Annotated in this window: 124 protein-coding genes, 1 tRNA gene and 3 pseudogenes (2 of these 128 running past the window's edge); 42 read left to right on the forward strand and 86 right to left on the reverse strand. The window is 67.6% G+C overall.

Features of this window, described 5'->3' with window-relative positions; all coding sequences use genetic code 11:
* The 4 genes from INQ48_20185 to INQ48_20200 all read right to left on the reverse strand — a co-directional run.
* Positions 1-170, reverse strand: the 5' portion of a protein-coding gene (locus INQ48_20185; GenBank protein QRF55697.1) for an electron transfer flavoprotein subunit alpha/FixB family protein. The gene continues 763 nt to the left of window position 1, outside the view; only the first 170 of its 933 coding nucleotides appear in the window; the start codon lies at positions 168-170; the stop codon falls past the left edge of the window.
* Between the two features lie 14 nt (positions 171-184).
* Positions 185-934 (reverse strand): electron transfer flavoprotein subunit beta/FixA family protein, encoded by a 750-nt coding sequence (locus INQ48_20190; protein QRF55698.1) that lies wholly within the window; start codon positions 932-934, stop codon positions 185-187.
* Between the two features lie 136 nt (positions 935-1,070).
* Positions 1,071-2,351, reverse strand: coding sequence for a mechanosensitive ion channel (locus INQ48_20195; protein QRF55699.1), 1,281 nt, complete (start codon positions 2,349-2,351; stop codon positions 1,071-1,073).
* Between the two features lie 162 nt (positions 2,352-2,513).
* Positions 2,514-3,467 (reverse strand): histone deacetylase family protein, encoded by a 954-nt coding sequence (locus tag INQ48_20200; protein ID QRF55700.1) that lies wholly within the window; start codon positions 3,465-3,467, stop codon positions 2,514-2,516.
* A gap of 77 nt (positions 3,468-3,544) precedes the next feature.
* Between INQ48_20200 and INQ48_20205 the strand changes: the two genes are divergently transcribed.
* From INQ48_20205 to INQ48_20230, 6 genes and pseudogenes are all read left to right on the forward strand, one after another.
* A complete protein-coding gene (locus tag INQ48_20205; GenBank protein QRF55701.1) occupies positions 3,545-4,465 on the forward strand; it encodes a MoxR family ATPase in 921 nt (306 codons plus the stop codon).
* Entirely contained in the window at positions 4,462-5,439 is a 978-nt protein-coding gene (locus INQ48_20210) for a DUF58 domain-containing protein (GenBank protein ID QRF55702.1), read from the forward strand. Before INQ48_20205 ends, INQ48_20210 begins: the two co-directional genes overlap by 4 nt.
* Positions 5,440-6,179: 740 nt before the next feature.
* Positions 6,180-7,254, forward strand: a pseudogene (locus INQ48_20215) (IS30 family transposase).
* A gap of 92 nt (positions 7,255-7,346) precedes the next feature.
* On the forward strand, positions 7,347-9,377 hold the full coding sequence (locus tag INQ48_20220; GenBank protein ID QRF55703.1) for a DUF3488 domain-containing transglutaminase family protein: 2,031 nt from the start codon (positions 7,347-7,349) through the stop codon (positions 9,375-9,377).
* Between the two features lie 57 nt (positions 9,378-9,434).
* Positions 9,435-10,529 (forward strand): annotated as a pseudogene (gene mltB, locus INQ48_20225) (lytic murein transglycosylase B).
* A gap of 205 nt (positions 10,530-10,734) precedes the next feature.
* Positions 10,735-11,376, forward strand: coding sequence for an N-methyl-D-aspartate receptor NMDAR2C subunit (locus tag INQ48_20230; protein QRF55704.1), 642 nt, complete (start codon positions 10,735-10,737; stop codon positions 11,374-11,376).
* A gap of 16 nt (positions 11,377-11,392) precedes the next feature.
* On the opposite strand, the gene INQ48_20235 is transcribed toward INQ48_20230, so the two are convergent.
* The 16 genes from INQ48_20235 to glpD all read right to left on the reverse strand — a co-directional run bounded on the left by INQ48_20235 (position 11,393) and on the right by glpD (position 26,928).
* A complete protein-coding gene (locus INQ48_20235) occupies positions 11,393-11,881 on the reverse strand; it encodes a hypothetical protein (protein ID QRF60817.1) in 489 nt (162 codons plus the stop codon).
* Positions 11,881-12,969: a beta-ketoacyl synthase gene (locus INQ48_20240; protein QRF55705.1), complete on the reverse strand. Its 1,089-nt coding sequence runs from the start codon at positions 12,967-12,969 to the stop codon at positions 11,881-11,883. The genes INQ48_20235 and INQ48_20240 overlap by 1 nt, the downstream gene beginning before the upstream one ends.
* Positions 12,970-12,976: 7 nt before the next feature.
* Positions 12,977-13,249 carry an acyl carrier protein gene (locus INQ48_20245; GenBank protein QRF55706.1) on the reverse strand — a complete coding sequence of 91 codons (273 nt, stop codon included), beginning with the start codon at positions 13,247-13,249 and terminating at the stop codon, positions 12,977-12,979.
* Complete coding sequence (locus tag INQ48_20250) at positions 13,246-14,403, reverse strand: ABC transporter permease (protein QRF55707.1); 1,158 nt, start codon at positions 14,401-14,403, stop codon at positions 13,246-13,248. Before INQ48_20250 ends, INQ48_20245 begins: the two co-directional genes overlap by 4 nt.
* A 6-nt stretch (positions 14,404-14,409) precedes the next feature.
* Entirely contained in the window at positions 14,410-15,318 is a 909-nt protein-coding gene (locus INQ48_20255; GenBank protein ID QRF55708.1) for an ABC transporter ATP-binding protein, read from the reverse strand.
* On the reverse strand, positions 15,318-16,331 hold the full coding sequence (locus tag INQ48_20260) for a BtrH N-terminal domain-containing protein (GenBank protein QRF55709.1): 1,014 nt from the start codon (positions 16,329-16,331) through the stop codon (positions 15,318-15,320). The genes INQ48_20255 and INQ48_20260 overlap by 1 nt, the downstream gene beginning before the upstream one ends.
* Positions 16,328-16,723, reverse strand: coding sequence for a hypothetical protein (locus INQ48_20265; protein QRF55710.1), 396 nt, complete (start codon positions 16,721-16,723; stop codon positions 16,328-16,330). Before INQ48_20265 ends, INQ48_20260 begins: the two co-directional genes overlap by 4 nt.
* 32 nt (positions 16,724-16,755) lie before the next feature.
* Positions 16,756-17,898, reverse strand: coding sequence for a beta-ketoacyl-ACP synthase III (locus INQ48_20270; GenBank protein QRF55711.1), 1,143 nt, complete (start codon positions 17,896-17,898; stop codon positions 16,756-16,758).
* Entirely contained in the window at positions 17,888-18,883 is a 996-nt protein-coding gene (locus tag INQ48_20275) for a dialkylresorcinol condensing enzyme (protein ID QRF55712.1), read from the reverse strand. Before INQ48_20275 ends, INQ48_20270 begins: the two co-directional genes overlap by 11 nt.
* Before the next feature lie 210 nt (positions 18,884-19,093).
* Positions 19,094-20,824, reverse strand: coding sequence for a carbohydrate ABC transporter substrate-binding protein (locus INQ48_20280; protein QRF55713.1), 1,731 nt, complete (start codon positions 20,822-20,824; stop codon positions 19,094-19,096).
* Positions 20,825-20,924: 100 nt separating this feature from the next.
* Positions 20,925-21,233, reverse strand: coding sequence for a DUF2160 domain-containing protein (locus INQ48_20285; protein ID QRF55714.1), 309 nt, complete (start codon positions 21,231-21,233; stop codon positions 20,925-20,927).
* A gap of 150 nt (positions 21,234-21,383) precedes the next feature.
* Entirely contained in the window at positions 21,384-22,196 is an 813-nt protein-coding gene (locus INQ48_20290; protein ID QRF55715.1) for a carbohydrate ABC transporter permease, read from the reverse strand.
* Positions 22,193-23,083: a sugar ABC transporter permease gene (locus INQ48_20295; protein ID QRF55716.1), complete on the reverse strand. Its 891-nt coding sequence runs from the start codon at positions 23,081-23,083 to the stop codon at positions 22,193-22,195. Before INQ48_20295 ends, INQ48_20290 begins: the two co-directional genes overlap by 4 nt.
* Complete coding sequence (locus INQ48_20300; GenBank protein QRF55717.1) at positions 23,080-24,159, reverse strand: ABC transporter ATP-binding protein; 1,080 nt, start codon at positions 24,157-24,159, stop codon at positions 23,080-23,082. The genes INQ48_20295 and INQ48_20300 overlap by 4 nt, the downstream gene beginning before the upstream one ends.
* A 1-nt stretch (position 24,160) precedes the next feature.
* Positions 24,161-25,234: an ABC transporter ATP-binding protein gene (locus tag INQ48_20305; protein QRF55718.1), complete on the reverse strand. Its 1,074-nt coding sequence runs from the start codon at positions 25,232-25,234 to the stop codon at positions 24,161-24,163.
* Positions 25,234-26,928, reverse strand: coding sequence for a glycerol-3-phosphate dehydrogenase (glpD, locus tag INQ48_20310; GenBank protein QRF55719.1), 1,695 nt, complete (start codon positions 26,926-26,928; stop codon positions 25,234-25,236). Before glpD ends, INQ48_20305 begins: the two co-directional genes overlap by 1 nt.
* A gap of 157 nt (positions 26,929-27,085) precedes the next feature.
* Here glpD and INQ48_20315 point away from each other — a divergent pair, with 157 nt between their 5' ends.
* Positions 27,086-27,871 (forward strand): DeoR/GlpR transcriptional regulator, encoded by a 786-nt coding sequence (locus INQ48_20315; GenBank protein QRF55720.1) that lies wholly within the window; start codon positions 27,086-27,088, stop codon positions 27,869-27,871.
* 7 nt (positions 27,872-27,878) lie between these two features.
* The gene (gene glpK, locus INQ48_20320; GenBank protein ID QRF55721.1) at positions 27,879-29,378 is read left to right on the forward strand and encodes a glycerol kinase GlpK; all 1,500 of its coding nucleotides are present in this window, start codon (positions 27,879-27,881) and stop codon (positions 29,376-29,378) included.
* A gap of 16 nt (positions 29,379-29,394) precedes the next feature.
* Here the strand turns inward: glpK and INQ48_20325 are convergent, their stop codons facing one another.
* On the reverse strand, positions 29,395-29,850 hold the full coding sequence (locus tag INQ48_20325; protein QRF55722.1) for an SH3 domain-containing protein: 456 nt from the start codon (positions 29,848-29,850) through the stop codon (positions 29,395-29,397).
* A gap of 174 nt (positions 29,851-30,024) precedes the next feature.
* On the opposite strand from INQ48_20325, the gene INQ48_20330 reads away from it, so the two are divergent.
* Positions 30,025-30,501: a hypothetical protein gene (locus INQ48_20330; GenBank protein ID QRF55723.1), complete on the forward strand. Its 477-nt coding sequence runs from the start codon at positions 30,025-30,027 to the stop codon at positions 30,499-30,501.
* 230 nt (positions 30,502-30,731) lie between these two features.
* Entirely contained in the window at positions 30,732-32,300 is a 1,569-nt protein-coding gene (locus INQ48_20335; GenBank protein ID QRF60818.1) for a phosphoethanolamine transferase, read from the forward strand.
* A 66-nt stretch (positions 32,301-32,366) separates the two neighbouring features.
* On the opposite strand, the gene INQ48_20340 is transcribed toward INQ48_20335, so the two are convergent.
* From INQ48_20340 to INQ48_20355, 4 genes and pseudogenes are all read right to left on the reverse strand, one after another.
* Positions 32,367-33,323: an alpha-E domain-containing protein gene (locus INQ48_20340; protein ID QRF55724.1), complete on the reverse strand. Its 957-nt coding sequence runs from the start codon at positions 33,321-33,323 to the stop codon at positions 32,367-32,369.
* A gap of 23 nt (positions 33,324-33,346) precedes the next feature.
* Complete coding sequence (locus INQ48_20345) at positions 33,347-34,855, reverse strand: circularly permuted type 2 ATP-grasp protein (protein ID QRF55725.1); 1,509 nt, start codon at positions 34,853-34,855, stop codon at positions 33,347-33,349.
* 88 nt (positions 34,856-34,943) lie between these two features.
* Complete coding sequence (locus INQ48_20350) at positions 34,944-35,801, reverse strand: enoyl-CoA hydratase/isomerase family protein (protein QRF55726.1); 858 nt, start codon at positions 35,799-35,801, stop codon at positions 34,944-34,946.
* A gap of 146 nt (positions 35,802-35,947) precedes the next feature.
* Positions 35,948-36,238 (reverse strand): annotated as a pseudogene (locus INQ48_20355) (hypothetical protein).
* Positions 36,239-36,352: 114 nt separating this feature from the next.
* On the opposite strand from INQ48_20355, the gene INQ48_20360 reads away from it, so the two are divergent.
* On the forward strand, positions 36,353-37,297 hold the full coding sequence (locus INQ48_20360; GenBank protein ID QRF55727.1) for a hypothetical protein: 945 nt from the start codon (positions 36,353-36,355) through the stop codon (positions 37,295-37,297).
* On the opposite strand, the gene INQ48_20365 is transcribed toward INQ48_20360, so the two are convergent.
* The 44 genes from INQ48_20365 to INQ48_20580 form a co-directional block, all read right to left on the reverse strand.
* A complete protein-coding gene (locus INQ48_20365; protein QRF55728.1) occupies positions 37,294-37,782 on the reverse strand; it encodes a DUF2514 family protein in 489 nt (162 codons plus the stop codon). The two genes, INQ48_20360 and INQ48_20365, sit on opposite strands and share 4 nt — an antisense overlap.
* Positions 37,783-37,831: 49 nt before the next feature.
* Positions 37,832-38,410, reverse strand: a complete 579-nt coding sequence (locus tag INQ48_20370; GenBank protein QRF55729.1) for a glycoside hydrolase family 19 protein — start codon at positions 38,408-38,410, stop codon at positions 37,832-37,834.
* On the reverse strand, positions 38,407-38,904 hold the full coding sequence (locus tag INQ48_20375; GenBank protein QRF55730.1) for a hypothetical protein: 498 nt from the start codon (positions 38,902-38,904) through the stop codon (positions 38,407-38,409). Before INQ48_20375 ends, INQ48_20370 begins: the two co-directional genes overlap by 4 nt.
* Entirely contained in the window at positions 38,888-39,448 is a 561-nt protein-coding gene (locus tag INQ48_20380; GenBank protein QRF55731.1) for a hypothetical protein, read from the reverse strand. The genes INQ48_20375 and INQ48_20380 overlap by 17 nt, the downstream gene beginning before the upstream one ends.
* 77 nt (positions 39,449-39,525) lie before the next feature.
* A complete protein-coding gene (locus INQ48_20385) occupies positions 39,526-41,964 on the reverse strand; it encodes a hypothetical protein (GenBank protein ID QRF55732.1) in 2,439 nt (812 codons plus the stop codon).
* A gap of 63 nt (positions 41,965-42,027) precedes the next feature.
* Positions 42,028-44,850, reverse strand: coding sequence for a hypothetical protein (locus INQ48_20390; protein ID QRF55733.1), 2,823 nt, complete (start codon positions 44,848-44,850; stop codon positions 42,028-42,030).
* Entirely contained in the window at positions 44,847-45,215 is a 369-nt protein-coding gene (locus tag INQ48_20395; protein QRF55734.1) for a hypothetical protein, read from the reverse strand. The genes INQ48_20390 and INQ48_20395 overlap by 4 nt, the downstream gene beginning before the upstream one ends.
* A complete protein-coding gene (locus tag INQ48_20400) occupies positions 45,212-45,715 on the reverse strand; it encodes a hypothetical protein (GenBank protein ID QRF55735.1) in 504 nt (167 codons plus the stop codon). Before INQ48_20400 ends, INQ48_20395 begins: the two co-directional genes overlap by 4 nt.
* 2 nt (positions 45,716-45,717) lie before the next feature.
* Positions 45,718-46,212, reverse strand: coding sequence for a hypothetical protein (locus INQ48_20405; protein QRF55736.1), 495 nt, complete (start codon positions 46,210-46,212; stop codon positions 45,718-45,720).
* A complete protein-coding gene (locus INQ48_20410) occupies positions 46,212-48,821 on the reverse strand; it encodes a hypothetical protein (protein QRF55737.1) in 2,610 nt (869 codons plus the stop codon). Before INQ48_20410 ends, INQ48_20405 begins: the two co-directional genes overlap by 1 nt.
* Positions 48,821-49,093, reverse strand: coding sequence for a hypothetical protein (locus INQ48_20415; protein QRF60819.1), 273 nt, complete (start codon positions 49,091-49,093; stop codon positions 48,821-48,823). The genes INQ48_20410 and INQ48_20415 overlap by 1 nt, the downstream gene beginning before the upstream one ends.
* A 38-nt stretch (positions 49,094-49,131) precedes the next feature.
* The gene (locus tag INQ48_20420) at positions 49,132-49,470 is read right to left on the reverse strand and encodes a hypothetical protein (GenBank protein QRF55738.1); all 339 of its coding nucleotides are present in this window, start codon (positions 49,468-49,470) and stop codon (positions 49,132-49,134) included.
* Entirely contained in the window at positions 49,470-49,691 is a 222-nt protein-coding gene (locus INQ48_20425; GenBank protein QRF55739.1) for a hypothetical protein, read from the reverse strand. Before INQ48_20425 ends, INQ48_20420 begins: the two co-directional genes overlap by 1 nt.
* A 1-nt stretch (position 49,692) precedes the next feature.
* A complete protein-coding gene (locus INQ48_20430; protein ID QRF55740.1) occupies positions 49,693-50,343 on the reverse strand; it encodes a phage tail protein in 651 nt (216 codons plus the stop codon).
* Positions 50,344-50,425: 82 nt separating this feature from the next.
* On the reverse strand, positions 50,426-50,791 hold the full coding sequence (locus tag INQ48_20435; GenBank protein ID QRF55741.1) for a DUF3168 domain-containing protein: 366 nt from the start codon (positions 50,789-50,791) through the stop codon (positions 50,426-50,428).
* Complete coding sequence (locus tag INQ48_20440; protein ID QRF55742.1) at positions 50,788-51,225, reverse strand: HK97 gp10 family phage protein; 438 nt, start codon at positions 51,223-51,225, stop codon at positions 50,788-50,790. Before INQ48_20440 ends, INQ48_20435 begins: the two co-directional genes overlap by 4 nt.
* Positions 51,226-51,228: 3 nt before the next feature.
* Positions 51,229-51,627, reverse strand: a complete 399-nt coding sequence (locus INQ48_20445) for a head-tail adaptor protein (GenBank protein ID QRF55743.1) — start codon at positions 51,625-51,627, stop codon at positions 51,229-51,231.
* 2 nt (positions 51,628-51,629) lie between these two features.
* A complete protein-coding gene (locus INQ48_20450) occupies positions 51,630-52,298 on the reverse strand; it encodes a hypothetical protein (protein QRF55744.1) in 669 nt (222 codons plus the stop codon).
* A gap of 4 nt (positions 52,299-52,302) precedes the next feature.
* Complete coding sequence (locus INQ48_20455) at positions 52,303-52,581, reverse strand: hypothetical protein (protein ID QRF55745.1); 279 nt, start codon at positions 52,579-52,581, stop codon at positions 52,303-52,305.
* 17 nt (positions 52,582-52,598) lie between these two features.
* Positions 52,599-53,048 (reverse strand): hypothetical protein, encoded by a 450-nt coding sequence (locus INQ48_20460; GenBank protein ID QRF55746.1) that lies wholly within the window; start codon positions 53,046-53,048, stop codon positions 52,599-52,601.
* Positions 53,049-53,099: 51 nt separating this feature from the next.
* Positions 53,100-54,551 carry a phage major capsid protein gene (locus INQ48_20465; GenBank protein ID QRF55747.1) on the reverse strand — a complete coding sequence of 484 codons (1,452 nt, stop codon included), beginning with the start codon at positions 54,549-54,551 and terminating at the stop codon, positions 53,100-53,102.
* 75 nt (positions 54,552-54,626) lie between these two features.
* Positions 54,627-55,310 carry a Clp protease ClpP gene (locus INQ48_20470; GenBank protein QRF55748.1) on the reverse strand — a complete coding sequence of 228 codons (684 nt, stop codon included), beginning with the start codon at positions 55,308-55,310 and terminating at the stop codon, positions 54,627-54,629.
* The gene (locus INQ48_20475) at positions 55,307-56,905 is read right to left on the reverse strand and encodes a phage portal protein (protein ID QRF55749.1); all 1,599 of its coding nucleotides are present in this window, start codon (positions 56,903-56,905) and stop codon (positions 55,307-55,309) included. The genes INQ48_20470 and INQ48_20475 overlap by 4 nt, the downstream gene beginning before the upstream one ends.
* 17 nt (positions 56,906-56,922) lie before the next feature.
* Complete coding sequence (locus INQ48_20480) at positions 56,923-58,575, reverse strand: terminase large subunit (protein QRF60820.1); 1,653 nt, start codon at positions 58,573-58,575, stop codon at positions 56,923-56,925.
* A 25-nt stretch (positions 58,576-58,600) separates the two neighbouring features.
* Entirely contained in the window at positions 58,601-59,062 is a 462-nt protein-coding gene (locus INQ48_20485; GenBank protein ID QRF55750.1) for a phage terminase small subunit P27 family, read from the reverse strand.
* Positions 59,063-59,211: 149 nt separating this feature from the next.
* Positions 59,212-59,535 carry an HNH endonuclease gene (locus tag INQ48_20490; GenBank protein ID QRF55751.1) on the reverse strand — a complete coding sequence of 108 codons (324 nt, stop codon included), beginning with the start codon at positions 59,533-59,535 and terminating at the stop codon, positions 59,212-59,214.
* Positions 59,536-59,557: 22 nt separating this feature from the next.
* Positions 59,558-59,770 carry a hypothetical protein gene (locus INQ48_20495; protein ID QRF55752.1) on the reverse strand — a complete coding sequence of 71 codons (213 nt, stop codon included), beginning with the start codon at positions 59,768-59,770 and terminating at the stop codon, positions 59,558-59,560.
* A gap of 75 nt (positions 59,771-59,845) precedes the next feature.
* Positions 59,846-59,922, reverse strand: a tRNA-Met gene (locus INQ48_20500).
* Positions 59,923-60,076: 154 nt separating this feature from the next.
* Positions 60,077-60,712: a hypothetical protein gene (locus tag INQ48_20505; protein ID QRF55753.1), complete on the reverse strand. Its 636-nt coding sequence runs from the start codon at positions 60,710-60,712 to the stop codon at positions 60,077-60,079.
* Between the two features lie 9 nt (positions 60,713-60,721).
* Positions 60,722-61,195, reverse strand: coding sequence for a hypothetical protein (locus INQ48_20510; protein ID QRF55754.1), 474 nt, complete (start codon positions 61,193-61,195; stop codon positions 60,722-60,724).
* A gap of 172 nt (positions 61,196-61,367) precedes the next feature.
* Positions 61,368-61,739, reverse strand: coding sequence for a hypothetical protein (locus INQ48_20515; GenBank protein ID QRF55755.1), 372 nt, complete (start codon positions 61,737-61,739; stop codon positions 61,368-61,370).
* 11 nt (positions 61,740-61,750) lie between these two features.
* Positions 61,751-61,957 (reverse strand): hypothetical protein, encoded by a 207-nt coding sequence (locus INQ48_20520; GenBank protein QRF55756.1) that lies wholly within the window; start codon positions 61,955-61,957, stop codon positions 61,751-61,753.
* Positions 61,957-62,166, reverse strand: a complete 210-nt coding sequence (locus INQ48_20525; GenBank protein ID QRF55757.1) for a hypothetical protein — start codon at positions 62,164-62,166, stop codon at positions 61,957-61,959. The genes INQ48_20520 and INQ48_20525 overlap by 1 nt, the downstream gene beginning before the upstream one ends.
* Positions 62,167-62,185: 19 nt before the next feature.
* The gene (locus INQ48_20530) at positions 62,186-62,599 is read right to left on the reverse strand and encodes a DUF1064 domain-containing protein (GenBank protein QRF55758.1); all 414 of its coding nucleotides are present in this window, start codon (positions 62,597-62,599) and stop codon (positions 62,186-62,188) included.
* Positions 62,524-62,721 (reverse strand): hypothetical protein, encoded by a 198-nt coding sequence (locus tag INQ48_20535; protein ID QRF60974.1) that lies wholly within the window; start codon positions 62,719-62,721, stop codon positions 62,524-62,526. Before INQ48_20535 ends, INQ48_20530 begins: the two co-directional genes overlap by 76 nt.
* Complete coding sequence (locus INQ48_20540; GenBank protein ID QRF55759.1) at positions 62,718-63,329, reverse strand: hypothetical protein; 612 nt, start codon at positions 63,327-63,329, stop codon at positions 62,718-62,720. Before INQ48_20540 ends, INQ48_20535 begins: the two co-directional genes overlap by 4 nt.
* A complete protein-coding gene (locus INQ48_20545; GenBank protein QRF55760.1) occupies positions 63,326-63,703 on the reverse strand; it encodes a hypothetical protein in 378 nt (125 codons plus the stop codon). Before INQ48_20545 ends, INQ48_20540 begins: the two co-directional genes overlap by 4 nt.
* Positions 63,703-64,545 carry a hypothetical protein gene (locus INQ48_20550; GenBank protein QRF55761.1) on the reverse strand — a complete coding sequence of 281 codons (843 nt, stop codon included), beginning with the start codon at positions 64,543-64,545 and terminating at the stop codon, positions 63,703-63,705. The genes INQ48_20545 and INQ48_20550 overlap by 1 nt, the downstream gene beginning before the upstream one ends.
* Complete coding sequence (locus INQ48_20555) at positions 64,545-65,408, reverse strand: ParB/RepB/Spo0J family partition protein (GenBank protein ID QRF55762.1); 864 nt, start codon at positions 65,406-65,408, stop codon at positions 64,545-64,547. Before INQ48_20555 ends, INQ48_20550 begins: the two co-directional genes overlap by 1 nt.
* A 21-nt stretch (positions 65,409-65,429) precedes the next feature.
* Entirely contained in the window at positions 65,430-65,801 is a 372-nt protein-coding gene (locus tag INQ48_20560; GenBank protein ID QRF55763.1) for a hypothetical protein, read from the reverse strand.
* A gap of 1 nt (position 65,802) precedes the next feature.
* A complete protein-coding gene (locus tag INQ48_20565; GenBank protein QRF55764.1) occupies positions 65,803-65,985 on the reverse strand; it encodes a hypothetical protein in 183 nt (60 codons plus the stop codon).
* Positions 65,982-66,641: a site-specific DNA-methyltransferase gene (locus INQ48_20570; GenBank protein ID QRF55765.1), complete on the reverse strand. Its 660-nt coding sequence runs from the start codon at positions 66,639-66,641 to the stop codon at positions 65,982-65,984. The genes INQ48_20565 and INQ48_20570 overlap by 4 nt, the downstream gene beginning before the upstream one ends.
* Positions 66,641-67,126, reverse strand: a complete 486-nt coding sequence (locus tag INQ48_20575) for a hypothetical protein (GenBank protein ID QRF55766.1) — start codon at positions 67,124-67,126, stop codon at positions 66,641-66,643. The genes INQ48_20570 and INQ48_20575 overlap by 1 nt, the downstream gene beginning before the upstream one ends.
* Positions 67,127-67,209: 83 nt before the next feature.
* On the reverse strand, positions 67,210-67,419 hold the full coding sequence (locus tag INQ48_20580) for a hypothetical protein (protein QRF55767.1): 210 nt from the start codon (positions 67,417-67,419) through the stop codon (positions 67,210-67,212).
* Between the two features lie 91 nt (positions 67,420-67,510).
* Here INQ48_20580 and INQ48_20585 point away from each other — a divergent pair, with 91 nt between their 5' ends.
* Positions 67,511-67,870, forward strand: coding sequence for a hypothetical protein (locus INQ48_20585; protein QRF55768.1), 360 nt, complete (start codon positions 67,511-67,513; stop codon positions 67,868-67,870).
* A gap of 350 nt (positions 67,871-68,220) precedes the next feature.
* Here INQ48_20585 and INQ48_20590 read toward each other — a convergent pair whose 3' ends face one another.
* Positions 68,221-68,508 carry a hypothetical protein gene (locus INQ48_20590; GenBank protein QRF55769.1) on the reverse strand — a complete coding sequence of 96 codons (288 nt, stop codon included), beginning with the start codon at positions 68,506-68,508 and terminating at the stop codon, positions 68,221-68,223.
* Positions 68,509-68,579: 71 nt separating this feature from the next.
* Here INQ48_20590 and INQ48_20595 point away from each other — a divergent pair, with 71 nt between their 5' ends.
* From INQ48_20595 to INQ48_20690, 20 genes are all read left to right on the forward strand, one after another.
* A complete protein-coding gene (locus INQ48_20595) occupies positions 68,580-69,242 on the forward strand; it encodes a helix-turn-helix transcriptional regulator (protein QRF55770.1) in 663 nt (220 codons plus the stop codon).
* Positions 69,243-69,251: 9 nt separating this feature from the next.
* Entirely contained in the window at positions 69,252-69,602 is a 351-nt protein-coding gene (locus INQ48_20600; protein QRF55771.1) for a hypothetical protein, read from the forward strand.
* 72 nt (positions 69,603-69,674) lie between these two features.
* Positions 69,675-70,049: a hypothetical protein gene (locus INQ48_20605; GenBank protein ID QRF55772.1), complete on the forward strand. Its 375-nt coding sequence runs from the start codon at positions 69,675-69,677 to the stop codon at positions 70,047-70,049.
* A 3-nt stretch (positions 70,050-70,052) separates the two neighbouring features.
* Complete coding sequence (locus INQ48_20610; protein ID QRF55773.1) at positions 70,053-70,676, forward strand: BRCT domain-containing protein; 624 nt, start codon at positions 70,053-70,055, stop codon at positions 70,674-70,676.
* A gap of 294 nt (positions 70,677-70,970) precedes the next feature.
* The gene (locus tag INQ48_20615) at positions 70,971-71,924 is read left to right on the forward strand and encodes a hypothetical protein (protein ID QRF55774.1); all 954 of its coding nucleotides are present in this window, start codon (positions 70,971-70,973) and stop codon (positions 71,922-71,924) included.
* Positions 71,924-72,175 (forward strand): hypothetical protein, encoded by a 252-nt coding sequence (locus tag INQ48_20620; GenBank protein QRF55775.1) that lies wholly within the window; start codon positions 71,924-71,926, stop codon positions 72,173-72,175. The genes INQ48_20615 and INQ48_20620 overlap by 1 nt, the downstream gene beginning before the upstream one ends.
* A 199-nt stretch (positions 72,176-72,374) precedes the next feature.
* On the forward strand, positions 72,375-72,536 hold the full coding sequence (locus INQ48_20625; protein ID QRF55776.1) for a hypothetical protein: 162 nt from the start codon (positions 72,375-72,377) through the stop codon (positions 72,534-72,536).
* Positions 72,533-72,841, forward strand: coding sequence for a hypothetical protein (locus INQ48_20630; protein ID QRF55777.1), 309 nt, complete (start codon positions 72,533-72,535; stop codon positions 72,839-72,841). The genes INQ48_20625 and INQ48_20630 overlap by 4 nt, the downstream gene beginning before the upstream one ends.
* Positions 72,842-73,114, forward strand: coding sequence for a hypothetical protein (locus INQ48_20635; GenBank protein QRF55778.1), 273 nt, complete (start codon positions 72,842-72,844; stop codon positions 73,112-73,114).
* Positions 73,115-73,125: 11 nt separating this feature from the next.
* Positions 73,126-73,479 carry a hypothetical protein gene (locus INQ48_20640; protein QRF55779.1) on the forward strand — a complete coding sequence of 118 codons (354 nt, stop codon included), beginning with the start codon at positions 73,126-73,128 and terminating at the stop codon, positions 73,477-73,479.
* Between the two features lie 139 nt (positions 73,480-73,618).
* Positions 73,619-74,263, forward strand: a complete 645-nt coding sequence (locus tag INQ48_20645; GenBank protein QRF55780.1) for a hypothetical protein — start codon at positions 73,619-73,621, stop codon at positions 74,261-74,263.
* Positions 74,263-74,811, forward strand: coding sequence for a DUF1364 family protein (locus tag INQ48_20650; GenBank protein QRF55781.1), 549 nt, complete (start codon positions 74,263-74,265; stop codon positions 74,809-74,811). Before INQ48_20645 ends, INQ48_20650 begins: the two co-directional genes overlap by 1 nt.
* Positions 74,808-75,326: a hypothetical protein gene (locus INQ48_20655; protein QRF55782.1), complete on the forward strand. Its 519-nt coding sequence runs from the start codon at positions 74,808-74,810 to the stop codon at positions 75,324-75,326. Before INQ48_20650 ends, INQ48_20655 begins: the two co-directional genes overlap by 4 nt.
* Positions 75,323-75,562 carry a hypothetical protein gene (locus INQ48_20660; GenBank protein ID QRF55783.1) on the forward strand — a complete coding sequence of 80 codons (240 nt, stop codon included), beginning with the start codon at positions 75,323-75,325 and terminating at the stop codon, positions 75,560-75,562. The genes INQ48_20655 and INQ48_20660 overlap by 4 nt, the downstream gene beginning before the upstream one ends.
* A complete protein-coding gene (locus tag INQ48_20665) occupies positions 75,555-75,977 on the forward strand; it encodes a hypothetical protein (GenBank protein ID QRF55784.1) in 423 nt (140 codons plus the stop codon). Before INQ48_20660 ends, INQ48_20665 begins: the two co-directional genes overlap by 8 nt.
* Positions 75,970-76,773, forward strand: coding sequence for a hypothetical protein (locus INQ48_20670; protein ID QRF55785.1), 804 nt, complete (start codon positions 75,970-75,972; stop codon positions 76,771-76,773). Before INQ48_20665 ends, INQ48_20670 begins: the two co-directional genes overlap by 8 nt.
* Complete coding sequence (locus INQ48_20675) at positions 76,773-77,171, forward strand: hypothetical protein (GenBank protein ID QRF55786.1); 399 nt, start codon at positions 76,773-76,775, stop codon at positions 77,169-77,171. Before INQ48_20670 ends, INQ48_20675 begins: the two co-directional genes overlap by 1 nt.
* Positions 77,168-77,437, forward strand: a complete 270-nt coding sequence (locus tag INQ48_20680; protein QRF55787.1) for a hypothetical protein — start codon at positions 77,168-77,170, stop codon at positions 77,435-77,437. Before INQ48_20675 ends, INQ48_20680 begins: the two co-directional genes overlap by 4 nt.
* Positions 77,424-77,768: a hypothetical protein gene (locus INQ48_20685; protein ID QRF55788.1), complete on the forward strand. Its 345-nt coding sequence runs from the start codon at positions 77,424-77,426 to the stop codon at positions 77,766-77,768. Before INQ48_20680 ends, INQ48_20685 begins: the two co-directional genes overlap by 14 nt.
* Entirely contained in the window at positions 77,758-78,291 is a 534-nt protein-coding gene (locus INQ48_20690; protein QRF55789.1) for an ead/Ea22-like family protein, read from the forward strand. Before INQ48_20685 ends, INQ48_20690 begins: the two co-directional genes overlap by 11 nt.
* Here the strand turns inward: INQ48_20690 and INQ48_20695 are convergent.
* Positions 78,219-80,732 carry a DNA internalization-related competence protein ComEC/Rec2 gene (locus INQ48_20695; GenBank protein ID QRF55790.1) on the reverse strand — a complete coding sequence of 838 codons (2,514 nt, stop codon included), beginning with the start codon at positions 80,730-80,732 and terminating at the stop codon, positions 78,219-78,221. The genes INQ48_20690 and INQ48_20695 overlap by 73 nt on opposite strands.
* Positions 80,733-80,853: 121 nt before the next feature.
* Between INQ48_20695 and INQ48_20700 the strand changes: the two genes are divergently transcribed.
* The 7 genes from INQ48_20700 to INQ48_20730 all read left to right on the forward strand — a co-directional run bounded on the left by INQ48_20700 (position 80,854) and on the right by INQ48_20730 (position 90,409).
* Complete coding sequence (locus INQ48_20700; GenBank protein QRF55791.1) at positions 80,854-84,381, forward strand: transglutaminase family protein; 3,528 nt, start codon at positions 80,854-80,856, stop codon at positions 84,379-84,381.
* Positions 84,382-84,525: 144 nt separating this feature from the next.
* Positions 84,526-87,321, forward strand: coding sequence for a circularly permuted type 2 ATP-grasp protein (locus INQ48_20705; GenBank protein QRF55792.1), 2,796 nt, complete (start codon positions 84,526-84,528; stop codon positions 87,319-87,321).
* Between the two features lie 67 nt (positions 87,322-87,388).
* Entirely contained in the window at positions 87,389-88,204 is an 816-nt protein-coding gene (locus INQ48_20710; protein QRF55793.1) for a basic amino acid ABC transporter substrate-binding protein, read from the forward strand.
* Positions 88,205-88,213: 9 nt separating this feature from the next.
* Positions 88,214-89,269, forward strand: a complete 1,056-nt coding sequence (locus tag INQ48_20715) for a transglutaminase family protein (GenBank protein QRF55794.1) — start codon at positions 88,214-88,216, stop codon at positions 89,267-89,269.
* On the forward strand, positions 89,266-89,724 hold the full coding sequence (locus INQ48_20720; GenBank protein ID QRF55795.1) for a RidA family protein: 459 nt from the start codon (positions 89,266-89,268) through the stop codon (positions 89,722-89,724). Before INQ48_20715 ends, INQ48_20720 begins: the two co-directional genes overlap by 4 nt.
* 53 nt (positions 89,725-89,777) lie before the next feature.
* Positions 89,778-90,065 carry a cytochrome C gene (locus INQ48_20725; GenBank protein QRF60821.1) on the forward strand — a complete coding sequence of 96 codons (288 nt, stop codon included), beginning with the start codon at positions 89,778-89,780 and terminating at the stop codon, positions 90,063-90,065.
* 14 nt (positions 90,066-90,079) lie between these two features.
* Positions 90,080-90,409: a Rieske 2Fe-2S domain-containing protein gene (locus tag INQ48_20730; GenBank protein ID QRF55796.1), complete on the forward strand. Its 330-nt coding sequence runs from the start codon at positions 90,080-90,082 to the stop codon at positions 90,407-90,409.
* Between the two features lie 29 nt (positions 90,410-90,438).
* On the opposite strand, the gene INQ48_20735 is transcribed toward INQ48_20730, so the two are convergent.
* Both INQ48_20735 and INQ48_20740 read right to left on the reverse strand, forming a co-directional pair.
* Entirely contained in the window at positions 90,439-90,621 is a 183-nt protein-coding gene (locus INQ48_20735) for a hypothetical protein (GenBank protein ID QRF55797.1), read from the reverse strand.
* A gap of 150 nt (positions 90,622-90,771) precedes the next feature.
* Positions 90,772-92,364 (reverse strand): serine hydrolase, encoded by a 1,593-nt coding sequence (locus INQ48_20740; protein QRF55798.1) that lies wholly within the window; start codon positions 92,362-92,364, stop codon positions 90,772-90,774.
* A 239-nt stretch (positions 92,365-92,603) separates the two neighbouring features.
* On the opposite strand from INQ48_20740, the gene INQ48_20745 reads away from it, so the two are divergent.
* Positions 92,604-94,349 carry a GMC family oxidoreductase N-terminal domain-containing protein gene (locus INQ48_20745; GenBank protein ID QRF55799.1) on the forward strand — a complete coding sequence of 582 codons (1,746 nt, stop codon included), beginning with the start codon at positions 92,604-92,606 and terminating at the stop codon, positions 94,347-94,349.
* Here INQ48_20745 and INQ48_20750 read toward each other — a convergent pair.
* The 9 genes from INQ48_20750 to cas5 form a co-directional block, all read right to left on the reverse strand.
* Positions 94,240-95,274: a LacI family DNA-binding transcriptional regulator gene (locus INQ48_20750; GenBank protein QRF55800.1), complete on the reverse strand. Its 1,035-nt coding sequence runs from the start codon at positions 95,272-95,274 to the stop codon at positions 94,240-94,242. The genes INQ48_20745 and INQ48_20750 overlap by 110 nt on opposite strands.
* On the reverse strand, positions 95,271-96,278 hold the full coding sequence (locus INQ48_20755; protein QRF55801.1) for a D-glycerate dehydrogenase: 1,008 nt from the start codon (positions 96,276-96,278) through the stop codon (positions 95,271-95,273). Before INQ48_20755 ends, INQ48_20750 begins: the two co-directional genes overlap by 4 nt.
* Positions 96,279-96,283: 5 nt before the next feature.
* Positions 96,284-97,237: a sugar kinase gene (locus tag INQ48_20760; GenBank protein QRF55802.1), complete on the reverse strand. Its 954-nt coding sequence runs from the start codon at positions 97,235-97,237 to the stop codon at positions 96,284-96,286.
* A gap of 17 nt (positions 97,238-97,254) precedes the next feature.
* Positions 97,255-97,998 (reverse strand): sugar phosphate isomerase/epimerase, encoded by a 744-nt coding sequence (locus INQ48_20765; protein ID QRF55803.1) that lies wholly within the window; start codon positions 97,996-97,998, stop codon positions 97,255-97,257.
* Positions 97,998-98,750: an amino acid ABC transporter ATP-binding protein gene (locus INQ48_20770; GenBank protein QRF55804.1), complete on the reverse strand. Its 753-nt coding sequence runs from the start codon at positions 98,748-98,750 to the stop codon at positions 97,998-98,000. The genes INQ48_20765 and INQ48_20770 overlap by 1 nt, the downstream gene beginning before the upstream one ends.
* Positions 98,751-98,769: 19 nt before the next feature.
* Positions 98,770-99,567: a transporter substrate-binding domain-containing protein gene (locus INQ48_20775; protein ID QRF55805.1), complete on the reverse strand. Its 798-nt coding sequence runs from the start codon at positions 99,565-99,567 to the stop codon at positions 98,770-98,772.
* A gap of 59 nt (positions 99,568-99,626) precedes the next feature.
* Entirely contained in the window at positions 99,627-100,280 is a 654-nt protein-coding gene (locus INQ48_20780) for an amino acid ABC transporter permease (protein QRF55806.1), read from the reverse strand.
* Between the two features lie 27 nt (positions 100,281-100,307).
* Positions 100,308-100,979 (reverse strand): amino acid ABC transporter permease, encoded by a 672-nt coding sequence (locus INQ48_20785; GenBank protein QRF55807.1) that lies wholly within the window; start codon positions 100,977-100,979, stop codon positions 100,308-100,310.
* Between the two features lie 449 nt (positions 100,980-101,428).
* Positions 101,429-101,521, reverse strand: coding sequence for a CRISPR-associated protein Cas5 (gene cas5 / locus INQ48_20790; GenBank protein QRF55808.1), 93 nt, complete (start codon positions 101,519-101,521; stop codon positions 101,429-101,431).
* On the opposite strand from cas5, the gene INQ48_20795 reads away from it, so the two are divergent.
* Complete coding sequence (locus tag INQ48_20795) at positions 101,496-102,869, forward strand: hypothetical protein (GenBank protein ID QRF55809.1); 1,374 nt, start codon at positions 101,496-101,498, stop codon at positions 102,867-102,869. The two genes, cas5 and INQ48_20795, sit on opposite strands and share 26 nt — an antisense overlap.
* 147 nt (positions 102,870-103,016) lie before the next feature.
* Here INQ48_20795 and INQ48_20800 read toward each other — a convergent pair whose 3' ends face one another.
* Positions 103,017-103,553, reverse strand: a complete 537-nt coding sequence (locus INQ48_20800) for a cysteine hydrolase (protein QRF55810.1) — start codon at positions 103,551-103,553, stop codon at positions 103,017-103,019.
* A gap of 153 nt (positions 103,554-103,706) precedes the next feature.
* On the opposite strand from INQ48_20800, the gene INQ48_20805 reads away from it, so the two are divergent.
* A complete protein-coding gene (locus INQ48_20805) occupies positions 103,707-104,822 on the forward strand; it encodes an MBL fold metallo-hydrolase (GenBank protein QRF55811.1) in 1,116 nt (371 codons plus the stop codon).
* 9 nt (positions 104,823-104,831) lie between these two features.
* Here INQ48_20805 and INQ48_20810 read toward each other — a convergent pair whose 3' ends face one another.
* The 3 genes in view from INQ48_20810 to INQ48_20820 are tightly spaced (at most 47 nt apart) and all read right to left on the reverse strand, a layout consistent with a single transcriptional unit that may run on beyond the window.
* Complete coding sequence (locus INQ48_20810; GenBank protein ID QRF55812.1) at positions 104,832-105,020, reverse strand: hypothetical protein; 189 nt, start codon at positions 105,018-105,020, stop codon at positions 104,832-104,834.
* A complete protein-coding gene (parC, locus tag INQ48_20815; protein QRF55813.1) occupies positions 105,020-107,431 on the reverse strand; it encodes a DNA topoisomerase IV subunit A in 2,412 nt (803 codons plus the stop codon). The genes INQ48_20810 and parC overlap by 1 nt, the downstream gene beginning before the upstream one ends.
* A gap of 47 nt (positions 107,432-107,478) precedes the next feature.
* Positions 107,479-108,104, reverse strand: the 3' portion of a protein-coding gene (locus INQ48_20820) for a galactose oxidase (protein ID QRF55814.1). Its footprint extends 493 nt past the window's final position; the window shows 626 of its 1,119 coding nt (coding positions 494-1,119); the start codon falls outside the window, past its right edge — the gene reads right to left on this strand; the stop codon is at positions 107,479-107,481.

The raw sequence follows: 108,104 nt of genomic DNA on the forward strand, positions 1-108,104 counted from the left end.
ACCTTGGTGACGCCGGCGATCTGGGCTGCGGCCTTGGCGGCTTCGGCCGCGTTGGCACCGGCCACGAGCACGTGGACGTCGCCACCGCAGGCGAGCGCGGCGGTCACGGTGTTGAGGGTGGCCGGCTTGATGCTGGCGTGGTCGTGTTCGGCAATGACGAGTGCGGTCATGTTCGTTGTCTTCCTCAGATCACTTTGGCTTCGTTCTTCAGCTTGTCCACCAGGGTCGCCACATCGGGCACCTTGATGCCGGCGCCGCGCTTCGGCGGTTCCGAGACCTTGAGGGTCTTCAGCCGCGGCTTGACGTCCACGCCGAGGTCCTCGGGCTTGAAGGTGTCGAGCTGCTTCTTCTTGGCCTTCATGATGTTGGGCAAGGTGACATAGCGCGGCTCGTTGAGGCGCAGGTCGGTCGTGATGACGGCCGGCAGCGTGAGCGAGACGGTCTCGAGGCCGCCGTCGACTTCACGGGTCACGTTGGCCTTGTCACCGGCGACTTCGACCTTGCTCGCGAAGGTGGCTTGCGGCAGGTCAGCCAAGGCAGCCAGCATCTGGCCGGTCTGGTTGGCATCGTCGTCGATGGCCTGCTTGCCGAGGATGATCAGCTGCGGCTGTTCCTTGTCGACCAGCGCCTTGAGCAGCTTGGCCACGGCCAGAGGCTGCAGCTCTTCCGAGGTCTCGACCAGGATGCCGCGGTCGGCGCCGATGGCCATCGCGGTGCGCAGGGTTTCCTGCGACTTGGCGTCACCGCACGAGACGGCGATGACCTCGGTCACCACGCCCTTCTCCTTCAGGCGCACGGCCTCTTCGACGGCGATCTCGTCGAAGGGGTTCATGCTCATCTTGACGTTGGCGATGTCCACGCCCGTGCCGTCGCTCTTGACGCGCACCTTCACGTTGTAGTCGACGACCCGTTTGACAGGCACAAGAACCTTCATTGACTTGACTCCATTGGGATTGCAAAAAGGGGGCTTCGAGAGCAACCGGTCATTCTAGGACGCGACCTTTGCCGTCTCTGATCTCATTTCGATTCACGCCGCGGGGCGAAAAAAGAACGGTCGTGCTTTTCCTCGATTATAAGGCAGCGTCCGCAGGTGGCGAAATCCCGGGCGGCAGCGATTCGACGCGCAGAACGCGCTGCGGATAGGGAATGTCGATCTTCGCGGCGCGCAGGCCTTCGAGGATCGCGACGTTGATCGCCGAGCGCAGGTTGTCCTTGCCCTTGTCGGGATCGGCGACCCAGAAGTTCAGCGTGAACTCCAGCCCGTCGGGCGCGAAGTTCATCAGGAAGGCCACCGGCGCCGGGTCGGTCATCACGCGCGACTGGGCCTTGGCGGCGTCGCAGAGGATGGCCTGCACCTGCGCCACGTCGCTCTCGTAGCCGACCACGATGCTGGTCGTAATGTTGAATTTGCGGTCCGCGATCGAGAGGTTCTCCACGCGCGAGGTGATCAACGATTCGTTCGGCACGATCGCCTCGCGGCCGTTGCCGGCGCGGATCAGCGTGTAGCGGGTCTTGATGTCGGTGATGCGGCCCTCGAAGGTGTCGACCTTGACGTTGTCGCCGATGCGGATCGAGCGTTCGAGCAGGATCACGAAGCCGCTGACGTAATTGGCCGCCAGCTTCTGCAGGCCGAAACCCAGGCCGACGCCGAGCGCGCCGCCGAGCACCGACAGCGCCGTGAGGTCCACGCCCACCGCCGACAGCGCGAACAGCAGGCCCACGAGCAGCAGCAGCGCGCGCACCGCGTTCGAGGCCACCTTGCGCATCGACAGGTCGGTGACGGCCTCGCGCAGGATGCGCTTCTCGATCGTCGAGGCGATCCACAGCGCGATCACCAGCACCAGGCCGGCCGACAGCGCGCCCTGGATGATGGTCTGCAGGCTCACCCGGGTCTTGCCGAAGGCCAGCGTGATGTCGTCGAGCTCGGCCAGCACCGGCGGCAGCAGGCCGATGATCCAGAGCACGGCCGCGACCCAGGCCAGCCACGAGATGGTGCGCTCGAGCAGCCGCACGAGGTTGGAGGCCGGGAACACGGCGCGCAGCACGCGCGCGAACAGCCGGATGACGGCCAGCGACAGGAACACCGAGACGCCGATGCGCAGCACCAGGATGGTCTGGTACTCGGACACCAGCCGCCGCGCGAGTTCGGCGAACACCAGCGCCAGAAGCGGGAACAGCACGCCGTCGAAGGTGCGCTCGCCGAACCAGATCGAGTCCTTGGGCTGGTCGCGCCCGAACCAGCGGCAGATGCCCCAGGCCAGGGCGATGCAGGCGGCGAGCGCGGCCAGCTCGATGGCGATGCCGCGCGCGTCGACCTGCGCGAGTCGTTGGGTGAAGTCGTTGAAGTTCATGTCAGCGGGTTCGGCAGGAACACGGGATCGGGCAGCCGAACGCAGAAGTCGCGAAGGTTCCGCAGAAATCGCAGAAGGAAATCAAGAATTTTCTTGGCTCCTTCTGCGACCTCTGCGCCGTTTTGTCTTTCTTCTGCGTTCGGCCGCCCGATCCCGATTTTTTCAGAGCTCGGCCAGCACGCGGATGTGCGCTTCCACGCTGCGCGCGAGCGCGTCGAGGTTGTAGCCGCCCTCGAGCATCGACACGATGCGTCCGCGCGAATGGCGGCGCGCCACGTCGCGGATGCGGTCGGTGATCCAGGCGAAGTCGTTCTCGTTGAGACCGAGCTGCCCGAGATCGTCGTCCCGGTGCGCATCGAAACCCGCGCTCACGAACACCATCTGCGGCCGGAACGCCTCGAGCCGGGGCATCCAGATCGCCTCGATCATCTCGCGCACGTCCATGCCCTTGGTGTAGGCCGGGATCGGCAGGTTGAGCATGTTCGAGGCCGGATGCTCGGTGCCGCTGTAGGGATAGAACGGATGCTGGAAGAAGCCGACCATCAGCACGCGCGGATCGTCCGACAGGATGTTCTCGGTGCCGTTGCCGTGGTGCACGTCGAAGTCGACCACGGCCACGCGGTCGAAGCCGTGCACCTCGAGCGCATGGCGCGCCGCGATCGCGACGTTGTTGAGGAAGCAGAAGCCCATCGCCTGCTCGCGGCAGGCATGGTGGCCGGGCGGACGCACGGCGCAGAAGGCGTTCTCGACCTCGCCGGCGATCACCGCGTCGGTGGCCGCGATGGCCGCCCCGGCGGCGCGCCGTGCCGCCAGCAGCGTGAAGCGGTTGAGCGCGGTGTCGGGGTCGATGTGCGCATGGTCGGGGCCGCCGACCGGCTCGTCGGCCACCAGCCGCTGGTGCAGCGCCTCGAGGTATTCGACGTGTTCGGTGCTGTGCGCCCGGGTGATCTGCGGCAGCGTGGCCAGCGGGACGTCGCGCCGCTCGAGCGCGTCGCCGACGCCGGTGGCCAGCAGCCGGTCCTCGATGGCATCCAGGCGCTCGGGGCATTCGGGATGACCCCGGCCCATGTCGTGCTTCCAGCAGTCGCGATGAGTGAAGTAACCGGTCTTGCCCATGTCTCGGTGTCGCGTCTAGACCTCACGCGGCGCGGGGCTGCCGGGTCTTACGGTATCGTTTGCATATGGATACAAATATGGACGTTGCCGCGAAGCTTGCCACTTTGCTGAGCCAGCTTAACACGGTGATCGTGGGCAAGGAGGCCCAGGTGCGCGACTGCGTGGCCTGTCTGCTGGCCGGCGGCCACCTGCTGATCGAGGACGTGCCCGGGGTCGGCAAGACCACCCTGGCCCATGCGCTCTCGCACACCTTCGGGCTGCAGTTCTCGCGCGTGCAGTTCACGGCCGACCTGATGCCGGGCGACCTCTCGGGCGTGGCGATCTACGACCGCGGCCAACAGGCCTTCGTGTTCCATCCGGGCCCGATCTTCTCGCAGGTGCTTTTGGCCGACGAGATCAACCGCGCCAGCCCCAAGACCCAGAGCGCGCTGCTCGAGGCGATGGAGGAGAAACAGGTCACGATCGAGGGCGAGACCCGCCCCCTGCCCACCCCCTTCTTCGTGATCGCCACGCAGAACCCGCAGGACCAGCTCGGCACCTTCGCGCTGCCCGAGTCGCAGCTCGACCGCTTCCTGATGCGCATCTCGCTCGGCTACCCCGACCGCGCCGCCGAGCGCCAGCTGCTGTCCGGCATCGACCGCCGCGAGATGCTGGCCACCCTGCCCGCGCTGCTCACGCCCGGCGAGCTGACCGCGCTGCAGCAGCGCGTGCAGCAGGTGCACGCGGCCGAGCCCTTGCTGAACTACGTGCAGGACCTGATCGCCGCCACCCGCTCGGGCCGCTGGTTCCTGCAGGGCCTGTCGCCGCGCGCCGGCATCGCCGTGCTGCGCGCCGCCAAGGCCCAGGCGCTGCTCGCCAATCGCCACTATGTTGCGCCCGACGACGTGCAGGCCGTGCTGCCGCAGACGGTGGCGCACCGCCTCACGCCGGTCGGCGATGCCGGCCGCGGCGCGGTCGAGCAGGTGCGGGCAATGATCGCGGCGGTGCCGCTGCCGTGAACGCCGTCGGCGCCATCCGCTCGCGCATCGACGGCTGGTTCCTCTCGCGCCGGCCGCCGTCGGACACGCTCGAGCTCACGCAGCGCAACGTCTACATCGTGCCCACGCGCGCCGGCTGGACCCTGGCGCTCACGCTGCTGGTGCTGCTGGTGGCGTCGATCAACTACCAGCTCAACCTCGGCTACCTGCTGACCTTCCTGCTCGCGGGCAGCGTGGCGGTGGGCATGCACGTATGCCACGGCACCTTGCGCGGGCTGGCGATGCACCTGATGCCGCCCGATGCGCATTACGCGGGGAGCGCGGCGGTGTTCCGGGTGGTGCTGCACAACGCGCGGCGCGGGGTGCGTTACGGGATCGGGATGGCGGTGCGCGGCAGCGGGCAGTGGGCCTGGACCGATGTGCCGGCGCAGGGCAGCTCGACGGTGGAGATCGCTTTTCTGCCGGAGCGAAGGGGGTTGCATCCGGTGCCTGCGTTGACGGCGGAGACGCGGTTTCCGCTGGGCACGTTTCGGGTGTGGACGGTGTGGCGGCCGGCTTCTCGGATGCTGGTGTATCCGGCGCCTGAGCTGCATCCGCCGCCCTTGCCTGCCGGTGAGCCGCTGTCTGGGGCTGCGGCTGTTTCTTCTGTGGTGCGGTCGCTGGGGGCCGGGGAGTACGACGGGGTGCGGGCTTATCGGCGTGGGGATCCGTTGAAGCTGGTGGTCTGGAAGAAGGCGGCGCAGGCGTTGGCTGCGGGGTCCGAGGAGTTCGTGAGTCGGGATGCTCAGCAGACGCAACGCGAGGAACTCTGGCTGGATGCGCAGGCTACTGGGTTGGCTGATGTCGAAGGGCGGGTTTCTCGGTTGTGTGCCTGGGTGTTGATGGCGGATCGGTTGGGGGTGGACTATGGGGTTCGTGTTGGCGGGCGGGTGTTGAAGCCTTCGCAAGGGGAGGCGCATCGGAGGGCTTGTCTGGAGATGCTGGCTCTATGTTGACTTCCTGGGTTTGGGTTGGTCTTGGCTTTGCTCCTCGTGCGGAGGGCGTTGGCCGGGTCTCGCCCCGGCGGGCGACTCACTTTTCTTGTCTCGCCAAGAAAAGTAAGCAAAAGAAGGCGACCCCGCTGTCTGTGTCCCTCCGCTTCGCTGCGGGCAACCTGCGGTGCTCGGGGAAAGCGGGGGTCCGCAGAACTCGCTGCACTTCGTTCCGCTCAGACAGCTGCGGCCCTGATCCCGCTTTCCCCTGCGCTCCTCGGCACAGCCAGAGGGGGGTGATTCGGGCCTTTGCTTCGCTCGGCCACACGACATCCACTCGGGCCATCGCTTCGCTCGGCCTTGGGTATTGCTCCCTCTCCCTCTGGGAGAGGGCTGGGGTGAGGGCTCTGGACGATGGATACCGTCAGACCCTTGGTAAGGCCCGGTGCCCTCACCCTAACCCTCTCCCAGAGGGAGAGGGAACAAGAGGCCGAGCGAAGCGATGGCCCGTTGGGTATCCAAGGCCGAGCGCAGCGACGGCCCGACCCACCCCCTCTGGCTGCGCCGAGGAGCGCAGCGTTTCGCGGATCAGGGCTCGCAGCTGTTTGAGCGCAGCGCAGCGAAGCGAGTTCTGCGAGACCCCGCGAAACGCGAGCACCGCAGGTTGCCCGCAGCTTCGCTGCGGGACGCAGACAGTGGGTCGCCTTTTCTTTGGTTGGCGGTTTCAAAGACCAAGTGCAACACTTCAAATTCAGAGGAGTTGCATGGCGAATAACTATCAGCAGTTGAGTGCGGAAGAGCGTGGAGTGGTGATGGCCATGAAAGTGCAGGGCTACAGCGCTCGATCCATTGCCGCAGTGCTGGGCAGGTCGCCGAGCACCATCACTCGAGAGCTGCGCCGCAATGGTTACCAAAACGAGTCCGAGCAGTGTGTGATGGGCCGGCCGCGAGTCGCTGGAGGCTACGACGCGAGCCGAGCTGGCCAGCGAGCGCGGCGGGTGCGTCGTGCGGCCTGGCCAGTACGCAAGCTGCACCGCGATGGTGTCTTGTGGTCCGAAGTCAGGACCCTGCTGGAGCTCAAGCTTTCGCCCGAGCAGATCGCTGCCAAACTCAGGCAACGCCATCCCGGACAGCCAGAATTGCAAGCCTCTCACGAGACCATCTACACCGCCATCTATGCAATGCCCAAAGGCGACCTGCGTCGCGAACTGGTGGTATTGCTGCGCCAGGGACGAGGGGCCCGCAAACCGAGAACCCGGGGCGAGGACAGGCGCGGATCGTTGCAGGACATTGTGAGCATCCACGTGCGCCCGCCCGCCCGAAGCCAACGACCGCCTTCTGCCGGGGCATTGGGAAGGCGACCTCATCAAGGGCAAGGCAAATGCCTCGGCCGTGGGCACGCTGGTATGCCGCAGATCGTTGTTCGCCATGCTGGTCAAACTCGATGGCAGCACCGCACTGGACGCGCTCAATGGCTTCACGCTGGCCTTCTCGGCATTGCCCCCGGAAATACGCCAGACGCTGACCTACGACCAAGGCAAGGAAATGGCGCTGCACAAGAAGCTCGCCGAAAACACGGGCTTGAAGATCTACTTCTGCGACCCGCACAGTCCATGGCAGCGAGGCATCAACGAACACACCAGCGGTTTGCTGCGGCAATACCTGCCCAAGGGCACCGACTTGAGCGTGTACTCCCAGCGGGAGCTCGACGGCATGGCTTGGGAACTCAACATGAGGCCTCGCAAGACACTCGGCTGGCGCAGTCCTGCCGAGGTGTTCTTCGACAACGTTTATATGGACAAAGCAGGCCTTGTCCCGACCGTTGCACTTGGTCTTTGAAACCGCCCCTACTTTCTTTTGGCGAAGCAAAAGAAAGTGACTCGCCCGCCGGGGCGAGTCCCGGCCAACAGCCTTCATAAGAAACCAACCTCATGAAGAAGCCAACGATGGCGACATTGCCAAGAGACACAAGAGACACCCTCTTCCTCCTGGCAGTCATAGCCCTCATCATCCTCCCCCAGGTAGACAACCTCCCCTGGTGGTGCACCACCCTCACCACAGCGGTATTGATCTGGCGCGGCACCCTCGCCGTCCAATCCAGACCCCTCCCCTCCCGCTGGTGGCGCATCGCCCTGCTCGTGGTGACGGTCGCCGCCACCTTCGCCACCCACCGCACCCTGCTGGGCCGCGACGCCGGCGTCACGCTGATCGTGATCCTGCTCGCACTCAAGACGCTCGAGCTGCGCGCGCGTCGCGACGCCTTCGTCGTCTTCTTCCTGGGCTTCTTCGCGATGCTCACGAACTTCTTCTATTCGCAGTCGCTCGCCACCGCCGTCACGATGCTGCTCGCGCTGCTCGGCCTCCTGACCGCGCTGGTCAACGCCCACATGCCGGTGGGCCGGCCGCCGCTCGCGCAGGCCGCGCGCACCGCCGGCTGGATGGCGCTCGCGGGCGCGCCGATCATGTTCGCGCTGTTCCTGCTGTTCCCGCGGCTCGCGCCGCTGTGGGGCACGCCGACCGATGCGATGGCAGGCCGCAGCGGGCTGTCGAACACGATGCGCGTAGGCACCATCGCCGAGCTCGCGCTCGACGGGCGCGTGGCGGCACGCATCAAGTTCGACGGCAACCGCGCGCCGCCGCAGAGCCAGCTCTACTTCCGCGGCCCGGTGCTCGCGCAGTTCGATGGCCGCGAATGGACCGCGCTGCCGTCCTGGCGTCGCGGCGCGGGCGCCTCGGAGCTGCGCACCAGCGGCGAGCCGCTGGGCTACGAGGTCACGCTCGAGCCCAGCAACCGCCCGTGGCTGCTCACGCTCGACGCCGCGCCGCGCGCGCCCGTGCTGCCGGGCTACGAGGTCACGGGCAGTTCGGACCTGCAATGGTTCGTGAACCGGCCGCTGTCGGACCTGGTGCGCTACCGCGCCCAGAGCTACACGCGCTTCGAGAGCGGCCCCGCGACCAGCGCGAACTCGCTGCGCGCCTACCTCGCGCTGCCGCCCGCATCGAACCCGCGCACCGCGGCGCTCGCGCGCGAGATGCTCGCCGACCCGGCGCTGGCCGGTGCCGCCACGCCCGCGCTGGTGCAGGCGGTGCTGCAGCGGCTGCGCACCGGCGGCTACAGCTACACGCTCGAGCCCGGCATCTACGGCAACGACACCGCCGACGAGTTCTGGTTCGATCGCAAGGAAGGCTTCTGCGAGCACATCGCCTCGGCCTTCGTGGTGCTGATGCGCGGCATGAACGTGCCCGCGCGCATCGTCACCGGCTACCAGGGCGGCGAACTCAACGGCATCGACGGCTACTGGGTGCTGCGCCAGAGCGATGCCCATGCCTGGGCCGAGGTCTGGGAGGCCGGCAAGGGCTGGGTGCGCGTCGATCCCACGGGCGCGGTGGCGCCGGGACGCGTCGGCCAGTCGATGCGCCTCGTGCAACCGCCGGGCCTGTTCGCGGGCGCGGTGATCGCGATGAGCCCGACCTTCGCGCAGAACCTGCGCGCGGCCTGGGAGGCCGTCAACAACGGCTGGAACCAGTGGGTGCTCAACTACACGCAGAGCCGCCAGCTCGACCTGCTGAAGAACATCGGCTTCACGGCGCCGAGCCTCGAGGACCTGGCCTACGTGCTGCTCTACCTGCTGGTGGGCGCGAGCCTGGCCGGCGCGCTCTGGACGCTGTGGGAACGCAGCCAGCACGATCCCTGGCTGCGCCTGCTCGGCCGTGCGCGCGCGCGGCTCGTGAAGGCCGGCCTCGCGGTGCCCGACACCGCGCCGCCGCGCCAGATGGCGGCGCTGGCCGAGGCCTTCTTCGGCACCGATCAAAGCGCGCCGCTGCGCGACTGGCTGCTGAAGCTCGAGGCCCAGCGCTATGCACCGGCCGGCCCCGAGACGCCGGCCGCGCTGCGCGCCGAGTTCCGCCGCCTGCCATGGCCCGCGCGCAAGGCCGGGCCCGCACGACTGCAGCCCGGCTGAACGCAACCACATGTGTCGCTCGCCGGCCCTCTCGCGGCCGGGCGGCACAATCGGCCGATGCGATCTTCCCTTTCCTCGCGGCACCAACCGGTCCGCGCCGCCGCCCTTGCCCTCTTCGCTGCCTGCGCCGCCTGTGCCGCCGGGCTCGCCACGCAGGCCGCGGCCCAGCCCCGCCCCGCGGTCAAGGCCGTGGCCGGCAGCACGCCCTACGCCACGCGCGACGACGCGATGCGCTTCGCCGACGAGGTCGCGGCGCGCCGGGGCCTGGACCGCCAATGGGTGCGCGCCACCATCGGCAGCGCGCGCTTCCTGCCCAACGTGCCGCGGCTGATGCTGCCGGGACCGGTGGGCACGGTGAAGAACTGGCAGGTCTACCGCGGCCGCTTCATCGACGCCACGCGCATCGCCGCGGGCGTGCGCTTCTGGCGCGCCAACGCCGACCTGCTCGCGCGCGCCGAGGCCACCTACGGCGTGCCGCCCGAGATCGTCGTCGGCATCGTGGGCGTGGAGACCATCTACGGCCGCAACATGGGCAACTTCCGCGTCATCGACGCGCTCGCCACGCTGGCCTTCGACTTCCCGCAGGGCCATCCGCGCGCGGCCGAGCGGCAGGCCTTCTTCCGCGGCGAGCTCGAGAGCTTCCTGAGCACCGAGAGCCGCACCGCCGACGACCCGATGGTGCCGCTGGGCAGCTACGCGGGTGCGATGGGCATGCCGCAGTTCATGCCGAGCAGCATCGCCAAGTACGCGGTCGACTTCGACGGCGACGGCCGCATCGACCTGGTCAACAACACGGCCGACGTGATCGGCTCGGTGGCCAGCTACTTCAAGGCCTTCGGCTGGCAGCCGGGCATGCCCGCGATCTACCCGGTGCGCTTCGACGAGTCGCGGCTGCGCAAGGACATCCTGCTGGCGCCCGACATCCTGCCGAGCTTCAGCGCCGACAGCTTCGTGGCCGCGGGCGCGGTGCCCGAGGGCGAGGGCATCCGGCACAAGGGCCTGCTCGCGCTGATCGAGCTGCAGAACGGCGTCAACGCCGCGCCGACCTACATGGCGGGCACGCGCAACTTCTACGTGATCACGCGCTACAACTGGAGCAGTTACTACGCGATGTCGGTGCTCGATCTCGGCAACGAGGTCAAGGCGGCGATGGGCTATGCGCCGGCGCCGCAGCCGGTGCTGGCGCCAGCCCCCGTGCCGCAGTACCAGCCGCCGCTGCGCTCGCAGCCGAGGCTCGATGCGCAGCCGATGCCCTTGCCCCTGCAATCGACGCCGACCGAGCCGACCCCGTCGCAACCGCTGCCGCCCGCTTCGTCGCCGCGGCAACCGATGCCGCTGCCGCAGTGAGGGCCACGCGATGACGCCCCTGTCGCGCACGGCCCTGCGGGCCAACTGGCACGCCGCCTGGCGCGCGCTCGGCATCGCGCAACCCGCCACGCCCGAACGCGATGCGCTGTGCGACGAACTGCAGCGCCGCTACGCCGAGCCGCAGCGCCACTACCACACGATGCAGCACCTCGGCGAGTGCCTGGCCTGGTTCGAGCGCGAGCAGGCCGCCGCGCAACGCCCCGGCGAAGTGGCGCTCGCGCTGTGGTTCCACGACGCGGTCTACGACGTCCATGCGCACGACAACGAGGCACGCAGTGCCGCCTGGGCGCTCGAGGCGCTGCGCCGCTTCGAGGCCGGCGAGGACGCGGCACAGCGCGTGCACGAGCTCGTGATGGCCACGCGCCACGATGCCGTGCCCGAGGGCCGCGATGCCGAGCTGCTGATCGACATCGACCTCTCGATCCTCGGCGCCGAACGCGCGCGCTTCGACGAGTACGAGACGCAGGTCGGACGGGAATACGCCTTCGTGCCGCTCGAGATCCGCCTGCCGCGCCGGCGCGAGATCCTGCAGCGCTTCCTCGACCGCGAGGCGATCTACGCCACGCCGCGCATGCATGCCCTGCTCGAGGCCCGCGCGCGCGAGAACCTGCGCCGTTCGATCGCGGGCTGAACGCGCCGCCGGTCTCTCAGGCCGGCAACAGCCGCCACCATTCCGAGCGCATCGGCAAGGCGCCGCCGGCCTCCTCGACCTGGCCCAGCAGCAGGCCACCGGCCCCCGCGCCGTGCACCACCAGCCGCAGCAGTTGCGCCGCATCGCGGTTCAGCACGAAGCTGCCGTCGCCGCGCCAGCCCAGGCAGCGGCCGACCTCGGCCAGTGCCAGCGCGGGCTGGCTCTGCATGAAGGTGAAGGGCATGGTGAGCCCCGCATCGAGCTGCTCGAGCCCGGCGCAGGTCGCGGCCCAGGGCCCGCGCCGGCTGCCGACGCGCAGGCGCGCGCCGGCCGGCAGCGTGGCCTCGCCAGCCGCGTCGATGCAGCGCAGCGCGCCATGCATCGCGAGCTCGGTCCAGCTGCCGACACGGCGCGGCCGGTAGCCGAGCCGCTGCACGAGCTGCGCGTGCCAGTCGTCCGGCACCGGATCGGCACCGACGTGCGCGACGACGCGCCAGCCCTCGATCACCGCGCGCCCTCCCCCGCATCCTCGAGCACCAGCGCCGCATGGCCGCCGCCGAAGCCCAGCACGTTGAACAGCACATGCCGCAGCCCGCGCGGTGCCGAGGCACTCAGCGCCAGGCCGAGCGCTTCGTCGGGCGCATGCGTCGCCACCGGCCAGACGCCGTGCGCGATGCAGCCGGTCAGCAAGGCCAGCTCCGCCGCCCCCGAAGCGCCGAGCGTGTGGCCGATCGCGGTCTTGAACGACACCAGCGGCGGCAGCGGATCGAACAGCGCGCGCAGCGCCTGCGCCTCCACCGCATCGTTGCCGGGGCTGCCCGCGGCCTGCACCTTGACCAGGCCGATGTCGCGCGGCCGCAGCCCGGCCTGCGCGAGCGCGGCCTCGCACGCGGCGCGCACCGCGCCCGCCTCGTTGCCCGCGGGATTGCTGCCGTCGACGATGTTCGCGCCGCCCGCGACGCGCCAGCGCGCGGGCCGCGTGCGCAGCTGCAGCGCCGCGAAGGCCTCGCCGAGCACCAGCCCGTCGCGGCCAACGCCGAAGGGCCGCGCGCCATCGGGCGACAGCAGCTGCATCGCGCCGAAGCCGGCCACGGTGAAGCGGTTGTCGGGCTCGGCGCCGATCACCAGCGCCTCCTCGGCCCCGCCGCCGCGCAGCAAGTCCGAGGCCGCGAGGATCGCGTTGAGCGCCGAGGTGCAGGCCGTCGACACGGTGAAGACCGGGCCGCGCCAGGCGAGCGCGCCGGCCACGATCTCGGCGAAGTCGAGCAGGTCGCCGCCGAGCCGGCGGTCTTCCTTCTCGTGCTCCATGTGGCCGATGTCGAGCGAGGACGAGGCGACGAACAGCGGCGCGTCGCGCGACACCGCGCCGCCCGCGCGATCGGCCTGCGCCACCACCGCGCGCACGCGCCGGCGCACGCGTTCGTCCCAGCCGCCATCCGTCGGCGACAGCCTGTAGACGGGCCACTGCGCCTGCGCCGACACGGCCACCGGCACGGGCCGCACGCCGCCCGCGCGCAGGCTGGCGAGCGCCGCGTCCAGGTCGTCGCCCAGCGCGCAGGCCAGCCCCACGCCGCCGAGGTACACATCGCTCATCGCGGGTTCATGCCTTCCGCTCGCGCAGCAGGTGCTCGGCCAGGTGCGCGATCGAGCTCAGCGCGCGGCGCGTCTCCTTGCTGTCGGGCATGCGCACGCCGAAGGCCTGCTGGATCGCCATCGACACCTGCAGCGCATCGAGCGAGTCGAGGTCCAGCCGGGCCTCGGGGCCGAACAGGGCCTCGTCGTCCGACAGGCCGCCGGGCGGCGGCTCCTTCTCGACGGCCTCGAGCACCAGCGTCTTGAGCCGGGCGATGAATTCGGGAGTGACGGGGTTCATGGCGTGCGCCTGCGAAAGAGAAAGACCGCGAGCACGAACATGGCGGCCGCGAACACCACGAGCCGCCCGACCTGCGGCAGCGTGTCGGCCACGCTGCCGCCGCGCAGCAACACGGTCAGCAGGGCCTCGAGGCCCCAGTTCATCGGCGAGAGCTCGACCAGCCGCTGCATGAAGCCCGGCATCACGAACTTGGGCACCATGATCCCGCCCGCGGCCGCCATCAGCACGTTGACCATCGGCCCGATGGTGGCGGCCTGCGCATGGCTGCGCACCGCGCAGGCCAGTGCCAGCGAGAGGCTCACGGCCGCGAGGCTCACCGCGACCAGCGCGACCAGCAGCGCGCCCCAGTCGATGCCCGCGAGCGAGAGCGCATCGCCGCCGATCAGCGGCATCAGCCAGATGCCCGCGGCCAGCATCAGCGCGGCCTGCACCGCGTTCACCGCGAGATAGGGCAAGGCCTTCGAGGCCAGCAGCATGGCGCGCGACACGCCCAGGCTCTGCAGCCGGCCCAGCGCGCCCGAGCTGCGCTCCTGCACCAGCAGGCTCGAGAGCGAGGCCACGACGAAGAACATGCCGAACACCAGCCAGGCCGGCACGTTCTGCTGCACCGAGGTCGGCCGCGGCCCGCTGCTCGCGAAACGCTCGGCCTGCACCAGCGCCTGGATCGACGCGCCCTGCGCCGGCCCCGCGGTGCCCGGCACCTGCAGCGCGAGCCGCGCCTTGAGTTCGCCCGAGGCACCGACCAGCTCGGCGCGCAGCGCGTTGTGCAGGTTGCTGTCGATGCCGGGCTCGGTCAGCAGCTGGATGTAGGGGCGCGTCGACAGCGCCACCGATTCGAGCTCGTCCGACAGCCCCAGCTGCAGCACGATCACGTACTTGAGCTCGCCGCGGCGCAACCGTGCCTGCCAGTCGGCGCCGAGAGGCTCGGGCGCGCCATGCGCCTTGCGCCACTGCTGCAGCAGCCACTGCGCGGGCGTGCCGTTGTCGCGCACGTCGACCGCGTAGTTCAGCGCGGCCAGCGGCGGGCGGTAGATGTCCTTGAGCGTCAGCGACATCAGCACGATGAAGATCATCGGCATCAGGAACAGCGCGGCCAGGCCGTGCATGTCGCGCCGCAGCGCGAGCAGTTCCTTCTTGATGAGGGCTCGGAGCATCGCTCGTCAGTCCCGCAGCGAGCGGTGGGTGAGCGCCATGAACAGCTGCTCGAGGTCGTGGCGGCCGAACTCGGCATGGCGCACCTCGATGCCCGCGGCCTCGAGCGCCGCCAGCACCGGGGCCGGGCCGGTGCCCGGATGCAGGTGGATGCGCCAGTGCACGCCGCCCTGCTCCACCGTGCCGAAGCGCGAGAGCATCCGCGCATCGAGCCCGTCGGCGGCCAGCGTGAGCAGCATCGCGTTCTTCGACAGCAGCGCCTCGAGCGAGCCCTCGCGCAGCACCCGGCCATGGTCGAGGATCGCCACGCGGTCGGCGATGGCCTCGACTTCCTCCATGTAGTGCGAGGCATAGATCACCGCCGCGCCCGCGCGCGCCAGGCCCTTGATGGCGTCGAGCACGAAGGCGCGCGATTGCGGATCGACGCCGACGGTGGGCTCGTCGAACAGCATCAGCTCGGGCTCGGGCAGCAGTGCGATCGCGAGGTTGAGCCGGCGCTTGAGGCCGCCCGAGAGCCGCTCGGCGCGCGTGCCCGCGAAGGCCTCGAGCTGCGCGAACGCGAGGCAGGCCGCGATGCGCTCGCGCCGGCGCGCGCCCGCGAGCCGGCCCGCGGCGGCGAAGCAGGCCAGGTTCTCGGCCACGGTGAGCATCGGATAGAAGGCATGGTCCTGCGGCGCCACCGCGATGCGCGTGGGCGCCTGCGCGCGCACCTGCGCGAGCGGCACGCCATCGATGCGGATCTGGCCCGACTGCACCGCGAGCGCGCCCGACAGGTGCGAGATCAGCGTGGTCTTGCCCGCGCCGTTGGGCCCGAGCAGGCCGAGCACGCAGCCGCGCGGCACGGCCAGCGACACCGCGTCGAGCGCGGGTGCTTCGGCGTGCGGGTAGCGGTGGCTCAGCCCCTGCAGTTCGAGCATCAGGACACGGCGGCCTTGAGGTCGCGGAAGAAGCTCTCCTCGCGCCGCGCCTGCTCGCGCAGCAGCGCCGCGAGCTTCGCCGGATCGACCGCCTCACGCCCCTTGACCATGCGCGCCGCCTTGAGCGCGAAGGCGCGCCAGTCGTCGCCGATGGCCGTGAGGCGGTCGGACATCTGCAGCAGCTGCGGCTTGCCCAGTAGCGCCGCGGCCTCCTGCAGGAAGGCCGCGTAGATGAAGCGGAAGCCGGCGCCGCCGGTGCCGATCTCCTCCTGCATGCGCACCAGGTGGCCGACGAAGGCCACGGTGCGCGGATCGGCGGGCGCGAGCTTCGCGATGCGGCCGGCCAGGGTGCGCATGCCGCGCACGCCGACGATGGGCACCGGGGCGAGCATGTTGCGCACGGTCTTCAGGATCGCCTTGCGCACCGCGCCCGCGTCGACCGCCTTGCGCTCGATCGCCTGCGGGTAGTACATGAGCCCCTTGGGCGCGAGCACGCCCTTGGCGAAGCGCGCGCGCGCCAGGTCGGCGCTGGCGCAGCGCACCGGCTCCTCGAACACCGGGTCGCTGATCAGGTACTCGTCGCCCTCCTTGCCGTAGACCAGCAGGTTGTGCGCATTGAAATGGAAGCGCATGTTGGGCGGGAAGTACGGCAGCCAGTAGACCGAGGTCTGCAGGCCCACGAGGTGGCCGTCGGCGAGCAGCGCGTCGAGCCGGCGCTGGCCGTCCTCGGGGCTTCGGAAGGTCTCGAAGCAAAAGCGCGCGGCCATCGGCGCGAGCAGGCCCTTGATCATCGCGCGCGGCGGCATGCGGTAGGAGATCAGCGGCAGGCCCGAGAGCTTGATGAACGGCAGGTAGGCGAAGGACAGGCCCGAGGACAGGCCCAGCGCCATGCTCTCGGTCATCGCGGGCACGCCGTGGTGGCGCATCAGGCTCGAGATCACGCCGCTCTCGCAGTGGGCGGCCTGGCTGTGGCGGAAGCCGGCTTCGGCGACCGGTGCGGCGATGGCATTCATGGCAGTTCCTTGAGCGCGGCGACGGACAGGCCCAGCGCCTGCGCATAGCGCGCGAGCCGGTCCCCGGAGAGCGCCGCGAAGTGCCGCGGCTGCAGGTGGCGCCGCACGCGCCATTGCCAGAAGCCGCTGGTCTGCGACAGCAGCGCGACGTCCATGCGGCGGTCGTACATCCAGTATTCGAGCGGCGAGGCCAGGCCCTGCGCCACGCGCTCGCGCGCGGCCGCGGCCTGCGCCACCAGCGCGTCGACCGCGTGCGTGGTGACGATCTCCTCGGCCTCCCAGCCGCGCGAGGTGGTCGTGACCACGCGGCCCTGCGCATCGCGCGCGTACATCAGCTTCGCGTGACCCGCGAGCGTGGCATTGCCTTCCTGGGGAACTGCGTCGAGGTCCATGTCAGCGTCTCTCCTTCACCATCGGCTTCGTGTCAGACGGCTTCGAGGTAGACGAAACCGCTCGAGAAGCGGCCGCTCTCGGGCACGAACATCAGCAGCTTGTGGCCGGACCGGATGCGGCCCGAGCGGAACAGCTCGTCGAGCATGATGTAGGGCGAGGCGGAGCCGGTGTTGCCCTTCTGCACCAAGTTGCTGAACCAGCGCTCGCGCGGAATCGCGAAGTCCATCTGCTCGAGGCAGCGCGCCACCGGTTCCATGAAGTAGCTCGACGACAGGTGCGGCAGGAACCAGTCCACGTCATCGGGCCGCAGGCCGCGCTTCTCGACGATGGCCGCGAGCGGCTCGCCGAGCGTGGCGCGCACGATGTTCTCGTTGAGCAGCCGCACGTCCTGCTTGATCGCGAAGGTGGAGTCGCGGTGCCAGTCGCGCGGCGCGGTACGGGCCCAGCCGGTGAGGCTGCCGTCGGCATTGCGGTCGGCGCCGGCATACATGCACACCGGCAGCTCGTGCGCGGCCGAGGAGAGATCGATCCATTCGACCTTGAGCGACAGCGGCCCGCGCGGCGCGCGCTCCAGCAGCACCGCGCCCGCGCCGTCCGAGAGCATCCAGCGCAGGAAGTCCTTCTCGAACGCGATCTCGGGATTCGTTTCGAGCAGGTCGATGCGGTGCTCGATCTCGGCCTCGAAGCGCGAGCCGCGCATCAGCGGTGAGGCCAGCTCCGAACCGGTGGCCACGGCGCGCTCGGCATCGCCCGCGCGCACCGACAGCCAGGCGTGCTTGAGGGCGGTGGCGCCGGCCAGGCAGATGCCCGCGCAGGCCACCACCTCGAGCCGCGGCCAGCCGAGCTCGCCGTGCACCATCACCGCGTGGTTGGGCATCAGCTGGTCGGGCATCGAGGTGCCGGTGACGAGGCAGTCGATGCGCCCCAGTTCCTCGGGCGTGCCGAGCCCGCGGATCGCCGCGGCGGTGAGCTCGGCATTGCTCATGGCCTGCAGCCCGGTCGCGCGGTCGATCGCGTAGTGGCGCGACCGGATGCCGTTGCTGCGCAGGATCAGGCGTCGCGCACGCGACACCCGGTCGCCGACGCGGCCCAGGACTTCTTCGATGTCTTCGTTGCTGACCGGAGCAAAAGGCAGGAAGGCGGCGGTGCGGGTCAGGAAGACATCAGTCGTCATAGAGATGGGAACGGTCCGTGGCCGAGCCGGAGGGCCACTCGAAATGGGCGGTCATTCTAGTCAGCCACCCTCGCAGCAGAGGGCGCAGCAGCGCCTGCAGCGTGAGGCTCACCGGGACCACGGTGACGATCAGCGCGAGCAGGAACAGCACGTAGAGCACCAAGAGCGGCTTGCGCTGCCAGGCCCCGGGGCCGCCGGCGGCCATCAAGAGCTTGCCCCAGAGGAAGAAGCTGCGCGTGCCGGCCTTCTCGCTGACCAGCAGCCGCGCATTGGCGTTGACCGCGCCCAGGCCCGCGAGCAGCGGCGCGCTGCCGCGCTCGAGCCCCTGGTGCAGCGCATCGCGCAGCGCGCGGCCGAAGCGCACGGTGCGCGCGATCTGGCCCGGCTCGAGGCCCGCGTCTGGCATGCCCCAGAAGCCGCGCTTGCGGCCCCAGACCAGCCAGGCCGGGGTGGTGAAGAAAGTGGCGAGCGTGGGGCCCGGATCGGTCAGCACCACGTTGTCGATCAGCCGCGCATCGATGGCGGCCAGCAGGCCCTTGAGCTTCTCGTGCGCGAGGTGCCACATGTTGCGGCAGGCGATCACCGTGACCACGGGCTTGCCCTGGAGCAGCCGCGCCGCCACCGGGTGCTTGAGGAAGGCCGTGATCGGCTGCGAGGGCGCGAGGAACCACACCTGGTAGGGCAGGATCACGAGGTCGAAGTCCTCCTCGCCCGTGAGCGCCAGCGGCTGCAGCGCGGGCGGCTTCATGTGCGCGGTCTCGGGGAAGGCGTCGAAGAAGCGCATGAAGCCCCAGGGGAACGGAAAGGGCCGCGCCGGCCGCAGCGTCTCCACGTGCACCGCGATCGCCGGGTCGTCGCGCAGCGGCGCCACGATCCGCTCGGCGACGCTGCCGAGCTGGCCGGTCTGCGAATAGTGGATCACGAGCACGCGCTTGGCGATGGGGGGCGCGGCGGCCTCGGAAGGGCTGGACAAGCTGGAATTCACGGGTGGGCGGTTCGAAGGGCCGTCGAATGTACGCGATGCCCCGGCATCGCGCATCTGCCATAGGTCATGCATCGAAAGGATGCGGCCCACCGACGACGCGCGGCGTACGAGGACTCGTAGGCCTGGGGGGCGCATGCCCTGCGCGCATGCAAAAAAGGGGCCGCGCCTCGCGGCGCGGCCCCTGCGGTCACATCCCTCGCGGTCCGCCGATCAGCGGACCTTGCCGTCCTTCCAGGCCGACAGCAGCTTGTTGTAGTCGATGGTCTCGCCCTTGGGCTTCTCGTTGGCCAGCTTCTTCCACGGTGCGTGCTGGTCGCTGAGCCACTTGTTCGGGTCGCCCTTCGGGTTGAGCTTGGGCGCGCAGTGGGCCATGCCGGCGCGCTGCAGGCGGGCCATCACGTTGTCCATCTCGTCGGCCAGGTTGTCCATTGCCTTCTGCGGGGTCTTCTCGCCCGTCACGGCCTCGGCCACGTTCTTCCACCACAGCTGCGCGAGCTTCGGGTAGTCGGGCACGTTGGTGCCGGTCGGGGTCCAGGCCACGCGCGCCGGACTGCGGTAGAACTCGACCAGGCCACCGAGCTTGGGCGCCAGGTCGGTCATCGCCTTGCTCTGGATGTCCGATTCGCGGATCGGCGTCAGGCCGACGATGGTCTTCTTGAGCGACACCGACTTCGAGGTCACGAACTGGGCGTAGAGCCAGGCGGCCGCGGTCTTGTTGGCGTCATGGCCGTTGAAGAAGGACCACGAGCCCACGTCCTGGTAGCCGTTCTGCATGCCCTGCTTCCAGTACGGGCCGTTCGGGCCGGGCGCCATGCGCCACTTGGGCGTGCCGTCCTCGTTGACGACCGGCAGACCCTTCTTGGTCATGTCGGCGGTGAAGGCCGTGTACCAGAAGATCTGCTGCGCGATCTGGCCCTGCGCCGGCACCGGGCCCGACTCGCCGAAGGTCATGCCCATGGCTTCCTTGGGCGCGTACTTCTTCATCCAGTCGATGTACTTGGTCAGCGCATAGACGGCCGCGGGCGAGTTGGTCGCACCGCCGCGCGACACGGCCGCGCCCACCGGCGTGCACTTGTCGTCGGCCACGCGGATCCCCCACTCGTCGATCGGCATGCCGTTCGGGTTGCCGATGTCGGCGGTGCCGGCCATCGAGAGCCAGGCATCGGTGAAGCGCCAGCCCAGCGACGGGTCCTTCTTGCCGTAGTCCATGTGGCCGTAGATCGGCTTGCCGTCGATGGTCTTCACGTCGTTGCTGAAGAACTCGGCGATGTCCTCGTAGGCGCTCCAGTTCAGCGGCACGCCCAGGTCGTAGCCGTACTTGGCCTTGAACCTGTCCTTGAGGTCCTTGCGATCGAACAGGTCGGCGCGGAACCAGTAGAGGTTGGCGAACTGCTGGTCGGGCAGCTGGTAGAGCTTGCCGTCGGGCGCGGTCGTGAACTTGGTGCCGATGAAATCCTTGACGTCCAGGCCGGGGTTGGTCCACTCCTTGCCCGCACCGGCCATGTAGTCGGTGAGGTTCATCATCTTGCCGTAGCGGTAGTGGGTACCGATCAGGTCGGAATCGGAGATCCAGCCGTCGTAGATCGACTTGCCCGACTGCATCGAGGTCTGCAGCTTCTCGACCACGTCGCCTTCCTGGATCAGGTCGTGCTTGACCTTGATGCCCGTGATCTCCTCGAAGGCCTTGGCCAGGGTCTTCGATTCGTACTCGTGCGTGGTGATCGTCTCGGACACAACGGAGATCTCCTTCACGCCCTTGCCCTGCAGCTTCTTCGCGGCCTCGATGAACCACTTCATCTCTTCCGCCTGCTTGTCCTTTGACAAGGTCGAAGGCTGGAATTCGCTGTCGATCCATTTCCTGGCTTCGGCCTCCCCGGCCGACGCACCGTGCGCGGCGAACACCGCAGCCGCCAACGCCAACGCTGTGTAGCGCATCTTCATGAACGTGTCTCCTCGGTTGATTGCTTCCCCGGTCTTGTCGATCGCGGCTCCGGGGAGGCGGAGAGCCGGATTCGTTGTGGAAGAAGAAGGCGCGCCGCGTTCAGCCCTTGCGCAGGATCAGCGCGAGCAGCGCCATCGACAGCACGAAGCTGATCCAGACCGAGGGCTCGGCCTCGAGGCTGAACCAGGCCTGGAACTTGTCGGCCAGCCCGACGAAGGCCAGGTTGACGTAGGCCGCCGACAGCAGGCCGATGAACAGCCGGTCGCCGCGCGTGGTGGCGATCGGCAGCCAGCCGCGGCGCAGCGTGGTCGGCGACTTGAGCTCCCACACCGTCATGCCGGCCAGCATGAGCACGATGCAGATGAAGAACACGGCCACCGGGGTGGTCCAGACCATCCAGTCGAACATTTCAAGATCTCCTTGTCTTCTTCTCTTCCTCCTTCCCCCTCTGGGGGAAGGTCGGGATGGGGGCACCGGGCGTATCCATCGGCATCGCGGTATCGACCGCCCGGAGCCCCCACCCCTGCCCTCCCCCAAAGGGGGAGGGAGCAAATCCCGTCACACCCGACCCATCGCGAAACCCTTGGCGATGTAGTGGCGCACGAACCAGATCACGATCGCGCCCGGCACGATGGTCAGCACGCCGGCCGCCGCCAGGGTCGCCCAGTCCATGCCCGAGGCGCTCACGGTGCGCGTCATCGTCGCCACGATCGGCTTGGCGTTCACGCTCGTGAGCGTGCGCGCCAGCAGCAGCTCGACCCAGCTGAACATGAAGCAGAAGAAGGCCGCCACGCCCACGCCGGCCTTGATCAGCGGCAGGAAGATGGTGAGGAAGAAGCGCGGGAACGAGTAGCCGTCGATGTAGGCGGTCTCGTCGATCTCGCGCGGGATGCCGCTCATGAAGCCTTCGAGGATCCAGACCGCGAGCGGCACGTTGAACAGCAGGTGCGCGAGCGCCACGCCCAGGTGCGTGTCCATCAGGCCGACCGTGCTGTAGAGCTGGAAGAACGGCAGCAGGAACACCGCGGGCGGCGTCATGCGGTTCGTCAGCAGCCAGAAGAACACGTGCTTGTCGCCGAGGAACGAGTAGCGCGAGAAGGCATAGGCCGCCGGCAGCGCCACGGTCAGCGAGATCACGGTGTTGATCGCCACGTAGATCAGGCTGTTGATGTAGCCCGAGTACCAGGACTCGTCGGTGAAGATGCGCGCGTAGTTGGCCCAGGTGAGCTGCTGCGGGAAGAACGAGAAGCTCGAGAGGATCTCCTCGTTCGTCTTGAAGCTCATGTTGATCATCCAGTAGATAGGCAACAGCGCGAACAGGATGTACAGCACCAAAAAGATGCTGCGCTTGTGGAACCGTTTCTCGTTCATTGTTCTTTCTCCACCTCTTGCGTACCCACCCGCTGCATCCAGTTGTAGAGCACGAAGCACAGCAGCAGGATGATGAGGAAATAGATCAGCGAGAACGCCGCCGCCGGCCCCAGGTCGAACTGGCCCACGGCCTTCTGCGTCAGGTACTGGCTCAGGAAGGTGGTGGCATTGCCCGGCCCGCCGCCCGTCAGCACGAAGGGCTCGGTGTAGATCATGAAGCTGTCCATGAAGCGCAGCAGCACCGCGATCATCAGCACGCCGCGCATCTTGGGCAGCTGGATGTAGCGGAACACCGCGAACTTGCTGGCGCCGTCGATGCGCGCGGCCTGGTAGTAGGCGTCGGGGATCGAGCGCAGGCCCGCATAGCACAGCAGCGCCACCAGCGGCGTCCAGTGCCAGACGTCCATCACCAGCACCGTGAGCCAGGCGTCGGTGGCGCTGCCGGTGTAGTTGTAGTCCACGCCGAGCTTCTGCAGCGCGTGGCCCAGCAGGCCGATGTCGGCGCGGCCGTAGATCTGCCAGATGGTGCCGACCACGTTCCACGGGATCAGCAGCGAGAGCGCCACCACCACCAGCACGGCCGAGGACTTCCAGCCCTTGGCCGGCATCGACAGCGCGAGCGCGATGCCCAGCGGGATCTCGACCAGCAGCACCGCAAGCGAGAAGCCGAGCTGGCGCCACAGCGCCTGGTGCAGCTCGTCGTCGCGCATCACGGCGGCGAACCATTCGGTGCCGACGAAGACGCGGCGCTCGGGCGAGATGATGTCCTGCACCGAGTAATTGACCACCGTCATCAGCGGCACGATGGCCGAGAAGGCCACGCAGATCAGCACCGGCAGCACGAGCCACCAGGCCTTCTGGTTGATCGGCTTGTTGGTGGCGTTCATGCGACCAGCTCCTCGTCCTTGTAGTAGCAGGTGTGCGCATCCAGCACGCGCAGCCACACCGTGTCGCCCACCGCGGGCGGCTGCTCGTCGGGATGCAGGCGCACCTTGAGCGGGCTGCCGTCGCCGCCCTCGGTACGGGCGCTCACCATCGTGTAGGTGCCCACGTCCTGCACCTGCGCCACCGTCGCGGGCACGGCGCCGCCGGCACCGGCCGGGGCCAGCCGCAGGTACTCGGGGCGGATGCCGATCTTGAGTTCGCCCGCCGGCAGCTCGCGCGTGGGCACCAGCGGCGTGCCCGCCACCTCGATGGTGCCGTGGGCACTCTTCGCGGCGAGGAAGTTCATGCCCGGCGAGCCGATGAAGTGGCCGACGAAGGTGTGGGCCGGGCGCTCGAACAGCGCGTCGGCGCTGCCCACCTGCACCGCCTTGCCGCGCGTCATCACCACCACCTCCTCGGCGAAGGTCAGCGCCTCCACCTGGTCGTGCGTGACGTAGATCAGCGTGAGCTTGAGCTCGCGATGGATCTGCTTGAGCTTGCGCCGCAGCTGCCACTTGAGGTGCGGGTCGATCACGGTCAGCGGCTCGTCGAACAGCACCGCCGAGACGTCGCTGCGCACCAGGCCGCGGCCCAGCGAGATCTTCTGCTTGGCATCGGCCGCGAGGCCCGCCGCGCGCTGGTTGAGCTGGCCGCTCATGTCGAGCATCTCGGCGATCTCGCCGACGCGCTTCTTGATCTGGTCGGCCGGCATCCTGCGGTTGCGCAGCGGGAACGCGAGGTTCTCGGCCACGGTCATCGTGTCGTAGATCACCGGGAACTGGAACACCTGTGCGATGTTGCGTTCCTGCGGCGTGGCCTGCGTCACGTCGCGGCCGTCGAACCTGACCGTGCCCTGCGACGGCACGAGCAGGCCCGAGACGATGTTGAGCATGGTGGTCTTGCCGCAGCCCGAAGGGCCGAGCAAGGCGTAGGCGCCGCCGTCGCGAAAGCTCATCTTGAGCGGCAGCAGCGCATAGTCGCTGTCCTGCGTCGGGTTCGGTCGGTAGGCGTGGGCCAGGTCGAGGTCGATGCGGGCCATCTCAGTTTCCTTTGCGCCATGCCGGCGCGCGCGCCAGCTTCTCGCCGGCATCGAACACATAGGCCCGCGCCGCGCTGAAGTACAGCGTGATCGAGGCCCCCAGCTCGAAGCGGTGCACACCGGTGAGCTGCGCCACCAGTTCGCCGACCGCGGTCTCCACGTGCACGAAGGTGTCGGAGCCCGAGATCTCGGCCAGCTCCACGGTGCCGGGCAGCGCAATGTCGCCCTCGCCCGCTTCCACGTCGAGCGCGCTCGCGCGCAGCCCGATGGTGACCGCGCCCGCCACCGACTCGGGCAGCGCGAGCGCCAGCGCCGGCCCGCGCGCCAGCTGCACGCTGCCTGCGGCGGCGGTGCCGGCCAGCAGGTTCATCGGCGGATCGCTGAAGGCGCGCGCCACGCGCAGCGACTGCGGCGCATGGAACACCTCGGCGGTCGGGCCGTACTGCAGCAGTTCGCCGGCATCCATCACCGCCGTGTAACCACCGAGCAGCAGCGCCTCGCCGGGCTCGGTGGTGGCGTAGATCACGGTCGAGTCGCCGGCCGCGAACAGCTGCGTGAGTTCCTCGCGCAGGCCTTCGCGCAGCTTGTAGTCGAGGTTCACCAGCGGCTCGTCGAGCAGCATCAGCGGCGCGTTCTTGGCCAGCGCGCGCGCCAGTGCCACGCGCTGCTGCTGGCCGCCCGAGAGCTCCTGCGGATAGCGGTCGAGGAACATGCCGATGGACAGCTTGTCGGCCAGCGCGCGCACGCGCGCGTCGATGTTCGATTCGCCGCGCAGCCTGAGCGGCGAGGCGATGTTGTCGGCCACCTTCAGCGAGGGATAGTTGATGAACTGCTGGTAGACCATCGCCACGTTGCGTTCGCGCACCGGCATGCCGGTGACGTCCTGGCCGTCGACCAGCACGCGGCCCTCGGTCGGCGTGTCGAGGCCGGCCATCAGCCGCATCAGGCTGGTCTTGCCGGCCTGCGTGGCGCCGAGCAGCACGGTCACCGCGCCGCTCTTGGGCGCGATGCTCTGCTCGTAGAGCCAGGTCTGCGCGCCGACCTTCTTGGTCACGCGCTCCAGTGACAGTTGCATCAGCCTTCCCTCCCTTGCATGGCCGGAATCTCGCGCCGCGCGTCCAGCCAGTCGGCCACCTGCCGGCGCTGCTGCGGCGTGTAGCGCAGCCCGAGCTTGGAACGGCGCCACAGCACGTCGTCGGCGCTCACCACCCATTCCTCGCGCTGCAGGAAGCGCAGCTCGCGCTCGTGCAGGCCGGGCGCCACCTCGGCGCCGAGGTCGGCCATCGATGCGGCATCGCCGAGCAGCTCGCCGATGCGTGCGCCGTAGGCACGCGCCAGGCGCCGCGCGAGCCTGGCGTCGAGCCAGCCGTAGCGCTGCTGCACGGCGGCCAGGAAGCGTTCGAAGTCGCCGTCGGGCCGCTGCGCCGCGCCGATCCAGGCCGACAGGTCGCCGCCCGCGAGGAAGGCGCCCTCGGTCCAGGCCGGGCGCTGGCTGTTCGGCTGGCCCAGCATGCGGCCCACCTCGTCGGCGGCGTCCTCGGCCAGCTTGCGGAAGGTGGTGATCTTGCCGCCCCACACCGACAGCAGCGGCGCGGCGGCGGTGTTCGACTCGAGCATGTAGTCGCGCGTGACCGCCGACGGATCGCCCGAGGCATCGTCGAGCAGCGGGCGCACGCCCGAGTAGGTCCACACCACGTCGCTCGGCGCGATCGGCTTCTCGAAATAGCGGCTGGCCTGGGTGCAGAGGTACTCGACCTCCTCGTCGGCGATGCGCGCCGCGCCCGGATCGTCGCCATTCAGCTCGATGTCGGTGGTGCCGATCAGCGTGAAGTCGTCCTGGTAGGGGATCGCGAAGATGATCCGCTTGTCGGGGTTCTGGAAGATGTAGGCGTGGTCGTGCGCGAACACGCGCGGCACCACGATGTGGCTGCCCTTCACGAGCCGCAGGCTCTTGGTGGCCAGCGCCTCGCCGTTGGAGGGCTTCGCCACGCCGCGCAGGAAGGATTCGGCCCAGGGCCCGGCGGCATTCACCACCGCGCGGGCGCGCACCGTGCGGTGCGTGCCGTCGGGGCCCTCGAGCACCGCGGTCCAGCCATCGGCCTCGCGCCGCGCATGCACGCAGCGGGTGCGCGTGAGCACCTCGGCGCCGCGCGCGCGCGCATCGAGCGCGTTGAGCACCACCAGCCGCGCGTCGTCGACCCAGCCGTCCGAATAGACGAAGCCGCGCTTGAACTGCGGCTTGAGCGGCGCGCCCGCGGCATGGCTGCGCAGGTCCACGCTGCGCGAGCCCGGCAGCACCTCGCGTTTGGCGAGATGGTCGTAGAGGAACAGGCCGATGCGGATCATCCAGGCCGGGCGCATCGAGGGATCGTGCGGCATCACGAAGCGCAGCGGCCACATGATGTGCGGCGCGCTCTTGAGCAGCACCTCGCGCTCCTGCAGCGCCTTGCGCACCAGCGAGAACTCGTAGTACTCGAGGTAGCGCAGCCCGCCGTGGATCAGCTTGGTCGACGACGAGGAGGTGTGGGCGGCGAGGTCGTCCTTCTCGCACAGCACCACGCGCCAGCCGCGGCCCGCGAGATCGCGCGCGATGCCGCAACCGTTGATGCCGCCGCCGACGATCAGCACATCGCAGTCGGTGGCCGGTGCCGGCGGATTCTGGGAGAGATCGCTCACTGGAATGCCACCCGTCCTTTCGCCCGTCGCTTGTGGTTTCGATGCGTGACCGGAGTCACCGGAGGCGGCCATTGTATTTTCGGTATTTTTCATTTGAGTTCCTTATGGCGCGATTTTCCTCCGATTTTTCCCTTAAGCATGTTCGTTTTTTTTCGTTCTATAAAGTCACGCACCTTGCGCCCCGCCACCGCTCCAGGCGCGTTTTTTTGCGTACTCTCGGCTTACTTTCATTCGTTTCCGCCCCCACTCAGTGAATTCCAACCCCCGCCAGATCAATCTCCTCGACACCGTGCGCGCGCGCGGCTCGGTCACGGTCGAACAGCTCGCCGACATGCTCGGCGTGACCCTGCAGACGGTGCGGCGCGACGTGCAGCGGCTGGCCGACGAGGGCCTGCTGACGCGTTTCCATGGCGGCGTGCGCGTGCCGAGCTCGACCACCGAGAACATCGGCTACCAGCAGCGCGAGACGCTGCATGCCGAAGGCAAGGCGCGGATCGCGCGGCGCGTGGCCGAGCTGGTGCCCAACGACTGCTCGCTGATCCTCAACATCGGCACCACCACCGAGGCGATCGCCAAGGCGCTGATGCGCCACAGCGGCCTGCGCGTGATCACCAACAACCTGAACGTGGCGACCATCCTGAGCGGCAACAGCCAGTGCGAGGTGATCGTGGCGGGCGGCTCGGTGCGCGCGCGCGACCGCGCCGTCGTGGGCGAGGCCACGATCGATTTCATCCGGCAGTTCAAGGTCGACATCGCGCTGATCGGCGTGTCGAGCATCGAGTCCGATGGCTCGCTGCGCGACTTCGACCTGCGCGAGGTGAAGGTGGCGCAGACCATCATCGCGCAGGCGCGCGAGGTCTGGCTCGCGGCCGACGCCAGCAAGTTCAACCGCCCCGCGATGATCCAGCTCGGTACCCTGTCTCAGATCGACCGCCTCTTCACCGATGCGGAACCGCCCGATCCCTTCCCGACGCTGCTGCGCGACGCGCAGGTGCGGCTCGAGATCGCCCGGCTCCATCAGACCCCGAAGGAATGACTCCCGCATGACGACCACCTACCTGCTCGCCCTCGACCAGGGCACCTCCAGCTCGCGCAGCATCGTGTTCGACCGCGGCGGCCACGTGGTGGCCATCGCGCAGAAGGAGCTCACGCAGATCTATCCGCAGCCGGGCTGGGTGGAACACGACCCGCTCGAGATCTGGGACAGCCAGCTCGCGACCGCGCGCGAGGTCATCGCCAAGGCGAAGCTGCGGCCCGAGGACATCCATGCGATCGGCATCACCAACCAGCGCGAGACCACCGTGCTGTGGAACCGCAGGACCGGCAAGCCGGTGCACCACGCAATCGTGTGGCAGGACCGGCGCGCCGAGCCGCTGTGCGCGCGGCTGCGCGAGGAAGGCCTGACCGACACCATCCGCGAGAAGACCGGCCTCGTGATCGATGCCTACTTCTCGGGCACCAAGCTGCGCTGGCTGCTCGACAACGTGCCCGGCGCGCGCGAACAGGCCGAGCGCGGCGAGCTCGCCTTCGGCACCGTCGACAGCTGGCTGATGTGGCAGCTCACGGGCGGCCGCCGGCACGTGACCGACGTGAGCAATGCCTCGCGCACCACGCTGTTCAACGTGCATCGCAACGCATGGGATGCCGAGCTGCTGGCGGCGCTGCACATCCCCGCCGCGCTGATGCCGGCGGTGCAGCCCTCGGCGTCGCACTTCGTCGACACCGACGCCGCACTGCTGGGCCGCTCGCTGCCGGTGGGCGGCGTGGCCGGCGACCAGCAGAGCGCCCTGTTCGGCCAGGCCTGCTTCGAGGCCGGCATGGCCAAGAACACCTACGGCACCGGCTGCTTCCTGCTGATGCACACGGGCGCGGCCTTCCAGCCCTCGAGCAACGGCCTGCTCGTGACCAGCGCGGCGCAGACCACGGCGCAGCCGCAGTACGCGATGGAAGGCAGCGTGTTCGTGGGCGGCGCCGTGGTGCAGTGGCTGCGCGACGGCCTCAAGGCGATCAAGGGCAGCGCCGAGGTGCAGTCGCTGGCCGAGAGCGTGCCCGACGCAGGCGGCGTGATGATGGTGCCGGCCTTCACCGGCCTGGGCGCGCCCTACTGGAACGCCGACGCGCGCGGCACCATCACCGGCCTCACGCGCGGCACCACCGTGGCCCACATCGCACGCGCCGCGCTCGAGAGCATCGCCTACCAGAGCGCCGCGCTGCTGCAGGCCATGAGCCGCGACGCGGTGGCCGCGGGCGGCAAGCCGGTGGCCGAACTGCGCGTCGACGGCGGCGCCAGCGTGAACGACCTGCTGATGCAGTTCCAGGCCGACCTGCTGGGCATTCCGGTGGTGCGGCCCGAAGTGGTCGAGACCACCGCGCTCGGCGCGGCCTACCTCGCGGGGCTGTCGACCGGCGTCTACGGCGACGTCGGCCAGCTCTCGCAGCAGTGGAAGGTGGAGCGCCGCTTCATGCCCACGATGGGCCGCGCGCAGGCCGAGGAATCGATGGCGCGCTGGGAACGCGCGGTGCGCCAGGCCACGCAGGCCTGAGCCACCCGGACAGCGCTCACCAGCCCCAGGTGAGGCTGGTCGACACCCAGCCGACCGCGCCGCCCTCGTGGCGCACCTTGGTCCACTTGCCGCGCTTCTCGAGCGTGCGCAGCACGTCGCCGTAGCCGGCCTTCTTCACGATCGGGCTGCGCACGCCCGGCGCGCGCCGCAGGTTCGCCACCTGCGCCTTGACCACGCGGTGCGGCACCTTGTTGGTCATCGAGCGATAGACCCAGGCGCGGTCGCCCTCGAAGTCGCGCACCTGCAGCCAGTCGCCCTTGCGCTGGAGCACCTGGAACGGATAGCCGTGGGTCACGGTCCAGTGCGCGGGGTTGCGCACGCCCGGGCCGCTGCGCAGGTTGAGCGTCTTGACCGCGGAACTGACCATCTCGCGCGCCCACGCGGCCGGGGCCGAGACGAGCAGCAGGGTCATGACGAGGAGCAGTGCGGGCAGTCGGCTGAATCCGTTCATGGAGGAGGGTTTCCTTTCTCGCGAAACAAGGGTTTTCCAGAGGGCCGGCGAGGCCGGCGCGAGCCCTTCTGGGCCGCATGCGCCGCAGAAGTTCCGCGGCCGGGCCGATGGCTGATCGATACTCGTGCGATGTCCCCGCTCTCCAGGAATTCTCGAAACGATCGCACGCGGCGGGTGTCGCGCGCCCTTCCATGGGCCGCCACGGCCGCGCTGCTGGCCCTCGGCCTGCTTGCATCGGGCTGCACCGACGGCTATCCGAGCGAGGATGCGCCGAACGTGCGCCACATGACGGGCGCCCAGCACCTGCGCGCCCTCAACGACTACCTCGCGCTCGGCGCCACCGCGAGCGGCACCGTGCACCGCAAGCTCGTGAGCCAGGACGACTGCCACGTGGTGCTCAAGAAGCGCCGCGAGGCCGGCCAGGTCCAGCGCATCGTGATCCCGCTGCTCGAGACCAGCGTGGAGATCGCGACCCAGCCCACCGGCAGCGGCCTGCGCGTGAAGCTCGCGCAGCATCTGGAGGACGGCGAGCGGGAGGTCCGGCTCAAGCTCGACCTCGATCGCTGGATCGACGCGGTCGCATGGCGCTCGCACTTCCAGCAGTTGCAGATGAACTGCCGCGAGATCAGCGCGGGCGCCGCGGCCGCGTAGCGCTCCCTGCCGGCGGCGAAGTCCTCCCGGGCGGCGGGGGCACTGCCGGCGACGGCGGCGCGGGGCGGCAGAATCCGCCCGCGATCCATCCTCCGCCCGCCCCCCGCTTGACCCCGCCGCCCGCCCAAGCCCCCGACCTGCTCCAGGCGCCGGCCCTTCCCTCCAACCACACCGCGCCGCGCAGCAACGGCCTGCTCGCCTGCGGCGTGGTGGGCGCCACCCTGCTCGCGATGATCGTGCTCGGCCACGACGGGCGCCGCATCGCGCAACTCGCGGTGCTGGCGCTGCCGATGGTGCTGTGGCTGGCCTGGCCGGTGCGCAGCGCGCGCGTGCGCCGCTGGCGCAGCGTGCTGGCCTGTGCCTGGACGCTGGCCTTCGCCTTCGACGGCGCGCTGCGCGCCTACCTGCTCGACACCTACCAGGCCGCGCCCGACGGCGCCATGGTGCTCAGCGCCGCGGCCAACACCAATGCGCGCGAGAGCGGCGAGTACCTGCGGATGCACTGGCGCTCGGCGCTGCTGTGGAGCGGCGCGGCGGTCGCGGCCGCCCTGCTGGTGGCGGCCTTCGCGCGGCGCGGTGCCGCCGCAACGAACGGTGCGCGCGCGCGGCCGCCGGCCTGGGCCACGGCACTGCTCGCGCTGCTGCTGCTGCTCGCCTGCGTGGGCTATGCGAGCAAGCCGTGGCGGCGGCTGCATCCGGTGCTCTTCTGGTCGCAATGGAGCCAGTCGATCCATGCGCTGCGTGGACTCTGGGCCGACCAGGAACGCACGCGCAGGGAGATGCTCGCGCGCGCCAAGGCCATGGCGCCAGTGATCGAAAGCACCGGTCCATCGACCGTGGTGCTGGTGATCACCGACAGCATCAACCGCGACAACATGGCGCTCTACGGCTACGGCCGCCCGACCACGCCGCGCCTGCTGGCCCACAAGGCGCAGGCGGGCGCGCACATGGAGGTGCTGCGTGATGCCTGGTCGGTCGATGCCACCACCGTGCCCGCGTTGCGCAACATGTTCCACTTCGGCCTGCCCGAGCGCGAGAACCCGCCGCACCTGATCGCGCTCGCGCGCGCGGCCGGCTACAAGGTCTGGTGGATCAGCAACCACGACGACCTCGCGATCGAGCAGCAGCATGCGCGCTACGCCGACGTGGTCGACATGGTCAACCGCACGCCGGGCCGCGCGAGCGCCTCGCTCGACGGCGAGATCCTCGACTGCATGCAGGAGGCGCTCGACGACACCAGCGCCGAGCGCAAGCTGATCGTGGTCCACCTGATGGGCGCCCATCCGCACTACAGCCTGCGCTTTCCGCCCGACGCCAATCCCTTCGACGACAGCGTCGACGCGGTCGAGACCGGCCTGGTGAAGAACGGCCGCTCGGCCTGGGTGCGCCACTACCGCCACGAGTACGACGCCGCCCTGCTCTATCACGACTTCGTGGTCTCCGAGCTGCTGCAGCAGACGCGCAGCGCGGGTTCGCCGCAGGAGCCCCGCGCCTGGATGTACCTGTCGGACCATGGCCAGGAAGTGGGCCACGGCAGCGACCGCGCGGGCCACAGCCCCGCGACCGCTTCGGGTTACCGCATACCGACCGTGATCTGGCGCCGTCCGCAGACGCCGTTCGCGGGCCATGCGCCGCAGCAGCCGCAGCAACCGTTCCGCGCCGACTGGGCGGGCTGGACGCTGATGAACCTGCTCGACATCCGCTGGAACGGCCAAAGGCCCGAACGCGACGTGCTCGGTGCCGGCTACCGTTGGCAGGCGCCCGCGCTGCCGGTGGCGGTGGATTCGTTCGAGCGTTGAGACGGCGGCGAATGAACCCGGAGGTTTATTCGCCGCGGTCGATCGCGAGGACGCGAAGCCCGATGCTCAGTGCGCCGGCACCAGGAAGTCCTGGCTGATGCGCACGCCGAGCTCGTTCACGCGGTCGAGGAACTGCGTGAGGTAGGCATGCAGGCCGGTCGCGAGGATCTCGTCGACGCGCGCGTACTGCAGGTCGGCCAGCAGCTTGCCGGCGCGGCGCTGGGTTTCGGCGCTCTGCTCGTTCTGCACCTTCGCGAGGTTGGCCACCACCTCGGCCAGGCTCGCATGCAGCGAGCGCGGCATGTCGGCGCGCAGGATCAGCAGCTCGGCCACGCGCTCGGGCTTGATCACGTCGCGGTAGACCTTGCGGTAGACCTCGAAGGCCGAGACGCTGCGCAGGATCGCGCTCCAGTGATAGAAGTCGTACTCCTGGTCCTCCTCGGTGGCGGCACCGAAGAACTCGCTGTTGAGCGCGTGGAACTTCACGTCGACCAGCCGCGCCGTGTTGTCGGCGCGTTCGAGGAAGGTGCCCAGGCGCGAGAAGTAGAAAGCCTCGTCCTGCAGCATCGTGCCCAGCGTGACGCCGCGCGAGAGGTGCGAGCGGAACTTGACCCATTCGAAGAACTGGCCGGGATCGCGCTCGAAGTCGCCCGCGCGCAGCATGCGGTTGACCTCGAGCCAGGTGGTGTTCTGCGTTTCCCAGGCTTCGGTGGTCAGCGCGCCGCGCACGGCGCGGGCGTTCTCGCGCGCGGCCTTGAGGCAGGAGACGATCGAGGACGGATTGCTCTCGTCCTTGACCATGAACTCCATCACCTCGTTGGGCGCGATCTGGTCGTACTTCTTGTTGTACCAGGGCAGCAGCTCGCTGATCGAGAGCACGCCCTGCCAGCCGTACTTGGCGACCTCGGCCGACTGCGGCAGCAGCGAGGTCTGGTAGTTGACGTCGAGCATGCGCGCGGTGTTCTCGGCGCGCTCGGTGTAGCGGGACATCCAGTAGAGGTGGTCTGCGGTGCGGGACAGCATGTGGTTCTCCGGGCTTCTTGCACTCAGGCCGACAGGCTCTGCGACTGCGACTGGGACTGCGATTCCGCCTTCGGCCTGGCCGTGCGGTCGGCCTCGAGGATCCAGGTGTCCTTGGTGCCGCCGCCCTGCGAGGAGTTGACGACCAGCGAGCCTTCCTTGAGCGCCACGCGCGTGAGGCCGCCGGGCACCATCTGCACCTCGCTGCCCGAGAGCACGAAGGGCCGCAGGTCGATGTGGCGCGGCGCGATGCCGGCGTCGACGAAGGTCGGCGAGGTCGACAGGCTCAGCGTGGGCTGGGCGATGTAGCCGTCAGGCTTGGCGATCACGGCTTTCTTGAAGTCCTCGATCTCGGCCTGCGTGGCGGCCGGGCCGATCAGCATGCCGTAGCCGCCGGCGCCGTGCACTTCCTTGACCACCAGGTCCTTCATGTTGTCGAGCGTGTACTGCAGCTCGTCCTTGTTGCGGCACATGTAGGTCGGCACGTTCTTGAGGATCGGCTGCTCGCCGAGGTAGAACTCGATCATCTTCGGCACGTACGGATAGATCGACTTGTCGTCGGCCACGCCGGTGCCCACGGCATTGCAGATCACGACGTTGCCGTCGCGGTAGGCGCGCATCAGGCCCGCGCAGCCCAGCGTGGAGCTCGGGCGGAACACCTCGGGGTCGAGGAAGTCGTCGTCGACGCGGCGGTAGATCACGTCGACGCGCTTCGGTCCGCGCGTGGTGCGCATGTAGACGAAGTTGTCCTTGACGAACAGGTCCTGGCCCTCGACCAGCTCGACGCCCATCTGCTGCGCGAGGAAGGCGTGCTCGAAGTAGGCGCTGTTGTACATGCCGGGCGTGAGCACCACCACCGTGGGCTCGGCCGTGGCGGCCGGCGCGCTGGCGCGCAGCGTTTCGAGCAGCAGGTCGGGGTAGTGCGCCACCGGCGCGATACGGTTCTGGTTGAACAGCTCGGGGAACAGCCGCATCATCATCTTGCGGTTCTCGAGCATGTAGCTCACGCCGCTGGGCACGCGCAGGTTGTCCTCGAGCACGTAGTACTCGCCGTTGCCGCTGGCGTCGGGCGCGCGCACGATGTCGATGCCCGAGATGTTCGAGTAGACGTTGTGCGGCACGTTGACGCCCATCATCTCGGGGCGGAACTGCGCGTTGTTGAGGATCTGCTCGGCCGGGATGATCCCGGCCTTGATGATTTCCTGGTCGTGGTAGACGTCATGCAGGAAGCGGTTGAGCGCCGTGACGCGCTGCACCAGCCCCTTCTCCATGCTGTCCCACTCGTGCGCCGGAATGATCCGGGGCAGCAGGTCGAACGGGATCAGCCGCTCGGTGCCCGAGCCGTCCTCGTCCTTGGCGCCGTACACGGCGAAGGTGATACCGACCCGGCGGAAGATCATTTCCGCCTCTTCACGCCGCGAACGCATCACCTCACCGGGTTGCTTCGCCAGCCATTGGTCGTATCGCTTGTAGTGCTGCCGGATCGCGGCTCCCGCATAGGGGAGCTGCTCATACATCTCATCGAATTTGTGCATGGAACGACCAATCTCCTTGAGCCATAGCTTAGCAAGTTCGAGGCCAGTAGAACCCCTGATGCCAAGCCCGGCCAGGCGACGGTCGGATTTATTCGCGCGCTTCGGGAACGGGTGCCTCGTCGGCCGCGCGCTTGTTGCGCGGCGACAGGAAAGCCTTGATGCGCTCCCCGCTCTCCTCGCCGTAGAGGCTCGCGACCGAGGACTCGCGCTCGGCATCGAGCTGTTCGCGCCGGCTGCGTCCGCGCGCCGCATGCACGAGCTGCTTGGTGCGCGCTTGCGCCTCGAACGGGCCGCGCGCCAGCCGCTGGGCCCACTCGATCGCCTCGGCGCAGGCCTCGCCGGCCGGCACCACCTTGTTGACCACGCCCCAGCCGTGCAGCCGCCGCGCCGTGCAGGGCTCGTCGTCGAGCAGCAGCTCGAGCGCGGCCTGCGGCGGCAGCGCGCGGGCCAGCGAATCGGTGGCGCCGCCGTCGGGCGTCAGGCCCATGCTGACGAAGGAGGTGAAGAACTTCGCGTCCTCGGCCGCCACGACCAGGTCGCAGGCCAGGGCCAGCGAGAAGCCGCCTCCGGCCGCCGCGCCCTCGACCGCGGCGATGACCGGCTGCGGCGCCGCCTCGATCGCGAGGATCCAGTCGTGCAGCGCCGCCAGGTGCTCGTGCTGCTCGGCGGCCGGCAGCCGGCGCTGCCGCGACAGGCGCCGCAGGTCGCCGCCGCCGCTGAAATGTTCGCCCTCGCCGCACAGCACGATGGCGCGCACGGTGCGAAAGCCCGCGGCGTCGCGCATGACCTTGGCGGCGGCGCGATAGACCGAGGGGCTGAGCGCATTGCGCGCGCCGGGGTTGCTGAGCGTCAGCACCAGCACCGGGCCGTCGCGGTGGGTCTTGAGCCGCGCGGCGGAGCTGCCGCCGACATGGCTGCTGGTGATGGCCGGAACGGCGGCGGTCATGGCGCGGCGCCCGCGGGCGAGCGCGGGAAGAAGATCGGGCGGTGGTGCGATGTCATGTGTCCCCTCGATGCGTTGTCCCTGGCTACAACGCATCGAACGCGGTCCCGCGCGACCTCGCGAGGGTTCGTCCGGCGGGTTTTTAACAACTAGTTCACAGTTTTAACCCCAACAGATCGCAGTGCCGCCGGCCGATGCTGCCAATAGCGACGCGCGCGCTCGCGCTCGCAACCCACCTCGGCCGGGCTGGCGCTGCGCCAGTGCGCGGCGCCGCAGCGCACGTTCTCGACCAGCCGCACGTCGCGCTCGGCATGGCGCGCCACCACCTCGGGCACCGGGTGGCCGAAGCGGTTGCGGTAGCCGGCCTGGACCAGGCCGATGCGTGGGCGCACCGCGTCGAGGAAGGCGGCGCTCGAGGAGGTCTTGCTGCCGTGGTGCGGCCGCATCGCAGGGAATCAACGGGAAACAGCGACGGCCTCACAGAGGAAGATGCTGTACGCAACCGGGCGAGTTAGAGTACCTCCCCGCACAACTTCCCGCACACGATCCCGCACATGGCCTACATCAGAGAGTTCCGAGACGGCTACCGCGCCGAGGTTCAGAAGCACGGCATCCGCAAGACCAAGGTCTTTCGCAACAAGCGGGACGCGATGAAGTGGGCCAGGGACACCGAACTGAGCCTTGACGCCCTCAAAGGCTCTGGTGGCATGACGTTCGGCGAGGCCATCACGAAGTACCTGCCGACGGTGCCCACTGACAAGGCACCAGGCGCCGCTGAGTGGGAGGAGCGCCGGCTTCTGGAGATGACCGAATTTTTCGGAGAGCAAACGCCCATCGCAAACATCTCAAGCGTCCGGCTGGGCGAGTGGCGAGACAAGCGATTGAAACAGGTCAGCGGCTCGACAGTGATCCGACAGTTCAGCGTGCTGCGCAGCCTGTTCCGCACTGCGACCGAAGACTGGAAGGTGCTGGCCTCGAACCCTTGCGACGGTGTGAGGCTGCCTCAGCACAACCCGCCCAGACATCAAACTTGGACATGGCCCCTCATCAAGCGGGTGCTGCGCGCGGAGAACCGTAACGAGCGCGAGCAGGAAACCATTCGAGCGTTTCACATCGCACTGCACACGGGCATGCGCCTCAACGAGATCTTGAGGGCGCGGCTTGTCGGGAGGGTCGCTGTGCTCGAGCGCGACAAGTCCAGCGGCAGGGCCTCTCCACCGGTGAAGGTCCCGCTTGCGCGCAAGGGAGCAGCGCTGTTCGCCAAGTACGGGAAATTCACCCTCTCACCCGGCAACGCGAGCGCGACCTTCTCTGACATGACCGACGAGTTGCTGATCGACGGCCTCACCTTTCACGACACGCGCGCCTTCGCCCTGACGATGCTCTCTCGACGGATGGACGTGATGACGCTTGCCAGGATCAGCAGGCACAAGAATCTCAAGACTCTGATGGACGCTTACTACCGAGAGACTGCCGAGCAGATCGCGGCGCGGATCTAGCGCGCCGTCAGTGCGTCGTAGGAGCGCTCGCAGAGGGCGCCGGCCGATCCTCGCTCTCCAGCAAGCCGCGCCAGATCTTCCGATCTCTGCTCAAGGCGGCCGAACACGTCGGCAAACACCACGAGGGGGTCGGGGGCTGCCGGGCCTGCGGTGGCAGGGGCGGGATTCGGGCAGGCTCGCTGGACGTAGCGGATGGCAGGCTGCTGCAGCCGGCTGTCAGGCAGAGCAGCAGCATCGCGAGCTTCGGCGCGAAAAACTGGTTGGGCATCTTCAACTTCCTTCGTGACGGCCGCGGCGCGGCGCTGTTCTTCGGTGCGCTGGGCTTTGTCGGCCAGGATGCGGGCCTCCTGCTGCGCCAGCTTGTAGGCGTCGAACTCCCCGCGCAGCGACGCGCGGCCGGCGCGGTAGAGGAAGAAGCCAGCCAGGGCCAAGGCGACGGCCACGGCAGCGGCTATCCACATCCGCGGGTTCAGGAGCGCAGCCATGGGCACCTCGGCGACGTGTGGCCCTCGCCGCCGCACAGGCAGCACCACTTCATGCGAGCCCCAGCGCCTTGCGCGCGGCCTCGCAGAGCGCCAGGCGGTCCGCCCAGCCGTTCGAGTCGCCCACGGCCGGCGTGGCCCGGCCACGGTTGATGATGTCGCAGACGTGATCGAAGTTGCCGAGGTCGGCCACTGGGTTCAGGCCCTTCATGTCCCAGTGGTCGCAAGCCGAGAGCGCGGCCCATTGCGTCTCGGCCAGCTTTTCTGGCTCGGCGACGAAGTCGGGCACGTCAGGGAAGCGGGCGCGCAGCCGTTCGAGCACCGCCGCATGGTTGTACCGGCCCGTGACCTGGATCAAGCCGTGGCCGCGGAAGCGCTTGCCGTCGCCGGGCTGCGTGTTCCCGAGGTCCGCCCTGCCCTCGTACCGGATCTGCGCCGGCGTGGGGCCCCAGAGCTCGGTCGTGTACTCCAGCCGGCCCGACTCATGCCCGACGTTGGCTAGGAACATCATCTGCCGAACCGGCGTGTCGATGCCGTAGAAGGCCATGCCGGCCGACAGGGCGTCGGCAAACAAGCGCGCACGCTCGAGCCGCGCGCCGGTGCAGCGCGCAAGAAGGGTTGCATCCATCATTTTTCTCCCAGAGGTGCAGCCACCGAAGGCGGCGGGTCGACAGGCGCACCGCCGCGCAGCTTGCTGCTCGCGTTGGCGATGGCATCGGAAGCGAAGCGGTCCAGCACGCCGAGCCACCGGCCGCGGGAGAAGCCGGCCCAGAGGATCAGCAGCACGCGAAGGTCGTGGACGATGGTGGGCAGCTTGAGGAAGTCGCCCATGGCGCCGGCCGCGGCGTTGTAGCCCTGGATCGCGAGGTACATGGCGGCGCCGCCGATCAGCGCCACGACCAAGTCCTTGAGCAGCAGCGCCTTGACGTTGCCCACCAGCGCGCGTTCAGACACGAGCGTGAAGATCGTGCGCGCGGCACCGCCGAGCAGGCCGGCCGAGGCCGCGAAGATCAGCGACAGCCAGTCGTAGGCGATCACGTCCTGGGCAAACGACGTGCTGGCATGGCTCAGGGCCGTGTAGCAGACGATCCAAAGGTAGATGGCCACGTTAACGGGACGCTGCATCGAAGGTCTCCCTCATTTGTTGTGCGTTGACTGAGAAGGCGAAGATCCCGCCGATGAAGAGCGACACCATGGCCCGAATGCCGTAGGCCCACTCGAGGCCGCCGACATCGAGGCGCACCGCGCGGTTGGCCAGGACCATCCATGTGCATGCGGCAACGATGGCGGCCCAGGCGGCAGCAGTGCGAAAGCACTTCCGGTGCAGGATGTCGGGCTTGAAGATCAGCGTGAACAGGTGCGGCAGCGCCGCGGCGAAAGCCAGCCCGAAGGCTCCGACCACGCACCACCTCGAGTAAGCGATTGAGCTCACTCGGCTGATGAGCGCATCGGGCACCCAGAACAGGTAGAAGATCGGCTCGGCCAGCAGCAGCAGAAACACCGCTGTGATGAACGAAGCCTGCAGCCGCACCTCCGCGCGATCTTGGTTCCGCGGCAGGCTCGGTGCCCATGCGACGTAGTCCCGAAGGTTCTCGACGTACACCAGCATCGCAGTGCCCAGGAAGCTCTGGGCGATGCCGTCCCAGAGCCGAGCGATCAGCTTTCGCATGTGGACCTTTCAGGCAAAAGAAAACCCGCCGAGGCGGGTTGCTGGTGGGCCGACCACGTCGGCTATTGGCTGGTTGCTCATGCAGCGCCCCGAAAACCGCGAGCCATCTTGTGCAGCAGGTTCGAGCGGATCGATTGGGTCTGCGACGTCGACGCCGTCGAGGGTGGCATCAGCACGATCGGCTTGATTCCGGCTTTGCTCAGTCGATCGCAGATGGCTTGCATGTTGGCGTACCAACGGGTGTCGTTGGTCGAGCCCTTCTTGCCGCCGGCACTCTTGACCTTGTTGACCCACATATTCACCGGGTCGAAGTCATAGGCCGAGTCGGTGTCCGCGTCGTAGGCAGTGCGCGAGTTGCTGTCGTTGATCGCGAAGTTGATGAGACAGTGCGTTGGCCGGGGACTGAGTGCCAGTATCTTGTCAACCCAGTAGAGGCCCCATTCCGACGTCTGACCACCTTTGCTCATGTTGAGCGTGGTCACGCTGACGCCTTGAGTGGCAAGCTGCGTGCGCAAACGCTCGGACGTGAACTGCATGCCGTCCGCCGTCGATCCGTCCGGCCGCAGCGGCGGGACCTCTCCGCCGACGGCAACCGGATAGGCGCCCCACGAATCCATGAGGAAGGCCACCACGTCGCTCGATTTGAAGAACCCGCTGGTCGGCGTCGCTGCGGACTTGGTGTACGCATAGACGGCACAAAGCCGCAGAGCCGTGGGCTTCGTTTCCGCATTGATCAGGCGAACGGTGAGGGTGCTGTAGCCGGCGAAGTCCGCAAAAACGTAGTTCACGCGGCCCGCCTCGTAGGCCTGATCGTGGATCGTGACACCATCCCCCAACACGACGATTCGGGCTTTCCCGTCAAAGGTCTGGCTCGTGCCGTCGACGCTGCTCGTATAGAGGCCAGTCCGCGCGGCCATCACAATTTCAAGGAAGCCCGTGTTTCGACCAGCAGGAATGGTGAACTCGATACCGTCTCCCGCAGCGGCGGACGTGATGTCGTAGCCGTATCCTAGGTACTGGGTCGGTTGGCCAACGACGCCATCACCAGCGACGCCGACGTTGTATTGCGGATCGGTCCTGGTCTGGCAAAGCTTCGCGAGGTTGGTTGTGCCCGGCACGAAGCCGCCGAAGCCAGCATTCCCGAGCTTGGTAATCGCAACCTTCAGCGTAGTGTTGTCGAGTGCGTAGATATTGGCATTCGCGGCTGACGGCGTGCTGCACGTCGGAGGGTGGTACTCGAAGATGGTCGACTTCTTGTACGCATACCGCTGCGTGCGGCTGATGATGAAGTCCGCGAGGCCCTTTTGTGCCAGTCGGCTCAAGTGCTGGGTGTTGGCGCTGTCCCACATGCCCTGAGCGTTGCCGAGGGTGGCGGGAAGTGTCCCGATGACCGTGACCACGTCGCCCGCCACGCTCTTGCAGACGAAGCTGGTGATCTCACCCGTGGCGGCGTTCTCCACGACCAAGGCGCCGCCGGCGATGAAGTTGGAGCCTCCACCCGATGCGACGGTGAACTGGCTGGCGGAGTTCCTGGACGCGACCGCGACGGCGTCGAACGTGCTGGGCGTGGCCCAGGATTTCGTGTACTGCCAAAGATTCACGAATAAGGGCGCGGCGGCATCCGTTGCCAAGTCCAGCTCGCCCACCAAAGCCGCGATTCGCATGTCCGAGGCGAGTTGAGCTGCCGCCAGCGCCGTCAGTGTGACGTCCAGCGGCGTGCCGTTGTTGTCGACGAACGACGCAGGCAGCTGCACCGGGTGCTGCGACGCGACCTCCTTCAGCTTTTTGATGTTTTGGTCCGCCTGCGCTCCTTGCACGTAGGCGTTCACAACCGGCCACTGTTGCGCGCTCACACGCAGATAGCGCGCATTGGCCGGCGCCGTGACGTTCAAGGCTTGGAAGGAAGCCTCCGCGCCACCGAATGCCGAGATCAAGCTCAGATCTTTGTCGAGCCAGACGTGGCGAGCAGAACCTGTGCACCGCGAATAGACAACGTATTGATGACCGCCAATGACTTCAAGCGGCGGCGTAGCGCCCCAGTTCGCACTTGCCACCGGCACACCGCTGGCTTGGATGAATCCAGCGAACGTGAACCATGAAGCGTCGTAGTAGAGCTCCGTGACCGACTTGATGCGCGTCGCGCTCGCGTTAGGTCCAGCAACTGGCGTAGCGACCGAACTGCTGGTCTTTGTGTAAGCCTGCCATGATCCATCTGCCAAAGGTGCAGCGAAGCGGCCACCTACAGGAATCGTGGCATCGGCGAGTGCGATGGCAATGCTGTCGCGCGAGTTGATCAGGGACAGCGCTTGGTCACGCGCCATCTCAGTTGCATTTCGATTTACGCCTGTCTCGGTTACCGCATAGGCGGCGCCGAGATCTTCCTCGATGCCGGCCCACGTCTTCTTCGTGTTGCCGAAGCGGTCCGTCGCCTCAAGATCGCTGGAGGTCGCGAGGTCCGCGATGTGGTCCACGTCAAGCTTCGCGTTGTTCAGGTCGGTGATGCTTACTGCGGCCATGGCTTTCCTTCGGGCAAAAGAAAAGGCGCCTCGATGGGCGCCTTGTCGGTGGGTGATCTGTGCTTAGTTGATGACCGAGTCGCGTGGCGGGATCGGTTCGGTGTCGGCCGCATAGAAGCTGGCGCTGTAGTTCACGACGGTCAGCTGCATGTACTGGCCATCGGAGACGCCGATCTCCTTCACCAGGAACGCCTGGCGCTCCCGCGCGCTGTCGCTGGCGAAAGAGAAGATCGTGCGGATGCCGTCGGCGCCGCCTTCGAGCTCCAATGCCTCCGCGGGCGCGTGCTGCAACAGCACTTTGTTCGGGCTGCCGGGCACCTCGAAGCACAAGATCGACTCGGGCGTGCCGTCGCGCTGCATGAGCAGGATGCTGTGATCCTCTCCGGGCTCGAACTCGACGTCTCGGCTCAGCGTGAGCACCAGGCCGACCTGACCGCGCACGTCGCCGTCGAACGACTTCATGCGCGTGTTGTCGACCAGGTCGATGCGCGAGTTCGGCAGCAGCGCCCGCGCGTCTGTGGTCACGTCGGTCACGCCGGTGATGCGCTGCCCCTGGATCTTCGCGAACTCGCGGCAGGCGCGCAGCCAAGCCTGCGGGTAGCTGCGAATGCCGGGGATCTCGAACTTCTTCAGCTTCGTGAAGTTTCCGTCGAGCGGCAGGATGATCGACTCGGCCTGCTGACTGATCGGGTCCTGGTAGACGAACTCGACGCCGTCATAGTCCGCGTCGTTGGCGAATGAGCGCGCGAAGGTCTCCGAGTTCGGCCGCTTGTTGCGGTGGGTGAACAGAGCCACCGCCGCAGCCTGGGCGCGATCGAAGGAAAGGCGGATCTTGCCGCTCTGGCGGTAGGCCGTGCAGAACCCGGCGTTGGCGACCATCTCGATCGCCTCCTCGAGGCTCGTGCCGTCGTTGTCGAACGTGAAATTGAACGTCGGTGCGTCCGGGTGCATGGCATAGGCCAGGTCGACCTGCGCGGACATCTGAACCATGTCGAGCTCGGCCAGTTGGCGATTGCCGATCTTCGGGTCGAGGCAGATGGCAGCGATCACGTCATGGATGAAGCTGGTTCCCACGAGCGTGCCGGACACATGCCGCCCCTCGGCATCGAATGCGCCGGAGAAGGTGCCTGTCCCGGGGTTCCAGCGCGGGATCAGGCGGGTGGCGATGCAGTTGAGCTGGCGGCTACGCACCGATGTAGCGCGCTGCGTGGCCTGTGTCACGGTGTGGATCGTGGTCTTGTTGCCGAAATGGGCCTTGTTGACCGGCGACACGCTGTAGAGGTCGGCCCACTTGATCTCATCGACGATCGTGCCGGGGTAGTCGTACAGGTACGGGGTGCGGCGGCGCATGCGCACGCGCGCCGGCCCGGTCCAGCCGGTGACGCGCTCGACCGTCTCGCCCAACAGGTCCGACACCGCCCCGCCGATCACGCTGATGACCGTCTCGACGTTGCCCGTGGGGTTGAAGGAGCCGTCCAGCTGCTCGATCTGGATCTCGAACTCCACCGAGACAGGAGACTTGCCGCCGGCATCCGCGTACAGGCCCTGCGGCGCAATGATGTTGTTCCAGACCTGGGTGCGGTCGAGCTCGCGCAGGGTGATCCAGTCGGTCCAGTCGCTCAGGCCGTTCGCGACCGATGCATTCACGAACGTTCCGCCGGTGCCGAGATCGAGCTCGTAGGCGAAGACGGTGCCGCTCAGCACCACCGAGCCGTCGCGCACCTCGATGATCGTCCGCGTGCCAGAGAACGAGCTCAGGTCGGGCGTTGCGATGACGGTCACCTGCGTGGGCAGAACGCGCACTTCGTCGACCTGGCTGCCCGAGGTCACGGTGATGAAGCTGTCGTCGGGCGCCTTCGTGGCCACCGTAAACGTGCCGTTGTTCTGCGGGCTGAACCAGTCCGAGAAGGTGACTTGGTCGCCGGGTCGCACGCCAGTGAACATGGACGGCACCACGCCGAGGTCGATGTACTTCCGAACTGCACCCACGCACTCGGCATCGCCGGTTCGCGTGTAAGACATGTCGAACGGCGAGATGGTGATCGTCTGGCCGACCTCGGCAATCGCGTTGAAGTTCGGCTTCTTCTCCTTCTGCTCGAGCACGTCGTTTCCGCCATACCCGGGCGAGCTACCAGGGATGAACTTATACCGAGCGGCGGCCGACAACTGAATCTGGTTGTAGGCCTTGAGCGTGAAGCCGTCCGTCTCGACCGAGCGGCGCACGCTCACGATGTTGTCGATGATCGGGGCACCGATCAGTAGCTGCGGCGCATCGCCGCTGTTCGGGCTGGTGAAGGGGCGATAGACGGCCGCGCTCGCGCCGGTGATCGAGGAGACGTAGGTCTCGCCGTCCTTGATTTCCGAGACGTCGAGATACCCGCGGCTGATGCAGTAGTAGGCGTACTCGACCTGACGGCTCGCGACGTACTTCGTGTACGTGGTCATCATCAGGGAAGGGATGGCCTTCACCGTGCCGAAAATGTCTTCGACGCGCTGCAGGTAGCGCACCTGGTTCTCACGAGCACCCAGCGAGTTGTTCGGGCTCGCGCTGGTGCGGTTGACGTTGCCCGGCATCTTGGGGTCCGGCGCGAAGATGCGAGAGACCACGCTAACCGCTACGCTCACCAGGAGCGACTTCACGATCGGCAGCCACTCAATGCCGGTCCCGGGGTTCTCGAGGATGGTGTAGTGCTCGCCCGAGGCGTTGCGGATCTTCTCGAAGCTGTGCGAGATCTCGGTTTCTCCGCTCGGCTCACCCTCGAAGACTTGCAGCGTCTTCGAGCAGACGGGGCCGTAGTGCTCGATCAGCCACTGCGCCAGGCTCGAGGCGATGAATACCTTGGGGGCCAGCCCTGCGAAGGCGTGGTCGTAGACCGTGATCCTCATGGCCGGCTCCAGAATTCCATGCGCGGGTAGGTGTCGCGAAGGCTGGCCATGTCCTGGTACAGGTTGCCGCCCGACAGGGCATGCAACACGCTGCCCTGATAGAAGACGCCGGCGTGATGCCAGCCCTTGCGCAGGGACTGGCTCAGCAACACCACCGCGAAGTCGACAGGCTCCTCGACCTGTTCGAAACCGTGCTCGCCCTTGTGCAGCTCGAGGCTGAACTTGGCGGCAATGTCACGGATCGAGTTGGTGACCGTTCGATACTCCTCGACGGTCTTGCCGAGCTCGTGCTCATAGACATCGGCCACGAGGAGCCAGCAGGGCGGCTCGTCATACCGCTTCGCCAAGTAGTCGTTCACGTTCATACGAAGTTCCGAAGCATCGGGATGTCGCGCGGGGCGTAGAGCTCGCCCGTGCGCGTGATGTTGAGCCGCGGCGACACCGCCGACAGCGTGGCGGCGCCCTTCTTGAAGGCCACGGACTCGACCTGCAGAACCGCAGTCATCATCGGCTCCGTCAGGTCGGTGCTGAGGTACTCGCGGTAGACCGCCCGCACCTTCTCGTTGGTCGCGAGCGGGATGCGATCCATCTCGTTGCGGAACAGATCGTCGGCGTCGACCGTGTCGAGGCTGATCTCGTACTTCTGATCGAGGTTGTTCTCGGAGCCGGCCAGCTTCATCAGCAGGTTGGCGGGCAGCACGTCGACCACGCCGTCTTCGGTGGTGATCTCGCCGATGGTCGGCTCACGCCAGAGGCGCCAGGTGCTCGACAGGTCCGAGTGGCTCAGTTCGATCGTCTGGATCGACCGTACCCGTTGAGGCGCCGAGGCCAGGAAGACCCGGAGCTTGTGATCGAGATCGTCCATGCTCAAAAGTCCAAGACCGTCGTGTCGACGTTCGCAAACCGCTCAAGCCGGCGCAGGAGGTCGTCACTGCTTTCTCCATATCCGTTCCAGAGGTCGATCACCGCCTGCGCCTCGTCGTCGGTCGCATCGAAGATCGGGCTTTCCGCGTCGACGGCAAACGCCACGCGCCAAGCCTGAGTCCTGCCAGCCTTCGCCACCGAATAGGTGGAGGAATCCATCGTGCACAGGTGATCCATCACCCCCGTGCCGGTGTCGAGCGGCATGTAGAAGCTGATGGCGCCCTTGTCGATCAACTTCAGGAAGAAATACGACCAGACGCTGAACTTCTCCGGCGACATGTAGAGGGACACGGCGATGCGCTGCGGACCGCGGTCGTAGTCCATCGCGCTGCGCGCGAGACCGCCTTCCACCTGGGTGCGCAGTACGCCCGACGGGGCGCCGATGTTGTAGCCCTCAATCAGCGGCTTGAAGCCGTGGGGAATGCGCGGGTTCGGCATCAGCGATTCCGTTGCAGCCCGAAGCTGCGCTCGATGGCCTTGCTCAAAGGATTGCTCGGGTCGGACATGCCGGCCGCGAGCTCGCGCACAGTGACCTCGGTCCGGCCATCCGAGCGCCGCTCCGCTGTCACCTTCTGCGAGCCATAGTTGTTGATGACCACCCCGCCGTCGGATCCACTGCCGCCGAGCATGTTGTTCGCCGTCACGTTCCCGCGCTGGTTGCCCATCATCAGGAACTGCTTGCCGTCGACGTCCAGCAGCTCGGGGCCGCGCTCGTTCACACGGTAGAGGCCACCGGCTTCCACGGCGCCACCGATCGCACGCGAACCGCTGAAGAGGTTCGTTAGCCAACTCCAATCGCCGCCGCCCCCACCGGTGATGGCGAGGCCGGAACCACCAGAGAGGCCGATCTGTCGCAAATAGTCGGGATCGCCGCTCAGCGCATTGCCACTGAAGGCGCCGCTCAGGGCTCGGGCCAGAGGGCCCGTGATCTGCTGGCGGATTGCGAGACGCGCGATGTCCTTCAGGATGGAGTCGATCAGGCTCTTGAAGCTGCCCTTCCCGGTGGTTGCGAATTCCACAAGCGAGTCTTCGAGCCCCTTGATCGCATCGCCGAACGAGGACTCAGCGAGCTTGGCCGTGTTGTCAGCCTCGTCCGCGTAGTTCCTGAGTGCCTCCGAAGCGCCTGTGGCCCAGTTCTTCGAAAGATCATCGAGCGTCTTGTAGGTCGAGCCATAGGACGAGATGGCCTTCGCCTGAAACTCGTTGATGATCGCCAATTGACGTTCAAACTGGCGCTGCGCGTCCGGGCCAAAATTTCCCTGCAGCTCCGCCTGCGCCCTCTGGTTCTGGAGCGCCTGGCGCTCCTGGCGATAGCGGTCTTCGATTTGCGTGATGCCAGCGGCGAAGCTGCGGGCCTTGGCGCCTTGCCCGACGCCATCGATTGCTCGCTCATAACCGCGGTTCGTCGTGTCAAAGAAGTCCTGGGCCGCCTGACGCGCCGACAGAATGGCCGCCTCCATCTTCTTGTACGAGGCCTCCTGCTGGATGTTAAGCACCTGCGCAGTAGTGGCCGCGTTCTCGCGCACCTTGTTTAGTGCCCCCTCGGCATCAGCGATCTTCTTCGCGTTGTCGATCGCGTCTTTGCCGCTGAGCTGCTCCCTCCTCATCCGGTCGATCTGTTTCTGAAGCGCGTATTCCTGGATGTCTGCCGATGCCGCGGCCAGCCGCGCCTTCTCCTCGTAGTAGCTGGTCTCGTCGCGGATGCCCGCTGACCGCAGTGCTTCGAGGATCTTTTCCTGGTTGGCGTACCCGTTGGTGACCGCCTCCTGCGCGTTCTTGATCGCGTCGAGATCCGCCGCGAGCCGTGCCTTGGCTTCCTGGCCGGACGTGTCCTTTACCTTTCCACCCTTCCCATCGGCCCCATTGAAGACCAAGGGTTGTGGCTTATTCGGATCGAACCCACGAGTTTCGCGTGCGGCGAAAGCGGCATATCGATTGCGATCTGCAATCCGCTTCGCAACCTTGTCGGACATGCTCTCGGAGTCGGCGGTGTACTTTTTACCCTGCTCGCGTGCTTCCTTGATGATGTTGTTGATTTCGGTGACCTGTTCGCGAGCAACTCTGAATGCACCGCCCGGGTCGAAGCTGAATGCTGCCTTCGCGCCCTCCGAAGAATTGCGACTAGCCGCGGCAATGATGGCGGCCGTGGCGCCGATGGACTCGCCGAGAAACTGAAAGACCGTCGCGGTTTTTCGCGCCATGTCGATGACGCCCGCCAAGAAGACGGCCGCGTCGTCGGCGAACTCCTGGACTCCCTTGTTTTTGGCCAAGTCCGATGCGCCGTTACCAACGCCGACCATTTCCTTGATCGCGTCCGTGAGCGCTCCGGTGAAATCAGTGACCGCGGGAAGCGCCTGAGTAGCAAGAGCCTGGGCATAGATCTGAAGCTGGGCACGCGACTTCGCCTGCTTGTCGGCATAGTCATCGGCCTGCCGGATCTGCTCGGCGGTAAGAATGACCTGCCGGCCTCCCTGCTCTTCCAGCGCCTTGAGAAAGGGCAGCAGTTCGGCGCCAGACTTGCCCAGCAGCGCGGTAGCAACTGCCGTCTTGCCGGCGCCGTCCTCAAACCCGGCCAGCGCCTTCGAGATGGCGTCGATCTGGTCCTCCGGCGTCAGGGCCTTGAAGTCCTTCAGATTCAGTCCCAAGGCCTTGACAGCAGCGCCGGCCGCCTTGGATTCATCATCCACACCCGTGAGGTTCTTGGTGAGCTTTATGCTGGCTTGCGCAACAGCCTCCACGGTGGTTCCCGCGGTGCCGGCGGCGATGCTGAAGGCAGCGAGGCCCTCGGCGCTGGCCCCGGTCATTTCCGCCAGGTCTTGAAAATCGCCAGCCTTCTTCACAACCGTGTCGAAGGCCGCGAACGCAGCTACGGCTGACGTTGCCACGGTGGCCAGAGAGGCCACCGCCACGGCGGCACCGTCCTTGATGGCTCCGCCGATCTTCTCGCCGAACTGCCGCGCTTGGTACTCAGCCTTGGTTAGGCCGTTGATGTACTCAGCCGCGTCGAGCCCCAGCGAGACGACGAGTGAACCTACAGATGCCGCCATTATTTGCGCCCCTGTCCAAGTTTTCGCACGCCTGCGCCAGCTCCTGCGAGCGTGGCAAGGTCATGCGCCGCGTTGTCGAGTTCGACCTCACGGCTCCTGTTGAAAATGTCGAAATCGCTCATGCGCGTTTTGTTGCCGTTGACTCGCGCGAGCAAGTTCGTCAACTGGATCAGCAGCAATTCCTGCCGCCGGGGCCAGAGGGGGCCGCGCACCATCCAGATCGAGAGCTCGCGCTCGGTGAGCGCGTTCACGGATGCCAGGGACCACCCCAGGGCCTCAGCAAGGTCCAACTTGAAGCGATCCCTGGGGGTTAGCCGTTTCCCAGCTCTGCCGCGGCCTTGCTACTCGTCGCGTTGACTTCCTCCATGGCGGCATGGATCCTGTTCAGCGAGGAGGCTCGCAGACGGTTTATCGCGAACAGGTCTTCTGCGCTGTTCACGTCGAACAGCAACTCGCCGTTCTTGTCGCACAGCATGCGAGCCACCCCACGAGCGGTCTGCAGCTTCGGGTCGGCGTCCGACGACATGGTCTCGATCTCGCCGACCAGCAGCGGCTTGACATAGACGTCGCCCCATTCCGGCACGTTGACGGGAACGGGGGCAGGGCTTGCGGTGGCGAGGATCTTGGCTCGCAGTTCTTCGCGGTTCATTACTTCACTCCTTGGGTAAATTCCCGCGATCCCGAAGTCAGCGATGTGACCTCGATTTCTGCGGCTGCGCGCGGCGCAGGTAGGTAGTCGCAGCTGACGCGGAACAGCCCGCCGACCTCGTAGTCGATGGCCACGCGCGTCGCGCCCGCGGGAATGCCGAATTCATGCTTCAGCATCTCGACGAGGCGACGCCCTTCTTTCGATACGACGGAGATCGCCATATCAGGCAGCCAGAACGAAGATTTCGCCGGTGAGCTTCAGGGTCGTGGAGCCGGTCCACACGCCGGCCACGGCACCGCTGAAGCTGGATTGCTGGACGTGGCCGATCATGACCACGGTGCCGCCGTTGTTCGGGAAGGTGATGCGCACGGCGACTTCCTCTTGGGCGACCTTTGCTTGCCGGATCGCGGCCTGCACGGCCTCGTTCGGGGCATAGTTGTAGTTCAGGGTGAGCGTGCCTCCATCCGGCAGGCCCTGCTCGAACTCCTTGGCCGTCGAGCAGATGGTCGTGACTTCGATCTCGTCGGCAGTGCCGTCCTGCTGGTCAACGCCGGTCAGCTCGCAGAAGTCGCTGAAGGTGAGCGGCGAGAACGTGCCGCCGCTGGTGTAGGGGGTGTAGCCGGTGGCGTCGATGCCGGCCAGCTCGAAGTCGTTGGTCTCGGGGTTGTCGACCACGAAGAGCTTGCCGTTGACCTCGGTCATGCCGACCACGGCCGCGATGCGGCCTACCGCGCCCAGCGCGAGGCCATGCGCGGTCGACGTCACCAGTGCCGGATCGGTGTTGTCGATGTCGGTGATCGTTTTGGCGGTCGCCGCTCCGGTGCTGACCTGGAGCTTGGAACCCTGGAACTTGAGGCGTTTACCTGCTGCCATGATTTACCTTCCTTCTTGCTGACGTACTGACAAAGAAAAAGGCCGCACAGCGGCGGCCTTGGCTTGAGAAACTGGTGTGCGCCTACGCGCTGCTCGGGTAGCTGATGAAGTCCAGGCTGACCCGGTGCAGCTTCAGGTCCGGCTCATAGGAGGAGAACCCGCCGGCCGCGCGCGTCGGCGGCGTGATGGCAGCCATCGCGGCCAGGACCTGCAGGCGCAAAGTGCGCGTGGAATCGAAGTCCGTCGAATAGATGTCGATCTGAGTTCGCGTGTTGGCGGTCTGCGCGGTGTCGTCTCCGCAGATGTCGTCCGTGGGCTCATCGCTGATGAACGTAAAGAGGATCGCCGGGGTAATCGGGACTGCCGGCTGCTGCGGGAACGTGGTGGCATGGACTCGGTTCGAAACCAGGCCCTTCAGCGCGTTGTAGACGGTCTGCTCGAGGCTCATACACCCGCCTTCGCAAGCCGCTTGGAAATTCGATCCTTGATGGCCTGGACCGCCTTTTCCTTGTTCTGGTCGTAGGCGGGCCGCAGAAACGGCTGAGCCGCCGTCCTGGCCGTCCCATACTCGACGAACACGCCGTAGAACGCATCCTCCAGGCCTGCCGCACGCTGCTTCTTCGTGAGCTTGCCCCTGCGCACGGTGACGATGTGCTCGCTGGTCAGGGGCGACTCGCCCTTGGGGATCCGCTTGACGATGATGTTCTTGCGCAAGTTGCCGGTGAGCACCGGGGCCTTTTGCTTGGCGGCGTCGCGGATCACCACGGCGCCGGCCGCGGTGGCCGCGCGCGCGATGCGCTTGTTCATGTCCTCCGAGAGACCCTTCATGCGCTCGCCCAGCTCGCGCAGCCCTCCGACTTTGACGGTGACAGAGTTCGCCATCTTTCAGCCCTCGTTCAACCCGGTTCGACCGACGATTGCGCGCAGCCGGCCGCGCAACTGCTGGTCCGGCATGTCCGCGATGTTGAAAGGCTTTCCGTCCCAAACGATTCTGTCGGTCATGAGCAGGCCCGGGGGATCATCCGATCCGACGAGAGACAAGCGCTCGGCCACCCCCGCGCGAACCCAGAATGTGTAATCCGATTCCGATCGGACGCCGTCGGCGATGTACGGCTCGTTTGCCTTGGCGCCATCCACCCGCGCCCAATACTCTGCCGTTGGCGAAGGCCCAAGCCTTACCCACGAGATGGTCGTGCCGCCGGTTCCGGTCGGCACCTCTACCCGGCGCTCGAACGCGATGCGTTGATCCAGCGCCCTCGCATCGACGTTGCTGCGGATGCTCATGGTCAGAACGTGTTGATGCGGTAGCTGGACAACAGCGCGTCGCGCGCGTTCTCGAGCGCCTTGCGCTTGTCTGGCGTGAGCTCGTCGTACTGCAGTTGCACCGCCAGCAGGATCGCCTGCTTGATGCTGGCCGGCACGTTGGCGCGGTAGTCGATGGCGACGGGCGGATCGGCGTCGGGATCGGCGGGCTTCGGCGTATAGCCGGCGACGTACTCCACCCGGATCGCATCTTCGCGGAGGTAAATCGATGGAATGCTGTAACCGGACGCGAACCGCAGCCGCGGCACCAGATCGGCCGTCACGAAGAAGTCGGCCGGCGCCACGGTCTGCAGCACATTGGCATCGTCGTAGTAGCTCAACGACACCATTTCGATGAAGGGAGGCCGGAGCAACTCGATGTCACCCCACGCCATGCACCCGCCGCCAACAAGCCAATCCCAGCCGCGGCGCTCGCCGCGGCGCCGGGCCGGTCCGCGCGTCATGCGCAGCGTCTGCTGCACGAATGCGCGGCGAGTGATCTGCTCGCATTGTTCGCGAGCGCTGACTATCTGCGCCCGGACTGCCGCAGTGTCCGGGTTGTCCTCCGTCGGATCATCCAGGCGCAGATGCACGAATGCCTCTTCGATCGTCACCGGCTCGACCGGCGGGGGCGTGACGATGACGATGTTCAAGGTCTTACTCCGCTTCGTCGAGCAGCTTGGCCAAATCGGCCTTCAGCGTGACGCCTTCGGGGATCTCGATCTTCTTGGCCTCGAGCGCCTCCTTGATCTGCGCCACGGTCAGGCCATCGGACGGCTTCCCGCTGTCTTCCGGCTCTTCGTCGCCAGTCTCTTCGAGGTTTGCAAGCTCGGCCTTGCGACGCTTCAGCCAGTGATCGGCCGAAGCATCCTCGAGGTTGTACGTCTGACCGGCCTTGAGGGCCTCGCCGTTGCCTCCGACTTCGTCGGTCAGCATGCGAATGGCCTTCATGATCAGTTCGACACCACTTGCACCACCGACGCCGGATCGTTGTCCGTCGCCGGCGCGTGCTTGGGATCGACGCCGAGCACCACCGCGCCGGCGTCGCTGGTGGCCGTGCCCACGGTCAGCACCAGGCGCACGAAGCGCTTGGTGCGATCGGTCAGCCGATTGACGTCGAGGTTCATGACAGCCTGCTTGTTGTCGCCCGAGGCCTTCACGATCTGGGTGAGCTGCCCTTGCGTGACGTCTGCGGCACCGGTGCCACTCGCGTCGGTGGCTTGCTGCCATTTCGCATCGACGGTGGCCGAGGCGCCCAGCGTGCCAGTAGAGATGACGGCCATCAGGCGCGAATACATGGCCGTGTCGATCCAGCCGGAATTTCCTGCGCCCGCGGCGCGAGCACCGGGAGTCACGACGGCAGCGACGGCGAGGCGTTCGCTGGGGAGAGAGTTGGGACCCATGATGTTTTCCTCAGAGGAGTTGGGAAAGACGGGGCCGAAGCCCCATCAGGATCAGGCGCGAGCGCCCAGGGCGGCGAAGAAGCCGCGGCTTGCCGCGCCGGCCTGGTACGGCGCGACGGGAGCGTTCCACCACGGCTGGCCACCGACGCGCAGCACGAAGCGGAACGCGGTGATGTCGTAATCGAACCAGACGTGGATGGACACGTCCGATTTCACGCCGCCGGCCTTCACGCCCGACAGGTAGTTCGACAGGTCGCCGAAGACGATGTCGCCTTCGTCGCCCAGGGCCGGCATGGCTTCCGAGTAGGCGATCGGACGGCCGAACAGCGTGCCGTAGGGGGCCGCCGAGAGGCCGCCGGGCGGCAGGTACACGGGGACCGCGGTGCCGGTGCCGGGGAAGGACATCCCCATCAGCTGGCCTTCGACGTCGGCGTTCATCAGCCACCGCGCGTTGCGACGAGCCATCGGCGTCAGAGCGGTCCACATCTTGGTCAGGTTGGCGAAAACGACGGTGTCCGCCGACTGGCCGCTTTCCTTGGCGACGATCACCGTGCCCGGCGATTTCAGGATGCCCAGGGGCATGCCGACGCCGGTGCCGTTGATGATGGCATCGTTCACCTTGAAGACGATTTTTTCCGGCGCCTTGCGGTTGACGTAGCTGGCCATGGCAGGCGCGTCTTCCAGCAGTTCGTCGGTCAGCGGCACCAGGGCGATGACCTTGTTCAGCTTCACGGTCTTCTCGACCAGCGCAGGCTTCGACTGCGTCTTCTGGCCGCCCTCGACTTCCCAGTAGGCCTGGATGCCGCCACTCGACTGCCACGGGGTCGTCTCGTCCGCGGGGAACGTGATCGAGTTGCCCGAGCTGATCTGCTGGTCGGTCAGCGGCAGAAGCGAGTCCTCGCCCATCACCTTCTGGATGATGGTGTTGCGGAAGTCCGGCGGCACGGCGAAGCCCCCGTCCGCGCCGACGCCTTCCGAGCCGAACGTGGTCGGCGCGTTAGCGATCAGGCGCGGGTCGGTCTGCGCGCCCTTGGCGGACGACTTGACCACCGCGTTGAAGAACTCGGCCTGCGAGCGAAAGCCCCACTTGTTGGCGTCGGTCGTGCGCGGGGTCGCGAAGATGGGCTTGTGCTTTCCCGAGGTGCGCGCCTGCGGTTGCACGGGCTCGTCTTCTTCCTGCACCTCCGGGTTGGTCTTGCGGCCGGCGGGCTGCGAGATCTTGGCGTTCATCGCGTCCAGTTGCTCGCGGCGCTCGATGTCGGCCTCCACGGCTTCGAACGAGGCGAAGATCTGCTTGATCTCTTCCTGCTCGTCGGCCGTCAGGTCACGCTTCTCGGCGTCGGCCCGAGCCTGGATGTTGTTGCCTGCATCCTTGAGCTCGATGAGCCGGTTCTGCAGGGTCTCCAGAGTGGCAACGGAATCGTTGCGCACGGTTGCGGCCATCGAAAGGCCGAAGGATGCGGCGACTGCCAATGCGGTCAGGGCCAGCGAGTGCTTCTTCATGGAAAACTCCTTTGGGCGAAGCGGAAACAAAAAAGCCGCCCGAAGGCGGCCGATGGCGGATGCGGAGGGCTGGCCCTACGCGGTCTTGGGGCTGGCCCCGAGATTGAGTTTCTGGGTGCGCATTTGCATGCGAGCCAGGAGAGAGGTGGAGGCGGTCGCCTGCTTGCGCAGAGAGTCCGGCACCTTGTTGAACTTTTCGAGCATGGGGAAGGCCGCGCTGAATTGCTTTTCCTCCACCTTGCTCGTGGCAAACCCGCGCTCCACGGCTTCGTCGGCGTTCATCCATGTCTCAGCGGACATCCACGCACTGACGTCGTCGCGCTTGGCGCCGGTACGAGCCACATAGTTCTCGAGCAGCACGTCGCGGACCTTGTCCAACGAATCAGCCTGCTTGCGCATATCGGCCGCGGTTCCCATGGCCATGCCCCAAGGGTCATGGATCATGATGGTGCCGTTGGCGGCGATGCGCACCTCGTCGCCGGCCATGGCGATGACGGAAGCGATGCTGGCGGCGATGCCATCGATATGGACGATCTTCTCGCCGTCGAACCGCTTGATCTGGTTGTAGATGGCGAGCCCCTCGAATACCGACCCGCCCGGGCTGTTGATGTAGATGTCCAGGGCCTTCACGTCTCCAAGCGCCTTCACCGATTCGGCGAATGATTTGGCGGTCACTCCCTCGCTGAAAAAGCCACCGCCGATTGCGTCGTAGACGTAAATCTCCCCGCGCTTCCCGCTGGTCTTGGCGAAAAATTTCATGCTGCTTCCTTCGTGAACACGGCCGCCGCAGCGTCCGCCGGCAGCAATGGGCTGCTCACCATGTCGATCGCTTGCTTCTGCGCCGCCAAAAGCCTGCTGCCGAGCGCCTCAGCCATCTCTCCCACTTGCTCGGCCGCATAGCTGCGCGCATCGTGTAAGGCAGCATCGAAGCCGGCCGCGGCCTTTCGGTTGTCAAACCGTCGCTGAATACGCGCATACACGGACGTCAGCCAAGCTTGCGCGACACCATCTTTCTGCCCGGCATTGGCTGCAGGCACGGAAGCCGGGGCCGGAGCCGGCGCAGCCGGCAGCATGTTCTTGCCCACATCTTCCAGTCGGACCGCAGCCCCGTTCATCGTGCGCACATCGCCGACCGGTCCGATCGTGTTCTCACCCAGTTTGCGCAACACGTCGTTGACGCTGTACACACCCATCGCGCGGCCGGTGCTGTAAGCGGTCATGCGGCTCCCGAAGTCACCCTGCTCCGCCCAGTCGACGTCGAGCTCGACGAACTTTTTCGGACCACGCGCGGAAAAGAACTTGTAGTCGGACTCCTGCTGGATCTCCTGCACCCATGGGCGCAGCGTGTCTCGCGAGAACTCGAGGCCCTGATGCTCGATGTTGTTGTTCGTCGCGCGCAGCAGGAAGGCGATTTTGTGCGGAGGCACACGGAACCAGCGGCAGACCTCCTCGATCAGTTGGTTCTTCACATCGACCAACTGAGATTTGTCGGCGTCGGCATTGAACTGCGTGAACTTTCCGCCAGCCTCCAGGAACAGCGTGCGAAAGGCGTTGCGTGCACCTTGGTGCTTGTCGTTGATCTGCTGCTTTAGACGCTCGAAGGTCGGGTCATCGAGCTTGTTCGGATACTCGAGCACTCCACCCAATTGGGTGCCATTGGCGAAATAGGACGAAGCGAACTGGTCGACTGCGACGGAACGTGCAATCGTCTTGACCGCCTTCGAGACCATGTCGTCGCCCGCCAAACCCGTCAGGCTTGCCCCGCGGATGTGGAAGACGTCCTCCGGGTCCAGATCAACGAATCCCCCCTGAGAGGTCTGGGTGACTCGATAGACCAAGCTACCGAATCGGTTCCGAACCAACTCCACGCGGTCGGGAGCAATGGGCCAGAGCCAGGCCAAGCGTCCCGCCATGTCCCACTCGATCTCCGCGATCCCGTTTCCGTAGCCCGCCGCGGCGATGCCCATCGCGCGCTTGCCAGCCTGCGCCGTCATTTCGGGATTGAACCGGGTGTTCAGGACGTACTGCAGGCGATCTTCCGGGATCACCTTCTTGTCATCAGCCCCGCGAAGCCCAGCGTAGACATTCCAGTCCGAGGATGCCAATGCGGATGCGATGACGTCGATGCATGCCCAGACGGCGGCCTGCATGAAGGCGATCCCGTGCGTGACATGCACACCCGCATCATTCGCATACGTCGGCCACCAAGCGCCGCTCTGCGGGTTCGAATTGCCGGCACGCACCGCGTCGTATATCTCGACGGGGCCGCCCCCGGTCATTTCGACGGCGATGCGCTGCAGGGCAACCGAACCGGGCTCAGGCGCAGATTGCGCGCTTATGCCCAGGGCGCTCATGACTGCGTTGAATGGTTTCAGAGCCATCGTATTTGCGGTTCCGCTTGTGGTTCTGGCACGGTCGACACGAGGCCGCCAGCCATGACGGCCGCGACCATCAGGTCGATTCGGCCCGTCGCCTTCTCTTTGGACAGCTTCCGGTTCTCCGCGCCATCCTGCTCAATCACGGCATTGCCGGCGCACATGGTCAGCAGCTTGTGGCCGGCATGCACCAACTCTCCGTTGAGCAACATGCGCTCAAAGTTCTCGACCGCCGGACTCATGTCCCTGAAGCCCTGTCCGAACGGCCGCATCGGCGGAAGCGTGATGCCCTCGTCGTTCGCCAGCGCGATCAGATCCTCGATGCGCCAGCGGTCATAGGCGACCTCGACGACCTCAAAGAAGTCACACATGCCGCTGAGCTTCTGGAGGATCGTTCTCTTGCTGATCGCACGGCCTGGCGTGGTATCCAGGAAGCCTTCGTCTTTCCACTGGACATACGGCACGCCATCGGTGTCGCTCTTCTCCTGCAGTCCGATCTCAGGAAGCCAGCCGAAGGGAACCATCTTCCAAGGCTCGCCCTCCTCGATCGGCTCCACAAAGAACACCAAGCCCGTCAAGTCGGTGGTGCTCGAAAGGTCCAGCCCGGCCACTGCCCGTCGGCCACGCAGTTCCTGCCAATCGAAATCGCTCTGAGCGCCCTTCCAAATCTCATGACTCAACCACGGCGACTCAGCGCCGGTCCATTGACAGAAGTTGAGCCGGCGCACCAGGGCCTCTTTGCCAGGCATGCCCTTGGCTTCGGTGACTTGCTCCCGGATGTACTTGTACCCAGGGAGATCCGCATCCTGGAGACTTGGGTTCGCCTTCGGCCAACACTTTTCGTCTTCGAACGGATCGTCTTCCTCATCCAGCGCGCAGATGAAGCTGAAAAACGCGTCATCCTGCCGCTCGCCGGCCGCAACCTTCGCGCCGTACTCGTGATAGCCCCAGCATGGCCCGTGCTTGTTCGAACCACTGTTCGTGATCATGAAGATCAGGGCCTGACGTCTGCTCTTCGTGCCCGCTCGCAGCATTTCGACGACGGTGTTCGTCTTGTGCTCGTGCAACTCGTCGATTAGCCCGACGTGAGGGCGCGGGCCGGATTGCCCGTCGTCGCTGCTGATTGGACGAAAGAACGCCCCCGCCTGCAGATACGCAAGGTTCCAGCACTTCTCGCCGGTGCCGCTCTTCTGGAGGCGCTTCGAAAGCTCTGGCGACTGGTCGACCATCGCAACGGCGTCACGGAAGAGGATCATCGCTTGATCCTTTTTCGTGGCGGCGCTGTACACCTCCGCCCGCGCCTCGCCATCAGCGACGAATCCTTTCATTCCAATGCCCGCTGCCAGTGGCGACTTCCCAGAGCCCTTGGCGGTCTCCACGTAACAAACTCGGAAGCGCCGATAGCCATCCGCCCCAAACCAGCCGAACGTGGACCCGACGACGAACTTTTGCCAGGCCAGCAGCAGGAAAGGCTTGCCCTCGTAGTCGCCGCCGTTCAGCTTTAGCACGTTCTCGAAGAACCGGATCGCCTTGTTCGCTTCGTCCAAATTCCACACAAGGCCGCGCTTCTTGCCATGCTCCAAATCTCTGAGGTGCCGCGCGCAGGTGTCGCGCACATGCGGCCCGGCAATGCGCTTGCCTGCCACCACCTCCCGCGCATAAGCCGTGACCGGATCAGCCGAAGAATTCGGCGAGCGGGTCTTTCTTGTCTTTGTCGTCATCCGGCGCGGCCTGTACCTTGGACCGGGCGGCCGGCGTCAGGCCAAACTCCACCAGGTAACTTTTGAATCGACGATCGGCATCAGCAAACATGGCTGCCGCGGGGTTCGCCTTGATCAGCCCGCCATCCGTTTCGTAGGTGCGGCCCTGGGACGAAAGCGAGTCACGCAGCTCGAGCAGCTCGGCGTAGCAATCGCACAGTCGCTCAAGCGCAGGTCCATCCGCCTCGGTGAGCACTCCCATGCGGTCGAGCAACACGCCCAGGCGCCCCCATGCCACCTTCCCTACATCTGAGAGGTAGGCCGGGCAAGATGGAATTTCGCGCTTCGGCTTCGGCTCGCGCTTGTTGATTGCGCGCTTGCCCGGGTTCCCCGATACGACCTTCAAATGCGTCGGTTTTGGGGTCCTGCCTGCCATCGGTCAGCCTGTCAAAAAAATCCGCTCATTTCGCGGGTGTGCACAGAGCGGGTGAGCGCCGGTCAGGAGCGGGGAAGGGTTTTAGGATTTTTCCCACCCCTCCCCATTTTGGTGCGCAATTGAGAATAATTCGCATCTAATGCGAGTCATCAGGAGGGCCAGCCATCGGGGCCAATGGTCTTCTTCGACCGGCCCGACTTCTCGAACATCTGCTTGTCGGAGTCGTGATGCGGCTTGCAAAGAGGCTGCCAGTTCGACTGGTCCCACATCAGCGCCTGATCACCTTCGTGCTTTACCTTGTGGTCCACCACGGTGGCCGGTGTGATACGCCCAAGGCTCTTGCACATCACGCACAGCGCGTTCTCTTCGCGCGAAAGAAAGGCCTTGCGCTCCCGCTGCCATCGTCCGCCGTAACCGCGCTCAGCAGTCTTTCGCCGATCCGTGCGCCAACTTGGCTGAGGGGCATGACTCACGGATGTTCCACGCGAAACGAGGTCAGGCCTCGTCGCCGTCTTCGGGCTGGTAGGGGCGGATCATCGGCAGGATCGGAGCCGAGATGAACGGCCCGATCTCGCGGATCGCGATCACGCCATCGCCATGGACGGAGAACGTGAAGTGCGAGCCAGGCTGCATGCGCGTCTCGCCGGCCTCGGTCTTCACGATGGCCTGCTTGTTCCCGCTGACTGCGATGTGAACGGAGGTGGTCATGCGAGCCCCAAAAGAAGAAAGCCCGCACGAGGCGGGCAAATCCACGGCAACTGCTAGAAGCGTGGAGGAGACAACTGGATGCGGCAGAGGGCTTCGATCCCCCGACTTCCAGGGTATGAACCTGGCGCTCTACCTGGCTGAGCTACACCGCAGAAATGAGAAAGCCGCCTCGTGGGCGGCCTCTTGAAGACGTGCTTCTCCATCGACTGCTTCGGCCTCGGTGACAACCCGGGCAGACATACGACAGAGATTTGAGGGCAGCGACCTCAGCAGGTCGCGCGATCTCGGGCGCGAGTATAGGGCAAATCAGACCGGCCGCAAACGCTGCCGGATCGCCGTGCGGGCCTTCTGCACGCAGTCGTCCATGTAGTTCGCCACGCGGCGGCCTTCCTGGCCGTGCGGGATCGGCGCAACACCAGTCCCACCGCATGCCTTGCATGCTCGGTTCGACAGGGTGGGTGCGCCTGGGATGGCCTGGTACTTGAGGCCATGGCAGTGCGGGCACGTCTGGTCCAGCCAGTAGGCGATGATGGCAGGCACCTTCACGCTCGCTTCGACGATGCCCCACTTCGGCACGTAGCTCGTGAGTTGCGAGCGCACCGCGGGCAAGCTCTTGAGCTTGTTCACCAGCTTCGCCATCTCGGCCATGTACCAGTCTTGCGCCTGGCGCCGTGCGGCAAACACGCGCTCCGACTCCTTGAGCGCTCGCGGCATGGTGGCCGCCACAGCGGCGATAGCGCTCGGCGACGGCCGGCGCGGCTTCTCTGCCTTGTCCCACTCGCTGTGCAGACGCAGAAGTGCCATGCCCACACGCGAAGGGTTCATGCCAGCGGCGATCAGCACGTCGGCATCGGAGCGTCGATCGCCCTGCACGCGGAGGTCAGAGGTGTTGCCGGCCGAGGTGTACTCCTCCTCGACGCAGCGCTTTTCGTCCATGAGCATGCGTCCTCCTTAGTTGCCCAACAGGGCCTTGAGCTGGCGGAACTTCTCGGTGTCCTTAGCCGCAGCCTGGACCGTTTCCTCCGCGTCCAGAGCAGCAGCGTCGATCTCGTCGGCGACCTGGCGCAGCAGCTTGGCCGCGTCGGCCAAGCGCGAGAGCGGGTCCTTCTTAGCTGGTGCGGGTGATGCCGAGGGGCGAAAGGGAGGTGTCTGGGGAGTGGGCATCGGTTCCTCGGGTTGGTGGGTGGTGGTCTTTGCAGTCACGCGCGTGAACTCGCCGCGGGTCGGCTCCTTGATCAGGCCCTGGCCGCGCAGGTTGTCGAGGCAGCCGTCGACCAGGGAGCGGTCGCAGCTCACGCCCACGCGGCGCAGTTCGGCATGGATCTGGGCCTTGTTCCAGATGGCATGGGCGGGCACAGCGTCGAGCACCTTGCGAGCGATGCTGTTGAGGCTGCTGGCGATGCGGGCGATCTTGGCCTCGTTCATGGAATTCCCTCGCTCAACACGCACGGATAAGCTGCGAGGACCGTCGAAGACGAGACCTTTTGGGCCTCCTTCAGCCATGAGGCATACGCCTCGCCGATGGTCATTCCCCAGCCGAGTGTGTTGGTTGGGAAGTGCTGGCAATACCACATGCCCGGCCGAGCCGTACTCGGGATCAGCCGTGGCTTGAACGAGTGCATGCCACCTCCTTGCAGGGGATCATGGTGGGGTCGATCGTCGGCAGCGGCACAGGCGGGAGCCATGCTTTCGATTCGTCGACTGCGTCGTCGCCGGGGTCCCGGATGGGGCGAAGCCACTTGTCATGAATCGGGCCTCCAGGGACAGTCTCGATCCCGCCTTCAATGCCTTGCGCCGACAACCGGCCCTCCACCGCCCAAAACCCTTCTCCGCTAACCGGCTGAAAGGTGACGCCCTGAATCGTCATCTCTTCGCCGGGCACGAGAAGGCGAATGCATTTCACCAGCCTGTCAAGGTTGATGCTTCTCGGGCAGACGATCCGTGCCAAGTCTCCGGGCTTGCAGTTCACAGCGTCTCTCCTCAACCGAGGTAGCCGAGCACCGCACCGAGGGGAGCCAGCACGATTCCGAACCCGCGCAGCACCAGCATGCCAGTGGCACCGTCCATCGGGGCCAGCTTGACGATGTTGAGCACCCAGCCGACCGCACCGGCCAGGCCAATGCACACGACGAAGACGAACAGGAAGCCGGCGAGCATGGTGTCGGCGGCGTGGCTGCAGCTGCGCATCAGAGTTCTCCTTGTTTGATGGCGCTGAGCCTGTCTGAATTGCGCTCCTGCAGCAGGGACCACAGGTATTCGGCCGACTCCTTGCCGATCTGCTCCACCGACTTGGCCGCCGCGGCTTCGTGACCGATGCACTCGCCTGCGCGATGCGCCTCCTCCCAACGCTCGATGGCCTGCGCGAGTTGGTCTTTGGTGATGGTGATGCTGTCCATGTCGTTCTCCGGTGGTTGATCAGGTTGTGATGCGCACGTCGATGCCGTGCAGGTGCTTCATGAGGTGGCGCTTCAGCTGGAAGGCCGGCAGCTTGGCGGTGATCTCGCTCTTCACGTCCTCGACGATCCGAGCCCCGTTCTCGCGGTAGACGAAGTCCGCGATGAAGCGGATGGCCGGCTTCTTCCGGCTCGATCCTTCGAACTTGACCGGCGGGGCCAACTCGAAAGGCACCTGGCGCTGCAGGTCCGTGATGCGACCGGCGCGCTGCAGAATGCAGAGATGGCCCCAGCGCTCGGCCTCGCGCTTGCTGTCGAAGGGGATGCCTCCCACGACCGTGCGCTTGTTGAGGTATTTCTTCACAGGCGACCTCCCCTCTCTTCGTAGCACTGGGTCCAGTACATGCCAGCCTTGGACTTGAAGGCATACGGGCATGCGTCGTTTCGCGTGAAACATTGGTCGGCCGCGGCTTCGGCCTCCGCCTTGATCACAGCCATGCGACGCTCGGTCAACGGCGGGTCGGCCATCTCGGCCAGGGTGGGCAGCCGCTCGCTCATGACGCGAGCCCCGGGAACAGCGAGCCGATAGGCCGGTGCGCGACGGGATGGCCAGCGCGGTATTTGCTGACGATCGTGCGGCTGTAGCCGAGGCGGGCCCCGATGGCGAGCCCCGTCTCAGGCGACAGCAGGATCTCCTGCACATGCTCCGGCTTCACCGTGGTGCGAGCGAGCGCGATGCGGCGATTCGCCAGCATGCGCGCCAACTGCCCCTTGTGCTTGCCGGTCTTCGCCGTGAACCGCCCCCACTCCGTGCCGGTGCCGCACCGCGCGTGCGCCGGATTCACGCACTGCTCGTTGCGGCAGGTGTTGTAGACGAAGAGGCCGTCTTTGACGCCCTTGCCGTGCGCCATCTGCCAGGTCGCACGGCGCCCTGTCTGGGCCTCCATCACCGGGTCCATGGCCTCCACCAGAGCGGCGATGATCTTGGCCCGCGGTCTCGGCGACTCGAACGCAATCGCCAGCGCGGCGTTCAGCCGCTGCTCGGTGGCATACAGATCGGGGGCGTAGATGCGGGGGATGTCGCTCGACCGTGCGCCCGTCCAGACCCAGCACCCAGTTATCTCCTCGACTTCGCACCGCGCGCGAACTTCCTCCAGGGTTCTCATGCTTCCACTTCCTTTCGGGCGAGGCGCCATCCACCGATCTCGTTGCGTTCGATGTAGCCCTTCTGGGCCAGCGCGACGACGCGGTCGCGAGCGGTGTCGATCGAGCGCCAACCGAAGTGCTCGGCGATCTTCCAGTAGGGCGGGATCAGGTCATTGCGGCCCAGGAAGTCGCGCATGAACGCCAACACCTCGAGCTGCACCTCGGTCACCTCACGCTTGCGCTCTTGCGGCTTGACGGCCGGCTTTGCCACGCGCTGGCGCTTCATGGGGTTGATCGCCCTGGGCTTCGCGTACTTTTCGCCGCGCAGCCTCGCGGCGATGCGGTTGGCGTCCTGGCACATAGCCCGGATCTCGAAATCGACTTCGACGGCCATCAGTGCAGCCCTCCGGATGCGCCGCGCTCGGCGGCTTGAGCGTTGCGGACCCGCGCCTTGTAGATCGGGAATTGCTCGACGCCGGACCACTTCCCGAGCCCCAGTCGCACGCCCTCGGCTTCGATAGCGGGCTGCGAATCGGGATCGAGGGGCGCACCAGCACTGCCGGGCGCCTGAATGCCCTCGTCTTGCCAGCGGCCTTCGTTGAGCCAGGTCGACGGGTGCGGGATGTACCGGCCGCCGTCGTCGGTCCACTGCTTCGAGGTGCGCTGCATGCCGATGGCTGAGAGCATCGCGTCGAGCAGTGCCCGGGCCGGCTTGCGCTTCTCGAAGGCCTTGCGTGCCGCGTCCTTGCCGACCTTGTTCGGATAGGCCTTCCAGAATTCATCGAAGAGATCCGAGGCAGGAGCGGGGGCGGAGCCGGCAGGCGACGAAAGAACGGATTCGGATACGGATACGGATACGCCTAGGTGATCATTTGCTAGCGGCTGCGTAGCAACTGCTGCGCAAGTGCTGAGCGGATCCGGGAACTTGCTTTTCTTTGCGCGCACCTGCTGACCGAAGTCCAGCACCTCAAGGTAGCTCTCCCCGTCCTGTGCCGGGTACACCCTTACAAGGGCCGCATCTGCGCAAACGCGCAGCCACTTCCCTATGTCCGAGTCGGAAACCTTGCCGAGCTGCCTCGGGTAGCAGGCCGCGCGCAGCAGCCCGTGATCGGCGTAGTAGCGTCCGAAGTCGTCCACGACCGACAGCAAGCGCCGGTAGAAGACCTCCTCGGCCCATCCCAGCTTCGCCATGCGAGAGCTGGTCAGGATGCCCTCGCGGATGATGCGATTGGGCACTATGCCGGCTCCCCTGCCGCCGCCGTATCGATGCCGAGCCGGGCCGCGATGTCGGCATGCGGCGAGCCGGACAGGTGCGACAGGAAAGCCACCAGCGGGCCGAGGTCACCGGCCGCGGTGTTTGACTTGATCCACTCGGCGCCGTCGGCCACTAGGTCGCGCTGCGGCGAGAGCACCGCGGCCGTGACCTTCTTCTTGCCCTTGGCCTGCGCGGCTTCGAACTTCTTCTCCAGCACGTCGGCGGTTCCGGCCCCGTGCTTCTTCAGCAGGCGGATCGCGTTCGTGCCGCTGACCTTTCCGCCCTCGACCATCACCAGCACGCGGCGGCTCGCGCCGGCCAGCACCAGCCAATCCGAGATCTGCTGCTTCTTCTTCACCAGCCGCTTTGCGATCTCGTCCACGTCGAGGCCGTAGCCGATCAGGCGCTTGCAGAGCGTGGCCCATGCCTGCGGTGTCAGCTCCTTGCCCGAGGCGCTGGTAGCCATGCTCACGGCCAGGTCGACCATGCTCGTGCCAGCGGGCGCAACGGTCACGGGCAGGAACTCGATGGGCTCGCCCTCGTCTACAAGCTCGAGCACTGCCGTGAGGCGGTGCTCGCCGTCGGTGAGGTTGATGATGTCGCCGTCGCCCTCCTCCTTGGACACGTAGCCCGCCAGCGGCTTGTCCTTGCTGTATCCGTTGATGCGGATCGATTCCTTGATGGCCTCGACGTGTTCGCGGTCGACGGGGCGGATGTTGTAGCCGGCGATCACGCGGATGTTCGCGACCGGCACCATCCAAAGGTCGGAGGACTTCGCGCCGGCCGCGCGCATGGCGGCCTTTACGTTGCCCGGGCTCAGTTCGATTTCAGCAGTTGCGTTCATGTCTCGCTTTCTGGTGTGAGATCAGTTCGGGAACTCGACCGGGTCCTTGTTCGGGCCCGGAGCGTAGTAACGGCCGCCGTCAGTGCCATTGCCGCGGACGCGCGGGCAGTAGCCGACAACCTGGATGTAGCCCTTGCGCACGGCCTTGGCGTAGACGCCGCCGAACGCGCGCGCATCCTTCGGGCAGATTCCCTCCTCCTGCGCCGCGAAGGTGGTGCTTTCGCCCGAGACCTTTCCCTTGGCGCGGATGTGCCGCACGATGAAGGCGAGAGCGCGAGCGGCGAACAGGGGATCGCGCTGGTCCTCGGCGGCCTGAGCGCCAGAGGCCGCTGCGAGCCCCCGCGCAAGAGCGGTGGCGAGCGTTGCGTCGACACGGTCGTGGTCGGTGTGCATGTCAGATACCTCCTCGCTTGATGGCGTCTCGGCGGTGCGTGTCGGCCATGCCTTGCTCACGCGAGACGATGCTGATTCCGGTGGATGTGGCGCGTACCAGGCCGCGAATGCGGTGGACTTTGGGCGCTGGGTCGTGGCGGATGCCCTTGGCATCAGCAACGGTGGGGAATGCGGGGCGCTTCATGCCGCCTCCAACCCGAGTTGCTCTGGAGCCTTGGAGGCCGGTGCGAACAACTGGCCTTGCTTCGCCGCCTGCTCGATGCGTCGGCACGCGATGTCGAAGTATTTGAGCTCGCGCTCAATGCCAATGAACCTGGCGCCGACCTCGACAGCAGCAACCCCTGTGGTGCCCGACCCCATGAAGAAGTCGGCAATGGACGAAGGGCTGCCAGCCTGCTCGACGCACCAGCGCATCAAAGCCAGAGGCTTCTGAGTGGGGTGGCCTACACGTTCCGCGTTGGTCGCTCCGATGGATACGCTCAACTGCCGAGCGTTTCGGTCCTGATTCGTCCAGGCGAGTTCGAAGTTCGCCATGCTGGGCGGCGCATCAGGCTTGAACCACGAGAGCCAGCCGCGAGTGGGAGGCAAGTCGTAGTAGTTCCCGCCCCAGACAATCTGGACATCGCCGAGAGCGCGCAGAGCGTTGATGTCCAGCGCAATGGCATCGTCCCACGCTTCCGGCTTCTGTCCTGCGCGTCGCTGCCATTTCGTAGGCTGAGCCGCGAAGCTGATACCGTAAGGCGGGTCGGTGATCACTGCCGCCACGCGCTCGAGGGACGGCAGAATCTCCATGCAATCGCCCAGGTACAGCGTGGCATCGCCGATGGTTTCGACACGCATCACGCAGCCCTCAGATGCGCCGGCTTGCCGGCCTCGTTGTTGGCCTGGGCACCGCGCACAACGCCCTGTGCTGCACCCACGAGCCCCACCATGGCCGCCTCGATGGCCTTGCGCTCGTTGTCGCTGACGTGGCCGTCCTGCAGCGCCTCGCTCAGCACCTTGAAGGCATTGGCGCCCTTCTCAACGATCGTCGCGCCGCTGATCCGCAGGTCGCCCAGCATCGAGGGATCGATGAGCGGGAGCTCGAGCAGGCGAGCCCCCTTGCCGTTGATCGCGTTGATGAAGGCGTAGCAGTCCGGGCTGCCGGCTTCGATGCACATGTCGGAGATCAGCAGCGCCGTCACCATGCCGAGCTTGAACTTGGCGTCCGTGCCCGACAGCTCCTTGCGAAGCGTCTCCTCGGGCTTGTCGATGCGCGAGGCGACAACCTCGATGCCGCCGGGGAACTGCTTCACCATGAGCCGCAATGCGTCGTTGGGGGTCATATCCGATTGCTCCTTGCTTGGAGGTTGTTGCAGCGCAGCGAAAGCTGTGCAATGCAGGAATGGAAGAGAAGAACGGAAAACAACTAGCGCTCTTCGCGCTCGAGCTCGTGCCAGGTGTTGAACTCGTGGTAGATCGCCGCGGCCAAGATGGCGCACAGCACCATCAGGCCGGCCAGGACGGTAGCCATGCGCTCGCCTGCGGTGTCGCAAAGAGCCCAGTAGCCAAGGGCGAGAGCGGCCACCAGGCAAGCCGATGCAACGATCTCGATGAAGTAAGCGCGAAGGCGATTCATGGGGTGGGCTCCGGTAGGTGTCCGCCCACCCGCGGGGTAGAGTCCGAGTTCCTCAACACGGACCCCGCGAGGGGCGGACGAAATGGAAGACATGGAAGAAATCCTGGTGTCGTTCAGGGTGGTCAATGGCCAACTTGCGCCGGTATTCAAGAACGTGATTCCGACCGCGGAGCAATGCGACGCGCTGATCGCAGCGCTAGGACGGCGACGCGCCCGAATAGAGCCGCAAGTGCCCGACGACCTGCCGCCAGGGCTCGCGCTGGAAATTCCAATCGAGCACGACCCGAAAGCGGAGATTGCTGGGCAGCTCGATGGGAGCAGCGTGCTGATGCTTCGCCACAGCAGCTTTGGCTGGCTCGGCTTTCGCTTTCCGGACTCTTCGCGGACGTGGCTGATCGACGGTTTGATTGCCGACGAACAAACTGCGCAGCAGAAGCCGACGGCGCAGTAGCCTCCTTGATCACGCAGATCTGTTCGCGCCCGTGCTCGTCAGTGAATCGATACAGAAGGCCCTTCTCGGCGGCGGCCTGGAGGGAAGCAATTTCATCGCGACTCATCCAACCAGCCTGCGCCGCTGAGGAATACGCCGCGACGCGCTGGATGGCGTTGGCGGGCGCGGAAAACGCGTCGACCATGCCGTCGAATGCTTCCGCGCTTGCACGCGCCGAATTCAGATCGTGGCGGCTGATCAATGACGGCGCGGACCTGACGCTGCCGTACAGGGGCGGCACGGGAACGCCATGGCCGCGGCCGTTCATCGAATGGCACTGCCTCATGCGAAGGTGGCTAGTGCTGCGCATGTCAGGCTGCCTTTGCTTCGGCGATTGGCGCAGCGACGTCATACAGGGGGCGGCCATCGGCATGCGGCCAGGATTCGTCCTTCACCCGGATCCAGTGATGCGAGGCCAACGTCTCCTCGACGGTCACCCGACCCTGCGAGTTGCGTTCGAACTGTGCGGCAAGTTCCGCCGTCGCCTTGCGAAAGCCGTAGGCGATGTTTTGGATGTGCCCCCGCGTGGTTCCGCAGTTGGCGGCGAAGACTTCCCGCTCCGCCGGTTCGAGGCCAAAGAAGTACGGTTTGATGTCCATGCATTCATTACATCATTCGGTGTTCTACAAGTCAACATCGTTTGATGTACACCGCTTGGTGAAATGCCCCCATGGCTGCGAAACCTGACCCTCTCTCAGAGACTCGCCGCGAAGCACTCCGGGAGTACTGCCGTCGAAAAGGCTGGCTCAACGACAACGGAAGCTGGGCGGTGACCGCCATTAGTAAGGCGATCGGCAAACCCACAAACAAGGTCAGCGACCTCCTAAATGGCAAGGGGTCGTTCGGCGCCGCGATCGCTCGCGACATTGAATCTGCTGTATATGACCTGGATGCCTTTGAGCTGGACGGTGCCGAGTCTCAGTTCGTGTCAGTGCGGCGCGTCGACGTGAAGTTTTCGAATGGGCATGGCCAGGTCGTTTACTACGAAGACGAGCGCCCTCCTTTGTCGTTCAGGGCAGACTTCCTGCGCAAGCTAGGCATCCCCAGCGGAAAGGCCTTGGTGGTAGACGCGGACGGAGTCAGCAACGAACCGAAGATCTGGGACGGCTCGGTGGTGCTGGTCAACAGTGCCGACACCACAACGCTAAACAACCACTTCTATGCGTTTCGCGTGGATGGCGAGCTCCTGATAAAGCGACTTACCCGCCTGGACGGAATCGGGATCCTCGCAACTGCAGAAAACTCGGATTTCGCACCCAAGAACGTCGTGTACCGGGACCCTTCGGACTTCGAGATCATCGGCCGTGCGGTTTGGACCGGCAACATGCTTTAAGGAGGTGCGATGCGCCATCTAGTGCTCGCAGGAATCGCTTTTTTTCAGGTGGGCCACGCGCTTGCAGCTCAGACCACCTTGCGCTGCACCGTCAAAGACTTGAAGGACGGCGTTCAATCCGAGACGTGGGTCGTGATCGACCCCGAAGCAAACTACATGCGAGTCAATGGAGTTGCTCGCCCGCTGGTCATGTCTAACGAGCGCTACTCGAGCAGCCAGCAAATCGGGTCCTTTACGCAAACAACAGTCATCGACCGCAACTCTGGGGAGATCACTGTTTCGAGTCTCTACCAAGGAGAGGTGGTGCTCCCCGGTCGGGGTAGCTGCGAGAAGGCTACGCCGCCCACACCCAAATTCTGATCTCACAGCAAAGCGATCACATGCGGCACATCTGTCGTGCCGCATGACCAAACGAAGCCGAGGAGGTGATAGATGCACGTAGCATTTGCAGATCAGCCTGATCCCAGCGAAAGCTGGGAGGATCGATGGGGAACCCCGGAAAAAGGGCTGGTCACTTCCTGGCTGCGCGGTATTGAAATGCGGCACGCGGACAACCCAGCAGCTGACGCGGCTGCGGCTGGGGAGTTGCCAGTTCTTCCATGGGTCGGGGGCTGCGCTAAGCGCCTGAAGAACATTTACAAGCTCGGATCGCTGAACTATTTGGCAATGTGGCAGGGGCTGCGGCATCAAGATCTGAGCATCGACTTGGAGCTAGGCGCGACCCTTGAATGCAGCAGAACGGGGATGATCGTGACCTTCACTGGCGATTCGTCCAAGCTGTTTTCTGCGGCGTCCGAGGAGGGCTAAACAATGTCCAACATCTACGCCCGACAAGCCGCAGCGTTTCGAAACGAGATGCGCACTTCCTGCGCTGCACTCGTAGGCATCGTGCAGGGAATTCTGGCCGACGGCGCCATCAACGATCAAGAGATCATGTTCCTGCGAACGTGGCTTCGCGAATCGGAAAGCGTCTCTCTGACCTGGCCCGGCTCGGTGATCTACGGGCAGATCGAACACGCACTGGCCGATGGCCACATCAGCTTTGAGGAACGCAGCCATCTGCAAGAAACGCTCACGCAATTGCTCGGCGGTCGACTGGACGAGGTTGCTGGGTCTTCACATGTCACAGAGCTTCCGATTGATCGTCCTGAAGTGATCGAATTCAAAGAAAAAGCGTTCTGCTTCACCGGAGACTTCGTGTTCGGCCCTCGGAGTTCGTGCGAGGTGGCGGTGCTCAGTCGGGGCGGCAACATCGCCAACGTCAGCAAAAAGCTTCACTATCTTGTCGTCGGCGGCATGGGCAGCCCCGAATGGAAACATGGAAGCTTCGGCACCAAGATCGAGAAAGCCATACTGCACAAGCAAGCGGGCATCCCATTGTTGATCGTGCACGAGGACACTTGGGCTTCGTCAATGGTAGTGAAGGCGGCATAGGCCGCGCAGGTCCTTTTGCGGCTGTTCGCCGCCCCCTGGCTTTCCAGGACGTCGCGCAGCACTGCCCCGGGGGTTGGGCAACCTCGGAACGCCGGCGCCTTGTTGCGCGCGTCCAATCGCCCTCCGGCAGCCTTGAGCGCCACCGCGGTAGCACCCTTGTTGCCGGATTCTTACTGACTGCGGAGTCATAAAACACAGTTCGAACATACATCATTTGATGTTGACATCAACAACACCGTTTGATGTAATAACTCCATGCGCTGCACACCGCGGCGGTTACATGGAGATGGGCACATGGCATCCAAGAAGAAGGGCTCGACGGCTGAGCAAGAAGCTCCAGCGCAGACCATCACCTCGTTCAAGGGCTTCGGCCCCGACTGGAAGTGCCGCGACTTCCAGTACGAGATGGGCAAGACGTTCGAGCACAAGGGCGATGCCGTCGCCTGCCAATCGGGCTTCCATGCTTGCGAGTACCCGCTCGATGTCTTCGCCTACTACGCTCCGGCCGGAAACAAGTTCGCCGTTGTCGAGCAGTCCGGCACGCTGAGCCGCCACAGCGACGACAGCAAAGTCGCCAGCTCCAAGATCTCGCTCAAGGTCGAGATCGGCTTCTTCGACATCGTGAAGGCGGCGATCGAGTACACGACCAGCCGCTGCAAGCCCATCGATCCCGCTTCGCCGGCCTTCTCAGACGTGGAGTACGGCGCGGCCAGCAGCACGGGCAACCAGGGCGCGGCCAGCAGCACGGGCAACCGCGGCGCGGCCAGCAGCACGGGCAACCGCGGCGCGGCCAGCAGCACGGGCAACCGCGGCGCGGCCAGCAGCACGGGCTACCAGGGCGCGGCCAGCAGCACGGGCGAGTACGGCGCGGCCAGCAGCACGGGCAACCGCGGCGCGGCCAGCAGCACGGGCTACCAGGGCGCGGCCAGCAGCACGGGCAACCAGGGCGCGGCCAGCAGCACGGGCTACCGCGGCGCGGCCAGCAGCACGGGCGAGTACGGCGCGGCCAGCAGCACGGGCGAGTACGGCGCGGCCAGCAGCACGGGCGAGTACGGCGCGGCCATGGCCAGCGGCTATGCGGGCCGCGTGAAAGGCGCCGAGGGCAATGCGCTCTTCCTCGTCTTCCGCGACGACGATTTCAAGATCATCCACGCCAAGGCGGCCATCGTCGGCCAGGACGGCATCAAGCCGGACACTTGGTACTCGCTCGACGCGCAAGGCGCCTTCGTCGAAGCCGAGGTGGAGTGATGTACGGCGCACCGAACCTCGCCACCGCGCGGCCGGGCCGCGTGCGCGCCCGCGCCGACGGCCTGCGCAGCTACCTGTGCATCTACCACCCGCTTGATCGTGACGGCTTGCCCGTCTCCAACGAGAGCAACCATCTGCCCAGCGTGCGCGTGCGCGCTCGCAGCAACGAAGAGGCCCACCGCAAGGCCTACAAGCAGACCGGGAACTGCCCCATCGCCGAAGTGCAGCGCCTCGAGGAGTGCGCATCGTGAGCGCGGCGCAGCAGACTCCGGCTCGCGCCGATGGCCACAGCTACCTGTGGGGCCAGATCTTTTTCACTGAGCCGCTCGGCCAGTGGCTCTGCGTCGCCGGGCACTCGTGCCGCTGGTCGATCGCCCGCTCGGATGTCGGCGTGATGGGCCGCGTTCAGAGACGCCGTGCCAGCCCCCAGCTTCACGCCTGGAGGTCCGCATGAGCGCCGCGCACACGCCGGGGTTGGAGCCAGAAGACGCGCTTGTGATCGCGTGGGCCGATTTCTGGCGTGCTCGCCACAGTCTGGAACGCGACGACGCTGTGCGACGTATCAACGCCGCACGCGCCGCCATTGCCAAGGCCACCGGGAGCGCGGCATGAGTGTTCATTTCACTCGCGGCCCTTGGCGTCTGGCAAAGCTAACCGGCGACTATGGCGTCTACGCCAAGCTTGGTTGCGATGCGCGCGAATCTCGCATCGCAACACTTCCAAGCATTGCGTATCCGATTCGAGCCAAGGAGTACGCGGCCAACGCGCGTGCGATAGCAGCACTGCCTGAAATCATCAGCGCCGCGCAGAGCGCTGTTCATTCGCTTGCGCTCGTTACGCCGTCTGCTTTCTATGCCGGCAGCGCTCTGGACCAATTGACCAGAGCGCTATCGAAGCTCGAAGAGGCGTCGGACTAAATGGCTTTCCTCTTCCGCTGCCCCGAGTGCCGCACGCGGCGGCGCAGCCACGGCCTCTTCACCCAGCACCTGCGCGAGACCGGGCACCGCCTCTGCCGCTGCGGCGGCTACCACTTCGAGCACCGCCCGGGCTCGCCCTACTGCGAGCGCAATCCCATGAGCGCCGCCCTCCTCGCATCGCGCTCCGGCGCATCCGACGAAGAGGTCTTCGAGATCGCGCTCGAGATCTCCCTCTCCACCACCGCGCGCACCGCGAGTGCGTGCCCGTTCTGAAAGGCCGCCACATGGACCAAGGCTTCTCCCTCGCATCCGTTGCCACCTCCTCGGCGCGGACTCTCGATGTCGACACCGTGCGCCAAGCGTGGCTCGATGCCGGCCGGCCCGGGCTGTTCAGTGCGTTCAGCCGCAGCTTCCTGGCGAAGCACGAGGCCATGGCCGCCGAGGCGCCGCGGATCGAGTTGTGGATCCGTCGCAAGGGCACGCGCCGGCAGGCCTACTGGCGCGTCTTCGGCAGCGGCGCGACCTTCGAATGGGTCGAGATCACCAAGGCCGACCGCGCCGAGCGCGAGGGCCGCATCACCGTCGGCCCGCTCGTCGACGCCGCCGTCGTCATGTACGAAGAGCCGGTGACGCAATGAAGACGCGCCGCCAGATCCTCCGCGGCACGCGCATGCGCCTCGTGCGTGATGCCCTGCTCGTCCCCTTCTTCCTCCTCGCCCTCGCGGCCCGCGCCTTCTGGCGCTGGGCGTGAGCACACCCACGTCTCGGAGAACCTTCATGGAATGGATGCTGCTGGCCTCGGGCCGCGACTACTACTTCGACGGCCACATGGAGCGGCCCATCGACATCGAAGACATCGCCCACCATCTGGCGATGATCAATCGCTTCGGCGGCGCAACGTTGCGACCGTACAGCGATGCAGAGCACTCGCTACTCTGCAGCGAGATCGCCCAGCGCGAGGGCGCAGCGCCGATCCTGCAGTGGCTTGCGCTGATGCATGACGCGCACGAGTTCGTGACCGGCGACATGTCCAGCCCGATCAAGCGCGTGATCAACAAGATCAGTGACTGCGCGGGCGGCGTGCGGGCCTGGCGCATCTTCGAGTCCCAGCACGAACAAGAGATGCACAGGCATTTCCGCGTCGTCGGCTACTTCAAGAGCTACGCACGGGATATCCATCGCATCGATGGCGTGGCCCTCGCCACCGAGCGCCGGGACCTGACGAAATTCAACCCGGCAACCAACGCGCCGTGGCCCGTCCTGCGCGACCTCGAGCGCGACGCGGTTCTTCCCGTCGACTGGGTGAGCCTGAACTCGGTCGAGCGCGAGGCGATGACCTGGCGCCAGTGGAAGGCAGCTTTCCTCGCCCGCCACAACGAGCTGGCTGCCCAACTGCCCATCAAAGTCGAGCAGGCGCACTGATGCTGAAAAGAACCGTCGGCCTCAAGGCGCGCAAGGCGTTGGCGCAAACCGGGTTCAAGCGCCCAGAGCGCGTGCGCCTGCCATCGCCGCCACCGCGCCCGGCCACGCGCCGCGCGGTCATGGCCGACTGCTCGAGCCCCATGCCCAGCATCGACAAGACGACGGCATGGGAAGACCCGACGCTGCTGGCGATGGCCCGCGGCAAACCCTGCCTGTTGCGCTCCCCCGTGTGCAACGACGACCGCGAAACGACCGTCGCATGCCACTCCAACATGTCGATCCACGGCAAGGGCCTATCGCGCAAGGCTGACGACTGCTTCAGCGTCTGGGGCTGCGCCAGGTGCCATGCCTACCTCGATCGCGACCCGTCCGCCTCGGGCCAGGAACGCGAGCTTCTGTTCCTCGTCGCTCACATCGAGCAGGTCACCCACTGGCAGGCCATCGCCGCCAGCACCACTGCGAGCCCCAAAGACCGCGCCGCGGCCGGCCGGGCGCTCGACATCCTCCATGCGCTGGCTGCAGCGCGCTCCACGAAGGAAGAATCATGAGTCGAAGCGGATACATCGACGACGGCGATTGCGACGACGTGCTCGCAATGGGCCGCTGGCAAGGGCAAATCGCCTCCGCGATCCGCGGCACGCGCGGGCAGGCCGCGCTGCGCGAGCTGGCCGCAGCCATGGACGCAATGCCGGCCAAGGTGCTCGCGGCCGAATCGCTGGTCACGGCCGATGGCGAGTTATGCACGCTCGGCGTGCTCGGCCAGGCGCGCGGCCTCGACATGGCGCCAATCGATCCTGACGACTGGGATGCCGTCGCCAAGGCGTTCAACCTTGCGCCCGCCATGGTGCGAGAGATCGTCTACGAGAACGACGAGGGCGTCAGTGCCTACGACTGGGTCGATGTAGAGATCTGCGGCCCTATTCGTCGTTGGGAGCGCCATCGCGTCACTGTTCGGGTCGACCGCCCTTGGGAGCTTGTCGCCAGGATGCGCTGGAACCGCATGCGCAAGTGGGTTGATGACCACCTCGCCAAGGCCCGCCCCACCCCGGGAGAAGGAGCATGACTGACAGGGAGCTCGCCGAGAAGCTGTATACGGCCCTGAAGCGCATCACGGCCTACATGCCGCCGGACAAGCTGGCGAAGGTCTGCGAGAAGAAATACGGCCTCGAGTACGACGAAGCGCTTGAGATGGGCTACGAGAACGTGCTGAGCGAGGCCGCCAACGCGATCAGAGGCGTTCGCCAACCCCGAGTCACCCGCGCCGCTGCCGCAATCGGAGAGGGGAAGAGCCATGGCTGACAGGTTCCTGATCGCTCACTGCGGCCACACCAACAGAGCGTATGAGCACATCTGTTGGTGGAACCCAGACAGCCGCGGCTACACCATCTGCACGACCAAGGCCGGCCGCTACACCGAAGACGAGGCTCGACGCATCTGCACGGCCTCGGAGTGCATCGCCGTGCCGGAACGTGTCGCTGTAGACCTGAGCCGAACGACGCCCTACTACCGGATGTCAAACGGCACGCTGGGCGGCCTCTACGACGGCGGACCGCACCATCCCGTCGAAAACAGCCGCAAGTCTTGGACCGAAATCAAGTCCGCCGCCGTGGTCATCGGCATCTACGCGAAGCCGACGCCCATGACGCCTTCAAAGATGCGGGCGATCTATCTGGAAGCGCCCTCCCCCGCACCCACAGGAGAACAACATGGCTGAAGCCCTTCTTTTCGAGCACGAGGACGGCCGGTATGCCGTCAACCCCGACACCACGGGGGATCCGAAGTGGCACCGCCTCGGGCCCGTCGATGTCTCGGCCCTCTCCACCAATGCAGGCGAAGCGGCCCCGGTGGCGTGGATCGACCTACAGGCCGACGAAGCCGTGACCAGCTCGCGCCGAGCCTCGTGGCCGGCTCACAACCAAGCACGCTACACAGTGCCTGCTTACGCCCACCCGCCCGCAGCGGTGCACGGGCAGGGCGCCAGCACCGAGGCTCCTGCAGGCTGGCTGGACCTGCAAGACGACCCGCGCGTGAACGAAATCGTCTCCGGCCTCTACCGCCGATTCAAAGACTGGTCGCAGCGCGGCTTCTCAGCCGAGGATGTGACGTGGTGCGAGGTCAAAGCCGATGTCATTCGCTTGATCACCGCCACCGCTCCCGCCGCTATACCGGCCGCGCCGGCAACGGATGAACGCTCGGCCTTCGATGCGGTGTACGAAGAACAGTGCGGACGCCCCGTCACCATTCGCACCATTGCATGGCGTTGCTTCCAAGCGGGCGCCGCCCTCGCCCATCCCGCGCCCGTGCAGCACGACGAAGTCCGAAGGATGGTCTTCAAACTCGCGAGTCACTGGGCCGATTTGCGCGTGCGGGACATTCGAAAAAATGAAAACACGCCGGAAAGGCGAAGTGCAGAAGATGCTCTGTTCGCTTACTGCATATCGATCCCTCTTGATCAAAGCCTCACGCCCCCGGCCGTGGCAGCACCTGCGCAAGCGGGGGAGACGAAGTGATGGCCAACCGTATCGCATGCACAGCGCTGACCGGGCGCATCGTCTCTGGCCGCGTCAGCAAGGACGGGAGCAACTTCGTTGGCGTGAAGGCCGACGTCACCAGCGACGTGCTCAAGGCCGTGATCGACAAGGCCGAATATCACGGCGGCTCATTTGCGGTCGAAGGTGGCGAAAAGCGCTGGGTTGTCACGGTGACCGAAGGCCAGCCCGAGATCGTGCGGCCCGCGGTCGGTCAGTCGCTTGATCCAACCATCACCCTCGCTTACGAACGTGATGAGTACGGCACGTTCCGGGCCACGATGACGATCAGTGGCCTGTCCACTGAGGACAAGGCGCAGAAGGCCCTCGACCACATGGAGCGCCTGTTTTGCGGGCAGCAGCTGGAGCCCAACGCATGACCCCCTTCGAGGAAGTGCCGATGCCTCCGGAAACCGACTGGGCCCAGTGCGAGACGCGCCGGCCGTGGGTCTTGAACAGCCTGCAGCACCACGCGAAGGAGCTACGCGCCAGCGAGAAGCGCGCACGCAATGCCTTTCGCAAAAGCTACATGGGCGTGCCCGCTTGCTACGTCGCCGATGCCTATGCAGAGGCTGCGGCTGTGTTCGAAGCCCGAATTTCCGCCATCCGGGCGCTCAAGAAGGAGAACGGCGATGCTGCGAACTGACGAACCTATCCACTGGGAAGGACGCACATTCTTCGGGGGCGATGAGATCGGCTTTACCGATGACGGCTCGTTCGTGCTGGGCCTGTACTCGACGGAACCAGCACCCCAGCGCGGCACGTACTTCACGTCGCTACCGATCAGCGACAAGCCGTTTCGCAAGCTCCATCCCACAAAGGCCGCAGTCCGAGATGACGGCGACGCCTTGACCATCTTCTGCGATTGGGGCCGCGCTCACCGGCTTGGCGCCAGCAGGCAGATCATCGAGACCTTGATCGCAGAGGCCAAGGAACACGACATTCCTGTGCAGAAGGACCCCTCCCATGACCACTGACATCCACGCCGCCATGCAGGCGATTCGCGAGGCGCTGGCCGCAGGGCCTACGCCGGGGCCTTGGATCGCTGGAGATGACGAAGACTCAGACTTCCTCCTGGTTGGCCCAGAGGAATATCCCGGACTCGTGTGCCGTCCAGTGGTCTCGCTGCATGCGGAACGAGACGCTCGCTTCATCGCCGCCTGCAACCCCGAGGCCATCACCACCATCCTCGCAGCCCTTGAGGCACGGGACGCAGAGATTGCGGCGCTCAGGGAGGATGCGGAGCGGCCGAAGCTGACCGCGGCCCAGTGCACAGACCTGCTCATCGCCGCGTTCTACATCAGCGCGCGCGACGACGAAACGGCCGTCCTCAAGGATGAAGATGCCGAACGCATCGTTGACCTGCTCTATGACCTGTCAACGATCAACCTGGACGCGACCACCGACCAGCCCAAGCCATCCCCACGCTACCCCTCCACCGAAGGGCAGCGCATCGCTCGGCAGATCAGGGAGGGGAAAGAGGGGAAGGAAAAGCCATGAACGACCTGATGACGCTCCAGGACATCGCCGAAATGCATCGTTGCGGCCTCCGGCACGCGCGGGACGTGCTGGTTAAACTGCCCGGATTCCCTGCCGAAGCGCCGACGAGCACGCCCAGAAACAGGCTTTGGATACGGGCTGAGGTGCGCGCCTACGTTCACCGCAGAACCGCGAAGCCCGCAAAAATCCCGCACACCGGGCTGCAACCCGCATAAACACTGGATTCCGCTGCCGTGGTGCGGCACCAGCAGCACGTCGGCGCGCAGCCGTTCGGGCAGGCGCTCGAGCAGCGCGGCCTCCTGCAGCCGCTCGATGTCGCCGGCCAGCAGCGCGGTCGCGCGGCCGTTGCCGATGCGCAGCACGCACGAGATGGCATTGGGCCGCGTGAAGAACAGGTAGTCGCCGGCTTGCGGATGCAGCAGTTCGAAATCCACGCCATCCCAGGTCCAGCGCTGGCCCGCCTCGCAGCGCCGCGCGGGACGCTGCGACTGCAGCGGGTGCCCAGCCTCGATCGAACTCAGCAAGCCGGCGCGCGGATGCGTCGCGAGCACGGCGCTCGCGCCGCCCGTGTGGTCGCTGTCGCGGTGGCTCAGCACCAGCAGGTCGAGCCGCTCGCCCAGGGCGCGCAGCAGCGGCACCAGCACGCGCTGGCCGGCGTCGCTCTCGAGGCTGTAGCGCGGGCCGCTGTCGTAGAGCAGGCTGTGGTTCGCGGTGCGCACCAGCACCGCGTTGCCCTGGCCGACGTCGGCCGCGAGCAGTTCGAACTCGCCGAGGGCGGGACGCGCCGGCTGCCACAGCAGCACCGGCAGCAGCAGCGGCAGGCCCAGCGCGCGCAGCGACCACGGCAGCCGCATCGCCACCAGCACGCCGCCCGCCACGCCGCAGGCCGCGAGCCACGCCGGCGGCGCGGCCATCGAGACGCTGGCGAACGGCAGCACCGCGAGCCACGACAGCAGCAGCCCCAGGGCCCACACCGCGCGCGCCGCGAGGTCCCACAGCGGCGCGGCGACGGTGCCGAGCATCGCCAGCGGCGTGATCACCAGCGTGACCCAGGGGATCGCGACCAGGTTGGCCACCAGCCCGACCAGCGACACCTGCTGGAACAGCAGCAGGCTCAGGGGCGTGAGCGCGAGCGTGATCGTCCACTGCTCGCGCAGCAGCCGCCACAGCCGTGCGCGCAGGCCCGCTCGCGTGTCGCCGGGCAGCCCCGCGTCGGTGGCGAACAGCACGCCCACCGCCACGAAGCTGAGCCAGAAACCGGCCTGCATCAGGGCCCAGGGATCGAGCGCGACCACCACCGCCGCGGTCAGCAGCCAGCCGTGCGGCCAGGGCCAGCGCCGCCCGGTGAGGCGCAGCAGCGCGACGGTCGCGAGCATCCAGACCGTGCGCTGCGACGGCACGCCCCAGCCGCTGAACAGCGCATAGAGCGTGGCCAGCAGCACGCCGCCCACGAGCGCCGCGCGCTGCGCCGGCAGCCGCAGCATCAGCCGCGGGCTGCGGCGCCAGAGCGCGCCGACGACGTGCGCGGCGAGCCACGCGAACAGGGTCACGTGCAGGCCCGAGATCGACATCAGGTGGGCCACGCCGGTGGCGCGGAAGACGTCCCAGCCCTCGCGGTCGATCGCGCCCTGGTCGCCCGTAACCAGCGCGGCGATCACGCCCGCGCCGAAGCGCTCGGGCACGCGTTCGAAGATGGCGTCGCGCACGGCCTCGCGTGCGCGCTCGATCGGATGCCGCCCCGTGAGGGCCAGCCGCGCGGGTGCCTCGTCGCGCGCGCCGAGGCGCACATGGCCGCTGGCGCGCAGGCCCTGCTCCCACATCCACAGCTCGCTGTCGAAGCCGTGCGGATTGCGATGGCCGTGCGGCGCCTTGAGGCGCACGGTCAGGCGCCAGCGCTCGCCGGCATGCACGGGGCTCTCGGGCAAGGGAGCGGACGCGGCCCCATCGGCGGGACCATCCCAGAGGCTGGCGCCCTCGGCATACCAGCCGAGCGCGATGCGGTCGGGCACCGCGGGCGATCCGGTGCTCGCAGGGTCGGCCCAGCGCGCGGACTCGACGGCGAAGCGGAAGCGCGTGCCGGCCTCGCCACGCTGCGGCATCTGCGACACGACGCCCACGAGTTGCAGGTCGCGCCCCTCGAGCGCGGGATCGAGCGCGCCGGCCGCGTAGACCGTGGCGCGTGCGCCCGCGAGCCCCGCGCCGATCGCCGCGCCGGCGAGCGCGGCGCAGGTCCAGGCGATCCACGCACGACGCGGCACGTGCCAGGCCATGCGGAGACCCGCGATGCCCGCGAGCAGTCCACCCGCGTAGACCATGCCGTCCCACAGCTGCGGCTGCCGCAGCTGCAGCGCCACGCCCGCGAGCGCTGCCGCGAGCGCGACGAAGGCGCAGCGCGCGCGCACGACGGCATCGGATGCGCCTCGCTCCCCCTTGGCGACCATGATGCAAACCCTCCCCCAACGGCGCTCCGTGGCGCGCTAATTGCTTTGTCTTCTGGGCTAGTATGCGTCTCACCAGAGACATCTTTTCGATGCAATCTGCCAGTACTGCACACAAAAACGCATGTCCATCCACGCCGCGCTCCACCACGTCACCCACTACAAATACGACCGCCTGGTGCAACTCGGCCCGCAGGTCGTCCGGCTCCGGCCGGCGCCGCATTGCCGCAGCAACGTCATCTCGTACTCGCTGCGCGTCGAACCGGCGGAGCACTTCGTCAACTGGATGCAGGACCCGTTCGCCAACTACCAGGCGCGGCTCGTGTTCCCCGAGAAAACGCGCGAGTTCAAGGTCACGGTCGACCTCGTGGTCGAGATGGCGGTCTACAACCCCTTCGACTTCTTCCTCGAGCCGCAGGCCGAGAACTTCCCGTTCAAGTACACGCCCTCGCAGGCCGAGGAGCTCGCGCCCTATCTCGTCACCGAGGAACCCACGCCACTGCTCGCGGCCTACCTCGACAAGATCGACCGCAAGGAACAGCGCACCATCGACTTCCTGGTCGGCATCAACCAGCAGGTGCAGCAGGACGTCAACTACCTGATCCGCATGGAGCCCGGCGTGCAGACGCCGGAAGAAACGCTCACCAACGGCAGCGGTTCCTGCCGCGACTCGGGCTGGCTGCTGGTGCAGCTGCTGCGCCACTGCGGCCTGGCCGCGCGCTTCGTCTCGGGCTACCTGATCCAGCTCACGCCCGACGTGAAGGCGCTCGACGGCCCGAGCGGCACCACGGTCGACTTCACCGACCTGCACGCCTGGTGCGAGGTGTTCCTGCCGGGCGCCGGATGGATCGGCCTCGACGCCACCTCGGGGCTTCTGGCCGGCGAGGGCCACATCCCGCTGGCCTGCACGCCCACGCCCTCGAGCGCGGCGCCCATCGAGGGCGGCGTCGACGAGTCGAAGGTCGAGTTCGGCCATGACATGAAGGTCACGCGCATCTACGAATCGCCGCGCGTGACCAAGCCCTACACCGAGGAGCAATGGGCCGAGGTGCTGGCGCTGGGCGACGCGGTCGACAAGCGCCTGCAGGCCGGCGACGTGCGCCTCACGATGGGCGGCGAGCCCACCTACGTGGCCACCAGCGACCGCGACGCGCCCGAGTGGAACACCGACGCGCTCGGCCCCACCAAGCGCGGCTATGCCACCGAGCTGGTCCACAAGCTGCGCGCCGAGTACGGCCAGGGCGGCTTCCTGCACTTCGGCCAGGGCAAGTGGTACCCGGGCGAGCAACTGCCGCGCTGGGCGCTGTCGATCTTCTGGCGCGCCGACGGCCAGACGCTGTGGCACGACCCCGAGCTGTTCGCCGACGAACGCTTCCCGACCCACTACACCAGCGAGGACGCGCGCCGCTTCACCAGCCTGCTGGCGCGCAAGCTCGGCCTGACCGACCGCTACGTGCAGCCGGGCTTCGAGGACATCTACTACTACCTCTGGCGCGAACGCCGCCTGCCCGTCAACGTCGACCCCTTCGACTCGAAGCTCGACGACGAACTCGAACGCGTGCGCCTGCGCCGCGTGTTCACGCAGAAGCTCGACGCGGTGATCGGCTACATGCTGCCGATCGAGCCCGGCAACGCGAACCGCGACGCGCCCGCGCTCGACGGCCCGGCCTGGAAGACCGGCCCCTGGTTCCTGCGCGACGACCGGCTCTACCTGATCCCCGGCGATTCGCCGATGGGCTACCGCCTGCCGCTCGACTCGCAACCCTGGGCCAGCAAGGGCGACTACCCCTACCTGATCGAGCGCGACCCGACCGCGGCGCGCGACGCGCTGCCGAGCGCGGCCGACTACCGCGCGCGCTACACCGTGGGCGCGACCGGCGGCAGCGGTGCCGACCTGGGCGCCGTGCCCTATGCCTTCGGCACGCCCGCGGCCGTGCCCGCCGCGCTGCGCATGCAGGGGCCGGGGACCGGCACCGGCGAGGGCCCGGGCGACGGCAGTGCTGCCGATTCCGATGCCGACGCCACCCTCGACACCGCCGCCACGCGCCAGCCGCTGCGCGGCGAGTCGGCCCACTGGGTCACGCGCACCGCGCTGTGCGTCGAGGTGCGCGACCCGCGCCGCGCCAACGGCCCGGCGGCCGAGAAGAAGGGCAGCGCCTCGGGCGTGCTCTACGTCTTCATGCCGCCGCTGGCGCGCCTCGAGGACTACCTCGACCTGGTCGCCGCCGTCGAAGCCACCGCGCGCGAACTCGGCGTGCGCATCGTGATGGAAGGCTACCCGCCGCCGCGCGATCCGCGCCTGAAGATGCTGCAGGTCACGCCCGACCCCGGCGTGATCGAGGTCAACATCCATCCGGCCCACAACTGGAAGGAACTGGTCGACCACACCGAATTCCTCTACCAGGCCGCGTTCGAGACCCGGCTGTCGGCCGAGAAGTTCATGACCGACGGCCGCCACACCGGCACCGGCGGCGGCAACCACTTCGTGATGGGCGGCGCCACGCCGGCCGACAGCCCCTTCCTGCGCCGGCCCGAGCTGCTGGCCAGCCTGCTGCTGTACTGGCACAACCATCCGTCGCTGAGCTACCTGTTCTCGGGCATGTTCATCGGCCCGACCAGCCAGGCGCCGCGCGTCGACGAAGCGCGCAACGACCAGGTCTACGAGCTCGAGATCGCGCTCAAGGAGATCGCGAAGAACCGCGAGCTCTACGGCCAGCACATGCCGGCCTGGCTGGTCGACCGCACGCTGCGCAACATCCTGATCGACGTCTCGGGCAACACGCACCGCAGCGAGTTCTGCATCGACAAGCTCTACTCGCCCGACTCCAGCACCGGCCGCCTCGGCCTGCTCGAGCTGCGCGCCTTCGAGATGCCGCCGCATGCGCGCATGAGCATCGCGCAGCAGCTGCTGATCCGCGCGCTGGTGGCGCGCTTCTGGGACGAACCCTACAAGGCGCCCGTCACGCGCTGGGGCACCGAGCTGCACGACCGCTTCCTGCTGCCGACCTTCGTCAGGATGGACTTCGACGACGTCATCAGCGAGATGCGCCAGGCCGGCTTCGCCTTCGATCCCGACTGGTTCGCGCCGCACTTCGAGTTCCGCTTCCCGCTCGTGGGCCAGGTGCAGGCGATGGGCGTCGAGCTCTCGCTGCGCAACGCGCTCGAGCCCTGGCACGTGATGGGCGAGGAAGGCTCGGCCGGCGGCACGGTGCGCTACGTCGACTCCTCGCTCGAGCGCATCGAGGTGCGCGTGACCGGCCTCAACGAGAGCCGCCACGTGGTCACCGTCAACGGCCGCGTGCTGCCGCTGCAGCCCACGGGCGTGGCCGGCGAGTTCGTGGCCGGCGTGCGCTACAAGGCCTGGAACCCGCCCTCGGCGCTGCATCCGAGCATCAAGGCCCATGCGCCGCTGACCGTCGACCTGGTCGACACCTGGATGAAGCGCTCGCTGGGCGGCTGCCAGTACTTCGTGGCCCATCCGGGCGGACGCAACTACGAGACCTTCCCGGTCAATGCCTACGAGGCCGAGAGCCGCCGCATGTCGCGCTTCACGCGCACCGGCCACACGCCGGGGCTGATGCGCACGCCGGCCGCCACCATCGAGGTGCCCGGCAGCCGCGAATTCCCGTTCACGCTCGACCTGCGGCGCTGAGCGGCGCCCACGGCCCGCCCCCCGGCAATGGGGCGCGGGCCGGGTCGCCGGGTGTGTCGTCCCGCCCACACGGATGGCTGCAGCGGGCATTTCGCACGCCATCGCCGGCGGGCCCGGTGACAGCGATGTGACAATCCCAACCCTGTGGAACCCCTCAACGAATCCCTGTTCGACGCCCAGGCGCTGGATTTTCCGGCCGCCCTGGCGTCGGCGCTCGCCCCGGCCGCCCTGCCCGGCCACTTCGACGAGCTGCGCGGCATCGCGACGCCGGAGGCGCCCGCACGGCCCGCCGCGGGGCCGGTAGCGCCCACGGGACCGCACCTGCACGACGCGACGGCGGGCAGCCAAAGCCAATCCCAGAGCCAATCCCAGACGCAGGGCGGCCAGACCCAGACCCAGGCGCCATCCGCGGCCCAGCGCGCGCCCGCCGCCGACACCGCCGCGCCGGCCCCCGCCGCCGGCGACAAGCCCCCGCTGCTGCCGCCCTGGCATGCCTTCTTCGAACAGCTCGGCCCCGACGGCTTCGTCGACCTGCCGCGGCGCGCGGTCAGCCTGGAGCGCCAGATCCGCGACAACGGCGTCACCTACAACGTCTACGCCGACGCCACCCACGGCCCGCAGCGGCCCTGGTCGCTCGACCTGTTCCCGCTGATCGTCTCGCCCGAGAGCTGGTCGCAGATCGAGACCGGCGTGCTGCAGCGCATGCGCGTGCTCGACCGCGTGATGGCCGACGTCTACGGCCCGCAGCGCCTGCTGGCCGAAGGCCTGCTGCCGCCGGCGCTGGTGCGCGGCCATCCGGGCTACCTGCGCGCGCTGCACGGCGTGAAGCCGCCGGGCGACACCTGGCTGCACATCGCGGCCTTCGACCTCGCGCGCGGCCCCGACGGCAACTGGTGGGTGGTGTCGCAGCGCACCCAGGCGCCCTCGGGCCTGGGCTACCTGCTCGAGAACCGGCTCGCCATCACGCGCCAGTTCCCGCAGGCCTTCGAGGCGCTGCACGTGCAGCGGCTGGCCGCCACCTACAGCGCCATGATGGACGGCCTGCAGCGCATGTGCCCGGCCGGCGTGCCGCCGCACATCGCGCTGCTCACGCCCGGTCCCTACAACGAGACCTACTTCGAGCACGCCTACCTCGCGCGCTACCTGGGCGTCACGCTGGTCGAGGGCAACGACCTCACGGTGCGCGACCAGCGCCTGTACCTCAAGACGCTGCAGGGCCTGCGCCCGGTGCACGGGCTCATCAAGCGGCTCGACGACCAGTTCCTCGATCCGCTCGAGCTGCGCCCCGACTCCACGCTCGGCGTGCCGGGCCTGCTGCAGGCGATCCGCGCGGGCAACGTGCTGGTGGCCAACATGCCGGGCTCGGCCTTTCTCGAGTCGCCGGCGCTGCTGGGCTTCCTGCCCGGCCTGGCGCGCAACCTGCTCGACGAGAAGCTGCTGCTGCCCGCGCTGCCCACCTGGTGGTGCGGCGAGCGCGCGGCGCTCGAGGCCGTGCTGCCGCAGCTCGGCGACTGCTTCATCAAGCCCACCTACCCGGGCATCGACGGCCGCGAGAGCTTCGACGCGGTGCTGGGCCGCCAGCTCGGGCGCCGCGAGCTCGACGAATGGGCCGGGCGCATCGTGCGCGAGGGCGAGGCCCACACGGTGCAGAGCTACCTGCCGCTGTCGCAGATGCCGACCTGGGCCAGCGACCTCGGGCCCGGCCAGATCGCGCCGCGCGCGGTGCTGCTGCGCGTGTTCGCGGTCAGCGACGGCGCGCAGTCGTGGCGCGTGCTGCCCGGCGGGCTGGCGCGACTCGCGGGACCCGATGCGCAGATCGCCTCGATGCAGCGCGGCGGCAGCAGCGCCGACGTCTGGGTGCAGACCCATGGCGAGGTCGACCGCACCACGCTGCTGCAGCCGCAGGCCACGCCGGCCTCGCTGGCGCGGCACCGCGCGCCGGTCACCAGCCGCGCGGCCGAGAACATGTTCTGGCTCGGCCGCTACACCGAGCGTGCCGAGAACGCGGTGCGGCTGGCGCGCCTCACGCTCAACATCCTCGGCGGCGAGGACCAATCCTCGCGCCCGCTGCTCGAATGGCTGCACCGCATGGCGGCGCGCAATGCGCTGGTGCCGGCCGGCGTGCCGAGCGCGCCGCAGTCGCGCCGCGTGTTCGAGCGCGCGCTGATCGCCGAACTCGGCGACGTGGCGCAGGGCGGCAGCGTCGGCTACAGCCTGCGCAGCATCCGCCAGGCCGCGGCCGCGGTGCGCGAGCGGCTCTCGCCCGACCACTGGAACCAGATCGTGCGCGCCGAGGCCGACTTCCTGCGCCGCGCCGCCGAGCAGGCCGGCGAAGGCAGCTTCGCCACCGGCGCGGCGCTGCGCTCGCTCGAATCGGCGAGTTCGGCGCTGTCGGCCATGACCGGCGCGCAGACCGACCGCATGACACGCGACGATGCCTGGCGGCTGCTGTCGATCGGCCGCCACATCGAGCGCCTGAGCTTCCTCGCCAACGCGCTGCTCGCGGGTTTCCAGAACCACGCGGTGCACGAGGTCAGCGGCTTCGAGGCCATGGTCGCGCTGTTCGACAGCACCATCACCTTCCATGCGCGCTACCAGCAGCGCCGCGACGTCGCCACGCTGGTCGACCTGCTGGTGCTCGACGCCGAGAATCCGCGCTCGCTGGCCTGGGTCACGCAGACCCTGCGCGGGCGCATCGCGCGGCTCGCGGGCAGCGCGCCCGGCAAGCTCACGGCGCTGTCGTACGAGCTGCCCGACCCGGCCACCTGGACGCTCGAGCACCTGTGCGACCCCGGCCCCGCCGACGGCGAGGACGGCCCCTATGCGGCGCTGGCCGCGCTGCTCGCGCAGTGCGAGGCCGCCGCCTACCATGTGTCCGATGCGATCGGCATCCGCTACTTCACGCTGACCTCGGAATCGCTGCGCTCCGTGGGCGCCTGAGCCCTCGCTGCGCGCGCCGCGCGACCAGACCACCGCACAAGCAACGACAGACCCAGGAGGGCTCCCCATGACCACGATCCATCGCCGCTTCGCACGGGCCGCCGCCGGCCTCGCCGCGGTCCTCGCGCTCGCCGGCTGCGGCAAGCAGGAAGCCGCCGCGCCCGCCGCCGCATCGGCCCCGCCCGCGCCGCCCGCGGCGCGCGTGCTGGTCGTGGGCACCGATGCCGCCTACACGCCCTTCGAATCGCAGAACGAGAAGGGCGAGATCGTGGGCTTCGACATCGACATCGTGAACGCCGTCGCGAAGAAGGCCGGCCTCGAGGTGAAGTTCGTCAACACGCCGTGGGAAGGCATCTTCAACACGCTCGACCAGGGCGACCGCGACCTGCTGGTGTCGGCCATCACCATCACGCCCGAGCGCCGCCAGACCATGGACTTCTCGCAGCCCTACTTCGACGCGCGCCAGCTGATCGCGGTCCGGAGCGACGCGAGCGTGACCCGCTTCGAGGACCTGAAGACGCTCAAGGTCGGCGTGCAGAACGGCACCACCGGCGACGAGGTGGTCGGCAAGCTGCTGGGCAAATCGAGCGCGAACATCAAGCGCTTCGAATCGACGCCGCTCGCGCTCAAGGAGCTCGAGGCCGGCGGCGTGCAGGCTGTCGTGGCCGACAACGGCGTGGTCGCGCACTACCTCGCGAACAACGCGGGCGCGGGCTTCAAGACCGTGAGCGATGCCGGCTTCGCGACCGAGCAGTACGGCCTCGCCGTGAAGAAGGGCAACGCCGAGCTGCTCGCCAGGCTTGACCAGGGCCTGGCCGGGATCAAGGCCGACGGCAGCTACGACCGCATCTACGCCGCGCACTTCGGCGCCGCGTCGAAATAGGTCCGCATCATGCGACTCCACGTCACCCACGAAACCCGCTACGAGTACGCGCCGCCGGTCGAGACCGCGCAACACCTCGCGCACCTGCGGCCGCTGGCCACGCCCTCGCAGCGGCTCGTGAGCCACCGGCTCGCGATCGAGCCCGCGCCCGCGCAGCGCGTCGAGCAGGCCGACCTCTACGGCAACGTGCGCGCCTTCTTCGCGCTCGACACCACGCACGACAGCCTGGTGGTCACGGCCGAGAGCGTGGTCGAGACCTCGGAGCCCGTGCTCTCGAGCGCGGTGGCGCGCGAGCTGCCGTGGGAGTCGGTGCGCGAGCGCTTCCGCTTCCGCAAGGACGCGCTGTTCGACCCGGCCTCGGAGTTCGTCTTCCCCTCGCCCTACGTGCCGCGCCACGACGACTTCGTCGCCTATGCGCGCGCGAGCTTCGCGCCGGGCCGCCCCACCTTCGACGTGGCGATGGACCTGACCGAACGCATCCACCGCGACTTCGACTACGACGCCGACAGCACCGAGATCAACACGCCCGCGGCCGAGGCGCTGGCCCAGCGCAAGGGCGTGTGCCAGGACTTCGCGCACATCATGATCGCGTGCTTCCGCGGCATGGGCCTGCCGGCGCGCTACGTCAGCGGCTACCTGCTGACGCAGCCGGCGCCGGGCCAGCCGCGGCTGATCGGCGCCGATGCCTCGCACGCCTGGGTATCGGTCTACCTGCCGGGCGAAGGCGATGGTCCCGACAGCGCCGGCGACTGGGCCGACTTCGACCCCACCAACGGCCGCCAGCCCGGCGAGGACTACGTGACGCTGGCGATCGGCCGCGACTACTCCGACGTCTCGCCGATGCGCGGCGTGCTGCATGGCGGCGCGCGCCACACGCTGCACGTGGGCGTGACGGTGCAGCCGGTCGACGAGCTCGAGTCGCCACAAGCCCCCGGCGGCGCAGGGCCTTCGGCCGCGACGTCGCCTACGATCGCGGCTTCGCCGGTACAAACGCCGGTCGATTCCCCGCAGCCGCCCTCCGCGCGGCCGCCTTCACCACCGTCTCACCAGGAGCCTTCTTCATGAGCGTCTACGACAAGCTTTCCAGCCTCGGCATCACCCTCCCGCCGGTCTCGGTTCCGGCCGCCGCCTACGTGCCTTTCGTGCAGACCGGCAACCTCGTGTTCCTGTCGGGCCACATCGCCAAGAAGGACGGCAAGGTCTGGACCGGCCAGCTCGGCGCCGACGTCAGCACCGAGCAGGGCAAGCAGGCCGCGCGCGCGGTCGCGATCGACCTGCTGGGCACGCTGCACGCCGCCGTGGGCGACCTCAACAAGGTCAAGCGCATCGTCAAGGTGATGAGCCTGGTCAACTCGGTCGGCAGCTTCACCGAGCAGCACCTCGTGACCAACGGCGCGAGCGAACTGTTCGCCGAAGTGTTCGGTCCCGAGAAGGGCGCGCATGCACGCAGCGCCTTCGGCGTGGCGCAGATCCCGATGGGCGCCTGCGTCGAGATCGAGCTGATCGCGGAGATCGGCTGATTCGCCTGCCGCGGTCCCTGTGGCTGGCGCTGCCGCTCGCGGCCATCGCGCCGCTGGCGGCCGCGGCCGACGAGATCCCGGCGCCGCTGCGCGAGCCGGTCGCGCGCTATGCCTGCCTCAGTTGCCATGGCATGGTGCGCAAGCAGGTGGGCCCGGGCTTCGCGCAGATCGCGGCGCGTTACCGCAACGACCCCGAGGCCCCGGCCCGGCTCGCCGACAAGCTGCGCGACGGCAGCGTCGGCGCCTGGGGTCGCGTCATCATGCCGCGCCAGCCCCACATGAGCCTCGACGAATCGCGCCGGCTCGCGCAGTGGGTGCTGTCGCAGCCCTCCCCGCCCTGAATGCCTTCACGACCATGACCGATGCATTGCTGATCTGCGACGCGCTGCCCGAATCCCGCGACGCGGTGAAGTTCAAGGCGCCGGGCCGCGGCCCGGCCTTCGTCGTGCGCTGGCAGGGCCGTGTCCATGGCTACCTCAACCAGTGCGCGCACGTGGGCGGACCGATCGATTTCGAGGGCCAGGTGCTCGAGCGTTCGGGCCGCTTCCTGATGTGCGCGCGGCACGGCGCGATCTACGAGCCCGACACGGGCTTGTGCGTGGGCGGTCCCTGCAAGGGCGCTCGCCTCGTTCCCCTGGCGGTGGAAGAATCGGCTGACGGCAAGGTCTGGCTGCGCTCGGCCTGAGCCGGAGCCGTCGCCCCGGCATCGAGGATCTAATGCGCGGCCACGCCGCGTTCGCGGGCCAAGCCGTCGGCACCGGCCCAGAAGTTCTCGGGCACGCCGAGCGGCTGCCGCTCCTCGATCTCGACCGTGGTGCTGACCGATATCTCGGCGGCCTGCTCGCGGCGCTTCAGAAAGCTTTCGAACTGGTCGAGGTAGTGGTGTTCTTCATTCACGGGTCGGGCCTCCATCTGGTTTTCGATACTCGAGGTTTTAATCCGTCGCATCGTGTCGCCAAAGGTTGCGGAGACCGCCGCCGCGTGCAGGACAACAGGCCATCGCCACCGCCGTGCCGCGCCTGCAAGGCCTACGACCTTCCGTAGTCCTCAGGCCGCCTTCACCGCGCGCGCGCCGGTCAGCGTCGGCATCTCGGTCGCGCTCGAATTCACGTTCACGCTGCGGTCGAGCCGCAGGTAGCGCGAGGCGAAGCGGCAGGTCACCGTATCGCGGAAGGCCGACTCGACGAAGGTCCAGCTCATGACGAAGGTGCGCTCGTCGAGCCATTCGCCGCTGGCCACCACGCGCATCACGGCGGGCTGGTACTCGTGGTGCAGGCGGTTGCCGGTCATGGTGGTGTCGCCCTCGATCGGCTTCTTCAACCCCACCTGCACCGTGTGCGTGCCGCGCTCGTCCACGAGCGTGAAGCTGCAGGCCTCGGCGCCGAAGTCCAGGCGCGCGGCCTTGATCCGGTCGGGGTTGTCGGGAAACTCGTAGCGCTGGCCCGACACGGCCGCGGCCACCGGCGACGAGGTCGGCCGCACCGGCGGCAGCAGGCGCAGGCCCGCCATGCGCCGGCGCAGCGCGGCGCTGGCCTGGCCGCCATCGGCGGGCGCGTTCTCGAACGCGGCCGGGAAGTGCTTGTAGAGCAGGCCCGCGTTGAAGCCGGCCTTCGGCGGCAGCGCCGCGTTGATCGCGAGCACCGCGTCTTGCGCGGGGAACACCACCGCGTACTGGCCGAACAGCCCGTCGGCGTTGTAGGCGCCGTTCGGGCCCAGCCACCACTGGTAGCCGTACTTGTCCTTGGTGTGCGGCTGGTGCACCGCATCGACCCATTCCTTCGTGAGCACCTGCCGGCCGTTCCACACGCCGTTCTGCGCATGCAGGATGCCGAGCTTGAGCGAATCGACGGTCTTCCAGCTCAGGCCGTTGGCGCCCGGCGAGATGCCCTCGGGCCCGACCTCCCACTCGTAGCCCGTGATGCCCAGCGGCTCGAAGAAGCGCGGCTTGAGGTAGTCGGCCACCGGCTGGCCCGTGGTCTTGGTGACGATGGCCGACAGCATGTAGGTGGCGGCGCTGGTGTAGACGAACTGCGTGCCGGGCGGATTCACCACCGGGATCTTGAAGAACTCGGCGATCCAGCTGGTGCGGATCTGGCGCCACACCGAGCCCGAGGTCATGGCGGCATGGCCGGTGCGCATGGTCAGCAGGTCGCGCACCGTCATCGCCGCGAGGTTCGGGCTCACCACCGGCGGCAGGTGCTCGGGGAAGAAGGACACCACCTTGTCGTCGAGCCCGAAGCGCCCCTCGGCCACCGCCATGCCGACCGCGCAGACGGTCACGCTCTTGGTCAGCGAATGCGTCATGTGGCGGCGCTGCGGGCCGTAGGGCTCCCACCAGCCCTCGGCCAGCACCTGGCCGCGGCGCCACAGCATGAAGCCGTGCAGTTCGAAGGCGCCGCGCTCGGCCTCGTCGAGGAAGGCCAGGATCGCCGCCGACGACACGCCCTGGGCCTCGGGCACGCCGCGCGGCAGGCCGTCGGCGGGCGCGGGCGCGGCCAGCCCGGTGGCGGCCCAGCCGAGGCCGGGCACCGAGGCCATCGCCATGCCGCCGAGCGACAGGCGCAGCGCGCCGCGGCGCGAGAGCGCGGGGAAGGAAGAGGAAGAGGAAGAGGAAGAGGATGAAGAATCGGGTGGCGGCATGGCGCGGTCTCCGGGAGCTGTCGTCGTTCTTCGCCGAGTGTGGACCGCGCAACTGTCATTCGCCTGTCGGCCCCGCCAGGGGAAACCCCGTCGGAGCTTCCTACTACACGCGTCGCGCACGCGACAGTGCCACTTTGGTCCGACGGGAAAACGCTAGGCGCCCCGCCCCGTTTCGTTCCTACAGTCCACGGGCCGGCATCGGCGGCATCGGAGAAGAAGCAAGGAAAGGACGCGCAGCGATGGAGTTCGACTACGTGATCGTCGGAGGCGGCTCGGGAGGCGCCACGCTCGCTGCGCGGCTCAGCGAGGACGCGCGCGTGCGCGTGTGCCTGATCGAGGCCGGCGGCGACGGCCGCGGCATCCTGGTGCGCGCGCCGGCCGCCACGGTGGCGATGCTGCCGGGCCGCCCGCCGATCAACAACTACGCTCTGCGCACCGAGCCGCAGCCGGGCCTGGACGGCCGCCGCGGCTACCAGCCGCGCGGGCGCTGCCTCGGCGGCTCGAGCGCGATCAACGCCATGCTCTACGTGCGCGGCCACCGCGAGGACTACGACGACTGGGAGCGCGCCGGCTGCAGCGGCTGGTCCTGGGGCGAGGTGCTGCCGTGGTTCCGCCGCGCCGAGGGCAACCAGCGCGGCGCGAGCCCGCTGCACGGCGCCGACGGCCCGCTGCAGGTGGCCGACCAGCAGACGCCGCGCGCCATCAGCGAGGACTTCGTGCGCGCCGCGGTGCAGTCCGGCGTGCCCTTCAACGACGACTTCAACGGCATCGAGCAGGAAGGCGCGGGCCTCTACCAGGTCACGCAGTTCCATGGCGGCGCGAGGAACGGCGAGCGCTGCTCGGCCGCGGCCGCCTACCTGCATCCGGCGATGACGCGCCCCAACCTCGCGGTGCTCACGCACACGCAGGCGCTGCGCGTGGTGGTCGAGCATGGCCGCGCCGTGGGCGTGGAGGTGCGCCGCGGCGGTAACGTCGAGCGCATCCATGCGCGGCGCGAGGTGGCGCTGTGCGGCGGTGCCTTCCATTCGCCGCAGCTGCTGATGCTGTCGGGCATCGGCGATCCCGCGCAGCTGCAGCAGCACGGCATCGCGGTGCAGCACGCGCTGCCCGGCGTGGGGCGCAACCTGCAGGACCACCTCGACTTCATCCTCGCCTACCGCTCGAAGCACCGCGACCTGTTCGGCATCGGCCTGGGCGCGAGCTGGACCCTGCTGCGCCAGGCACTCCTGTGGCGCCGGAACGGCACCGGCCTGATCGCCACGCCCTTCGCCGAGGGCGGCGCCTTCGTCAAGTCCTCGCCCGAGCTGCGCCGGCCCGACCTGCAGCTGCACTTCGTGATCGCCATCACCGACGACCATGCGCGCAAGCTGCATGCGGGCTACGGCTTCTCGTGCCACGTCTGCGTGCTGCGGCCGAAGAGCCGCGGCGAGGTCCGGCTGGCCGACGCCAACCCGGCCTCGGCGCCGCGCATCGATCCGCGCTTCCTGTCCGACCCCGAGGACCTCGCGCTGCTGCTGCAGGGCGTGAAGAAGACGCGCGAGATCATGGCGGCGGCGCCGCTCGCCAGGTACCGCCAGCGCGAGCTCTACACGGCCGATGCGCGCGAAGACGAGGACCTGGTGCGCCAGATCCGCGCGCGCGCCGACACCATCTACCACCCGGTGGGCACCTGCCGCATGGGCGCGCCCAACGACGCGGGGGCGGTGGTCGATCCGCGGCTGCGCGTGCGCGGCGTCGAGGGCCTGCGCGTGGTCGATGCCTCGGTGATGCCGACCTTGATCGGCGGCAACACCAACGCACCCACGGTGATGATCGCCGAGCGCGCGGCCGACTGGATGCGCGGGCCGCTGCGCTTCGCGGCCCAAGCCGACCCGGCTACGCGGGGACAGGCGCCTGCGACGAGCCCCGCACCTGCAGCTGCCCCGGCAGCAGCAGCTGCCGCGGCGGGCTTTCGAGCCCCCGCAGCCGGTCGATCAGGCAGCTAGCGGCGGCGCGGCCGATCTCGTCCGTGGGCTGGGCGACGGTGCTCAGGCCCGGGCCGATCAGCGAGGCCCATTCGGGATCGTCGAAGCCGACGAAGCCGAGGTCGGCGCCGAACTGCCAGCCCAGCCGCGCCATCGCCTGCGCCACGCGCAGGGTGACGACCGCATTGCCCGCCACCACCGCCGCGCGTCGGCCGCGCTTCGCACGCTTGCGCAGCGCCGCCAGGGCTTCGTCGAGCGCCTGCTGTTCGCCCTCGACGCTCTCGAACACCTCGCCGGCCATGCGCGGGCCGTTGGCGGTCACGCAGGCGCCGAAGGCCGCGGTGCGCTCGCGCCGCGAGCTCACGCCCGCGAGCGGCTCGGTCACGTAGAGCAGCTCGCGAAAGCCGCCTTCGACCAGGTGGTCGCAGGTGGCCTTCATCGCGGCCTCGTTGTCGAGCGAGACGAAGTCGGTGTGCATGCCCGCGTGGCGCCGGTCGACCAGCACCGCGGGCTTGCCGTGCAGCGCGACCGCGTCGAACACGCCGCTGCCGCGACCCAGGGTGTTGAGGATGAAGCCGTCGACCTGGTAGCCCGCGAGCGCGTCGATGGCCTCGCGCTCGCGTTCGCTCTCGTTGCCGAGGTTGAACAGCATCACCAGGTAGCCGGCGTCCTGGCAGGCCTTCTCGGCGCCGCGCAGCACCGCCACCGAATAGGGGTTGGTGATGTCGGCCACGATCAGGCCGATGAGCCTCGAGCGGCCATGGCTCAGCGCCTGCGCCATCGGGCTCGGCGAATAGGCGAGCTGCGCGATCGCGGCCTCGACGCGCGTGGCGATGTCGGGGCTCAGCAGCCGCTCGCGGTGGTTGAGGAAGCGCGAGACCGTGGCCTTGGAGACGCCCGCGGCCTGCGCCACGTCGGCGATGGTGGCGCGGCCCGTCGGTTTCATGCGCTGGCCGTGTCGTAGGGCGCGGTCGGCGTCTCCCCGGCCAGCACCTGCAGCAGGTTGGTGGTCGCGAGCTCGGCCATCGCATGCCGGGTCTCGTGCGTGGCCGAGCCGATGTGCGGCAGCGGCGTCACGCGCGGATGGGTGCGCAGCGGCGAGTCGGCGGGCAGCGGTTCCTTGGCGAACACGTCGAGGCCGGCCGCGCGCAGCGTGCCCTTGTCGAGCGCGTCGAGCAGCGCCTGCTCATCCACGGTCGCGCCGCGGCCGCCGTTGATGAAGGCGGCGCCGGGCTTCATGCGCGCGAAGAAGGCGGCGTCGGCCATGCCGCGCGTGGCCTCGGTCAGCGGCAGCATCGCGAGCACGATGTCGGCGCGCGCCAGCAGCTCGTCGAGCGGCGTGTGCGTGGCGCGGCCCTGCAGCTCGGGCGCCTGCGCGGCCAGGTCGACCGCGCGGCGCGCGTGGTAGAGCACCGGCATGCCGAAGCCCAGGGCGGCGCGGCGCGCCACCGCCTGGCCGATGCGGCCGAAGCCGAGGATGCCGAGCGTCTTGCCGTGCACGTCGGTGCCGAACAGGTCCTCGCCGATGTTCTTCGTCCAGCGGCCCTCGCGCACCAGGGTCGAGAGCTCGACCACGCGGCGCTGCGTGGCCATGAGGATCGCGAACATGGTGTCGGCCACGGTCTCGGTCAGCACGTCGGGCGTGTGGCACAGCACGATGTTGCGGCGGCGCAGTTCGGTCAGCGGGTAGTTGTCGACACCGACCGAGACGCTCGAGATCACCTCGAGCCGAGGCGCCGCGTCGAGCATCGAGGCATTGAAGTTGACACTCGAGCCGATCAGGCCCTGCGCCGCCGGCAGCGCGGCCGCGAAGGCCTCGGGCGACTGGCGCGCGTCGGCCACGACGACCTCGTGCGCAGCCTGCAGGCGTGCCAGCTGGTCTTCGGGCAAGCCGCGGAAGACGACAACGTTCTTGCGGGTGGAGGAAGAGGGAGACGAAGAGGAAGCCATGGCGTTCACAGCCCCGCCGCTTCGAGTTCGGCCCGCGTCGGCAGGCCCTCGGTGTCGCCGAGCACCTGCACCGCGCGCGCGCCGATCCAGGCGCCGCGCCGTACCGCCTCGGGCACGTTGCGGCCCTCGAGCAGCGCGCTGATCACGCCGGCCGCGAAGCCGTCGCCCGCGCCCACGGTGTCGATCACTTCCTTCACCGGGAAGCCCTCGACGCGACCGGTGCCGGCCACGTCGCTGTCGTAGTAGGCGCCCTCGGCGCCGAGCTTGACCACCACCAGCTTCGCGCCGCGCTCGCGGTAGAAGCGCGCCACGTCCTCGGGCCGGTCGTGGCCGGTGAGCAGCAGGCCCTCCTCGATGCCGGGCAGCACCCAGTCGGCGCGCGCGGCCAGCTCGTTGATCCAGTGGCGCATGGTCTCCTTCGAGGACCACAGCGTCGGGCGCAGGTTGGTGTCGAAGGAGATGGTGCGGCCCGCGGCGCGCATCACGTCCATCGAATGCAGCGCGGCCTGCAGGCTGGTCTCGGAGATGGCCGCGAACACGCCCGTGGCATGCAGGTGGCGCGCCGAGCGCAGCCAGGGCTCGTCGATGTCGGCCGGGCCCATGTGGCTCGCGGCCGAGCCCTTGCGGTGGTATTCGATCGGCGGGTCGCTGCCGTCGGTGACGCGACCCTTGAACTGGAAGCCGGTGCGCTGCGTGGCGTCGGCGATCACGTGCGAGCAGTCGATGCCCTCGGCGCGCATCGCGTTGAGCAGCGCGCGGCCCATCGAGTCGGTGCCGAGCCGGCTGGCCCAGCCCACCTTCAGGCCCAGGCGCGACAGGCCGATGGCCACGTTGGTCTCGGCGCCGGCGGTGCGCTTGTGGAAGGACTGCGCATCCTCGATCGGCCCCGGCCGGTCGGCCACGAGCAGCAGCATGGCCTCGCCGAACAGGGCGACGTCGAAGGCGGTGGGTTCTGTCATCGGTGTGAGTGGTTTCGCTACGCGCGCGCGGCGCGGATGAAGTCGATCTGCGTGCGGACGACGGCCTCGAGGTCGTCGCCCACGAGCGGGTATTCGATGGCGTGCGGCACGTCGGCCGGCAGCGCGCGCAGCACGGCGCGCCAGGGTGCCACGGAGTCGCCCAGCGGCACCGCCACCCACTTGTGCGGCAGGCGCTGCGCGCCCTTGCAGTGCACGTAGCGCACGCGCTGGCCGAGCGCCTGCGCGGCCTGCAGCGGACATTCGCCGACCCAGTGCCAGTTGCCCATGTCGAAGGTCATGCCCAGCGACACGCCCGCGCGGTCGGCGGCTTCGAAGAAGGCCTGCAGCGCGGGCACGGTGCCGGCGCGCACGCTCTGGTCGTTCTCGATCACGAGCTCGACGCGGGTCTCGGCCAGCTCGACCTTCAGGCCCCAGAGCGAGCCGTGCGAGGACGGCTGGAAGTCGCCGATCGACATCTTCAGCCGCTTCGCGCCCACGCGCGTGGCGGCCGCGATGCCGCGCTTGAGCGCGGCGCTGTCGAGCCAGCCGCCCTGGGCCCACAGGCCCTCGGGACTGGAGTAGACCGAGGCCAGGCCGTTGAGCGCCGGCAGTTCGGTCTCGGCGTCGCGCAGCATCTCGCCGCGCACTTCCACCGAATCGGCGCCCGCGCGCTTCGACAGCTGCGAGCACCAGAGCTGGCCATGGCGTCCCACCTCGGCCGCGCCGAAGGAGGACAAAGAAATCAGGACCTCGAAGGACATCAGTGGGCCTGGTGCGAGCTGAGGATCTGGCCCAGGAACTGCCGGGTCTTCTCGTTCTGGGGATTGCCGAAGAATTCCTCGGGCGGCGCCTGCTCCACGATCCTGCCCTCTGCCATGAAGATCACGCGGTCGGCCACGCTGCGCGCGAAGCCCATCTCGTGCGTCACGCACAGCATGGTCATGCCGTCCTCGGCCAGGCCGATCATGGTGTCGAGCACTTCCTTCACCATCTCGGGGTCGAGCGCGGAGGTGGGCTCGTCGAACAGCATGATCTTGGGCGTCATGCACAGCGCGCGCGCGATCGCCACGCGCTGCTGCTGGCCGCCCGAGAGCTGGCTCGGGTACTTGTTGGCCTGCTCGGGAATGCGCACGCGCGTGAGGTACTTCATCGCCACCTCCTCGGCCTGCGCCTGCGTCATGCCGCGCGAGCGCATCGGCGCCAGCGTGCAGTTCTGCAGGATCGTGAGGTGCGGGAACAGGTTGAACTGCTGGAACACCATGCCGACCTCGGCCCGCACCGCGTCGACGTTCTTGCCGCCGGCCGTGAGATCGATGCCGTCGACCTCGATGCGGCCCTTCTGCACCGTCTCGAGCCGGTTGATGCAGCGGATCAGCGTCGACTTGCCCGAGCCCGAGGGCCCGCAGATCACGATGCGCTCGCCCGCGCGCACGCTGAGGTCGATGCCGGTCAGCACCTGGAAGTCGCCGTACCACTTGTTGACGGCTTCCATGCGGATGATGGGGTCGGTCATGGGGTGTTCCGCTCCCGGCTTACTGCATCTTCGGCAGGTCGGCCTGCAGCCACTTCTGGTAGAGCTTGTTGAGCTCGCCGTTGGCGGTGTTCTTCGCCACGAAGTCGTTGACGGCCTTGGTCAGCTCGTCCTGGCCCGGGCGCATCGCGATGCCCATCGACTGCTGGACCAGCGTGAACTTGTTTTCGTAGGTGCCGGCGGGCACGCGCTTGGCGATCTGGGCGGCCACGGTCACCGAGCAGCCGATGGCGTCGACCTGGCCCGAGATCAGCGCCTGCATGGCCGAGGCGTCGTCGTCGAAGCGGCGGATCTCGGTGCCTTCGGGCGCGGCCTTGGTCACGGCCACGTCCTGGGTCGACGCACGGGCCACGCCCACGCGCAGGCCCTTGAGGTCGGCGGCGGCCTTGATCGGGGTCTTGGTCGCGCCGTACAGCACGATGGTGGCGGCCGCGTAGGGCTGCGAGAACTGCACCTGCTTCGCGCGCTCGGGCGTGATGGCCAGCGAGGCGACCAGCAGGTCGACCTTGTTGGTCAGCAGGAAGGGAATGCGGTTCGGGCCGGTCACCGGCACGATGTTGGCCTTCACGCCCCAGTCCTTGGCCAGCAGCTTGGCCACGTCGGCGTCGTAGCCGTCGGGCTGGTTCTTCGCATCGGTGGTGCCGTAGGGCGGGAAGTCGACCAGCATGCCGATGGTGATCTCGCCCTTCTTCTTGATGTCGGCCACGCTCTGCGCCGAGGCAAAGGGAGCGAACACGGTGAGGGCGGCGCCGAGGCCGAGGGCTGCGATCGCTGCGCGGCGGGTGGTGGTACGGGTCATGGGATGTGTCTCCTGAAAAGAAAGGAAGCGACGGAAAAAAAGAAAAGCGAACGGGGAAATCAGCGGGCCAGCGCGCGTGCGCGCTTGCGTTCCATGCGCGCGGCCAGCAGCGACAGCGGCCAGCAGATGACGAAGTAGATGGCGGCCACCACCGAGAACACGACGAGTGGCTGGAAGGTGGCGTTGTTGACGATCTGGCCGGCGCGCGTGACCTCGACGAAGCCGATGATGGCCGCGAGCGAGGTGCCCTTGATGATCTGCACCAGGTAGCCCACGGTGGGCGCGAGCGCGATCCTGAAGGCCTGCGGCAACACCACGTCGCGCATGCGCGCGCTGTAGTTGAGGCTCAGCGCCTGCGCCGCCTCCCACTGCCCGCGCGGGATGGCCTCGATGCAGCCGCGCCAGATCTCGCCGAGGAAGGCCGCGCTGTTGAGCACCAGCGCCACGCCCGCGGCGACCCACGGGTTGATGTCCAGCCCCAGCACCGGCGCGCCGAAGAACACCAGGAACAGCTGCAGCAGCAGCGGCGTGCCCTGGAAGATCTGGATGAAGGTGGTCGAGACGCCGCGTGCCCACGCCGATTCGGACGTGCGCATGAGCGCGATCGCGAGCCCCAGGATCGCGCCGCCCACGAAGGCGATGGCCGACAGCGCGAGCGTCCATTGGGCCGCTTCGAGGATGAACAGGAATTCGGGAAAGCCGAAGGTGCGCATGGTGTGGTGGTCTCCGTCGGTCGACGCTTACCGGCGGTCCGGGTAGTTGAGCGTGCGCTTGTAGATCAGCTTGAACATCGCCGAGAAGGCGAGCGCCAGCGCGAGGTAGATGGCCGCGACCACGATGTAGATCTCGAAGCTGCGGAAGGTCTGCGACTGCAGGTTGGCGGCCACCGAGGTCAGGTCGTCGGCCGAGATCACCGAGACCACCGCCGAGCTCAGCATCAGCAGGATGAACTGGCTGGTGAGCGCCGGATAGATGGCCTTGAGCGCGGGCTTGATGATGATGAAGCGGAAGATCTCCCAGGACTTGAGGTTGAGCGCGCGGCCCGCCTCGATCTGGCCCTTGGGAATGGATTCGATGCCGGCGCGGATGATCTCGGTGGCGTAGGCGCCGAGGTTCACCACCATCGCCACCAGCGCGGCCGTCTGCGGCGACCAGCGCAGGCCGATGGCCGGCAGCGCGAAGAAGAAGAAGAACAGCTGCACCAGGAACGGCGTGTTGCGGATCACCTCGATGTAGGCGTTGATCACGAAGCGCAGCCAGCCCGGCCCCGAGGTCTTGCCCCAGGCGCAGAAGATGGCCACCACCAGCCCGAGCACGGTGGCGACCAGCGACAGCTGGACGGTGATCCACGTGCCCTTGAGCAGCAGCGGCCAGGCGGCGAAGACGGCGTCGAATTGAAACTGGTAGTTCATGGTCCGGCTGCGGCGCGGGTGCACGCGCACAGTGGAAAAGCAATGCTTGCAGCTTATATGAAACCGGTTTCACGATGACCGAGGGATTACCCTAGTCGGTCTTTGTAGGGGGCCGCTGCCTACACTTCCGCGATGCTCACACCCCTGGCCGACCCCACGACCGCGCAGCTGGACGACATGGCCGCAGACCCCGGCGCCATGCTTGCCGAGACCTCCGCCCATGCCCCCGCCGTGAAGCACCTGCGCCAGGCCCTGCTGTGGCCGGTGCGGCTGATGCCGGTGCGCGATGCCAAGTCCGCGCACCAGGCGCCCTGGCACCTGCTGCGCGAGATGGGCGAGGCCTCGCCGTGGCGCGAGGAGATCGACGAATACACCGGCGACAGCAGCCGCTTCCACCAGCGCCACTACAACGAGTTCGTGAGCTTCCTGCCCTACGTGCAGCGCTTCCTTTACGGCGAGGGCCGCTCGCGCGCGCAGGCCGGCGGGCCCGGGACGGGCAGCGACGGCGACTCGCCGATGCGCATCTTCCGCCGCCACGACATCGCCGCGGTGCGCGTGGTCACGCGCGCCGGCGAGGCACCGATCACGCTCGAGGTGGTGCACTGCGACCTCTACTTCTTCTTCGACGTCGACGTGGTGCTGCTGAACCTCGAGGTCGGCGTGAACGACCTGAGCCTGGCGCAGGCGCAGGAGCTGCTCTACCGCTTCGGCCGCGCCTATCCCGCGGGCTGGGATGCCGAGGGCGGCGCGCTGCACTGCATGGCCAGCGTCGAATGGCTGGCCGCCGACGGCCGCGTGCTCGCGAGCTCCGACGCGCAGCACAGCGAGGCCTTCATCTCGCACGTGGCGCAGCACCGCGCGCCGCGCATCGCGGCCCACTGGGCCTATCTGATGCAGCCGCTGGTGAGCGACCATTCGGAGGACCAGGGCGCGCTGCGCTACCGGCAGATCGAGTACTACCGCATGCCGGTGATGGCCTACCTCTCGCTCGACGATCCGAAGCGGCTCACGCGCAACGACTTCATCCGCCTCGGCCTGGTCACGGGCGCGGGCGAGGCCGAGGCGGCGCTCGCGGGACGCCAGGGCCACCTGCCCTATGCCGAGCACCATCTGGCCGACTTCGAGAGCCGCTACTGCTACGACCGCTTCTGGGTCGATGCCGGCGCGGCCCCCAACACGCGCTACCTGTGCAACGGCCATGCGCTGATCGTGGTGGGCGATGCGCGCTCCGAGTTCTTCTGCTGCCGCGACCGCGGCGTGCTCGCGCAGTTCCGCCACCAGCACTTCCTGCTGTTTTTGATCGCGCACTTCCAGAAGGCCTCGCTGCTGATGTTCTCGGACCAGCTGGTGGAGGCGCTCAAGCGGCTGGACATCCGCAGCACGCCGAGCGTGAAGCGCTTCAAGCGCGCGATCCGCGCGAGCTTCGAGCGCTTCCTGCGCTTCACGCACCGCTACTGGTTCCACGAGATCTCGGAACAGGCGCAGGTGCGCGCGCTGTCGCACCTGTGCGCCACCCACCTCGGGCTCGATCCGCTCTACGACGAGGTCAAGGAACGCATCGCCGACATGAACACCTACCTCGACGCCGACAGCCTGCGGCGCCAGGCCAACACCGTGGTGCGGCTCACCGTCGTGACGCTGTTCGGCCTGATCGGCACCATCACCACCGGCTTCCTCGGCATGAACCTGCTGGCCGAGGCCGAGGCGCCGCTGTGGCGCAAGGCGGTCTGGTTCGGCGTGGTGCTGGTGTTCACGACCTGGCTCACGGTCTACACCATGGTCAAGTCGCAGCGGCTGTCGGACTTCATCGACGTGCTGTCGAACGACCGCATGAGCTTCCGCGAGAAGCTCGGGGCGCTGGTGCGGGTGTGGCGGCCCGGGGCCGACTGAAAACGGGATTGGGCAGCCGGGCTTCTGGACGCAGAGGGCGCGAAGGATTCGCGAAGGACGCGAAAGGAAACCAGAAGACCTTTTTGAATTCTTTCGCGTCCTCTGCGTAACCTTCGCGTCCTCTGCGTCCGGCTGTTCGCTTTCCTTTCAGCCGTCGAAGGACACATCGGCGCTGTCGACCGCGCGGATCGGCACGCCGAAGCTCGTGATGTCCGCCAGCGTGACGTTGTGGTGTGCGCGGATCCGCGCGCCCGTGGCATGCGGCTTGTCGTGCGAGGTGTGGGCGTCGGCCGCGAGCGTCACTTCGTAGCCGAGCCCGGCCGCGCGGCGCACCGTGGTGTCGACGCAGAACTCCGACGAATAGCCGCAGACCACCACGCGCTTCACGCCACGCTCCGAGAGCCAGGCATCGAGCGGCGTGCGCAGGAAGGAATCGGGCGTGGTCTTGCGCAGCCGCGCGTCGCGCGTGTCGGTGTCGAGCTCGCCGGCAAGCTGCCAGCGCTCGGAGTCGAACACCAGGTCGACCTCGTTCTCGTGCTGGATGAAGGCCACCGGCACGCCGACCGCGCGGGCACGCTCGGTGAGCGCGTTGATGCGCTCGATCACCGCGGCGGCTTCATGCGGACGCGGGGCGTCGTCGACGAGGCCGCGCTGCATGTCGATGACGAGGACGGCGAGTGTCATGGGAACCCTTTCTGGTGCGCGGGACGGCAGGGCCGAAGGATCGCACAGGACGTCGCCAATGCCCCTGCCCGGCGAATGTTTCTGACGTTGAAACCATTGCCCGCGCACCCGCCACTAAGCTAGCGCCGCCCGCAGAACCACACAACACCTGCCATGACCGACCCCAACGCTCCTTCCCTTTCGCAGCGCCTGCGCAGGCGCGCCACCGCCGCCTTCGCGGCCGCCTGCGCGCTGCTGGCCGGCTGCAGCAGCAACAGCGGCTGCGAGGTCCGCTACGACGCCTCGCCGCAGTTCAAGGGCTGCACCTTCGAGAACATGGACAACCCCGACGTGCTGCCCAACCAGAGCACGTGGAAGATCTGGACCCGCTTCTTCTTCGAGACCAAGACCGACTCGGTGCCCACCGATGCGATCCCCGTGAAGCCGCTGACGCCGGCGGCGCTGGCCGCGCTCGATGCGCAGGCCAACCACGTGGTGCGCCTGGGCCATTCCTCGCACCTGCTCAAGCTGCGCGGCAAGTACTGGCTGATCGACCCGGTGTTCGGCGAGCGCGTGTCGCCGTTCTCGTTCGCGGGGCCCAAGCGCTTCCACCAGCCGCCGATCGCGCTGCAGGACCTGCCGCCGATCGAGGGCCTGATCCTCTCGCACGACCACTACGACCACCTCGACGTCTACACCATCGAGTACCTCGCGAAGCGGGTGCAGCACTACTTCGTGCCGCTGGGCGTGAAGGCGCGGCTGATCGCGATGGGCGTGCCGCCCGAGCGCATCAGCGAGCTCGATTGGTGGCAGGGCGGCGAGCACGACGGCGTGAAGCTCACGGCCACGCCGGCACAGCATTTCTCAGGCCGCTCGCTGACCGACCGCGGCCGCACGCTGTGGGCCTCGTGGGTGGTGCAAAGCGGCGAGCAGCGTATCTTCTACAGCGGCGACTCGGGCTACTTCCCGGGCTTCAAGCAGATCGGCGAGCGCTTCGGCGGCTTCGACCTCGCGCTGATGGAGAACGGCGCCTACGACGCCTACTGGCCCGCGGTCCACATGACGCCCGAGCAGAGCGTGCAGGCCTTCGAGGACCTGCGCGGCAAGGTGCTGTACTCGGTGCACAACAGCACCTTCGACCTCGCCTTCCACAGCTGGCACGACCCGCTGGACCGCATCGCGAAGCTCACGCAGGAGCGCAAGATCGAACTGGCCACGCCGGTGATCGGCGAGGTGCTGACGGTGGGCCAGGCGCGCACCAACGTGCGCTGGTGGGAAGGCCTGAAGTAGCGAGAGTTGCTAGCCGCGCTCGCGCCGCTCGCGCGCGCGGCGCTGCTGGCGCGTCTCGAGCGCCTGCGCCGCCACGCGGTCCTTCGCGCGCTTCTTCTCGGCGCGCTTGCCGCGGAAGTGACGGCCTACGAGAAAGCTCCCGATGCCGGTCACGATCGCGATGACGAAGCCGATGGTGCTGATGTCGAGGCCGCCCATCAGAGCACCCGCACGATGCTGGCCGGCTTGAAGCCCAGGTCGGCCGCCTTGCCCTTGCGCGCACGGGCGCCGCGCGCGTTGTTGAGGGTGCGGATCTCGAGCGTCTCGTCGCGCTCCTTGCCGCCGCGGCCGATGCCCTCGATCCTCACGCTGCGCGTGTAGGCCGCGGCACCCGCGAGGGTGTCCTTGGGCTCGAGATCGATCAGCGTGAGGCCGCGGCCGCCCTTGGGCAGGCTCTTGAGCTCGGCGATCTCGAAGGTCAGGATGCGCCCGCCCGTGGAGGCGCAGGCCACGTGCGTGGCCGCGGGCATCGGCTCGGCGCCGCCGGCACCGCCCACCAGCGAGGGCCGGCACAGCTGCTCGCCCTCGCCCACGTCGATGAAGGCCTTGCCGCCGCGCTGGCGCGACATCATGTTCTCGACCGTGGCGATGAAGCCGTAGCCGCCCGAATTGGCCAGCAGCAGGCTGGCGCCGACCGGGCCCGCGAAGTAGTGCGTGACATGCGTGCCCGCATCGAGCTCGATCAGCGTGGTGACCGGCTGGCCGTCGCCGCGCGCGCCCGGCAGCGAGGCCACGGGCACGGTGTAGACGCGCACGCTCTTGTCCTTGGCGCTGCCGAACACCAGCAGCGTGTCGACGCTGCGGCATTCGAAGGCGCCGTAGAGCGAGTCGCCCGACTTGAAGCTGTACTCGGGCGCCGCGGCGCCGTTGCCCGCGGCCTTCTCGCTGGCCCAGCCCTTCTGCGCGCGCACCCAGCCCTTCTGCGAGACGATCACGGTGACCGGCTCGTCGACCACCTTGACCTCGGCCACGGCGCGCTTCTCGGTCTGGATCAGCGTGCGGCGCGGGTCCTCGAAGGTCTTGGCGTCGGCCTCGATCTCCTTGATCAGCAGGCGGCGCAGCGCGGCCGGGCTGCCGAGGATCTCCTCGAGCTTCTTCTGCTCCTCGCGCAGGTTGGAGAGCTCCTGCTCGATCTTGATGGCTTCGAGCCGCGCGAGCTGGCGCAGCCGGATCTCGAGGATGTCCTCGGCCTGGCGATCGCTGAGGTTGAAGCGCGCGATCAGCGCGGCCTTCGGATCCTCGGCGGCGCGGATGATCGCGATCACCTCGTCGATGTTGAGCAGCACCAGCTGCCGGCCCTCGAGGATGTGGATGCGGTCCTGCACCTTGCCCAGGCGGTGCTTCGAGCGCTTCTCGACCGTGGCGGCGCGGAACTCGATCCATTCCTCGAGCATCTGGCGCAGCGACTTCTGCGTCGGCTTGCCGTCGATGCCCACCATCGTGAGGTTGATCGACGACGAGGTCTCGAGCGAGGTCTGCGCCAGCAAGGTGGTGATGAATTCCTCCTGGCTGATGCGCGAGGTCTTGGGCTCGAACACCAGGCGCACGGCGGCGTCCTTGCTCGACTCGTCCCGCACCACGTCGAGCACCGAGAGCATCGCGGCCTTGACCTGGGTCTGCTCGGTGCTCAGCGCCTTCTTGCCGGCCTTGACCTTGGGGTTGGTGATCTCCTCGATCTCCTCGAGCACCTTCTGCGTGCTCACGCCCGGCGGCAGCTCGTTGACCACGAGCTGCCACTGGCCGCGCGCGAGGTCCTCGATCTTCCAGCGCGCGCGCACCTTGAGCGAGCCGCGGCCGCTGCGGTAGGCATCGGCGATGTCGCCCGCGCTGCTGATGATCTGCGCGCCGCCCGGATAGTCGGGGCCGGGCACGATGGCGAACAGCTCTTCCTCGCTGAGCTTGCCGTTCGACTTGATCAGCGCCACGCAGGCATCGGCGATCTCGCGCAGGTTGTGGCTCGGGATCTCGGTGGCCAGGCCGACCGCGATGCCGCTGGCGCCGTTGAGCAGCGTGAACGGCAGCCGCGCGGGCAAGAGGCGCGGCTCCTCGGTGCTGCCGTCGTAGTTGGGGATGAAGTCGACCGTGCCTTCGTCGATCTCGTCGAGCAGCAGGCTGGTGATGCGCGCGAGGCGGGCCTCGGTGTAGCGCATGGCCGCGGCACCGTCGCCGTCGCGGCTGCCGAAGTTGCCCTGGCCGTCGACCAGCGGATAGCGCTGCGAGAAGTCCTGCGCCATGCGCACCAGCGCGTCGTAGGCGGCCTGGTCGCTGTGCGGATGGAAGCGGCCGAGCACGTCGCCGACCACGCGCGCGCTCTTCACGGGCTTGGCGCCCACGGTGCCGTTGGTGCCGCCGAAGCCCAGGCCCATGCGCGACATCGAATAGAGGATGCGCCGCTGCACCGGCTTCTGGCCGTCCGACACGTCGGGCAGCGCGCGGCCCTTGACCACGCTCAGCGCGTATTCGAGGTAGGCGGTCTGGGCATAGTCGGCGAGCGTGAGCGAGGTGCCGTCGCCGCCGTCGTTGTTGTCGTCGCCGGGAGGCAGGAGATCGAGCGGGGGTTGGGAGTCCATGAAAGAGCGGGTGAGAAAACGAAAAAAAGGAGTGGCGGCGAAGGCGTTCAGCCCAGCGTGAAGGCCTCGTGCACCGCGGACTGCACCGAGCCGCCGAGCACGGCGCCGCCGCCAGCCACGTAGATCCAGTCGCCGATGACGGCGGCGCCGACCGCATGGCGCGGCGTGGTCATGGGCGCATGGCGCTGCCAGCTGTCGGCCACCGGATCGTAGCTTTCCATCTGGCCGAAGACCTTGGCCTGGCGCGGCACGCCGCCGACGAGGAAACCGCCCTCGCCGCCCATGGCGAAGAAGCGGTCGCGATAGACCACCAGGCCATGGCCCGAGCGCGCGGTGGGCAGCGGCGAACGCGGCTCCCAGGTGTCGCGCGCGGGAAGGTAGACGTGGTGCAGGTCGGTGTTGTATTCGAAGGTGTTGAAGCGCCCGCCGACCACGTGGATCAGGCCGCCATGCGCCACGCAGCCCACGTGGTCGCGCGCGCCGGGCAGCGGCTTGCGCGCGCTCCAGCGGTCGGCCTTCGGGTCGTAGACCTCGTGCCAGCCCACGCTGGCGCGTTCGGCCGCGGGCTCGGAGGCGCCGCCGATCAGGTGCAACTGCCCGTCGAGCACGACGGCGGCAGCCGCGCCGCGCGGACGCGGCAGCGGCGCGATGGCGGTCCAGCGGTTGGCCGCGA

The sequence above is a fragment of the Variovorax paradoxus genome (assembly GCA_016806145.1).
GTDB lineage: Bacteria > Pseudomonadota > Gammaproteobacteria > Burkholderiales > Burkholderiaceae_C > Variovorax.

What these genes read in the sequence shown, in the direction of transcription:
- INQ48_20285 (QRF55714.1), bottom strand. Translation starts at nt 21,233, where the DNA reads ATGTTCGACTGGATGGTCTGGACCACCCCGGTGGCCGTGTTCTTCATC.
- INQ48_20545 (QRF55760.1), bottom strand. Translation starts at nt 63,703, where the DNA reads ATGGCCGTCGAAGTCGATTTCGAGATCCGGGCTATGTGCCAGGACGCC.
- INQ48_20555 (QRF55762.1), bottom strand. Translation starts at nt 65,408, where the DNA reads ATGAACGCAACTGCTGAAATCGAACTGAGCCCGGGCAACGTAAAGGCC.
- INQ48_20505 (QRF55753.1), bottom strand. Translation starts at nt 60,712, where the DNA reads ATGCTCATGGACGAAAAGCGCTGCGTCGAGGAGGAGTACACCTCGGCC.
- INQ48_20780 (QRF55806.1), bottom strand. Translation starts at nt 100,280, where the DNA reads ATGCGCACCTTCGGCTTTCCCGAATTCCTGTTCATCCTCGAAGCGGCC.
- INQ48_20360 (QRF55727.1), top strand. Translation starts at nt 36,353, where the DNA reads ATGGCCTACATCAGAGAGTTCCGAGACGGCTACCGCGCCGAGGTTCAG.
- INQ48_20395 (QRF55734.1), bottom strand. Translation starts at nt 45,215, where the DNA reads ATGAACGTGAACGACTACTTGGCGAAGCGGTATGACGAGCCGCCCTGC.
- INQ48_20640 (QRF55779.1), top strand. Translation starts at nt 73,126, where the DNA reads ATGGACCAAGGCTTCTCCCTCGCATCCGTTGCCACCTCCTCGGCGCGG.
- INQ48_20325 (QRF55722.1), bottom strand. Translation starts at nt 29,850, where the DNA reads ATGAACGGATTCAGCCGACTGCCCGCACTGCTCCTCGTCATGACCCTG.
- INQ48_20455 (QRF55745.1), bottom strand. Translation starts at nt 52,581, where the DNA reads ATGCTGACCGACGAAGTCGGAGGCAACGGCGAGGCCCTCAAGGCCGGT.
- INQ48_20400 (QRF55735.1), bottom strand. Translation starts at nt 45,715, where the DNA reads ATGGACGATCTCGATCACAAGCTCCGGGTCTTCCTGGCCTCGGCGCCT.
- INQ48_20595 (QRF55770.1), top strand. Translation starts at nt 68,580, where the DNA reads ATGGCTGCGAAACCTGACCCTCTCTCAGAGACTCGCCGCGAAGCACTC.
- INQ48_20680 (QRF55787.1), top strand. Translation starts at nt 77,168, where the DNA reads ATGACCCCCTTCGAGGAAGTGCCGATGCCTCCGGAAACCGACTGGGCC.
- INQ48_20625 (QRF55776.1), top strand. Translation starts at nt 72,375, where the DNA reads ATGAGCGCCGCGCACACGCCGGGGTTGGAGCCAGAAGACGCGCTTGTG.
- INQ48_20305 (QRF55718.1), bottom strand. Translation starts at nt 25,234, where the DNA reads ATGCAACTGTCACTGGAGCGCGTGACCAAGAAGGTCGGCGCGCAGACC.
- INQ48_20590 (QRF55769.1), bottom strand. Translation starts at nt 68,508, where the DNA reads ATGGACATCAAACCGTACTTCTTTGGCCTCGAACCGGCGGAGCGGGAA.
- INQ48_20710 (QRF55793.1), top strand. Translation starts at nt 87,389, where the DNA reads ATGACCACGATCCATCGCCGCTTCGCACGGGCCGCCGCCGGCCTCGCC.
- INQ48_20585 (QRF55768.1), top strand. Translation starts at nt 67,511, where the DNA reads ATGGAAGAAATCCTGGTGTCGTTCAGGGTGGTCAATGGCCAACTTGCG.
- cas5 (QRF55808.1), bottom strand. Translation starts at nt 101,521, where the DNA reads ATGTCGTGGCGGCGGAAGATGCGCATCGGCGAGTCGCCGTCGCTGCCC.
- INQ48_20430 (QRF55740.1), bottom strand. Translation starts at nt 50,343, where the DNA reads ATGGCAGCAGGTAAACGCCTCAAGTTCCAGGGTTCCAAGCTCCAGGTC.
- INQ48_20645 (QRF55780.1), top strand. Translation starts at nt 73,619, where the DNA reads ATGGAATGGATGCTGCTGGCCTCGGGCCGCGACTACTACTTCGACGGC.
- INQ48_20525 (QRF55757.1), bottom strand. Translation starts at nt 62,166, where the DNA reads ATGGACAGCATCACCATCACCAAAGACCAACTCGCGCAGGCCATCGAG.
- INQ48_20230 (QRF55704.1), top strand. Translation starts at nt 10,735, where the DNA reads ATGACGCCCCTGTCGCGCACGGCCCTGCGGGCCAACTGGCACGCCGCC.
- INQ48_20485 (QRF55750.1), bottom strand. Translation starts at nt 59,062, where the DNA reads ATGGCAGGCAGGACCCCAAAACCGACGCATTTGAAGGTCGTATCGGGG.
- INQ48_20570 (QRF55765.1), bottom strand. Translation starts at nt 66,641, where the DNA reads ATGCGTGTCGAAACCATCGGCGATGCCACGCTGTACCTGGGCGATTGC.
- parC (QRF55813.1), bottom strand. Translation starts at nt 107,431, where the DNA reads ATGGACTCCCAACCCCCGCTCGATCTCCTGCCTCCCGGCGACGACAAC.
- INQ48_20775 (QRF55805.1), bottom strand. Translation starts at nt 99,567, where the DNA reads ATGACCCGTACCACCACCCGCCGCGCAGCGATCGCAGCCCTCGGCCTC.
- INQ48_20530 (QRF55758.1), bottom strand. Translation starts at nt 62,599, where the DNA reads ATGCCCGTATGCCTTCAAGTCCAAGGCTGGCATGTACTGGACCCAGTG.
- INQ48_20700 (QRF55791.1), top strand. Translation starts at nt 80,854, where the DNA reads ATGTCCATCCACGCCGCGCTCCACCACGTCACCCACTACAAATACGAC.
- INQ48_20575 (QRF55766.1), bottom strand. Translation starts at nt 67,126, where the DNA reads ATGACCCCCAACGACGCATTGCGGCTCATGGTGAAGCAGTTCCCCGGC.
- INQ48_20510 (QRF55754.1), bottom strand. Translation starts at nt 61,195, where the DNA reads ATGAACGAGGCCAAGATCGCCCGCATCGCCAGCAGCCTCAACAGCATC.
- INQ48_20205 (QRF55701.1), top strand. Translation starts at nt 3,545, where the DNA reads ATGGACGTTGCCGCGAAGCTTGCCACTTTGCTGAGCCAGCTTAACACG.
- INQ48_20600 (QRF55771.1), top strand. Translation starts at nt 69,252, where the DNA reads ATGCGCCATCTAGTGCTCGCAGGAATCGCTTTTTTTCAGGTGGGCCAC.
- INQ48_20445 (QRF55743.1), bottom strand. Translation starts at nt 51,627, where the DNA reads ATGAGCATCCGCAGCAACGTCGATGCGAGGGCGCTGGATCAACGCATC.
- INQ48_20805 (QRF55811.1), top strand. Translation starts at nt 103,707, where the DNA reads ATGACCGACCCCAACGCTCCTTCCCTTTCGCAGCGCCTGCGCAGGCGC.
- INQ48_20245 (QRF55706.1), bottom strand. Translation starts at nt 13,249, where the DNA reads ATGAACCCCGTCACTCCCGAATTCATCGCCCGGCTCAAGACGCTGGTG.
- INQ48_20470 (QRF55748.1), bottom strand. Translation starts at nt 55,310, where the DNA reads ATGAAATTTTTCGCCAAGACCAGCGGGAAGCGCGGGGAGATTTACGTC.
- glpK (QRF55721.1), top strand. Translation starts at nt 27,879, where the DNA reads ATGACGACCACCTACCTGCTCGCCCTCGACCAGGGCACCTCCAGCTCG.
- INQ48_20435 (QRF55741.1), bottom strand. Translation starts at nt 50,791, where the DNA reads ATGAGCCTCGAGCAGACCGTCTACAACGCGCTGAAGGGCCTGGTTTCG.
- INQ48_20565 (QRF55764.1), bottom strand. Translation starts at nt 65,985, where the DNA reads ATGAAGCGCCCCGCATTCCCCACCGTTGCTGATGCCAAGGGCATCCGC.
- INQ48_20265 (QRF55710.1), bottom strand. Translation starts at nt 16,723, where the DNA reads ATGGACCTCGACGCAGTTCCCCAGGAAGGCAATGCCACGCTCGCGGGT.
- INQ48_20195 (QRF55699.1), bottom strand. Translation starts at nt 2,351, where the DNA reads ATGAACTTCAACGACTTCACCCAACGACTCGCGCAGGTCGACGCGCGC.
- INQ48_20340 (QRF55724.1), bottom strand. Translation starts at nt 33,323, where the DNA reads ATGCTGTCCCGCACCGCAGACCACCTCTACTGGATGTCCCGCTACACC.
- INQ48_20655 (QRF55782.1), top strand. Translation starts at nt 74,808, where the DNA reads ATGAGTCGAAGCGGATACATCGACGACGGCGATTGCGACGACGTGCTC.
- INQ48_20755 (QRF55801.1), bottom strand. Translation starts at nt 96,278, where the DNA reads ATGGCTTCCTCTTCGTCTCCCTCTTCCTCCACCCGCAAGAACGTTGTC.
- INQ48_20375 (QRF55730.1), bottom strand. Translation starts at nt 38,904, where the DNA reads ATGCAGCGTCCCGTTAACGTGGCCATCTACCTTTGGATCGTCTGCTAC.
- INQ48_20750 (QRF55800.1), bottom strand. Translation starts at nt 95,274, where the DNA reads ATGAAACCGACGGGCCGCGCCACCATCGCCGACGTGGCGCAGGCCGCG.
- INQ48_20190 (QRF55698.1), bottom strand. Translation starts at nt 934, where the DNA reads ATGAAGGTTCTTGTGCCTGTCAAACGGGTCGTCGACTACAACGTGAAG.
- INQ48_20255 (QRF55708.1), bottom strand. Translation starts at nt 15,318, where the DNA reads ATGCTCGAACTGCAGGGGCTGAGCCACCGCTACCCGCACGCCGAAGCA.
- INQ48_20665 (QRF55784.1), top strand. Translation starts at nt 75,555, where the DNA reads ATGGCTGACAGGTTCCTGATCGCTCACTGCGGCCACACCAACAGAGCG.
- INQ48_20630 (QRF55777.1), top strand. Translation starts at nt 72,533, where the DNA reads ATGAGTGTTCATTTCACTCGCGGCCCTTGGCGTCTGGCAAAGCTAACC.
- INQ48_20345 (QRF55725.1), bottom strand. Translation starts at nt 34,855, where the DNA reads ATGCACAAATTCGATGAGATGTATGAGCAGCTCCCCTATGCGGGAGCC.
- INQ48_20650 (QRF55781.1), top strand. Translation starts at nt 74,263, where the DNA reads ATGCTGAAAAGAACCGTCGGCCTCAAGGCGCGCAAGGCGTTGGCGCAA.
- INQ48_20240 (QRF55705.1), bottom strand. Translation starts at nt 12,969, where the DNA reads ATGAGCGATGTGTACCTCGGCGGCGTGGGGCTGGCCTGCGCGCTGGGC.
- INQ48_20740 (QRF55798.1), bottom strand. Translation starts at nt 92,364, where the DNA reads ATGCCGCCACCCGATTCTTCATCCTCTTCCTCTTCCTCTTCCTCTTCC.
- INQ48_20635 (QRF55778.1), top strand. Translation starts at nt 72,842, where the DNA reads ATGGCTTTCCTCTTCCGCTGCCCCGAGTGCCGCACGCGGCGGCGCAGC.
- INQ48_20440 (QRF55742.1), bottom strand. Translation starts at nt 51,225, where the DNA reads ATGGCGAACTCTGTCACCGTCAAAGTCGGAGGGCTGCGCGAGCTGGGC.
- INQ48_20290 (QRF55715.1), bottom strand. Translation starts at nt 22,196, where the DNA reads ATGAACGAGAAACGGTTCCACAAGCGCAGCATCTTTTTGGTGCTGTAC.
- INQ48_20350 (QRF55726.1), bottom strand. Translation starts at nt 35,801, where the DNA reads ATGACCGCCGCCGTTCCGGCCATCACCAGCAGCCATGTCGGCGGCAGC.
- INQ48_20335 (QRF60818.1), top strand. Translation starts at nt 30,732, where the DNA reads ATGATCGTGCTCGGCCACGACGGGCGCCGCATCGCGCAACTCGCGGTG.
- INQ48_20465 (QRF55747.1), bottom strand. Translation starts at nt 54,551, where the DNA reads ATGAAGAAGCACTCGCTGGCCCTGACCGCATTGGCAGTCGCCGCATCC.
- INQ48_20580 (QRF55767.1), bottom strand. Translation starts at nt 67,419, where the DNA reads ATGAATCGCCTTCGCGCTTACTTCATCGAGATCGTTGCATCGGCTTGC.
- INQ48_20675 (QRF55786.1), top strand. Translation starts at nt 76,773, where the DNA reads ATGGCCAACCGTATCGCATGCACAGCGCTGACCGGGCGCATCGTCTCT.
- INQ48_20720 (QRF55795.1), top strand. Translation starts at nt 89,266, where the DNA reads ATGAGCGTCTACGACAAGCTTTCCAGCCTCGGCATCACCCTCCCGCCG.
- INQ48_20380 (QRF55731.1), bottom strand. Translation starts at nt 39,448, where the DNA reads ATGCGAAAGCTGATCGCTCGGCTCTGGGACGGCATCGCCCAGAGCTTC.
- INQ48_20810 (QRF55812.1), bottom strand. Translation starts at nt 105,020, where the DNA reads ATGGGCGGCCTCGACATCAGCACCATCGGCTTCGTCATCGCGATCGTG.
- INQ48_20800 (QRF55810.1), bottom strand. Translation starts at nt 103,553, where the DNA reads ATGACACTCGCCGTCCTCGTCATCGACATGCAGCGCGGCCTCGTCGAC.
- INQ48_20390 (QRF55733.1), bottom strand. Translation starts at nt 44,850, where the DNA reads ATGAGGATCACGGTCTACGACCACGCCTTCGCAGGGCTGGCCCCCAAG.
- INQ48_20785 (QRF55807.1), bottom strand. Translation starts at nt 100,979, where the DNA reads ATGAACTACCAGTTTCAATTCGACGCCGTCTTCGCCGCCTGGCCGCTG.
- INQ48_20520 (QRF55756.1), bottom strand. Translation starts at nt 61,957, where the DNA reads ATGCGCAGCTGCAGCCACGCCGCCGACACCATGCTCGCCGGCTTCCTG.
- INQ48_20405 (QRF55736.1), bottom strand. Translation starts at nt 46,212, where the DNA reads ATGCCGAACCCGCGCATTCCCCACGGCTTCAAGCCGCTGATTGAGGGC.
- INQ48_20770 (QRF55804.1), bottom strand. Translation starts at nt 98,750, where the DNA reads ATGACCGACCCCATCATCCGCATGGAAGCCGTCAACAAGTGGTACGGC.
- INQ48_20370 (QRF55729.1), bottom strand. Translation starts at nt 38,410, where the DNA reads ATGATGGATGCAACCCTTCTTGCGCGCTGCACCGGCGCGCGGCTCGAG.
- INQ48_20535 (QRF60974.1), bottom strand. Translation starts at nt 62,721, where the DNA reads ATGAGCGAGCGGCTGCCCACCCTGGCCGAGATGGCCGACCCGCCGTTG.
- INQ48_20615 (QRF55774.1), top strand. Translation starts at nt 70,971, where the DNA reads ATGGCATCCAAGAAGAAGGGCTCGACGGCTGAGCAAGAAGCTCCAGCG.
- INQ48_20280 (QRF55713.1), bottom strand. Translation starts at nt 20,824, where the DNA reads ATGAAGATGCGCTACACAGCGTTGGCGTTGGCGGCTGCGGTGTTCGCC.
- INQ48_20475 (QRF55749.1), bottom strand. Translation starts at nt 56,905, where the DNA reads ATGAGCGCCCTGGGCATAAGCGCGCAATCTGCGCCTGAGCCCGGTTCG.
- INQ48_20690 (QRF55789.1), top strand. Translation starts at nt 77,758, where the DNA reads ATGACCACTGACATCCACGCCGCCATGCAGGCGATTCGCGAGGCGCTG.
- INQ48_20695 (QRF55790.1), bottom strand. Translation starts at nt 80,732, where the DNA reads ATGGTCGCCAAGGGGGAGCGAGGCGCATCCGATGCCGTCGTGCGCGCG.
- INQ48_20605 (QRF55772.1), top strand. Translation starts at nt 69,675, where the DNA reads ATGCACGTAGCATTTGCAGATCAGCCTGATCCCAGCGAAAGCTGGGAG.
- INQ48_20200 (QRF55700.1), bottom strand. Translation starts at nt 3,467, where the DNA reads ATGGGCAAGACCGGTTACTTCACTCATCGCGACTGCTGGAAGCACGAC.
- INQ48_20270 (QRF55711.1), bottom strand. Translation starts at nt 17,898, where the DNA reads ATGACGACTGATGTCTTCCTGACCCGCACCGCCGCCTTCCTGCCTTTT.
- INQ48_20425 (QRF55739.1), bottom strand. Translation starts at nt 49,691, where the DNA reads ATGGCGATCTCCGTCGTATCGAAAGAAGGGCGTCGCCTCGTCGAGATG.
- INQ48_20670 (QRF55785.1), top strand. Translation starts at nt 75,970, where the DNA reads ATGGCTGAAGCCCTTCTTTTCGAGCACGAGGACGGCCGGTATGCCGTC.
- glpD (QRF55719.1), bottom strand. Translation starts at nt 26,928, where the DNA reads ATGAAAAATACCGAAAATACAATGGCCGCCTCCGGTGACTCCGGTCAC.
- INQ48_20760 (QRF55802.1), bottom strand. Translation starts at nt 97,237, where the DNA reads ATGACAGAACCCACCGCCTTCGACGTCGCCCTGTTCGGCGAGGCCATG.
- INQ48_20365 (QRF55728.1), bottom strand. Translation starts at nt 37,782, where the DNA reads ATGGCTGCGCTCCTGAACCCGCGGATGTGGATAGCCGCTGCCGTGGCC.
- INQ48_20795 (QRF55809.1), top strand. Translation starts at nt 101,496, where the DNA reads ATGCGCATCTTCCGCCGCCACGACATCGCCGCGGTGCGCGTGGTCACG.
- INQ48_20660 (QRF55783.1), top strand. Translation starts at nt 75,323, where the DNA reads ATGACTGACAGGGAGCTCGCCGAGAAGCTGTATACGGCCCTGAAGCGC.
- INQ48_20765 (QRF55803.1), bottom strand. Translation starts at nt 97,998, where the DNA reads ATGTCCTTCGAGGTCCTGATTTCTTTGTCCTCCTTCGGCGCGGCCGAG.
- INQ48_20295 (QRF55716.1), bottom strand. Translation starts at nt 23,083, where the DNA reads ATGAACGCCACCAACAAGCCGATCAACCAGAAGGCCTGGTGGCTCGTG.
- INQ48_20560 (QRF55763.1), bottom strand. Translation starts at nt 65,801, where the DNA reads ATGCACACCGACCACGACCGTGTCGACGCAACGCTCGCCACCGCTCTT.
- INQ48_20715 (QRF55794.1), top strand. Translation starts at nt 88,214, where the DNA reads ATGCGACTCCACGTCACCCACGAAACCCGCTACGAGTACGCGCCGCCG.
- INQ48_20610 (QRF55773.1), top strand. Translation starts at nt 70,053, where the DNA reads ATGTCCAACATCTACGCCCGACAAGCCGCAGCGTTTCGAAACGAGATG.
- INQ48_20220 (QRF55703.1), top strand. Translation starts at nt 7,347, where the DNA reads ATGAAGAAGCCAACGATGGCGACATTGCCAAGAGACACAAGAGACACC.
- INQ48_20385 (QRF55732.1), bottom strand. Translation starts at nt 41,964, where the DNA reads ATGGCCGCAGTAAGCATCACCGACCTGAACAACGCGAAGCTTGACGTG.
- INQ48_20730 (QRF55796.1), top strand. Translation starts at nt 90,080, where the DNA reads ATGACCGATGCATTGCTGATCTGCGACGCGCTGCCCGAATCCCGCGAC.
- INQ48_20540 (QRF55759.1), bottom strand. Translation starts at nt 63,329, where the DNA reads ATGAGAACCCTGGAGGAAGTTCGCGCGCGGTGCGAAGTCGAGGAGATA.
- INQ48_20745 (QRF55799.1), top strand. Translation starts at nt 92,604, where the DNA reads ATGGAGTTCGACTACGTGATCGTCGGAGGCGGCTCGGGAGGCGCCACG.
- INQ48_20420 (QRF55738.1), bottom strand. Translation starts at nt 49,470, where the DNA reads ATGAACCGCGAAGAACTGCGAGCCAAGATCCTCGCCACCGCAAGCCCT.
- INQ48_20460 (QRF55746.1), bottom strand. Translation starts at nt 53,048, where the DNA reads ATGGGTCCCAACTCTCTCCCCAGCGAACGCCTCGCCGTCGCTGCCGTC.
- INQ48_20685 (QRF55788.1), top strand. Translation starts at nt 77,424, where the DNA reads ATGCTGCGAACTGACGAACCTATCCACTGGGAAGGACGCACATTCTTC.
- INQ48_20250 (QRF55707.1), bottom strand. Translation starts at nt 14,403, where the DNA reads ATGCTCCGAGCCCTCATCAAGAAGGAACTGCTCGCGCTGCGGCGCGAC.
- INQ48_20495 (QRF55752.1), bottom strand. Translation starts at nt 59,770, where the DNA reads ATGACCACCTCCGTTCACATCGCAGTCAGCGGGAACAAGCAGGCCATC.
- INQ48_20300 (QRF55717.1), bottom strand. Translation starts at nt 24,159, where the DNA reads ATGGCCCGCATCGACCTCGACCTGGCCCACGCCTACCGACCGAACCCG.
- INQ48_20620 (QRF55775.1), top strand. Translation starts at nt 71,924, where the DNA reads ATGTACGGCGCACCGAACCTCGCCACCGCGCGGCCGGGCCGCGTGCGC.
- INQ48_20260 (QRF55709.1), bottom strand. Translation starts at nt 16,331, where the DNA reads ATGAATGCCATCGCCGCACCGGTCGCCGAAGCCGGCTTCCGCCACAGC.
- INQ48_20410 (QRF55737.1), bottom strand. Translation starts at nt 48,821, where the DNA reads ATGGCGGCATCTGTAGGTTCACTCGTCGTCTCGCTGGGGCTCGACGCG.